Annotated in this window: 110 protein-coding genes, 1 tRNA gene and 2 pseudogenes; 57 read left to right on the top strand and 56 right to left on the bottom strand. The window is 30.8% G+C overall.

Features of this window, described 5'->3' with window-relative positions; all coding sequences use genetic code 11:
• The first annotated feature begins 145 nt into the window (after window positions 1–145).
• Together J3359_RS00565 and J3359_RS00560 are read left to right on the top strand one after the other, a co-directional pair.
• Window positions 146–1,411, top strand: a complete 1,266-nt coding sequence (locus tag J3359_RS00565; protein ID WP_208078764.1) for a DNA cytosine methyltransferase — start codon at window positions 146–148, stop codon at window positions 1,409–1,411.
• Window positions 1,408–2,487 carry an HpaII family restriction endonuclease gene (locus J3359_RS00560; protein WP_208078763.1) on the top strand — a complete coding sequence of 360 codons (1,080 nt, stop codon included), beginning with the start codon at window positions 1,408–1,410 and terminating at the stop codon, window positions 2,485–2,487. Before J3359_RS00565 ends, J3359_RS00560 begins: the two co-directional genes overlap by 4 nt.
• A gap of 225 nt (window positions 2,488–2,712) precedes the next feature.
• Here the strand turns inward: J3359_RS00560 and J3359_RS00555 are convergent, their stop codons facing one another.
• From J3359_RS00555 to J3359_RS00545, 3 genes are all read right to left on the bottom strand, one after another.
• Window positions 2,713–3,321, bottom strand: coding sequence for a thioredoxin family protein (locus J3359_RS00555; protein WP_208078762.1), 609 nt, complete (start codon window positions 3,319–3,321; stop codon window positions 2,713–2,715).
• Between the two features lie 3 nt (window positions 3,322–3,324).
• Window positions 3,325–3,861 carry a TlpA disulfide reductase family protein gene (locus J3359_RS00550; protein WP_208078761.1) on the bottom strand — a complete coding sequence of 179 codons (537 nt, stop codon included), beginning with the start codon at window positions 3,859–3,861 and terminating at the stop codon, window positions 3,325–3,327.
• Between the two features lie 360 nt (window positions 3,862–4,221).
• The gene (locus J3359_RS00545) at window positions 4,222–5,004 is read right to left on the bottom strand and encodes a S1/P1 nuclease (protein ID WP_208078760.1); all 783 of its coding nucleotides are present in this window, start codon (window positions 5,002–5,004) and stop codon (window positions 4,222–4,224) included.
• Between the two features lie 123 nt (window positions 5,005–5,127).
• On the opposite strand from J3359_RS00545, the gene J3359_RS00540 reads away from it, so the two are divergent.
• From J3359_RS00540 to J3359_RS00490, 11 genes are all read left to right on the top strand, one after another.
• Window positions 5,128–5,988, top strand: a complete 861-nt coding sequence (locus J3359_RS00540; protein ID WP_208078759.1) for an SPFH domain-containing protein — start codon at window positions 5,128–5,130, stop codon at window positions 5,986–5,988.
• 254 nt (window positions 5,989–6,242) lie between these two features.
• Window positions 6,243–6,536 carry a hypothetical protein gene (locus J3359_RS00535; RefSeq protein ID WP_208078757.1) on the top strand — a complete coding sequence of 98 codons (294 nt, stop codon included), beginning with the start codon at window positions 6,243–6,245 and terminating at the stop codon, window positions 6,534–6,536.
• Complete coding sequence (locus tag J3359_RS00530) at window positions 6,523–6,696, top strand: DUF4177 domain-containing protein (protein ID WP_367890381.1); 174 nt, start codon at window positions 6,523–6,525, stop codon at window positions 6,694–6,696. The genes J3359_RS00535 and J3359_RS00530 overlap by 14 nt, the downstream gene beginning before the upstream one ends.
• Before the next feature lie 2 nt (window positions 6,697–6,698).
• Window positions 6,699–7,175, top strand: coding sequence for a hypothetical protein (locus J3359_RS18250; protein WP_243765964.1), 477 nt, complete (start codon window positions 6,699–6,701; stop codon window positions 7,173–7,175).
• A 21-nt stretch (window positions 7,176–7,196) separates the two neighbouring features.
• Entirely contained in the window at window positions 7,197–8,120 is a 924-nt protein-coding gene (locus J3359_RS00520; protein WP_208078755.1) for an alpha/beta hydrolase family protein, read from the top strand.
• A gap of 1 nt (window position 8,121) precedes the next feature.
• Window positions 8,122–8,286 (top strand): type II toxin-antitoxin system antitoxin, encoded by a 165-nt coding sequence (locus J3359_RS00515; RefSeq protein ID WP_081965140.1) that lies wholly within the window; start codon window positions 8,122–8,124, stop codon window positions 8,284–8,286.
• Window positions 8,287–8,691: 405 nt separating this feature from the next.
• On the top strand, window positions 8,692–9,045 hold the full coding sequence (locus J3359_RS00510) for a hypothetical protein (RefSeq protein ID WP_208078754.1): 354 nt from the start codon (window positions 8,692–8,694) through the stop codon (window positions 9,043–9,045).
• A 164-nt stretch (window positions 9,046–9,209) separates the two neighbouring features.
• Complete coding sequence (locus J3359_RS00505) at window positions 9,210–12,413, top strand: WD40/YVTN/BNR-like repeat-containing protein (RefSeq protein WP_208078752.1); 3,204 nt, start codon at window positions 9,210–9,212, stop codon at window positions 12,411–12,413.
• A 3-nt stretch (window positions 12,414–12,416) separates the two neighbouring features.
• Window positions 12,417–13,097 (top strand): DUF2490 domain-containing protein, encoded by a 681-nt coding sequence (locus J3359_RS00500; protein ID WP_208078750.1) that lies wholly within the window; start codon window positions 12,417–12,419, stop codon window positions 13,095–13,097.
• A gap of 1 nt (window position 13,098) precedes the next feature.
• On the top strand, window positions 13,099–14,403 hold the full coding sequence (locus J3359_RS00495; RefSeq protein ID WP_208078748.1) for a DUF819 family protein: 1,305 nt from the start codon (window positions 13,099–13,101) through the stop codon (window positions 14,401–14,403).
• A gap of 39 nt (window positions 14,404–14,442) precedes the next feature.
• A complete protein-coding gene (locus J3359_RS00490) occupies window positions 14,443–15,153 on the top strand; it encodes a DUF4369 domain-containing protein (RefSeq protein WP_208078746.1) in 711 nt (236 codons plus the stop codon).
• Between the two features lie 187 nt (window positions 15,154–15,340).
• Here J3359_RS00490 and J3359_RS00485 read toward each other — a convergent pair whose 3' ends face one another.
• Window positions 15,341–16,189: a TIGR00266 family protein gene (locus J3359_RS00485; protein WP_208078744.1), complete on the bottom strand. Its 849-nt coding sequence runs from the start codon at window positions 16,187–16,189 to the stop codon at window positions 15,341–15,343.
• A gap of 75 nt (window positions 16,190–16,264) precedes the next feature.
• On the bottom strand, window positions 16,265–16,720 hold the full coding sequence (locus J3359_RS00480; protein WP_208078743.1) for a DUF4442 domain-containing protein: 456 nt from the start codon (window positions 16,718–16,720) through the stop codon (window positions 16,265–16,267).
• A gap of 233 nt (window positions 16,721–16,953) precedes the next feature.
• On the opposite strand from J3359_RS00480, the gene J3359_RS00475 reads away from it, so the two are divergent.
• The 5 genes from J3359_RS00475 to J3359_RS00455 all read left to right on the top strand — a co-directional run bounded on the left by J3359_RS00475 (window position 16,954) and on the right by J3359_RS00455 (window position 21,059).
• Window positions 16,954–17,379 carry a DUF4870 domain-containing protein gene (locus tag J3359_RS00475; protein ID WP_208078742.1) on the top strand — a complete coding sequence of 142 codons (426 nt, stop codon included), beginning with the start codon at window positions 16,954–16,956 and terminating at the stop codon, window positions 17,377–17,379.
• A gap of 98 nt (window positions 17,380–17,477) precedes the next feature.
• On the top strand, window positions 17,478–17,822 hold the full coding sequence (locus J3359_RS00470) for a PadR family transcriptional regulator (RefSeq protein WP_208078741.1): 345 nt from the start codon (window positions 17,478–17,480) through the stop codon (window positions 17,820–17,822).
• A complete protein-coding gene (locus J3359_RS00465; RefSeq protein ID WP_208078740.1) occupies window positions 17,815–19,494 on the top strand; it encodes a PspC domain-containing protein in 1,680 nt (559 codons plus the stop codon). Before J3359_RS00470 ends, J3359_RS00465 begins: the two co-directional genes overlap by 8 nt.
• Window positions 19,495–19,590: 96 nt before the next feature.
• A complete protein-coding gene (locus J3359_RS00460; protein WP_208078739.1) occupies window positions 19,591–20,316 on the top strand; it encodes a head GIN domain-containing protein in 726 nt (241 codons plus the stop codon).
• Between the two features lie 218 nt (window positions 20,317–20,534).
• Window positions 20,535–21,059: a nuclear transport factor 2 family protein gene (locus J3359_RS00455; RefSeq protein WP_208078738.1), complete on the top strand. Its 525-nt coding sequence runs from the start codon at window positions 20,535–20,537 to the stop codon at window positions 21,057–21,059.
• A gap of 118 nt (window positions 21,060–21,177) precedes the next feature.
• On the opposite strand, the gene J3359_RS00450 is transcribed toward J3359_RS00455, so the two are convergent.
• Complete coding sequence (locus tag J3359_RS00450; RefSeq protein WP_208078737.1) at window positions 21,178–21,585, bottom strand: DUF2721 domain-containing protein; 408 nt, start codon at window positions 21,583–21,585, stop codon at window positions 21,178–21,180.
• A 94-nt stretch (window positions 21,586–21,679) separates the two neighbouring features.
• On the opposite strand from J3359_RS00450, the gene J3359_RS00445 reads away from it, so the two are divergent.
• The 5 genes from J3359_RS00445 (at window position 21,680) to J3359_RS00425 (ending at window position 26,666) form a co-directional block, all read left to right on the top strand.
• On the top strand, window positions 21,680–22,441 hold the full coding sequence (locus J3359_RS00445; protein ID WP_208078736.1) for a DUF1206 domain-containing protein: 762 nt from the start codon (window positions 21,680–21,682) through the stop codon (window positions 22,439–22,441).
• A 30-nt stretch (window positions 22,442–22,471) separates the two neighbouring features.
• The gene (locus J3359_RS00440; RefSeq protein ID WP_208078735.1) at window positions 22,472–23,140 is read left to right on the top strand and encodes a M15 family metallopeptidase; all 669 of its coding nucleotides are present in this window, start codon (window positions 22,472–22,474) and stop codon (window positions 23,138–23,140) included.
• 75 nt (window positions 23,141–23,215) lie between these two features.
• Complete coding sequence (locus J3359_RS00435; RefSeq protein ID WP_243765963.1) at window positions 23,216–23,887, top strand: hypothetical protein; 672 nt, start codon at window positions 23,216–23,218, stop codon at window positions 23,885–23,887.
• A gap of 139 nt (window positions 23,888–24,026) precedes the next feature.
• Window positions 24,027–25,016, top strand: coding sequence for a pyruvate dehydrogenase (acetyl-transferring) E1 component subunit alpha (gene pdhA, locus J3359_RS00430; RefSeq protein ID WP_208078733.1), 990 nt, complete (start codon window positions 24,027–24,029; stop codon window positions 25,014–25,016).
• Window positions 25,017–25,019: 3 nt separating this feature from the next.
• Window positions 25,020–26,666 carry a dihydrolipoamide acetyltransferase family protein gene (locus J3359_RS00425; RefSeq protein ID WP_208078731.1) on the top strand — a complete coding sequence of 549 codons (1,647 nt, stop codon included), beginning with the start codon at window positions 25,020–25,022 and terminating at the stop codon, window positions 26,664–26,666.
• Window positions 26,667–26,986: 320 nt separating this feature from the next.
• Here the strand turns inward: J3359_RS00425 and J3359_RS00420 are convergent, their stop codons facing one another.
• The 14 genes from J3359_RS00420 to hemA form a co-directional block, all read right to left on the bottom strand.
• The gene (locus tag J3359_RS00420; RefSeq protein ID WP_208078729.1) at window positions 26,987–27,721 is read right to left on the bottom strand and encodes a hypothetical protein; all 735 of its coding nucleotides are present in this window, start codon (window positions 27,719–27,721) and stop codon (window positions 26,987–26,989) included.
• A gap of 105 nt (window positions 27,722–27,826) precedes the next feature.
• Window positions 27,827–29,164 carry a dihydrolipoamide acetyltransferase family protein gene (locus J3359_RS00415; protein WP_208078727.1) on the bottom strand — a complete coding sequence of 446 codons (1,338 nt, stop codon included), beginning with the start codon at window positions 29,162–29,164 and terminating at the stop codon, window positions 27,827–27,829.
• Window positions 29,165–29,346: 182 nt separating this feature from the next.
• Window positions 29,347–29,754 carry a hypothetical protein gene (locus J3359_RS00410; RefSeq protein WP_208078725.1) on the bottom strand — a complete coding sequence of 136 codons (408 nt, stop codon included), beginning with the start codon at window positions 29,752–29,754 and terminating at the stop codon, window positions 29,347–29,349.
• A 164-nt stretch (window positions 29,755–29,918) separates the two neighbouring features.
• Window positions 29,919–31,166, bottom strand: coding sequence for a transposase (locus tag J3359_RS00405; protein WP_496559661.1), 1,248 nt, complete (start codon window positions 31,164–31,166; stop codon window positions 29,919–29,921).
• A 216-nt stretch (window positions 31,167–31,382) separates the two neighbouring features.
• Window positions 31,383–31,568 carry a hypothetical protein gene (locus tag J3359_RS00400; protein WP_208078723.1) on the bottom strand — a complete coding sequence of 62 codons (186 nt, stop codon included), beginning with the start codon at window positions 31,566–31,568 and terminating at the stop codon, window positions 31,383–31,385.
• Between the two features lie 215 nt (window positions 31,569–31,783).
• Complete coding sequence (locus tag J3359_RS00395; protein WP_208078722.1) at window positions 31,784–32,485, bottom strand: response regulator transcription factor; 702 nt, start codon at window positions 32,483–32,485, stop codon at window positions 31,784–31,786.
• Window positions 32,485–33,876: a sensor histidine kinase gene (locus J3359_RS00390; RefSeq protein ID WP_208078720.1), complete on the bottom strand. Its 1,392-nt coding sequence runs from the start codon at window positions 33,874–33,876 to the stop codon at window positions 32,485–32,487. Before J3359_RS00390 ends, J3359_RS00395 begins: the two co-directional genes overlap by 1 nt.
• Before the next feature lie 110 nt (window positions 33,877–33,986).
• Window positions 33,987–34,892 carry an oxygen-dependent coproporphyrinogen oxidase gene (gene hemF, locus J3359_RS00385; RefSeq protein WP_208078718.1) on the bottom strand — a complete coding sequence of 302 codons (906 nt, stop codon included), beginning with the start codon at window positions 34,890–34,892 and terminating at the stop codon, window positions 33,987–33,989.
• Window positions 34,893–34,970: 78 nt separating this feature from the next.
• Window positions 34,971–36,002, bottom strand: coding sequence for a uroporphyrinogen decarboxylase (hemE, locus tag J3359_RS00380; RefSeq protein WP_208078716.1), 1,032 nt, complete (start codon window positions 36,000–36,002; stop codon window positions 34,971–34,973).
• 42 nt (window positions 36,003–36,044) lie between these two features.
• Window positions 36,045–36,440: a GxxExxY protein gene (locus tag J3359_RS00375; RefSeq protein ID WP_208078714.1), complete on the bottom strand. Its 396-nt coding sequence runs from the start codon at window positions 36,438–36,440 to the stop codon at window positions 36,045–36,047.
• A 52-nt stretch (window positions 36,441–36,492) separates the two neighbouring features.
• Window positions 36,493–37,782: a glutamate-1-semialdehyde 2,1-aminomutase gene (gene hemL / locus J3359_RS00370; protein WP_208080376.1), complete on the bottom strand. Its 1,290-nt coding sequence runs from the start codon at window positions 37,780–37,782 to the stop codon at window positions 36,493–36,495.
• Between the two features lie 62 nt (window positions 37,783–37,844).
• The gene (gene hemB, locus J3359_RS00365) at window positions 37,845–38,810 is read right to left on the bottom strand and encodes a porphobilinogen synthase (RefSeq protein ID WP_208078713.1); all 966 of its coding nucleotides are present in this window, start codon (window positions 38,808–38,810) and stop codon (window positions 37,845–37,847) included.
• A gap of 82 nt (window positions 38,811–38,892) precedes the next feature.
• Window positions 38,893–40,485 (bottom strand): hydroxymethylbilane synthase, encoded by a 1,593-nt coding sequence (hemC, locus tag J3359_RS00360; protein ID WP_208078711.1) that lies wholly within the window; start codon window positions 40,483–40,485, stop codon window positions 38,893–38,895.
• 9 nt (window positions 40,486–40,494) lie between these two features.
• Window positions 40,495–41,730 (bottom strand): glutamyl-tRNA reductase, encoded by a 1,236-nt coding sequence (hemA, locus tag J3359_RS00355; protein WP_208078709.1) that lies wholly within the window; start codon window positions 41,728–41,730, stop codon window positions 40,495–40,497.
• A 205-nt stretch (window positions 41,731–41,935) separates the two neighbouring features.
• Between hemA and J3359_RS00350 the strand changes: the two genes are divergently transcribed.
• The 5 genes from J3359_RS00350 to J3359_RS00330 all read left to right on the top strand — a co-directional run bounded on the left by J3359_RS00350 (window position 41,936) and on the right by J3359_RS00330 (window position 45,987).
• Window positions 41,936–42,820, top strand: a complete 885-nt coding sequence (locus tag J3359_RS00350) for a helix-turn-helix domain-containing protein (RefSeq protein ID WP_208078708.1) — start codon at window positions 41,936–41,938, stop codon at window positions 42,818–42,820.
• 50 nt (window positions 42,821–42,870) lie between these two features.
• Window positions 42,871–43,416 (top strand): TrmH family RNA methyltransferase, encoded by a 546-nt coding sequence (locus J3359_RS00345; protein ID WP_208078707.1) that lies wholly within the window; start codon window positions 42,871–42,873, stop codon window positions 43,414–43,416.
• Window positions 43,417–44,025: an FEKKY domain-containing protein gene (locus J3359_RS00340; RefSeq protein WP_208078706.1), complete on the top strand. Its 609-nt coding sequence runs from the start codon at window positions 43,417–43,419 to the stop codon at window positions 44,023–44,025.
• 104 nt (window positions 44,026–44,129) lie between these two features.
• Window positions 44,130–45,146 (top strand): ferrochelatase, encoded by a 1,017-nt coding sequence (hemH, locus tag J3359_RS00335; protein WP_208078705.1) that lies wholly within the window; start codon window positions 44,130–44,132, stop codon window positions 45,144–45,146.
• A 265-nt stretch (window positions 45,147–45,411) separates the two neighbouring features.
• Window positions 45,412–45,987 (top strand): CopD family protein, encoded by a 576-nt coding sequence (locus J3359_RS00330; protein WP_208078704.1) that lies wholly within the window; start codon window positions 45,412–45,414, stop codon window positions 45,985–45,987.
• Window positions 45,988–46,138: 151 nt separating this feature from the next.
• Here J3359_RS00330 and recR read toward each other — a convergent pair whose 3' ends face one another.
• The gene (gene recR, locus J3359_RS00325; RefSeq protein WP_208078703.1) at window positions 46,139–46,756 is read right to left on the bottom strand and encodes a recombination mediator RecR; all 618 of its coding nucleotides are present in this window, start codon (window positions 46,754–46,756) and stop codon (window positions 46,139–46,141) included.
• Window positions 46,757–46,939: 183 nt separating this feature from the next.
• On the opposite strand from recR, the gene J3359_RS00320 reads away from it, so the two are divergent.
• The 6 genes from J3359_RS00320 (at window position 46,940) to J3359_RS00295 (ending at window position 52,430) form a co-directional block, all read left to right on the top strand.
• Window positions 46,940–48,394, top strand: a complete 1,455-nt coding sequence (locus tag J3359_RS00320; RefSeq protein ID WP_208078702.1) for a sodium:solute symporter — start codon at window positions 46,940–46,942, stop codon at window positions 48,392–48,394.
• Window positions 48,395–48,396: 2 nt separating this feature from the next.
• Window positions 48,397–48,822, top strand: a complete 426-nt coding sequence (locus J3359_RS00315) for a thioredoxin family protein (RefSeq protein WP_208078701.1) — start codon at window positions 48,397–48,399, stop codon at window positions 48,820–48,822.
• Between the two features lie 11 nt (window positions 48,823–48,833).
• Window positions 48,834–49,481: a pyridoxamine 5'-phosphate oxidase gene (pdxH, locus tag J3359_RS00310; RefSeq protein ID WP_208078699.1), complete on the top strand. Its 648-nt coding sequence runs from the start codon at window positions 48,834–48,836 to the stop codon at window positions 49,479–49,481.
• A gap of 35 nt (window positions 49,482–49,516) precedes the next feature.
• A complete protein-coding gene (locus J3359_RS00305) occupies window positions 49,517–50,005 on the top strand; it encodes a SixA phosphatase family protein (RefSeq protein ID WP_208078698.1) in 489 nt (162 codons plus the stop codon).
• A gap of 6 nt (window positions 50,006–50,011) precedes the next feature.
• Window positions 50,012–50,911: a Ppx/GppA phosphatase family protein gene (locus J3359_RS00300; RefSeq protein ID WP_208078697.1), complete on the top strand. Its 900-nt coding sequence runs from the start codon at window positions 50,012–50,014 to the stop codon at window positions 50,909–50,911.
• Window positions 50,912–51,092: 181 nt separating this feature from the next.
• A complete protein-coding gene (locus J3359_RS00295; RefSeq protein ID WP_367890403.1) occupies window positions 51,093–52,430 on the top strand; it encodes a transposase in 1,338 nt (445 codons plus the stop codon).
• Between the two features lie 366 nt (window positions 52,431–52,796).
• Here the strand turns inward: J3359_RS00295 and lpxK are convergent, their stop codons facing one another.
• Window positions 52,797–53,813: a tetraacyldisaccharide 4'-kinase gene (gene lpxK, locus J3359_RS00290; RefSeq protein WP_208078695.1), complete on the bottom strand. Its 1,017-nt coding sequence runs from the start codon at window positions 53,811–53,813 to the stop codon at window positions 52,797–52,799.
• Window positions 53,814–53,867: 54 nt separating this feature from the next.
• Here lpxK and J3359_RS00285 point away from each other — a divergent pair, with 54 nt between their 5' ends.
• The gene (locus tag J3359_RS00285) at window positions 53,868–54,962 is read left to right on the top strand and encodes a Nif3-like dinuclear metal center hexameric protein (RefSeq protein ID WP_208078694.1); all 1,095 of its coding nucleotides are present in this window, start codon (window positions 53,868–53,870) and stop codon (window positions 54,960–54,962) included.
• Between the two features lie 2 nt (window positions 54,963–54,964).
• Window positions 54,965–55,738 (top strand): zinc ribbon domain-containing protein, encoded by a 774-nt coding sequence (locus tag J3359_RS00280; RefSeq protein WP_208078692.1) that lies wholly within the window; start codon window positions 54,965–54,967, stop codon window positions 55,736–55,738.
• A gap of 208 nt (window positions 55,739–55,946) precedes the next feature.
• Here the strand turns inward: J3359_RS00280 and J3359_RS00275 are convergent, their stop codons facing one another.
• The 4 genes from J3359_RS00275 to J3359_RS00260 all read right to left on the bottom strand — a co-directional run bounded on the left by J3359_RS00275 (window position 55,947) and on the right by J3359_RS00260 (window position 60,711).
• A complete protein-coding gene (locus tag J3359_RS00275; protein ID WP_208078691.1) occupies window positions 55,947–57,947 on the bottom strand; it encodes a DUF349 domain-containing protein in 2,001 nt (666 codons plus the stop codon).
• A 93-nt stretch (window positions 57,948–58,040) separates the two neighbouring features.
• Complete coding sequence (locus J3359_RS00270; RefSeq protein ID WP_208078690.1) at window positions 58,041–58,799, bottom strand: shikimate dehydrogenase family protein; 759 nt, start codon at window positions 58,797–58,799, stop codon at window positions 58,041–58,043.
• On the bottom strand, window positions 58,780–59,787 hold the full coding sequence (locus tag J3359_RS00265) for a DUF368 domain-containing protein (protein WP_208078689.1): 1,008 nt from the start codon (window positions 59,785–59,787) through the stop codon (window positions 58,780–58,782). Before J3359_RS00265 ends, J3359_RS00270 begins: the two co-directional genes overlap by 20 nt.
• Window positions 59,788–60,711 (bottom strand): polyprenyl-phosphate transporter, encoded by a 924-nt coding sequence (locus J3359_RS00260; protein ID WP_208078687.1) that lies wholly within the window; start codon window positions 60,709–60,711, stop codon window positions 59,788–59,790.
• Window positions 60,712–60,848: 137 nt separating this feature from the next.
• On the opposite strand from J3359_RS00260, the gene J3359_RS00255 reads away from it, so the two are divergent.
• Window positions 60,849–61,007 (top strand): hypothetical protein, encoded by a 159-nt coding sequence (locus J3359_RS00255; RefSeq protein WP_208078686.1) that lies wholly within the window; start codon window positions 60,849–60,851, stop codon window positions 61,005–61,007.
• Between the two features lie 2 nt (window positions 61,008–61,009).
• Window positions 61,010–61,798 (top strand): SGNH/GDSL hydrolase family protein, encoded by a 789-nt coding sequence (locus J3359_RS00250; RefSeq protein ID WP_208078684.1) that lies wholly within the window; start codon window positions 61,010–61,012, stop codon window positions 61,796–61,798.
• 56 nt (window positions 61,799–61,854) lie between these two features.
• Here the strand turns inward: J3359_RS00250 and J3359_RS00245 are convergent, their stop codons facing one another.
• The 3 genes from J3359_RS00245 to J3359_RS00235 all read right to left on the bottom strand — a co-directional run bounded on the left by J3359_RS00245 (window position 61,855) and on the right by J3359_RS00235 (window position 63,146).
• Entirely contained in the window at window positions 61,855–62,112 is a 258-nt protein-coding gene (locus J3359_RS00245; RefSeq protein WP_208078682.1) for a DUF6952 family protein, read from the bottom strand.
• Window positions 62,113–62,116: 4 nt separating this feature from the next.
• On the bottom strand, window positions 62,117–62,425 hold the full coding sequence (locus J3359_RS00240; protein ID WP_208078680.1) for a thioredoxin family protein: 309 nt from the start codon (window positions 62,423–62,425) through the stop codon (window positions 62,117–62,119).
• Window positions 62,426–62,504: 79 nt separating this feature from the next.
• Window positions 62,505–63,146 carry a peroxiredoxin gene (locus J3359_RS00235; RefSeq protein WP_208078678.1) on the bottom strand — a complete coding sequence of 214 codons (642 nt, stop codon included), beginning with the start codon at window positions 63,144–63,146 and terminating at the stop codon, window positions 62,505–62,507.
• 262 nt (window positions 63,147–63,408) lie between these two features.
• On the opposite strand from J3359_RS00235, the gene katG reads away from it, so the two are divergent.
• Window positions 63,409–65,610 (top strand): catalase/peroxidase HPI, encoded by a 2,202-nt coding sequence (gene katG, locus J3359_RS00230; RefSeq protein ID WP_208078676.1) that lies wholly within the window; start codon window positions 63,409–63,411, stop codon window positions 65,608–65,610.
• Between the two features lie 354 nt (window positions 65,611–65,964).
• Here the strand turns inward: katG and J3359_RS00225 are convergent, their stop codons facing one another.
• The 5 genes from J3359_RS00225 to J3359_RS00205 form a co-directional block, all read right to left on the bottom strand.
• On the bottom strand, window positions 65,965–67,128 hold the full coding sequence (locus tag J3359_RS00225; RefSeq protein ID WP_208078674.1) for a sigma-54-dependent transcriptional regulator: 1,164 nt from the start codon (window positions 67,126–67,128) through the stop codon (window positions 65,965–65,967).
• Window positions 67,129–67,242: 114 nt separating this feature from the next.
• Window positions 67,243–67,992: a DUF6268 family outer membrane beta-barrel protein gene (locus J3359_RS00220; protein WP_243765962.1), complete on the bottom strand. Its 750-nt coding sequence runs from the start codon at window positions 67,990–67,992 to the stop codon at window positions 67,243–67,245.
• Between the two features lie 15 nt (window positions 67,993–68,007).
• A complete protein-coding gene (locus J3359_RS00215) occupies window positions 68,008–68,928 on the bottom strand; it encodes a mechanosensitive ion channel family protein (RefSeq protein WP_208078672.1) in 921 nt (306 codons plus the stop codon).
• Window positions 68,929–68,932: 4 nt separating this feature from the next.
• Window positions 68,933–70,252 carry an ABC transporter permease gene (locus J3359_RS00210; protein ID WP_208078671.1) on the bottom strand — a complete coding sequence of 440 codons (1,320 nt, stop codon included), beginning with the start codon at window positions 70,250–70,252 and terminating at the stop codon, window positions 68,933–68,935.
• A 2-nt stretch (window positions 70,253–70,254) separates the two neighbouring features.
• Window positions 70,255–71,184, bottom strand: a complete 930-nt coding sequence (locus J3359_RS00205; protein ID WP_208078669.1) for an ABC transporter ATP-binding protein — start codon at window positions 71,182–71,184, stop codon at window positions 70,255–70,257.
• Between the two features lie 171 nt (window positions 71,185–71,355).
• Between J3359_RS00205 and J3359_RS00200 the strand changes: the two genes are divergently transcribed.
• The 9 genes from J3359_RS00200 to J3359_RS00160 all read left to right on the top strand — a co-directional run bounded on the left by J3359_RS00200 (window position 71,356) and on the right by J3359_RS00160 (window position 82,711).
• Entirely contained in the window at window positions 71,356–71,814 is a 459-nt protein-coding gene (locus J3359_RS00200) for a MarR family winged helix-turn-helix transcriptional regulator (protein ID WP_208078667.1), read from the top strand.
• Between the two features lie 12 nt (window positions 71,815–71,826).
• Window positions 71,827–74,232 carry a 3-hydroxyacyl-CoA dehydrogenase/enoyl-CoA hydratase family protein gene (locus tag J3359_RS00195; protein ID WP_208078666.1) on the top strand — a complete coding sequence of 802 codons (2,406 nt, stop codon included), beginning with the start codon at window positions 71,827–71,829 and terminating at the stop codon, window positions 74,230–74,232.
• Window positions 74,233–74,326: 94 nt separating this feature from the next.
• Entirely contained in the window at window positions 74,327–74,683 is a 357-nt protein-coding gene (locus J3359_RS00190) for a four helix bundle protein (RefSeq protein WP_138536772.1), read from the top strand.
• Between the two features lie 28 nt (window positions 74,684–74,711).
• On the top strand, window positions 74,712–75,905 hold the full coding sequence (locus J3359_RS00185) for an acetyl-CoA C-acyltransferase (protein ID WP_208078664.1): 1,194 nt from the start codon (window positions 74,712–74,714) through the stop codon (window positions 75,903–75,905).
• Between the two features lie 161 nt (window positions 75,906–76,066).
• Window positions 76,067–77,875 carry an acyl-CoA dehydrogenase FadE gene (locus J3359_RS00180; RefSeq protein ID WP_208078662.1) on the top strand — a complete coding sequence of 603 codons (1,809 nt, stop codon included), beginning with the start codon at window positions 76,067–76,069 and terminating at the stop codon, window positions 77,873–77,875.
• Between the two features lie 216 nt (window positions 77,876–78,091).
• Window positions 78,092–78,994, top strand: coding sequence for a septum formation inhibitor Maf (locus tag J3359_RS00175; RefSeq protein WP_208078661.1), 903 nt, complete (start codon window positions 78,092–78,094; stop codon window positions 78,992–78,994).
• Window positions 78,995–79,133: 139 nt separating this feature from the next.
• Window positions 79,134–80,093 (top strand): M20/M25/M40 family metallo-hydrolase, encoded by a 960-nt coding sequence (locus tag J3359_RS00170; RefSeq protein WP_208078659.1) that lies wholly within the window; start codon window positions 79,134–79,136, stop codon window positions 80,091–80,093.
• Window positions 80,094–80,231: 138 nt separating this feature from the next.
• On the top strand, window positions 80,232–82,193 hold the full coding sequence (locus J3359_RS00165; protein WP_208078657.1) for a serine hydrolase: 1,962 nt from the start codon (window positions 80,232–80,234) through the stop codon (window positions 82,191–82,193).
• 71 nt (window positions 82,194–82,264) lie between these two features.
• Window positions 82,265–82,711, top strand: a complete 447-nt coding sequence (locus J3359_RS00160; protein ID WP_208078655.1) for a KTSC domain-containing protein — start codon at window positions 82,265–82,267, stop codon at window positions 82,709–82,711.
• Window positions 82,712–82,849: 138 nt separating this feature from the next.
• Here the strand turns inward: J3359_RS00160 and trxB are convergent, their stop codons facing one another.
• The 3 genes from trxB to J3359_RS00145 all read right to left on the bottom strand — a co-directional run bounded on the left by trxB (window position 82,850) and on the right by J3359_RS00145 (window position 85,446).
• Window positions 82,850–83,797, bottom strand: a complete 948-nt coding sequence (gene trxB, locus J3359_RS00155; RefSeq protein ID WP_208078654.1) for a thioredoxin-disulfide reductase — start codon at window positions 83,795–83,797, stop codon at window positions 82,850–82,852.
• 122 nt (window positions 83,798–83,919) lie between these two features.
• Window positions 83,920–84,348 (bottom strand): c-type cytochrome, encoded by a 429-nt coding sequence (locus J3359_RS00150; RefSeq protein ID WP_208078653.1) that lies wholly within the window; start codon window positions 84,346–84,348, stop codon window positions 83,920–83,922.
• 9 nt (window positions 84,349–84,357) lie between these two features.
• The gene (locus J3359_RS00145; RefSeq protein WP_208078652.1) at window positions 84,358–85,446 is read right to left on the bottom strand and encodes a PQQ-dependent sugar dehydrogenase; all 1,089 of its coding nucleotides are present in this window, start codon (window positions 85,444–85,446) and stop codon (window positions 84,358–84,360) included.
• Window positions 85,447–85,531: 85 nt separating this feature from the next.
• Between J3359_RS00145 and J3359_RS00140 the strand changes: the two genes are divergently transcribed.
• A tRNA-Pro gene (locus tag J3359_RS00140) sits at window positions 85,532–85,606 on the top strand.
• Between the two features lie 456 nt (window positions 85,607–86,062).
• On the opposite strand, the gene J3359_RS00135 is transcribed toward J3359_RS00140, so the two are convergent.
• Complete coding sequence (locus tag J3359_RS00135) at window positions 86,063–86,215, bottom strand: hypothetical protein (protein WP_208078651.1); 153 nt, start codon at window positions 86,213–86,215, stop codon at window positions 86,063–86,065.
• A 294-nt stretch (window positions 86,216–86,509) separates the two neighbouring features.
• Here J3359_RS00135 and J3359_RS00130 point away from each other — a divergent pair, with 294 nt between their 5' ends.
• The gene (locus tag J3359_RS00130; RefSeq protein WP_243765961.1) at window positions 86,510–87,277 is read left to right on the top strand and encodes a sulfite exporter TauE/SafE family protein; all 768 of its coding nucleotides are present in this window, start codon (window positions 86,510–86,512) and stop codon (window positions 87,275–87,277) included.
• A gap of 237 nt (window positions 87,278–87,514) precedes the next feature.
• Window positions 87,515–88,324 carry a TerC family protein gene (locus J3359_RS00125; protein WP_208078650.1) on the top strand — a complete coding sequence of 270 codons (810 nt, stop codon included), beginning with the start codon at window positions 87,515–87,517 and terminating at the stop codon, window positions 88,322–88,324.
• A gap of 259 nt (window positions 88,325–88,583) precedes the next feature.
• On the opposite strand, the gene J3359_RS00120 is transcribed toward J3359_RS00125, so the two are convergent.
• The 6 genes and pseudogenes from J3359_RS00120 to J3359_RS00095 all read right to left on the bottom strand — a co-directional run bounded on the left by J3359_RS00120 (window position 88,584) and on the right by J3359_RS00095 (window position 93,605).
• Window positions 88,584–88,952, bottom strand: coding sequence for a glyoxalase (locus J3359_RS00120; RefSeq protein WP_208078649.1), 369 nt, complete (start codon window positions 88,950–88,952; stop codon window positions 88,584–88,586).
• Window positions 88,945–89,428: pseudogene (locus tag J3359_RS00115) on the bottom strand (hypothetical protein). The gene J3359_RS00120 and the pseudogene J3359_RS00115 overlap by 8 nt, the downstream one beginning before the upstream one ends.
• Before the next feature lie 4 nt (window positions 89,429–89,432).
• Window positions 89,433–90,227: an endonuclease/exonuclease/phosphatase family protein gene (locus J3359_RS00110; RefSeq protein ID WP_208078648.1), complete on the bottom strand. Its 795-nt coding sequence runs from the start codon at window positions 90,225–90,227 to the stop codon at window positions 89,433–89,435.
• Between the two features lie 2 nt (window positions 90,228–90,229).
• Entirely contained in the window at window positions 90,230–91,423 is a 1,194-nt protein-coding gene (fabV, locus tag J3359_RS00105) for an enoyl-ACP reductase FabV (RefSeq protein ID WP_208078647.1), read from the bottom strand.
• A gap of 122 nt (window positions 91,424–91,545) precedes the next feature.
• A complete protein-coding gene (locus J3359_RS00100) occupies window positions 91,546–92,496 on the bottom strand; it encodes a phosphoribosylaminoimidazolesuccinocarboxamide synthase (protein ID WP_208078646.1) in 951 nt (316 codons plus the stop codon).
• A gap of 155 nt (window positions 92,497–92,651) precedes the next feature.
• Window positions 92,652–93,605, bottom strand: a complete 954-nt coding sequence (locus J3359_RS00095; protein ID WP_208078645.1) for a PhoH family protein — start codon at window positions 93,603–93,605, stop codon at window positions 92,652–92,654.
• 128 nt (window positions 93,606–93,733) lie between these two features.
• Here J3359_RS00095 and J3359_RS00090 point away from each other — a divergent pair, with 128 nt between their 5' ends.
• A complete protein-coding gene (locus J3359_RS00090; protein ID WP_208078643.1) occupies window positions 93,734–94,594 on the top strand; it encodes an SAM hydrolase/SAM-dependent halogenase family protein in 861 nt (286 codons plus the stop codon).
• A gap of 9 nt (window positions 94,595–94,603) precedes the next feature.
• Window positions 94,604–94,900: a putative quinol monooxygenase gene (locus J3359_RS00085; RefSeq protein ID WP_208078641.1), complete on the top strand. Its 297-nt coding sequence runs from the start codon at window positions 94,604–94,606 to the stop codon at window positions 94,898–94,900.
• A 161-nt stretch (window positions 94,901–95,061) separates the two neighbouring features.
• On the opposite strand, the gene J3359_RS00080 is transcribed toward J3359_RS00085, so the two are convergent.
• A complete protein-coding gene (locus J3359_RS00080) occupies window positions 95,062–97,428 on the bottom strand; it encodes an outer membrane beta-barrel family protein (RefSeq protein ID WP_208078639.1) in 2,367 nt (788 codons plus the stop codon).
• A gap of 1,008 nt (window positions 97,429–98,436) precedes the next feature.
• Between J3359_RS00080 and J3359_RS00075 the strand changes: the two genes are divergently transcribed.
• A complete protein-coding gene (locus J3359_RS00075) occupies window positions 98,437–99,036 on the top strand; it encodes a class I SAM-dependent methyltransferase (RefSeq protein ID WP_208078637.1) in 600 nt (199 codons plus the stop codon).
• A gap of 10 nt (window positions 99,037–99,046) precedes the next feature.
• Here the strand turns inward: J3359_RS00075 and J3359_RS00070 are convergent, their stop codons facing one another.
• From J3359_RS00070 to J3359_RS00035, 8 genes are read right to left on the bottom strand one after another with little or no spacing between them, the layout of a single operon-like run.
• Window positions 99,047–100,393, bottom strand: coding sequence for an MATE family efflux transporter (locus tag J3359_RS00070; RefSeq protein ID WP_208078635.1), 1,347 nt, complete (start codon window positions 100,391–100,393; stop codon window positions 99,047–99,049).
• 58 nt (window positions 100,394–100,451) lie between these two features.
• Window positions 100,452–101,876 carry a DUF3526 domain-containing protein gene (locus J3359_RS00065; protein ID WP_208078634.1) on the bottom strand — a complete coding sequence of 475 codons (1,425 nt, stop codon included), beginning with the start codon at window positions 101,874–101,876 and terminating at the stop codon, window positions 100,452–100,454.
• Window positions 101,873–103,303, bottom strand: coding sequence for an ABC transporter permease (locus tag J3359_RS00060; protein WP_208078633.1), 1,431 nt, complete (start codon window positions 103,301–103,303; stop codon window positions 101,873–101,875). Before J3359_RS00060 ends, J3359_RS00065 begins: the two co-directional genes overlap by 4 nt.
• Before the next feature lies 1 nt (window position 103,304).
• Complete coding sequence (locus tag J3359_RS00055; RefSeq protein ID WP_208078632.1) at window positions 103,305–104,006, bottom strand: ABC transporter ATP-binding protein; 702 nt, start codon at window positions 104,004–104,006, stop codon at window positions 103,305–103,307.
• An 11-nt stretch (window positions 104,007–104,017) separates the two neighbouring features.
• Window positions 104,018–105,223: a DUF4374 domain-containing protein gene (locus J3359_RS00050; RefSeq protein WP_208078631.1), complete on the bottom strand. Its 1,206-nt coding sequence runs from the start codon at window positions 105,221–105,223 to the stop codon at window positions 104,018–104,020.
• Window positions 105,224–105,242: 19 nt separating this feature from the next.
• Window positions 105,243–107,651: a TonB-dependent receptor gene (locus J3359_RS00045; RefSeq protein WP_208078630.1), complete on the bottom strand. Its 2,409-nt coding sequence runs from the start codon at window positions 107,649–107,651 to the stop codon at window positions 105,243–105,245.
• Entirely contained in the window at window positions 107,644–108,570 is a 927-nt protein-coding gene (locus tag J3359_RS00040; RefSeq protein WP_208078629.1) for a hypothetical protein, read from the bottom strand. Before J3359_RS00040 ends, J3359_RS00045 begins: the two co-directional genes overlap by 8 nt.
• 2 nt (window positions 108,571–108,572) lie before the next feature.
• A complete protein-coding gene (locus J3359_RS00035) occupies window positions 108,573–109,178 on the bottom strand; it encodes a UCP032817 domain-containing protein (protein WP_208078627.1) in 606 nt (201 codons plus the stop codon).
• A gap of 1,313 nt (window positions 109,179–110,491) precedes the next feature.
• Between J3359_RS00035 and J3359_RS00030 the strand changes: the two are divergent.
• The 3 genes and pseudogenes from J3359_RS00030 to J3359_RS00020 form a co-directional block, all read left to right on the top strand.
• Window positions 110,492–110,854: pseudogene (locus J3359_RS00030) on the top strand (GNAT family N-acetyltransferase); the annotation flags it as partial.
• A gap of 4 nt (window positions 110,855–110,858) precedes the next feature.
• On the top strand, window positions 110,859–111,767 hold the full coding sequence (locus J3359_RS00025) for a DUF2279 domain-containing protein (protein WP_208078626.1): 909 nt from the start codon (window positions 110,859–110,861) through the stop codon (window positions 111,765–111,767).
• A gap of 49 nt (window positions 111,768–111,816) precedes the next feature.
• On the top strand, window positions 111,817–112,443 hold the full coding sequence (locus tag J3359_RS00020) for a peptidoglycan-binding protein LysM (protein WP_208078625.1): 627 nt from the start codon (window positions 111,817–111,819) through the stop codon (window positions 112,441–112,443).
• A gap of 40 nt (window positions 112,444–112,483) precedes the next feature.
• On the opposite strand, the gene J3359_RS00015 is transcribed toward J3359_RS00020, so the two are convergent.
• The 3 genes from J3359_RS00015 to dnaA all read right to left on the bottom strand — a co-directional run bounded on the left by J3359_RS00015 (window position 112,484) and on the right by dnaA (window position 115,343).
• Entirely contained in the window at window positions 112,484–113,191 is a 708-nt protein-coding gene (locus tag J3359_RS00015) for an SAM-dependent methyltransferase (protein WP_208078624.1), read from the bottom strand.
• Between the two features lie 234 nt (window positions 113,192–113,425).
• Complete coding sequence (locus tag J3359_RS00010; RefSeq protein ID WP_208078623.1) at window positions 113,426–113,875, bottom strand: low molecular weight protein-tyrosine-phosphatase; 450 nt, start codon at window positions 113,873–113,875, stop codon at window positions 113,426–113,428.
• 40 nt (window positions 113,876–113,915) lie between these two features.
• Window positions 113,916–115,343, bottom strand: a complete 1,428-nt coding sequence (gene dnaA / locus J3359_RS00005) for a chromosomal replication initiator protein DnaA (protein ID WP_208078622.1) — start codon at window positions 115,341–115,343, stop codon at window positions 113,916–113,918.

The raw sequence follows: 115,343 nt of genomic DNA, 5'->3' as shown, positions 1-115,343 counted from the left end.
TTAATGAAAACATTATATTAAATTTTAGTATTCTAACATAATATAGTAGTTTCTCAAACCAAAGAGTTCTTTCTCATACATAGATTTTTTTCATATCTAACCAACAATTTTTTCGTAACTTGCATTATAATTAAAATCAATAAAAGTGCTTCTAAAGGAAAAAATATCGATTGAAAATTTTGAAGATAAAAAATTCAAAATCACACTTGTAAAATCTGAAAAAGACACAGAAGCGGCGTTTACTCACTATTTACATAATCACAAAAATGGAGTTTCAAAATTCTATAAACCAGATGCTTTAGAACATGTTAAAAACTTATTTGAATATAAGTTTCCTGAAGAAAAAATATCAAATAGAACTGCTGAAGAAGCTCTTCAGCATTTAATTTTCCAGCAAGAAAACATTCCTTTTCCTGCACCGAAAAAAGCTGATTTTAAATTTATCGACCTTTTTGCTGGAATTGGTGGATTTAGATTAGCATTTCAAAATCTGAAAGGAAAATGTGTTTTCACAAGTGAATGGGACAAATATTCTAAACAAACTTATAAAGCTAATTTCGGAGAAGTTCCGTTTGGAGATATTACCAAAAAAGAAACAAAAAATTACATTCCTGACGAATTTGATGTTTTATGTGCTGGGTTTCCTTGTCAAGCATTTTCAATTGCTGGAAAAAGAGGTGGATTTGAAGATACAAGAGGTACTTTGTTCTTTGAAGTAGCTGAAATTATAAAAAAGAAAAAACCAAAAGCTATATTTTTGGAAAACGTAAAAGGTTTGCGAAGTCACGATAAAGGGAAAACACTGGCAACAATTTTAAATGTTTTACGAGAAGATTTAGGGTATTTTATTCCTGAACCACGAATAATGAATGCAAAAGAATTTGGAGTTCCTCAAAATAGAGAACGAATTTTCATTGTTGGATTTAAAAAAGATTTAGGTATTACAGAATTTGAATATCCAATACCTATTAAGAAAAAAGTAACACTCGAAAATATTTTAGAAAGTAAAACTGTATCTGTAAAGTATTATTTATCAGAAACTTATATAAATACTTTAAGGGATCACAAAGCAAGACACGAAAGCAAAGGAAATGGATTTGGTTACGAAATAATTTCAAATAACGGAACTGCAAATGCTGTTGTTTGTGGAGGAATGGGAAGAGAACGAAATTTGGTTTATGATTTTAGATTAAAAGATTTTACACCAATAACTCATATTCGAGGAAAAGTAAATAGAGAAGGAATTCGGAAAATGACACCAAGAGAATGGGCTAGATTACAAGGTTTTCCTGATAATTACAAAATAGTCGTTTCAGATGCTCAAGCATATAAACAGTTTGGCAATTCTGTTGCAGTTCCTGCAATTCAAGCTACAGCAAGAAAAATTATAGAAAAACTTAAAAGTCTATGATTACAGGAAATAAGGGAGAGTGGAGTGAAATTTATGCACTTTTCAAATTACTTGGAGACAAACAATTATTTCTTGGAAATAAAGATCTTGAAAAATTAGAAGGAATTGTTTATCCTATTCTACGTGTTTTAAGAACTGAAAATAATGGAAGTTTTGAATACGCAATTGAGGATGAAATTATACTCATTTCTGGGGGAGAAGAAGTTTTAAAAATTTCTATTTCAATATTTAAAGAAAAAGCAAAATTCTTACTTGAAAAAATTAAGGAAAATAAAGAAAGAACTTTTTCAGTTCCAGAAATAGAGGAATTTATGAAATCTATAAATTGTCTTTCTTTAAAAGCAAGTTCTACCGTAAAAAAAGATATTACAATTGTTGTTCACAATCAAAGAACAAATCAGCAACCAACTTTAGGTTTTAGTATAAAATCACAATTAGGTAGCCCTTCGACTCTACTTAATGCTGGAAAAACAACAAATTTTATTTTTAAAATTTCAAATATAAAACTATCTAAATTAGAAATTGAAAATATCAATTTAATTGATTCCAGTAGTAAAATTATGGACAGGATTAATTCTGTTTTGAAATCTGATGGGAAATTTGATTTTGTTAAAACTGAAAAACAAATATTTTCAAATAATTTAATTTTGATTGATAGTAAACTACCTGAAATACTATCTCAAATTGTTTATGAATTTTATTCAAGTAAGAAATCAAGTGTTTCAGATTTAGTAGAAAATACGCATATTAAAAATCCTTTAGGTTTTGATATTTCTTACGAACACAAATTTTATGAATATAAAATCAAACGATTTTTAACAGACATTGCTTTAGGAATGATGCCTTCTAAAGTTTGGGCTGGAGAATATGACACAACTGGTGGGTATTTGGTTGTTAAAGAAAATGGAGATGTTTTATGTTATCACATTTATAATAAAAACGAGTTTGAAAACTATTTATTTAGTAATACAAAATTAGATACAGCAAGTTCTAAAAGACACGATTTTGGAATTCTTTACGAACATGAAGAAAAATTATATTTTAAACTGAATTTACAAATTAGATTTATCAAATAAAATTAGTATAAATTAAATCATACTTTTCGTCAAAACTTCATCAAACCTTTGAAAGGTTAAATAATAAACTCCAACAATATCAACAAAACAAAATACTTTATAAAACTAACTGTTTTTTTTTATTTTGAATTTAAAATCACATTACTTTTATTAAATGAAAATCTTAAAAAACAAATAAATCCCAAGCAAAACTTGGGATTTATTATATATCAAAAAACAAAACCTCTACTGCACTTTAATAGAACAACCAATAGCTCTTGTCTCAGTTTTTTCCACTTTTTTTCCTGCTAATAAAGCATCCACAGCATTTTCTACATATTTTTCTGTAACTGCATCTGGGTTTCTAGAACTATTATCAATCGCTCCAATGTACTGCACTTTCATATCTTTTTTGGTAATAATATAAACATGTGGCGTTTTTGTAGCTCCAAATTTTGGATACACTTTTTGTCCATCGTCAAATAAATACGGAAAAGTAAATCCTTTTTCTTTTGCTCTAACCTGCATTTTCTCGAAACTATCTCCAGAAACTGCTGCAGGATCATTTGGGTTAATGGCAATTACAGGAAAACCTGCTTTTTTGTATTTCTGGTCTAAAGCAATAATTCTATCTTCATTTGCCACAGAATATGGGCAAGTATTACAGGTAAATATGATAATAAATCCTTTTGCAGATGTATAATCTGATAAAGAAACCATTTTATTATCGATGCTTTTTAATTTAAAATCTTCAATTTTATCTCCGATTTTATAACCGTCTTTTTTCTCTGTTTTCAGGGTAAATGCAGTTAATGCAAATACACAGATTACTAATATTGCTTTTGTAATTTTCATTTTCTAAGGATTTAAAAAGGTTTGTACTTCTTTCTCTAAAGTTTCGTATTCAAAAGATTGTTCGTAAAACATTCTCTTGTCTTTATTATATATTAAGGTTGCAGGAATCGCTCCAGACCAATTTTTGTCAATTGCTTTTATCCAAACATCTTCGTTAATATCGTCTAATAAAATTACTTCCGATTGTAAGTTTTTCTTTTCAATAAAAGGAATCAGTTTTTTATCTACTTGTTTCGGGAAATCTAAACTTACTAAAATAACTTCTACATTTTTATTAGCATATTCCTTACCCAATTTTTCGAAAGAAGGCAATTCCTTTACACAAGGCCTACACCAAGTTGCCCAGAAATTGATGACGTAAATTTTATCATCATTTTTTTCTAACAAAGGTTTTAGTTCTTTGTAAGTATAGGATTTTACGGTCGTTTTGTTTTCCTGAACAACAGCTTCCTTTTTCACTTCTTTTTCTGCTACTTTTTCTTTCTTACAAGAAAATGATACAACTACTAAAAGTCCGATAAATAATACTTTCCACTTCATCTTTTAAAATTAAGCATAAATAAAATAGGTTGTTAGTATTTAACGGATTCTTAACAAAAATGTTTTATGGTAGGGGTTTCTGGATTTTGGATATAAAATTAAAAAGACACGGATTTCACAGATTTGCACGGATTTGTGTGGTAATAAAAAAACACGAATTTCACGGATTTCACAAATCATGTGTGAATTTTTCCACAGAGCTTCACAGAGTTTTTTTCTATGTTTTCTATGCTACTATGTGGTAAAAATAAGAGTTTTGAAAATATTGTCTGGGTTCTCCACAGAGCTTCACAAAGTAGAGTATTTTGCAGGGAGTTTTTATTGAGCATAGTCGAAATAGGGAAATAAAAGGAGTTCTCTTTAACAAAATATATCATTCAATATTTTTGCTAAGCGAATTCCTCCTATTTGTAGTTGGTTTCTAACCGTTACAAAATGGTCATAAGAATATTTGTAACGTAAATTTTCTCCTACTTTAACTGACTTGTAAATTTCTTTGGTAAGTTCGTGAACCTCATTTACCCAATCTTCAATAGTACCTTTTTCGATGGCTTTTATTTGTTTTTTAGATAAATCTTTTGCGTTATTTGCCAATTCTAAATAACTCATATTCCATTCTTCAATCATTTTTGTGTCCCAAACTGCATGTAAATTTGTTCCTTTTCCAAACCACTGAACTTGTATGGTGTTTCCTCCTTTGTCTTCTCTCTGTCCAATATGCATTGGCTGATGTAAGTCTCCCACAAAATGAACTAACAATTTTAAATAGAAAGCTTTGTGTTCTTGTGAACTATTTTTATCCTTTAAAACTTTAATACATTTCTTAATTCCTGTAACCAAATCTCCTTTCGGATTCTTCTTGGCTTCTGCATAAGTCTGCTCTAAACCCATATTTATATAGTGCCAAGAATAGTATTTATCGTATTTCTTATCTGACTTGATTTCGTCTGCAAAGGTAGATACGAACGCTAAACTTTGTCCTTTCAACAATTTATCTATTTTCCTTTTTGCTCTTCTACTTAAATGATTTTCAGCAATTTTAGCGGTAGCTCTATGTCCATTTTGTCCCCAAAAGAAAGTTTCTTCTTTTTCTGACTGCGAAAAAAAAAGAAAAGACAATAGAATAACAATTTTAAGCTTCATTTATAGGAATATTTATAATTCTGTGCGAAGTTATAAAAATAAATAGCATAATTATTTGGAAATATTAAAAATTTATTTATATCTTTATGATATCAAATTAATATCATTTTAAATCAACTACACATGAAAGCAGAAAAAATCATCAAATTAGCAAACGGTTACTTAATGTTAGTAATTATTGCCTTATTATTCTTTGGAGGAATTGCTATGGTTATTCAGTCCGAAAATCCTATTTATTTATTAGCAACTTTGGTCGGTTTTATCGGTTTCTTCGGATTTATACTTGTAAACCCTAATACTTCTAAGGTTATTTTATTATTTGGAAAATACGTTGGAACGATTAAAGAAAACGGATTGTACTGGGCAAACCCTTTATATAGAAAGAAATCTATTTCTTTAAGAGCGAGCAATTTCGACAGTGAGCGTTTAAAAGTAAACGATAAATTAGGAAACCCTGTTATGATTTCCACTATTTTAGTTTGGCGTGTTACGAATACTTACAAAGCTGCTTTTGATGTAGATAATTACGAGAATTTTGTAAGAGTACAAACAGATGCAGCTGTTCGTAAATTAGCAAGTATGTATCCTTATGATAATTTCGCGGACGAAGGTCATGATGAAGATATTACGTTACGTTCTAGTGTAAACGAAGTTTCAGAAGCTTTAGAAAAAGAAATCGACGAGCGTTTAACAATCGCAGGAATCGAAGTTTTAGAAGCAAGAATTGGGTATTTAGCCTATGCAAATGAAATTGCGTCTGCCATGCTAAAAAGACAACAAGCAACTGCAATTGTAGCTGCAAGACATAAAATTGTACAAGGTGCTGTGGAAATGGTAGAAATGGCTTTGGAAGAGTTAAACAAAAAACAAATTGTAGAATTAGATGAGGAAAGAAAAGCGGCAATGGTAAGTAATTTATTAGTTATTTTATGTGGCGATAAAGAAGCTTCTCCTGTTGTAAATGCTGGAACTTTGAGTCATTAATAAGTTCATTCTAGCCTTCCCAAATGGAAGGAACTAAGTATAAATAAAATTTAGATTTCTTCGAATATGAAACCATTTCAATCCTATGAATTAGTTAATGGCAAATTACAGGTTAGTAATTCCGAACTTAAATTTATTTTTAACGAATTTAAGTATTTTAAAGATATTTTTAAATTTATTACGGGTGTGGGTTTTATTGGCACATTTATAGTAAAATTATTAAATTTTAAAAATATAACTAAAACTTATGATTATTGGATTTTGGGATATTTGGTCTTGCTTCTATTTGTTTAGTATATTTTTTTCTTGAAATCGTTTTTAAAAATGTTTGGTCTAATAAAATTGAAATAAATGATTTAATCACAATCGAAATTGATAATGATGTAAACGAGGATAATATAGATGAAGATAGCAAAATCGAAATTACTTTTAAAAAGAACAATGGCAGAGAAAAAATTATTAAATTAAGAAAAGATAAAAATCAATTAGAATCTTTTTTAGAAGAAATTCAAAGAAGAAATGCAAGGATTAAAATTGAATACATTTAACATGAAAGAATATAAAGTAGTTACCTTAAAATTAGGTCTTAGAAATAGAAATCAGAAATTGGAAGATTTATTAAATCAGTTTGCGAGAGAAGGTTGGGCTTTAAAAGAAATACCAACCAATTGGAATGCGATTGTATTAGAAAGAGACAAAAACAGATAAAAATGAAAGTTTTTAAGGAAGAACAACGTTTTACACAAACTTGGTTAATTGCAGTAATGGCAGTAAGTTTAATTGTTCCTGTTATTATAGTTTTTCAAGAATATTTAAAAGATTACACTAAAATGACCACAACTTCTTTTGTATTAACCCTAACAGGTATTTTGGCTTCCGCTCTTTTTATTTTTGCTTTTAAACTAAAAACAAAAATAGATGAGCAGGGAATTCAATATCAGTTTTTTCCTTTTCATTTTAAATTTAGAAAAATTGAATGGAAAGAAATAACTTCTGCAAAAGTAAGAATTTACGACCCTATTGGAGAATATGTTGGTTGGGGATTAAAAGGTGGTTCTCTTTGGAATAAAAAGAAAGGAAAATGCATTAATGTTTCTGGTGATATTGGCATTCAATTAGTATTAAAAAACGGAAAGAAATTATTAATTGGTACTCAGAAAAAAAAGAGGAAGCAATTAATGTTTTAAAAACCTACGAAAATAAATACAATGGTTAGAATTATCGCTTATTTAGTTATTTATATCGTCAGTATTTCTGCCGCTTTTGCTCAGTTAAATACCGAAGAAATTACCATTTATAATAAAGAAATCGAACTTCCTGGAACGTTAACATTTTCAGCAGAAAACCAACCTTTAATTATTTGGATGCATGGTTCTGGACAAATTGATAGAAATGGAAATCAGCCAGCGCAAAACGTAAAAGCGAATTACATTCAGCAATTTCGCGAAGCAGTAAATAAAGAAGGTATTGCATTTTTTAGTTACGATAAAAGAACTGCAAATCCTAAAAACAAGCATCTTCTAAAAAACACTTTGGTTCGAGATTTTGCTGTAGATGCAGAAGCTGTTGTAAATCATTTTAAGAATGATAAACGTTTTACAAAAATTATTTTAGCAGGGCACAGCCAAGGTTCGTTAATAGCCATGTTGGCTTCTAAAAATGTAGATAAATACATTTCTATTGCTGGTGCTGGAGAAACTATTGATAAAACAATTATCAAACAAATAAGTAAAAACAACCCAACTTTAGGAGAAGCTGCCCAAAAACAATTCGATACACTTCGAATGAAAAGAAAAATTAAAACTGTAAATCCGTTTTTAGTGAGCATTTTTGCAAAACCAAACCAATCTTTCTTATTATCTTGGATGGAAATAAACCCAACTATTGAAATAAAAAAACTAGAAATTCCTGTTTTAATTTTAAATGGCGATAAAGATATGCAAGTAAAAATTGAAGATGCAAATGCATTAAAAAGCGCAAAACCAACCGCCCATTTTGCAATTATAAAAAACATGAATCATGTTTTAAAAACAATCGAAAAAGAAGAAGATAATATGAAATCGTATTTTTCTCCAGATTTTCCAATTTCTGAAGAATTAATAAAAACAGTGGTTTCATTCGTAAAAAAATAAGATGGCAAAGAAAAAAGCTTTCGCATTGCGAGTTAACGAAGATATGATTAAAGCCATTGAAAAATGGGCTGCAGACGAATTCCGTTCTACAAACGGACAAATAGAATGGATGTTAATGCAGGCTTTAAAAAATGCCAAAAGAGAACCTAAAAAAAAGGAAGAATAAAAAAAGTTGGCAGTTGGCAGTAATTCAGTTAGCAGTTTTTAAATGTATTTTTATTGATACTAAAATAGAAATTTCTCAATTCCATTTCGTTTCATTCGAAATTACATAATAATTATCTCGACTTTGATAATTGTCACTTCGACCTTGTGGAGAAATCTAATTTAACAAATTTGTTAAAAAAGCGCTCAATTTTTATTACGCGTTTTTTATTTTGTATATTGTGGCTGCTAAATTAATATAACTGAAATTTAACCATATCTTAGAATGAACTCTACTTGGAATAAGAAATAAAAGAGTTAAAATCTTGAATTGTTCATAAACAGAGTTTCTTGAAAAAGAATGCTATATTACAAGTGTTCAATACTCTATTACATGAACAATGGATGCAATAAATATTAAATTAAAATGAAAAATTTAAAACCAATTTTAGTAATTACTTTCATCTTTTTGTCTTTTCTACTAATAACGAATTGCAATAATAATGAAACTGAAACATCTCAACAAGATGAATTAGCATTAATAATTGAAAAAATTACCAAAGACAATGTTATTGAAATAAACTCCACTAAACATGGAAATATTTCGTATTTAGAAAAAGATGGGTTTGAAGATGGTTTCTCTGCAAGAATGAAACCTGGTGATGTGCTATGTAAAGGTTCAGGAATAAGTTTCGCTAGATGCGTTAGAAAGAATCTTGATAATGGAAAAACAATGAAGTTGTATAAAAAAGGAAAGACTTATTACGCCGAAGAAATGTAATAATAACTGCTCATAACACTCTATAAAAAATAACAGTTAAGTGCAAAATTTATTAGTTTGCACTTAACTGTTATTTACATTTCTAAACTAAAAACCATTAGCTTGTTTTATCCTGATACTTCTCATATAACTCAACATTATTAAAAACCATCAAACTTACTATAATGAAAAAAATAACCACAGTACTTTTTTTATGCGCCACTTCTCTACTCTTTTCGCAAGAGTTTTCTATGGATTTGGTAAAAAATATGAAACCAAGAAATATTGGTCCTGGAGGCATGTCTGGACGTGTAACGTCCATTGATGTTGTAGAATCTAACCCAGAAATTATGTATGTTGGAACTGCTTCTGGAGGAATTTGGAAATCTACTTCTGGTGGCGTTAAATGGAAACCAATTTTCGAAAAAGAATTAACAGCTTCTATTGGTGCTGTTGCGATTCAGCAATCGAACCCAAGTGTAATTTGGGCAGGCACTGGAGAAGGAAACCCAAGAAATAGTTTAAATGGTGGTTTTGGAATCTACAAATCTTTAGATGCTGGAAAAACTTGGAAATCGATGGGTTTAGAAAAAACGCGTCATATTCATAGAGTTATTATCGATCCTACAAATCCTAATATAGTTTATGTGGGCGCAATTGGTTCTCCTTGGGGCGAACACAAAGAACGTGGCGTTTATAAAACTGTAGATGGAGGAAAAACGTGGAAACAAATTCTTTTTACAAATATTAGATCTGGAGCTGCAGATTTAATTATGGACCCAAAAAATCCGAATAAAATAATCGCTGCGATGTGGGAACACAAACGCGATCCTTGGTTTTTTAAATCTGGTGGAGAAGGAAGTGGATTATATATTACACACGATGGAGGAGAGAATTGGAAAAAAATTACAGAAAAAGAAGGTTTTCCAAAAGGTGAATTGGGTAGAATTGGTGTTGCAATTGCGCCAAGTGAACCAAATATTATGTATGCTTTGGTGGAAGCCAAGAAAAACGCATTGTATAAAAGTGAAGATGGAGGTTTTAATTGGAAAAAGATAAACGACAAACCTGGTATTGGAAATCGTCCTTTCTATTATTCCGAAATTTATGTAGATCCACAAAACGAAAATAGAGTGTATACAATTTTTACATACGTAAATGTTTCGCAAGATGGAGGAAAAAACTTCAAGCAATTAATGCCAGCTTATGGTGTAGATAATGGGGTTCATCCAGATCATCATGCTTGGTGGATTCATTCAAAAAACGGAAAATTTATGATCGATGGAAATGATGGTGGCTTAAACATTACCAAAGATGGTGGAAAATCTTGGCGATTTATAGGAAATATTCCTGTGGCTCAATTTTATCATATTAATGTAGATAATGAATTCCCTTACAATGTTTATGGAGGAATGCAAGATAATGGTTCTTGGAGAGGCCCCGCTTACGTTTGGAAAGCCCAAGGAATTAGAAATTCGTATTGGCAGGAAATTAGTTTTGGAGATGGTTTTGACGTTGTTCCAGATAAAGACGATTCTAGATATGGGTGGACTATGAGTCAGCAAGGTTCCGTTTCGCGATTCGATTATTTAACAGGAAATAATTACGGAGTAAAACCAACACATAAAGATCCTAATGTAAAGTTACGTTTCAATTGGAATGCTGCCATTAATATAGATCCTTTCGATAATAGTACATTGTATTTCGGAAGCCAGTTTGTGCATAAATCTACAGACAAAGGGTTAACTTGGACAGTTATTTCACCAGATTTATCGACCAACAATCCAGAAAAGTTAAAACAAAACGAAAGTGGTGGTTTAACCATGGATGCAACTGGTGCAGAAAACCATTGTACAATTTTGGTAATTGAACCAACTCCATTAGAAAAAGATGTTTTATGGGCTGCAACTGATGATGGACAGGTTCATATAACTAAAAATGGAGGAGAAAGTTGGACAAATGTTGCCAAAAATATTACTGGTTTACCAGAATTTTCTTGGATTACACAAATAAAAGCATCCAATAAAAATAAAGGTGAAGCACTTTTAGTTGCCAATGATTATAGACGATTTAATTATACACCTTATGCATACAGAACTAAAAATTATGGAAAAACTTGGAAACGTATTGTAAATAAAAATGACGTACAGAGTTATACATTATCTATTATTGAAGATCCAGAAAACGAAAATTTATTGTTCTTAGGTACAGATGATGGTTTATACATTTCTGTAAATGCAGGAGAAAAATGGACAAAATGGACCAATGGTTTTCCAACAGTTTCTGTAAAAGATTTGGTAATTCATCCTAGAGAACACGATTTAGTAATCGGAACTTTCGGTCGAGCAGCTTGGGTTTTAGACGATATTCGTCCATTAAGAGCCATCGCAAAACAAAGTTTTAATGCTAAAAAAATACACTTATTTCAACCACCAACTGCGTATCTAGCAGCCTCTCAACAACCTACAGGAAGTAGATTTGGTGCAGATGCAATGTATCAAGGAGAAAACAGAAAAAGAGGTGCAATTATTTCTTATTATATTGATAAACCCGCTGAAAAGAAAAACAAGAAACAAGATAAAAAAGACGATAATGTCATCTCAAGCGAAGCCGAGAAATCTAATAAAGTAAAATTTGACTCCATTAAATTAGAAATTTTTGATGATGTTCGCCAAATTAGAACTTTAAAATTTAAAGCTCCAAAAGAAAGTGGTATTCATAAAACCACTTGGTATTTAAGAGAAAAAGGAGTTGCTAGAGCTTCTCGAAGAATTAATAAACCTAAAAGAGAACCAGGAGGCATTACTGTAAAACCAGGAACATATCGTTTAAAAATGACCTTTGGAAACCAAGTTTCCGAGCAAAATATTAAAGTTGAATTCGACCCAAGGTTGCAAATTTCTAAAGCAGCAATCAATCAAAAATACAATGCAAGTAAAGAGTTGGAAAAATACCAAGAAAAAATTGCAAATATTGTAGAACAATTGGTAGAAAGTAAAAACACTGCAACTTCAATAAAGTCTAATTTATCTAAAGAAGATAAAAAGAAGTTTAAAGAAGAAATAAAAGCATCTACAGAAATTATTAAAAAAATTGATGGGCTAATTGCTAAATTCTTAGGCTCTATAGATAAAAGGCAAGGAATTACGAGAAATCCAGAAATTACGGTAAATCAGCGTTTTTATCAAGCAAGTAGTTATATTCGCTCTCGATTTGGAGAACAAACTTCCACAGAAACTGTTTTAATGAATCAATTTAAAGAAGAATTTAAAAAAGTAGTTAACGAAACAAATGCCTTTTTTAATAACGATTGGGTTACATACAAATCGAAAACCGAAAACATTAAAATTTCTCCTTTTAAAGAAACTAAAATTTATTCAATAAACTAAAATATGCGTAAAATAATTATTGTATTGTGTTTGAGCTTTATGACTTATAATGTTCAAGCACAAAAATTGGCTAAAGATCAATTAGGAGGTTGGTATATGTATAATGGTTCTCATAAATTATCAAAAAAATATTCGTTAAAAACAATGGCGCATTTTAGGTATTTTGAACCTGCAAGTGAGTTTCAACAAGAAATTTACAGATTAGGTTTAAATTATGCTTTTAACCCAAAAACCAATATTACTTTGGGTATAAGTTACGCAACAGAAGATTTGGCTTACGATACTTTTTCTTCAAATTTATATGAATATCGTTTTTACGAAGATTTAAATTTAAGCTCGAAATGGGGCGCATTTAAAGCGAGACATCGTTTTAGATTCGAACAACGTTTTATTCATAAAAATGTAGTTATAGATCAATTCCAAAACTGGATTCGTTACGATTTAAATGTAAGTTACCCACTTTCCAAAACTTGGAGTGTGTATGCTTTTAACGAAATATTTTTAAATTTAAATAGGTCTAAAAGATTTGTCCAAAATTGGACGGGTGCAGGATTTATTTATAAACTGAATAGCAACATTAAATTAAAAGCGGGGTATTTCCAAATTAAACTCCCTTCTAAAGTTTTAAAAAGATTACAATTTGGTATTATTTTAAACACCCATTTTTCTAAAAAAACCAACTAATATGGAACCCATTTTTACAAACGATGCAATTATTTTTGGTATTTTAATGCTCTCTTTAGGGTTCGTTTTTTATACAGAAAGTATTAAAACAGGTTTCTGGCCTAAGTTTTACAAAATTGTTCCTGGTTTATTTATGGCGTATTTTATACCTGCTATTTTTACTACAATTGGAGTTATTGCTCCAGAATGGGAAACCACAAACGCAACTGGAGAAGTTGTAAAAGGAAACTCACAATTATATTATATAGCAAGTCGTTTTCTACTGCCTGCTGCCTTAGTTTTAATGACTTTAAGCATCGATTTAAAAGCTATTTTTAACTTAGGTTCTAAAGCATTAATTATGTTTTTTACAGGAACTGTAGGAATTATAATTGGTGGCCCATTAGCCATTCTCTTAATCTCTATCTTTTCTCCAGAAACAGTTGGAGGTGCAAATTTCGATGCTGTTTGGAGAGGACTCTCTACATTAGCAGGAAGTTGGATTGGTGGTGGAGCAAACCAAACTGCCATGTTAGAAATTTATAAATACAACCCTGCAAAATATGGAGGAATGGTGTTTGTAGATATTGTAATTGCCAATGTTTGGATGGCTGTTTTATTAATAGGTATTGGTAGAAAAGATAAAATAAACAAATGGTTAAAAGCAGACACTTCTGCCATTGAAGAATTGAAAGAAAAAGTATCTTCTTTTGCGAAGAAAGTAAAGAGAAACCCCTCTTTAACAGATTTAATGATTATGTTGGCAATTGCTTTTGGAACTGTAGGTTTCGGACATTTTTTAGCAAAATATTTAGGTGTTTTTTTTAGTGATTTTGTAGCTTCTATGGCATCGCAAACTTGGCGAAATATCTTTTCGTTTTTAGGTTCTAGCTTTTTCTGGTTAATTAGTATTTCTACAATTGTAGCAATTCTATTATCTTACACAAAAGCAAAAAATTACGAAGGTGCAGGTGCCAGTAAATTAGGCAGTGTTTTTATTTACATTTTAGTAGCAAGCATTGGTATGAAAATGGATTTAAAAATGATTTTCGATAATCCTGGTTTAATTGCCATAGGTTTTGTTTGGATGAGTATTCATGCAGGGTTGTTGGTTTTAATCGCAAAATTAATAAGAGCCCCTTATTTCTTTTTAGCTGTTGGTAGCCAAGCAAATGTTGGTGGTGCTGCTTCTGCTCCAATTGTTGCACAAGCATTTCACTCTTCCCTGGCAACTGTAGGTGTTTTATTGGCCGTTTTTGGATATGCAATTGGAACAGTGGGCGCAATTTTATGTACAATTTTAATGGAATTAGCAGCGAACATTTAAAAATTTAAAGCATATTTGCAATCGCAAAATTTTAATATTATGAAGAAAATAATCGGATTTATTTTAATAGCCCTAATAGCTATTGCATGTTCCTCTAAGAAAGATGGAAACATGATTGTTGAAGGAAATATTAAAGGCTTAAAAAAAGGGACTTTATATCTACAAAAAATGCAAGACACTGTGTTGGTTTCTGTAGATTCTATAACCGTTTTTGGTGATGGAAATTTCAGACTAACAGACAATGTAGCATCTCCAGAAATGTATTATTTAACTTTTAATGGAAATGTTACCAATAAAAGGATTCTATTTTTCGGAAATAAAGGAACTATTACTATAAAAGACAATATCGAGTTATTTGGTTTTAACCCAGAAATTACGGGATCTAAAAACCAATTAGTTTTTAACAACTACATGAAAATAAATTCTAAATTCCAAAATCAGAGTTTAAATTTTGTAAAAAAAGAGTTTGATGCCAGAAAAGACAACGATAAAGATTTATTAGAAAAGTTAGATAAAGATTACAAAAGTATGATAAGAAGAAGGTATTTATATACCACCAACTTTGCTTTAAATAATGCAAATTATGAAGCTGCACCTTACATTGCATTAACAGAATTGTACAATGCAAACATTAAATTATTAGACACTATTAATAATTCGTTGTCTGAAGATGTTAGAAATTCTACTTACGGAAAACGTTTAGATAAATACATTAAAGACATCAAAGAAAAGGAAAAAGAAAACAAGTAATTTCTTTCGTTAAAGAAATTATAAGAAGTCGTCTCAAAAGCATTAGAGTTTGTGATCCTATGTTTATTAATTATAAATATTTATGTTAAAAAAGATTAATTTAGATTTTTCGACTTCACTAAAAACGACCCCTAAATTTACTTTTAAGACAGCCTCTTTCTTTTTATAAAAACGTAATGAGAAAAAATTAAAAACGATTGTCACCATCTAAAAGATCTCCAATTCCACCTAAAACACTTCCTTCTCCCCTTTTTCCACCTCCCAATCTTGGCGCCATTGCTAAAACTCTTCCTGCTAACCTGCTAAATGGTAAAGATTGTATATAAACAGTTCCTGGTCCACGTAAAGTTGCAAAAAATAAACCTTCGCCACCAAAAACAGTGTTTTTAATACCACCTACAAACTCTATATCATAATCTACCTCTTTTGTAAAACCAACAATACAACCTGTATCAACTTTTAAAACCTCTCCTGGTTTTAGTACTTTTTTCGCCATAGTTCCTCCAGCATGAATAAAGCCCAAACCATCACCTTCCATTTTTTGCATGATAAATCCTTCGCCACCAAATAAACCTCTACCTAATTTTTTAGAAAATTCAATTCCTATAGAAACACCTTTTGCAGCACACAAAAAAGCATCTTTTTGGCAAATAAACTTTCCACCAAATTCCGTTAAATCAATAGGAATAATTTTACCTGGATAAGGAGAGGCAAATGAAACTAACTTTTTACCAACACCATTATTGGTAAAAACCGTCATAAACAAACTCTCTCCTGTTAAAATTCGTTTTCCAGCGGAAAATATCTTTCCTAAAATTCCTTTTTCTTGGTTAGAACCATCTCCAAAAATTGTGTTCATTCCTATTTGGTCGTCCATCATCATAAAAGTTCCAGCTTCTGCAACAACTCCTTCTTGTGGATCTAATTCTATCTCTACAAATTGCATTTCTTCTCCAAAAATCTGGTAATCGATTTCATGTGCATTTTTTCCTCTACTATAACTTGAGGAATTTTGAGGAATTTTATCTTGATACATATCTATTTCTTTTTTGGTTAAACATTAACTATAAGAGCTTAAACATTAAAAATTGTTACATAATTTTACAAAAAATTATTTTTTTATCCTTACACTCCAATGAAATTGAAATTTAGAAACCACTACTCCATCTTCGTTTTTTCCTTCGGAAGTTAAAACAACCTTTTGTCCTTCTCCAGTTTTTATAGATTCTTGGATGGCGCTTCTAATTTCATTACCATCTTTACAGGTAAATAAAATTTTTCCAGTCGCTTTTTTATAAAAATCTGCTTCTTGATGTGTAACCAACATTGATATTTTTTGTTTAGAATCGTAAATAGCTTTCATTACTAAAATGCCAGTAGGCATTTCTGCAGCCATTCCCTGTGCCGCCCAAAACATGCTTTTAAATGGATTTTGATTCAACCATTTGTGCTTTATAGAAACCACGACTTCTGTATTTGTAATTTTGCGAACTCGCACGCCTCCTAAATATGCCAAAGGAAGTTTTATAAGGTTAAAAAGGTTTACTTTTTGTGGAGTAAATTTCATTTTTATCGAAAATTTTGAAGAAAAAATAATTTGTTATTAGCATTATTCAGAAGCACAATATACTTAAAATTAAGTTATAAAACTCAATAACAGTAATTGTTTCAGCTCTTTTTATGTTGAAATGAATCAAAAATTAAAATGTTAAAGAAATGTTAATAATAGTACTATGTATTGCATAATACTATTTTTAAGACATATATTTGCATAAGAAAGTATTATATAGATTTAATAAAATGAAACAAAACAACGAAAATACCAACGCATTTTTAATACATTTATCTGCATTTACTGGTTTTCTGTTTCCTTTTGGAAATATAGTGGCACCATTAATTGCTTGGCAAACTTTAAAAGATAGAAGTCTTTATTTAGACGAACAAGGTAAAGAAGCTGTAAATTTTAACATCAGTTATACGTTATATGTTTTTATTATAAGTATTGCATTTGTTCCATTTGCATTTGGTTCTATTTTTAGAAACTTTAGAAATTTCAACAATATAGACATTAACATAAATTTCGATAATCTTTTTGGTTTTATAGGTTTAGGATCTATTGCAGGCATTATTTACTTAATAGGAATTGCACTGGTAATTATAGCATCTTTAAAAGCGAAAGATGGTGAAAATTACAAATACCCTTTTACTATAAAATTTGTAAAATAAAACACGAGCATGAAGCATAAAAAAATATATATAAAAATTAATTTCCTAAAGTTTTCTTTTATTGAAAACGTTCAATTAGGAACTCAACCAACAAATACATGAAGATAGAAAACACAAAAGCACAAATGCGAAAAGGTGTTTTAGAGTATTGCATTTTATCCATCTTAAAAAATGGCGATGCTTATACTTCTGAAATTCTTTCCACATTAAAAACTGCAGAAATGATTGTGGTTGAAGGGACCATTTATCCACTATTAACACGTTTAAAAAACGCAGGTTTATTAACCTATAGATGGGAAGAATCCACTTCTGGACCACCAAGAAAATACTACGTTTTAACAGAAAACGGAACTATGTTTTTAAAAGAATTAGACAAAACATGGAGCAACTTAATCAATTCAGTAAACCAAGTAATTAGCAAAAAACCAACAACAGATGAATAAGACAATAAATATAAATTTAGGCGGATTTTTCTTCCATATAGACGAAGTCGCTTATCAAAAATTAAAAAGATATCTAGAATCTATTTCTAGGTCTTTAAGCGACGATCCTCAAGGAAAAAACGAAATTATCGCAGATATAGAAGCACGAATTAGCGAACTTTTATCAGAAAAAATTACAGACGCAAGACAAGTAGTTAACGAAAGCGATATCGACGATATTATTGCAATTATGGGACAGCCAGAAGATTATGCAGAAGCAGAAGAAGCATACGATAATTCTAGTTATTCTTACACAAGAAATAACGCCTCTGGAAAAAAATTGTTTAGAGATGGAGATGATAAATTTATTGGTGGTGTTGCCTCTGGAATTGCACATTATTTCGATGTTGATACCATTTGGATTCGCCTTGGTTTATTAGCCTTATTCTTTGGAGCTGGTTTTGGAATAATATTATACATTATTCTGTGGATTTTGCTTCCAGAAGCAAAAACAACTGCCGAAAAATTACAAATGGAAGGCGAACCTGTTAACATCGATAATATCGAGAAAAAAATTCGAGAAGAATTTAATAATGTTTCAGAAAATGTTACTGTTTTTGCAAACCAAGCATCAGAAAAAATTAAAGATGGTGCAAACGAGTTTTCAGAAAAAATGAGCAAAACCTTTAGAGCAAAGACAAAAAAAAATAACGGACTGCAAGATTTTTTAAATGCATTAGGCAACATTTTCTTGGTGCTTTTAAAAGTAATTGGAAAATTTATTGGAGCAATCTTAGTATTTGTGGCAGCAGCAGTTATTTTATCTCTAATTATTGGAGGGTTTTCTGTAGGGAGTTTAGAATTTTTAAATTTTGGTGAAGAAATATTGCAATATCCAGAGTTTTTCTATGCATCTACCATACCAATGTGGGTTTTAACATTGTTTCTTTTTTTACTAATTGGAATACCTTTTTTGGTCTTATTCGTATTAGGTCTAAGAATACTATCTAGCAGTGTGAAACAATTTAGCAAAACCACTTCTTTAACTCTTTTAGGAATTTGGATTATCGCTTTATTAGGAATCATTTTTGCTGGTTTAGAGTTTGGAGCTTCGCATGCGAAATATGGACAATCTGTAGAAAAAAACACGTTAAACATTCAAAGGAACGATACCTTAGTTTTAAAAATGAAGAATGATGATGCCATTTATTATCAACATAACTTAAGAAGAAATTCTCGAAAATACAAGGTTGAAATTGACGATAAAGTCGCAATGTATTCCAATGACGTAGAAATAAATGTAAAAAGAAGTGCTACAGACGAAGCTTACTTTGTTGTACAAAAAGAATCTCGTGGAAAAAGCAGAATTAGAGCAAACAAAACTGCCGAAAAAATTGAGTATAAATATGAGATTACAGGAAATGAAGTTGTTTTCGATGCATTTTTCTTATCTGATGTTACCAATATTTGGAAAGACGAAGAAGTTGATATTACTGTGTTTATCCCAGAAAATATGACCATTTATTTCGATAATTCTGTAAAAAACTTTATTTACGACATTAAAAATGATGAAAAAATTCGTGATAAAAATATGCTTAACAGATATTTTACAATGGGTAAAAATATGTTAGAATGTACAGATTGCGTAAAAAAAGAGGAGGATTTAAAAGAAAGTAAAGAAGAAACAATTTAAACTACAATTAAGCTTTAAATTTATATTGTTAGGCAACTAAACTTCTGTTGTAAACGTCTATTAATAGACTTTTACAATCTAAAACAAACTAATATCATGAAAAAATCAATCAACAAAATCGTAGCAATTCTTTTTTTAGCAACCGTATTTACCTCTTGTGGAGTAGATATGTTTAACAGAGTTAATGGAAATAGAAATGTAACGATTGAAGATAGAAAAGTAGACGAAAATTTTTCTGGAATAAAAGTAAGCACAGGAATCGATCTTTATATAACACAAGGAAACACAAACAAAGTAACAGTTGAGGCTGATGAAAATCTTCACGACATTATTATTACAGAAGTAAACGATGGTGTTTTAAGAATCTATTCAGAAAAAAATATTTGGAAGGCAAAAGCCCGAAAAGTACATGTTACCATACAAAATTTAAATCTTTTAAAAGCCACAAGTGGAAGCGATGTGTATGGAAAAGGAGTTATTAAAACCCAAGAAATTTCTATTGCTGCAACAAGTGGTGCAGACATTCAAATTGAAGTAGATGCAGAAAGTGTAGAAACTGCTTCTACAAGCGGTTCTGACATTAACATTTCTGGAATTACCACCAACCATGCTTCAAGTGCAACAAGTGGAAGTTCTATTGATGCTTACGAATTAAGAAGTGCTAATGTAATTGCAAAAGCAACAAGTGGAGCAGACATTAACATTTTTGCTTCCGATAAAATTGAAGCAAAAGCAACAAGTGGTGGCGATATCGACTTTAAAGGAAATCCTAAAATAGTAAATAAGAAATCTTCTTCTGGAGGAAGTATTTCAAAAAAATAAGACAATTTATGTCAGTTCGAGCGCAGTCGAGAACTAATAAAAGCTCATTTAAATAAACTTTTCAATTGAGCCTAAAAAGACAAAAAAAGTAAGTTCTATTGATAATATTACTAAAAATTTAATTGATCAATCTAAAGAATTAGAGTAAAAATCAATCAACCAAAACCAAGATCTCTTGAGGCTAGCAATAGCCTCAAGTTTTCAAAACCAAACCAACTATGAAATCTCTTTTAGAACCTTTTAAAGATTCTGTAATTCTTAAAATAATTATGGTAGTTATACTGTTTTTGTTTAGCTTATGCAGCAATGCACAAGTATCTAAAACTTCGGAATTGTACCAAACATTAAAATCTAAAGACAGTATTATTTTCGAAAATGCTTTTAATAATTGTAATCTTAAAAAATTAAAACCAATAATTGCAGATGATTTTGAGTTTTATCATGACGTTGGTGGCATTCAAAATAAAGAGCAGTTTTTTGAAGCTGTAAAAAATAGCATTTGTGCCAAGCCAGGAAATCATACAAGAACACTTATAGAAAATTCTTTAGAAGTTTTTCCGATGAAGAAAAACGGAGAATTATATGGCGCGATTCAAAAAGGGAAACACACGTTTCAAGAAAAACAAAACGGAAAATTAACAACAGTTGGTATTGCAGACTTTACACATCTTTGGATATTTGAAAATAAAATTTGGAAACTAAAAAGGGTTTTAAGTTACAACCACAAACCGTATTCCGATTAAAAATTTATTAGAAAGCTAACTTCTAATATGGTTACTAATACTTGGTTTTATTAGTTTACTTGGTAAGACGTCGTTTTGTAAAAAAACGGCGCTTACTTTTTAAAAAAATACCAACCTCCTACTTCCTTTCCAAATGCTCCTCAATATCTGCAATATGATGTTGTAAAGCTTGGGCAGAAATTTGTATTTCTTTAATTAGTAAACCCAAGGAAATTATCAATAAAATAAGTGCAAAACCAAAAATATATACAGCTGTTATTTGTAAACCAACATAAATTAAAAACATTGTTAACACACAAAATAATAAACTACTTATTCCAAAAATTTGCATCCATCTTGTAAGATTTAATCTTAATTTTAAGTTTTTAATTTGTCTTAGTAAAGAATCGTCTTTCTTCTCTAAATAAATATCATGCAAATTTCTAATAACTGCTGCATAAGCCAAAAAACGATTTGTATAAGCAAGCATAATCAAAGAAATTGCCGAAAATAAAAGTGCTGGTGTTGTTAAAGTCAGTTGTTCCATAAAGAATCAAAATTAGGTAATAATTTTAAGACAAAAGATATTTTCTAATGGTGTTATCGTTTTTTTTGAATTAAATTCGCAGTAAAAATACTTCGTGATTCAAAAAATTAGAAAATTTGGTTTCCTTACAAAAGGCTTCGTTTATGGCATTATTGGTGTTCTAACCTTTTTAGCAGCACTAAATATTGGCGGAAAAGTTTCTGATAAAAATGGCGTTATTACTTTTCTGGAAAATCAAATTTTTGGGAAAATATTGTTATTAATTGTTGGTCTAGGAATGCTTTCTTATGCTGTTTGGCGTTTTTACAAATCTTTTTTAGTCTTAAAAAAAGAAGATAAAAAAACGAAATATTTCATGTCTATCGATTTCTTTTTTCGAGGAATTATTTATAGCTCTTTTGCAGTTTCAATTTTATATAAAATTTTTAATCAGCCTAAAAAAGGTGCTTCCAAAGAAACGCTTGTAGCCAAAGTTTTACAATTAGAAATAGGATCTTATGTTTTGTATGCAGTTGCTATTATTATCTTTTTTTCTGCTATCAATCAATTTTATATTGTATATCAAAATATATTTCTTAAAAATATCGAAAAATCTAAAAACATTGCTTCTTTTAACTTTTTAGAAAAATCTGGTAAATTCGGTATTACTTCAAGAGGAATTTCATTTTTAATTTTTGCTTGGTTTATTTTTAAAGCGGCTTCCCAGAAAAATCCCGATAAAATAAAAGGAACACAAGAAATGTTTAGCTATTTACACGATTTAACATTTGGGTCTGTATTAATGGCAATTATGGCTTTGGGATTTTTAAGTTATGGTGTTTTTCAATATTTCTATGCAAGGTATAGCGAATACTAAAGTTTTTTTATTTTTATGTATTTTTGGTGGATGAAAAAACTTCTTTTACTGCTTTTTTTTACCATCTCTCTTCTTAGTTTTTCTCAAGAATTACCAAATGGTTTCGTTTACTTAGATAATGTAGATAATACAATCCAATATGAATTAAGATATCTTTCGAACAATAATTTTATAGGAAAAAAAATAGATGGGTACAAAAGTAACTGTGTAATTGTTTCTAAAGAAACTGCCAATGCTTTAAAAATTGTACAGCAAAAATTACTAAAAGACGGTCTCAGTTTAAAAATTTTCGATGCTTACAGGCCACAACAAGCAGTAAATCATTTTGTTCGGTGGGCAAAAGTGCTTAACGATACTTTAATGAAAAAAGAATATTATCCAGAAGTTCCAAAATCCGAGCTTTTTAAACGAGGCTATATTGCTTCAAAATCGGGTCATACAAGAGGAAGCACTGTCGATTTAACAATTGTAGATGTAAAAACTGGAAAAGAATTAGATATGGGAAGTCCGTTTGATTTTTTTGGAATTCAGTCCCATCCATTTTATAAAAACATCAACAAAAAGCAAAAAGAAAATAGAATGTTTTTGCGAAAAATAATGATGGAACATAATTTTAAGCCCTATAATAACGAGTGGTGGCATTTTACTTTAAGAAACGAACCTTTTCCAAAAACCTACTTTAATTTTCCTATTGATTAAAAGTTTAACAAAAATGAAAGAATTTCAACAAAAATCGGCATTATATTTGCTTTAGTTAGGATAAACGTTTCCAAAATGAATACAAAAATAAAGTTTATATTTTTTACAATCTGTTTTTTATCTACGGTTCCCTTTTTCGGGCAATTAGATAAAACAAATGGCGGAAAAGTGAATGAAAAAGGAACCTCTGTTACTTTAAAAAATAAAAAAGTTTCTGTAAAACCAACTTCAATAGAATTAAAAGGAGACTTAGGTTTTAAGAAAGCGTACGAAAAAGAGCAAGAAAAATTAAAGCAACAACAAGACAAAGAAAATCTTCAAAATAAAGGAATTTTAACTCAAAAAAAGTTAACTGAAGCTCGTTTTTTAAAAGCTTTTAAGAAAATAAACGGACGCTATGTTTATCCGAAAATAGACCAAGATTTAGGGAGCATTCGAACAAATTCTAACAGTGTTAATATTATTTGTAGAGATTACCAATATCCAGATGGAGATAGAGTTACCATTCTAGTAAATAACATTCCAGTGGTTACCAATATTCTATTAAAACAACGTTACCAAAGTTTTAACATTCCTTTGGAAGTAGGTATTAATAAAATAACCATATTAGCATTAAACCAAGGAACTTCTGGGCCAAACACTGCTGCTTTTAAAGTATATAACGATGCTGGTATGTTGCTTTCTTCTAACGAATGGAATTTAGCCACAGATGCTAAAGCTACATTGTTAGTAGCAAAAGATAAATAAATAGTAAAAAATCTTAACGAAATCGTTTAAGTTAAATCGAAAAATGATGTTTTTTTATTCTATTTAAAACAGTTATTTTTGTATTTCGATTTATAAAAACTCAATTTTATAATCTTCATTATAAACAAGAATCATTAGAATGAAAAAAATAACCAAACAGACCTATTTAGATTGGTACAAAAACATGCTTTTTTGGCGTAAATTCGAAGACAAATTAGCTTCGGTTTACATTCAACAAAAAGTAAGAGGTTTCTTGCATTTATACAATGGACAAGAAGCTATTTTAGCGGGTGCATTACATGCAATGGACTTAACTAAAGATAAAATGATTACTGCCTACAGAAATCACGTACAGCCAATTGGAATGGGAGAAGACCCTAAAAAAGTAATGGCAGAACTGTTTGGAAAAGCAACAGGAACCTCTAAAGGAATGGGAGGGTCTATGCATATTTTTTCTAAAGAATTTCGTTTTTATGGAGGTCATGGAATTGTTGGAGGACAAATACCTTTAGGAGCAGGAATTGCTTTTGGAGATAAGTATAAAGGAAACGATGCTGTTACCTTAACTTGTTTTGGAGATGGTGCTGCAAGGCAAGGTTCTTTGCACGAAGCTTTTAATATGGCAATGTTATGGAAATTACCTGTTATATTTATTGTAGAAAACAATGGATATGCAATGGGAACTTCTGTCGCAAGAACCGCAAATCACGAAGATATTTGGAAACTTGGTTTAGGATACGAAATGCCTTGTGGACCAGTAGATGCTATGAATCCTGTTAAGGTTGCAGAAGCTGTAGATGAAGCCATCCAAAGAGCAAGACGTGGAGATGGTCCTACTTTCTTAGAAATGAAAACCTATAGGTATAGAGGACATTCTATGTCGGATGCACAACATTATAGAACAAAAGACGAAGTAGAAGAGTACAAAAAAATAGATCCTATTACACAAGTAAAAGATGTTATTTTAGAGAAAAACTACGCTACAGAAGAAGATATTAAAGCAATTGATAAAGAAGTTAAGAAAATGGTGGCAGAATGTGAAAAATTCGCAGAAGAATCTCCATTTCCAGAAACTCAACAAATGTATGATATGGTTTATGAACAACAAGATTATCCTTTTATAAGTTAGAATATGGCTACAGTTATAAATATGCCGCGTTTAAGTGATACCATGGAAGAAGGTGTTGTTGCGCAATGGTTAAAGAAAGTTGGAGATAAGGTAGAAGAAGGTGATATTTTAGCAGAAATCGAAACCGATAAAGCTACAATGGAATTCGAATCTTTTCATGAAGGTGTTTTATTACACATTGGTGTTCAAGAAGGCGAAACGTCTCCTGTAGATACATTATTGGCAATTATTGGTGAAGAAGGAGAAGATATTTCCGATCTTTTAGCTGGTGGTTCTTCTGATGAAAAATCGGCTAAAAAAGAAGAATCTAAAGAAGACAAAAAAGAAAATTCGAAAGAAGAAAATTCTAATGATGATTCTGCTGAAACTCCAGAAGGAGTTAACGTAATTACAATGCCACGTTTAAGTGATACCATGACAGATGGTACTGTTGCAACTTGGTTAAAAAAAGAAGGAGATGCTGTTGAAGAAGGCGATATTTTAGCAGAAATCGAAACAGATAAAGCAACTATGGAATTCGAATGTTTCTATGAAGGAACCATTCTTTACATTGGTGTTCAAGAAGGCGAAACTGCTCCTGTAGATAGCTTATTAACCATTATAGGACCTAAAGGAACAGATGTTACTGCATTGGTTAAAAATGGTGGCACTACAAAAGGTAAATCCTCAGAAAAGAAATCGGACACAAAAACTGAAAAGAAAGAAGAGAAATTTTCTGATAAAAAAGAAGAAACAAAAACTGCGAATACAACTACTAATAATTCTGGCGGAAGAATTTTCGCTTCTCCATTAGCTAAGAAAATTGCTTCAGAAAAAGGAATTAATTTAGCAGATGTAAATGGTTCTGGTGAAAACGGAAGAATCATTAAAAAAGATGTGGAAAATTATACACCTAAAGCAACAGTTTCTGTAGAAACTCCTTCCCCAGCATCTAAAGCTGCAACTCCATCATTTTCTATTACAGGAGAAGAAAAGTCGGAAGAAGTTAAAAATTCGCAAATGCGTAAAGCAATTGCAAAATCTTTAGGAAATTCTAAGTTTTCTGCTCCAGATTTCAGTTTAAATATTGAAGTAGATATGGACAATGCAATCGCGTCCCGTAAAACAATCAATGCAATACCAGATACGAAAGTATCTTTTAACGACATGGTTGTAAAAGCGTGTGCGATGGCTTTACAGAAACATCCTCAAGTAAATACTTCTTGGACAGATAATAATACAGTGTATCACAGTCACATTCATGTTGGTGTTGCTGTTGCAGTAGATGAAGGTTTATTAGTGCCAGTTATAAAACATACCAACCAAATGAGTTTAACTCAAATTGGTGAGACTGTTAGAGATTTAGCTGGCAAAGCAAGACATAAGAAAATTACGCCTGCAGAAATGCAAGGAAGTACTTTTACGGTTTCTAATCTGGGAATGTTTGGTATCGAGAATTTTACGTCTATTATAAATCAACCTAATTCTGCAATATTATCTGTAGGTGCAATTGTAGAAAAACCGGTTGTTAAAAACGGACAAATAGTTGTTGGAAACACCATGAAATTGACATTAACTTGCGATCACAGAACTGTAGATGGTGCTGTTGGTGCTCAGTTCTTACAAACATTAAAAACATTTATAGAAAATCCTGTTACTATGTTAGCCTAGTTTTCTTTTAAATATATTTTATAGAACCAGCGAAATTCGCTGGTTTTTTTTTTATTTTCAATTTAGAGAACAACTTATACGAATTCTTTATTCAAGTAAAAAGAATAAAGAAATTTTCCTTAACGAAAAATTAGGGTAAATCTTTAGAAAAATAAGTATTAAAGTTTTAAATAATACTAAAAAGAAACAAAATTATAGGCGATACAAAATGTTAATTTAATAAGAAACACTAATATTAAAAAAAGAAGCTGTATAAAAATTTAGAACTTGTTATTTTAAGTTAATTTTTATACAGCCCTTATAATTGAAAAAAATGTAGATTACATTTTTACCATTTTAGAGACTACACCCGTAATAATTTCCTGCCCTTGAAGTGCCATTTTCATATCTATTTTAGAATTTGTAGGAATTCCAGATTTTCTGTTTATATTCATATTTCCAGAAATTGTTCCTGTTGCCATTCCACCAACTGTACCTGTAACATCTAATTTTACATTAGAAGCTGTTATCTCTACAACTTTATAGGTAAATTTTAACTCCATTCCTTTTTCATTCTTTTCCATAGACCATTCAGTTCCAACTTTTACGGTTTCTTTTGGATAGACAACATTTCCAGATTGTTTTAACATTTCTTCTGCTCCAGGAACATTAGGTTCTACTTTGGTTTCTAAAACCTCTCCTCTATTATTTCCTTTAGAAGTAAAGTTAGCTTTTAAAAATGGCCCCATTTGAGTCGCCATCATTTTTCCTGTTTCATCTAAATCCTCTTCTTTTTTAGACGAATCATAGCTCATAATTTGTCCACCTTGCATCATGTCCATAGACATTTTTGAGATTTTCATGTTAGATGTAAATACATCTCCTGTAACAGAAGTTATATTTTGTTTCATAGTCATCATAATAGTAGAAGACATTGCTGCTCCTGCATTCTGAGTAACTTTCATATCTATTTTATAAGTATCTCCTTTCGCATAATTAAGTCTTAACAATGCTGTTTCTTGTGCTGTTGCATTAACTGTTGCTACCAACACGAATAAAAATAACAATTTTTTCATTTTATTATAAGTTTAATATTATTATATGTGCGAATATAATTGAATCTAAATAAAAAACGCTCAGAAAATCTGAACGTTTTATAAATCTATGGATATTTTAACTTTTTAGAAATCTTGATTTACATCCCAAGCTTCCAATGTTTCTTTTAGTGTTTTAATAAACATACCACCTAAAGCACCATTTACAACTCTGTGATCGTAAGAATGAGATACAAACATTTTTTGTCTTATCCCTATAAAATCGCCTTCTGGAGTTTCAATTACTGCAGGTATTTTTCTAATAGCTCCTAAAGCTAAAATTGCAACTTGTGGTTGGTTAATAATTGGTGTTCCCATTACAGAACCAAAGCTACCAACATTGGTTACAGTATATGTTCCTCCTTGAATTTCATCTGGTTTTAAAGCATTATTTCTTGCTCTTGTAGCCAAATCATTTACGGATTTTGTCATGCCTACTAAATTCAACTGATCTGCATTTTTAATTACAGGCACAATTAAATTTCCATCTGGTAAAGCGGCTGCCATTCCTAAATTAATATTTTTCTTTTTAATAATATGCTCTCCATCAACAGCTATATTAATTAATGGATATTTTTTTATGGTAGTTGCAACAGCGTGCATTAATATTGGCGTAAAAGTTAACTTCTCTCCTTCTCTTTTAAAGAAAGCATCTTTAACTTTTGTTCTCCACTTTACAATATTGGTAACATCGATTTCGATAAAAGATTGCACATGTGCAGAAGTTTGAACAGAGTTTACCATGTGTTTGGCAACCAATTTACCCATTCTACTCATTTCAACAATTTCATCTCCACCATTTACAGAAACTGGTGTGGCTTTTTGAACCTCTTTTGGGATTGATTTTTCAACTCTAATTTCTTGTTTAGGAACTGCTGTCGTTTTTGGAGTAGATTTTCTATTTTCTATATATAATAAAATATCTTCTTTAGTAACTCTTCCATCTTTACCAGAACCTGCAATGGTTTCTAATTCTTCCATAGAAACACCTTCTGTTTTGGCGATATTTCTAACCAAAGGTGAGTAAAATTTACCTGTATTTGAAGTTTTAGATACTGGAGTTGCAACAACTTTGTTTGCTTTTTCTACTGTTTTTTCTACTTCTGCAATTTGAGATTTCTCTACTGAAATTTCGGAATCGCTAGAAACGACAGTTTCTTCATTATCTGAACTTTCATCTTCTCCATCTGTTTCTATAATTGCGATTGTTGCGCCAACAGCCACAACTTCATCTTTTTCAAATAATATTTCTACTAGAGTTCCTTCTACTTCAGAAGGTACTTCAGAATCTACTTTATCTGTCGCAATTTCTACGATAGCTTCATCTAATTCTACTGTTTCTCCAACTTCTTTTAACCAAGAGGTAATGGTTGCTTCTGCAACACTTTCTCCCATCTTTGGTAATTTTAATTCGAATCTTGCCATTTATATCAATTTTTAAGAATGCAAAAATACTAAAAAATGAATGATTTTTCATTAAAAATAGTATGAAATTGATTTTTTTTAAACTTAAAACTTTTAAATTATTCATAATAAAAAAAGCTAAAAACAAATTATATTGAATATAATTCAGTTTTTAGCTTAAAAATTAAATATATAATAACAGATTAATTATTTCTTTCCAATCTTCTTTTCACTTTTTCTAACACTCTTTTTGCTCTTTCCAATTCTCTTTCGGCACTTTTTAGCTCACTTTCTGCTATTTTTTTAGCCTCTTCTTTTGAGTCTGTACCAGAAATGGCATCTTTTAAAACCTCTCCAAAATCGCTCATCATTTCTACAATTTTAGAATTTGCATATTCTTTATCTACGTAGATTTTTAAAGTATCGTCTGTTAATTTACAATCGTATAATTTGTCTCCATTTTCAGTTTTAATCCATCTAAAAGTATCTCCAGAAGTCGTTAGATTAGAATTTCCTAATTTGTCTACCAATAGTTTTTTAATAGCACCTGTTTTACTTTTATGAAATCTTGCTGTAAACTTATAAATATTATCGTTTCTTTTTATAGGCACATTCAGAAAATAGGTTATTTTTAAAAATGCAGCTAAAATTGCGGGCAGAATTATTTAAATTCTACCCTCAATTTTTGTTTTAAAGCTGTTTTAAGTGTTCAGTTTCTTAAAAACTTCCCAACAAGACATACCTCTCCCATAAAACTATATTCAATGCTTCAAATTTAGACTACTTGTTGTGCTGTTTTAGCTATTTTTCTTCGGCCAATTTCAAGAGCATTCCCTGTGTGTATTCCAAAGAATATCCATAGAATTTCATTCTTTTTAGTTTTGGCTTTTATTTTTCGTAAGTGATAATATTCTTTATCCTTTCCAAAAGAACCTTCTAATCTTGTAGCTCTTTCTTTTGCGATAATAGCTCTAAGTTGCTTTTTTTCTTTATGATTTTTCGGCTTTTTTCCCTTGGGGATAAAGTCTGTTTCTATGTTCTTAGAACTACAGTGTTTTCTATTTTTATTGGTGGCATAAATTTTATCTGCTCCAGCTATTTTTACTTTTTTTCGAGTTAATCCTTGTGCTTTTTGGACTGTTTGAATAAAACGATTTCCTTCATGAAATGCATTAAAGTTAATATGTTCGATAAAGCTAATTCCATCAATTTGAACTTTGTTAACTTTTGCTCCAAATTCAACAGGTTTTACTTCCTTTCCTCGAACAATAGGACGAATATAATCCTTTTGAATGCTTACAATTCTATCTTTGATTTTTTCTCCTGTATCAAAATGATCTTTTTGTTGTTTGTAAATCCTTTGAATTGTATTTATTCGCTTATAATACAAAGCTATAAACTCAATATTGTGATTTTCTGACAACTCTTTTTCAAAGTTGATAAATTTACTTAACAGATTGAGTAAACCTCGGGTTAATGAAATACGTTTCGACTTGGTTTTTCTTCGCATTTTACTAAATCCTTGATAACGTTTTTTCCACTTGATATATTTACTTCTAATCATTTTAACCCCTAATATAGAGCAGGTTTTACGTAATTGATTGTACAACCAATGAACCGACTCCCAAAGTAATTTTTGGATGCTAGGGTAACGAACTTCACTTTCATAACAAGTAGCATCCATTACAATTTGATTGGGGTTTTCAATTTCGTTTTTCCAAGAGTTGAATAGAATTTTTTCTATGGAATTAATATCGAGTTTCTCTGCTAATTCACAACGTATTTGGCTCACTATTTTATAGTTTGTTAAGCGTTCAAAACCTAGTTCTATATCACAGAAAAATTGATAGTCTAAATTCGAGTTTAGTTGCTCAATCAATTTTCTATCTGAACAATTAGCATAATGTTTTAAAAACATTAAACCTAGTCTTCCTTTAGGACTAAAAAGATAGTTTCTCCCTTTTGATTGTTCAGAAATACCAAAAGAGCTAACTAAATCATTCCAAGGAATTGCAGAGTAGATTTTACCTAAATCTCCCTCTAAAAATCGCGCATAATGAGCATCATAATTCTCGCTGAGGGGAAAAAATTGAAATGCGGTGTTGCATTTCAGAAATTCTTCGTACTTTCATAATTGTCGAAATTAAAACCCCGTTTTTTGCCTATATTGGCCATTTTCGGGGTTTATTATAGCTACAAAATACAACAAATCCCTCGTAAAAACAAGGGATTCGTTGTTTTATGAAAGTGCCTTTATAGATACAGATGAATTTTCTTCTTTGCTATCTGTATCGAAAGTAATCGAATAAGAAGTACTTTTAGATGTAGATGTAGATGGCGTTTTTGGTTTTTTTGGTGTCGTTTGAGAAAAAATACTCGTTGTTAAAAACGATGCAATTAATACTGGTAATAATAAAAATTTCATAATAAAAGGTTTAAGATTAATATGCTACAAATGTATATCTCAAAACCACCTAAAACAAAGAAATACAACTCGTTAACTTACGATTAACTTTAAATGGGTACTACATTTACACAAGTATATGTATTTATAAAATTTGGAAAACTCAAAAAAGAACCCCGCTTTTCAACGGGATTAATTCAACTAAAAACCTAAAAGAAGTTAAAACTTCTTTTAGGTTAAGTTTCATTAACCTTAAATTCCAAACCAATTCCACGTGTGCTTTCTATGGATATTGATGTATCTTCTTTAAAATATTTACGAATTCTACTGATAAAAACATCCATACTTCTTCCTGTAAAAAAATCGTCGTTTTGCCAAACAGCTTTTAGAATTTCTTCTCTTTTTAATAATTGATTTTTATGCACATATAAAAAACGAATCAATTCTCCTTCTTTTTCTGTTAGTTGTTGCATATTCTCATCCATTTTTAACTCTAATCTCCTGGTATTGAATTGATACTTACCAATGGTTAAAATTTCGTCTTTATTTATTTTTGTTGATAATTTTTGAGTTCTTTTTAGAATATTATTCAACCTTAAAACCAATTCATCTGCTTCGAAAGGTTTTACAATATAATCGTCTGCCCCCAATTTTAACCCCTTTAATTTATCTTCTTTCATTTTTCTGGCAGTCAAGAAAATAAAAGGAATTTCTGGGTTAATTTCTATAATTTTTTCAGCTAAAGAAAACCCGTCTAATTTTGGCATCATTATATCTAACACACAAATATTAAAATTATTTTTTTGAAAGATTTTTAAAGCTTCTTCTCCATCTTTTGTCCATTCTACAGAAAAGCCAGACATTTCTAAATACTGTTTTAAAATGCTTCCAAAATCGATATCGTCTTCTGCCAATAAGATATGTTTGTTTGTGCCCATTATTTTAAAGGAATTTTAATGGTAAATGTACTTCCGACATTTTCTTCACTTTCAACAAAAATATTACCTTTATGTGCTTTTATTATTTGATGTGTGTAATACAAACCCAACCCTAAACCTTTTACATTATGGACTTCTTTATTACCAACTCTGTAAAATTTATCAAACAAAAATGGTTGTTGTTTTTTAGGAATTCCAATGCCATTATCTTTAATTGAGATTGTAAAATTGTGTTTTATTTTTGCTGAAATATGTATTTCTAAACCTTCTTTTCCGTACTTAACTGCATTTTCTAAAATGTTTAAAATTGCTGTGGTAAAATAAAACTTATCAATTGAAATTTCTTTATTTACAGTAATATTCTTATAGATTTTTATACTTTCTGAATCTAAAGAAAGTTGAAAATCATTAACAATCATATCCAAGTAATCGTTTGTATTTACAACTTCTTTGTGTAATTTAATTTCTTGATAACCTAAAGAATTATTCAATACTTGATCTATCAATTTTTGCAAACGAATATTTTGTCTTTCTATAGTGCTTACAGTATTTTCTATAATAGCTGGCTGTTGTTTTACTTCATCTTTTTTCAGCATTTTTGTAGCCAAAGTTAAGGTCGCCAAAGGTGTTTTTAATTCGTGTGTTATGTTATTTACAAAATCGGTTTTTATATCTGCAATTTTCTTTTGTGTGATTAAATTTTTTATGGAATAATACAATAGGCCAAAAACAAATAAGAAAATAAAAACAGAGAGAATTAACAAACTCGCCATTCTTCTTAGCACAATTTTCTCCCAACCATCTATATTCATTAAATCTTGGGTTTCGAACTGAAGATTAAAAGTAACTGACTTTGTTTTTCCATTAATAATTTTTTGAAAAGTATGGTCTGTTAACCACATAGAATTACTTACTTTGTGGCCATCTTCTATGGAAAAATCGTCTCCTAATAAACGAAAAGAAGGTTTTGTTTGTGATTGAAAAACCGTATCGTTTTTAATGCTATCTAAAAGAATAATTGTTTTTACTTGCTTTTGAAATTTAAGATTAGAACCAATATTTCTCTTAGATAATTCCGTTTTAAATTTGTTAATATATGTGTTATTAATAGAATCTGTTATGGAATTTAAATTTTGTAAAACTTCTTGTTTCGTTATTTTTTTAACTTGATAATCTGCAATAACATTTAAGAAATAGGCTTGCCAAGCATCGTTCATTTGATCTAAACTTGGCGATAAATCGTCTATCCTCGAAATAGATTCTCTGGTTTCAGAAATAAAAACGTCTTTTTCTAATTTATAGGTGTTGTTAATTAAATAAGCCTGTACTAAAGAGAGTGCTAATAAACCTAAAATAGATGCAATAATAAGAAGTCTAATTTTTTTACGCATTTTCAAAAATAAGAATTCCTTTTTCTTTTTAATGAAAAATTAGCACGTTAACCTTGCGTTAACTTAAAACAAAAATGCAAGACTAAATTAGTCTTGCATTTTTATATTTTCTAAGAAATCCAATTTTTAGGTTTTCTTAAAACTTTTAACAACCTTTCTTCTTCAGAATTTTCTGTTGGATGGTAGTCGTATTTCCACTGAACAATTGGTGGTAAACTCATTAAAATACTTTCTATTCTTCCGTTTGTTTTTAAACCGAAAAGGGTACCTCTGTCATGCACCAAATTAAATTCCACATACCTACCTCTTCTAACTTCTTGCCAATCCTTTTGCTCTCTTGTAAACGAAGTTTCTTTTCTTTTTTCTACAATTGGAACATAGCTTTCTAAAAAACTATTTCCAACTTCTGTAACAAAATTGAACCTATCTTGTATTGAAAATTCTTCAGTCTCTTTTAAGTAATCGAAAAACAAACCTCCAATTCCACGTGCTTCGTTTCTGTGCGAATTCCAGAAATAGTTGTCGCAAGTTTCTTTAAATTTCGGATAAAAATCTGAATGATGTTTATCGCAAGCTTTTTTACAAACTGTGTGAAAATGTATTGCATCTTCGTTAAACAAATAATAAGGAGTTAAATCTTGACCTCCACCAAACCATTGGGTTACAATTTCTCCTGCTGAATTGTACATTTCGAAATAACGCCAGTTTGCATGCACAGTTGGCACAAAAGGATTTATTGGATGTAAAACCAAACTCAACCCGCAAGCGAAGAAATTACCTTCTTCTACGCCAAATTGTTCTCTTAATGCTACTGGTAATTCGCCAAATACTTTAGAAATATTTACACCTCCTTTTTCGAAAATTGCGCCATTTTCTATCACACGAGTTCTACCTCCACCACCTTCTGCTCTTTTCCAATTGTCTTCTTGGAATTTAGCTTTTCCATCAATTGCTTCTAATTTTGAAGTAATTTGGTCTTGGAGATTTTCTATGTATGTAAAAAATTTATTCTTCATAATCCTATCCTTACTCCTTTCCAAAGGAAAGGAAACTCTTGTTCTAAAACCGCTCCAAGTTTCTTCCCTTTGGGAAGATTAAGATGGGCTTTTATATTCTTTTACAGCATCTATAAACGCTTTAGCATGGTCTAAAGGAATGTTTGGTAAAATTCCATGACCCAAATTTACAATGTATTTATCTTTTCCAAATTCGTTAATCATTTGAGTAACCATTTTCTTGATTTCTAATGGTGGGGAAAACAGTCTTGTAGGGTCGAAATTACCTTGTAAGGTTATATTTCCACCAGATAAATAACGTGCATTTCTTGCGGAACACGTCCAATCTACACCCAAAGCAGAGGCGCCTGATTTTGCCATTTTATCCAATGCAAACCAACAACCTTTCCCGAAAGCAATTACGGGTGTTTCATCTTTTAAAGCATCAATTATTTGCTGTATATATTGCCAAGAAAATTCTTGATAATCTGTAGGAGACAACATTCCGCCCCAAGAATCGAACACTTGAACTGCATTTACACCAGCAGCAACTTTTGCTTTTAAATACGCAATTGTGGTGTCTGTAATTTTTTGTAATAAACTATGTGCAACCACAGAGTTTGTGAAACACAATTCCTTTGCTTTATCGAAATTTTTAGAACCTTGCCCTTGTACACAATAACATAAAATTGTCCAAGGTGAGCCTGCAAAACCGATTAAAGGAACTTCGTCATTCAGCTTTTCTTTGGTTGCTTTAATGGCATCCATTACATACCCCAAAGTATCTCGAATATCTGGTACAATTACAGAATCTAAATCTTTTTGAGTACGAATTGGATTTGGTAAATATGGCCCAAAATTTGGTTTCATTTCCACATGAATATTCATAGCTTGTGGAATTACCAAAATATCTGAAAACAAAATTGCAGCATCCATTCCATATCTACGAATTGGCTGCACCGTAATTTCTGATGCCAATTCTGGAGTTTGACAACGTGTAAAGAAATCGTATTTCTTTTTGATTTTTTGAAATTCTGGTAAATATCTTCCTGCTTGACGCATCATCCAAACTGGTGGTCTATCTACAGTTTCTCCTTTTAATGCTCTTAAAAATAAATCGTTTTTTATCATAATATTTTATTAACCGCGAAGACGCAAAAGTTCGCAAAGGTTTTACAAGTTGTTCACTATTCTTTTAATTCCGTATTTGATTAAACTCACATTAAAATTTATTAATAACCCAAGTTTACAATCTGATAATCTTAAATACGTTATCATTTGTGCTGTATGAACATCATCTAACTTTTTAACCGATTTTAGTTCAATAATTACTTTATTTTCAACCAATAAATCTATTCTATAACCAGCTTCTAATTTTAGATTGTTATAGACTACAGGTAGTACTTTTTGTCTTTCAACTACTAAATTTCTTTCATCCAACTCGTAAAATAAACAAGTTTCATAGGTGCTTTCTAATAAACCAGGGCCAAGAGTTTTATGAACTCTATAAGCACAATCAACAATTATCTTAGAAATTTCATTTTCTGAAAGTGAACTTACATATTCCATTTTTACTTCTTAGCTATCTTTGTTTCTTTGGGGTTTATTTGAAAATATAATTTTAAATAGTTGAAACTTTTTCCATCGCTTTATCAACTGCATTTGCTATTTTTTGAATATCCTTATCATTTAAGGCAGATGATAAAAACCAAGCTTCGAATTGACTTGGAGGTAAAAACACTCCATTTTTTATCATTTCCCAAAAGAAAACTGCAAACTTTTCTGTGTCGGATGTTTGTGCTTTTTCAAAGTTTGTTACTTCCACATTTGTGAAGAAAGGATTTAGCATAGAACCAAATCTATTTACCACTAAATCTACATTGTATTTTTTAGCAGTTTCTAATAAAATAACTTCTAAAATGCTTCCTGTTTCTTCGAACTTTTTATACGGATTTTGTTTCTTCAATTCTGTTAAAGTTGCAATTCCTCCTGCCATTGCAATTGGATTTCCACTTAACGTTCCTGCTTGATACATGCCTCCTAAAGGTGCAACTTCTTGCATAATTTCTTCTCTTGCTCCATAAGCTCCTACTGGAAAACCTCCACCAATTACTTTTCCTAAACACGTAATATCTGCAGTAATACCTAACAATTCTTGTGCTCCTCCAAATTTAGAACGGAAACCTGTCATTACTTCATCTGCAATTAATAAGGCGTTTTTAGATTCTAAATATTTTTTTAATTCTACTAAAAATCCATTTTGCGGAATGGCAACACCCATATTTCCACAAATGGGTTCGATAATTACTCCTGCAATATCATCGTATTTTTCGAAATGTGCTTTTACACTTTCTAAATTATTGTATTCTGCAATTAACGTGTTTTTTACTGCGCCTTCTGGCACTCCTTTACTTCCTGGCATACTTAAAGTTGCCAAACCAGAACCTGCTGCAACTAATAAAGAATCTTGATGCCCATGATAACAACCAGAAAATTTAATAATTTTATCTTTTCCTGTAAAGGCTCTCGCCAAACGAACTGCGCTTAAAACAGCTTCTGTACCAGAATTTACAAATCGTACTTTATCTATTCCTGGAAAAGCATCGCAAACTATTTTTGCTAATTTAATTTCTGCTTCTGTAGATGCTCCAAAAGAATAACCATTTTTTAAGGCTTTGTCTACTCCTTTTTGCACTTTTTTATGTCTGTGACCTAAAATCATTGGTCCGTAAGAAAGTACTAAATCTACATATTCATTTCCATCTACATCTGTAATTTTAGTTCCTTTTGCTTTTTTAATAAACAACGGGTTTCCACCAACTGAAGAAAAGGCTCTTACTGGAGAATTTACGGCTCCAACCAAGTTTTTTAATCCTTTTTTATATAATTTTTCTGATTTTTTGAACATAATAAATGTGTAATTGTGTATTTGTTTAATCGTGTAATTGTTGAACAGTTACACAATTAAACGATTTAACGTTTCAACAGAACCTTCGCTGCTTCTTTCGCAAAATACGTAATAATAATATCTGCTCCTGCTCTTTTCATAGAGAGTAAACTTTCTAGCATCACTTTTTCACCATCAATCCAACCTTTTTCTGTTGCTGCTTTTACCATTGCATATTCTCCACTTACATTGTAACATGCAATGGGTCTGTCGAAATTATTTTTTAAATCGCGAATAATATCTAAATAAGACAATGCTGGTTTTACCATTAAAATATCTGCTCCTTCTTGGTCGTCGAATGTTGCTTCACGCATTCCTTCATCTCTATTTGATGGATCCATTTGATAGGTTCTTCTATCTCCAAAGGTTGGCGCAGAATCTGCAGCGTCTCTAAATGGTCCATAAAATGCAGATGCATATTTTACGGAATATGCCATAATTGGTAAGTTCAAAAAACCTGAATTATCTAAAGACTGACGGATCATATCTATGGTTCCATCCATCATTCCTGAAGGTGCCACCATATCTACACCTGCTTTTGCGTGCGAAATTACTTGTTTTGCTATATTTACAAGAGTTGCATCATTATCCACATCGTTATTGTGTACAATTCCACAATGCCCATGAGAAGTATATTCGCAAAAACAAACATCTGTAATTACATATAAACTTGGATAATTCTTCTTAATAAAACGAACTGCTTGTTGTATAATTCCATTATCATTCCAAGTCTCTGTTCCTGCAGAATCTTTGTTTGATGGGATTCCGAATAATAAAACTGCAGGAATTTTTAATGCTACAACTTCTTCTAATTCTTTCGAAATTCTATCTAAAGACCAACGTTTTATTCCTGGCATAGAAACAATTTCTGTTTCTATATTTTTACCTTCTTCAATAAAAAGTGGATACACAAAATCGTCTACAGAAAGTTTGGTTTCTCTTACTAATCTCCTAATTCCTTCTGTTTTTCTTAATCTTCTTGTTCTAAACATAAATTTTAGCTTATGCCAGGTCGAGCGCAGTCGAGACCTAATTTATAAAACCTCTCGACTGCGCTCGAGGAGATACTACTAATTATTCTAAGTAATGAGAATTTACCAAATTCAAAACACTTTCTACATCTGGTATGTTTGCAACTTTTACATCTTTAAAGTGTTTTCTTGCTTCTACAGCTGTAGTTTCTCCAATACAAAAAGCGGTTTTATCTGTTGTGTTTTCTTCTAAATAACTTTCAATACCAGATGGGCTATAAAATAATACTCCAGAAACATCATCTACAATTTTTACTGGACTTAACATTGTTTTGTAAGCCTCTACTTCATTTACAATAATATCATGCGCTTGTAAATAGGTTGGCAAAACATCTAATCTTATGTCGCTACAAAAATAAGTTACTTCTTTAACGTCTGTTTCTTTAGAAATATATTCTGCTAATTTTAATCCGTTTTTGGCAACTTTTGTTACTTTACCGATTCTTTTTTCAATCAGTTTTTTGGTTCTTCTTCCTACACAAAAAATATTCTTGAAATTAAGTTCGTCTTTTGTGAAAGAGTTTAAAATCGCTTCTACTCCATTCTGACTCGTAATAACCACATTTTCGTGAGGTGTTTTCATCACTTTTGTGGGAATTCTATTAAAACGAATTTTAATAAAATCGCTATCTTCAACTCCTATTGAATTTGGCAACGTCTTCTTTTGAATTTCGGATAACTTTTTCGTAGAATATATTTTATTTTTCACGGGAGATTCGCCTTCAATATCTTCTAAAATAATCTCTCTTCCTCCTCTATTGATAATATAATCTGCACAGTCTTTTGCTAAAAACTTATGACTTCCTAATCTTGCAGTTTTGTTTACTGTAAGTTTTTTAGAGCCGTCTTTTTTTAACAAAACACCTTTAAAATGTATTTCTTCGGTTTTTGCATCTACATAAGCCAAAGCTCCAATGGGTGCTGTACAACCACCTTCTAAAAGTCTTAAAAAATCACGCTCTATACCTACACATACTTTTGTTTCATGATGGTTTAATTGTTCACAGGCGTCTAAAACGTAATTATCTTTTTCTGAAGCAGTAATCATAACTGCGCCTTGTGCTGGTGCAGAAACCATCCAAGATAAATCTATAACATTTTTTGGTTTTATACCTAATCTTTCTAAACCTGCTGCTGCAAAAATTGCTCCATTCCAAGTTTCACTTTTTTCTAATTTTTCTAAGCGAGTATTTACGTTTCCTCTTAAATCTTCTACTCTATGTGTTGGATATCTGTTTAACCACATTGCTTTTCTCCGCAAACTTCCTGTGGCTATAATTCCATTTGGCTGTCCAAAAAACTCTTCTGTATCTTTTAAAACTAAAACATCGTTGTAATTTCCTCTCTTTAAAACTGCTGCTTGCACAATGCCTTTTGGTAAAGCTGTTGGTACATCTTTTAAAGAATGTACTGCAATATCTATATCGCCATTTAAAATTGCAATGTCTAAATTTTTTGTAAAAACACCTATAATACCTAATTCATACAGGGGTTTGTCTAAAATTATATCTCCTGTAGATTGTATAGGAACTAAAACAGATTCGTATCCTAACTCTGTTAGTTCTTTGCGTACTTTTTTAGCCTGCCAAAGCGCTAACTGGCTGGTGCGAGTTCCTATTCTTATTATTTTTTGCATGATTTTATATTAAGATTGAAAAACTTTTTGGATGACTTCGATACTTTCTGTAACCGAAGTTTCATCGTTTTTTAAATGTTTTACAAACTGTGTAGTTATTTTTTGAATAAAACGTGTAGTTAAAATCTCTGCCTGATTTTCATCAAAATTGATAATTTTTTTCTTCTGAAAATTAATTTCATCATTTTTAATAGACTCTAAAGATTCTTTTAAAACTGCAATCGCAGGCGTAAATCTTCGATGATTTAACCAAGCGTTAAAGTCTGTTTTATGTGTTTCAATAATATTTTCTGCAACCGGAACTTCTGCCAAACGAACTGCTAAAGTTTCGTGCGTTATTTTAGAAAGTTCATCTACGTTTACCAAAGAAACACCATCAAAATCAGTAACATCTTTTGCTACGTTTTCTGGCATCGATAAATCTAAAATTAACAGTTCTTTATTTATTGAAATGTTATTTTTTGTAATGGTTGGTTTATCTGCACCTGTAGATACAATTAAAACGTCTGCGTTATTTACTTCTGTTGATAATTTCTCTATTACAGATTTTCTAATGGACTTGTGTTCTTTTACAAATTCAGTTGTTTTTTCTTCTGTTCTATTAATTAAACAAACCGATTTATTTTGTGTATATTCTGCTAAATTTTTACAGGTATGTTTCCCCATTTTACCCAAACCAAAAACCAAAATATTTTTAGAATTATAATCTGGTAAATTTTTTATGATATATTGAACAGCTGCATAAGAAACAGAGGTTGTTCCTGAGCTTAATTTGGTGGTATTCTTTACTTTTTTACTTGCTTGTAAAACACAATTTACTAAGCGTTCTATGTAAGCATTTGTGGTGTTTAAACTTTTTGCTAATTTAAAAGATTGTCTTAATTGACCAACAATTTCGTAATCGCCTAAAATTTGACTTTCCAAACCTGTGCCCATTCTAAACAAATGGCTAATTGCTTCTTGGTTTTTATTGATACTACAAATTGCATTGAATTCTTTTGTTGTTCCTTCAGAAAAATCGCACAATAGTTCTATTAACAAACAAGGTCTGTTTGCAAAACCAAAAATTTCGGTTCTATTGCAGGTAGAAATTATAAAAATTCCAGAAATACCTTTTTCTTTTGCAGACTGTAAAAGTGCTGTTTGGTTTTCTTTAGACACAGAGAACTTTCCACGCATTTCTGCATCTGCTTTCTTGTAACTAACGCCAATATTGTAAAAGTACTCTTGCCCTAATGCTTTCATAAAATCTAAAAAGATGCTACAAAAGTAAAAACTACATTTACAAAAAAGTATCGCTTAAAGAACTTTTAATAACGATAAATGTTTTTTCAATTTTATTTGCTATTAAATTGCCAAAAAGCCTTATTTTTGCAGTAGCAGAAAGGATTCATTGTTTTGTAATATAGAATGATTCTAAATAAAAAAAATTTAAAAGTAAGGAAATAATATGTTTAAAAATGTCGAAGAAAGTACTTTTGAAGAAATAACTCTCGATAAAGGTTTTTATGTACTTCATTTTCAGAACGAAAGCAAAGAGGTTAAAAGTTTTGAGAGAGAAATAAATAGCACTTTTATACAGATTCATTTTTGTTTAAGAGGAAAATCTAAATTCCTTTTTAACGATAGTTCATATTCTTTCGATGTTTTAGACAATCGTTCTATTTTATTATATAACCCTCAAAGAACTTTGCCAATTAACTTGGAGATTCAGCCTAAAACAACCTTAGTATCTTTATTAATTTCTATTGAAAAATTTCATTCTTTATTTTCTAAAGAATCTGGTTACATTCCTTTTTTAAGTGATGAAAATAGCAACAAAAAATATTACGACGATACTGAAATAAAACCGACCGTTTTTATTGCTTTACAACAAATAATTAATTCTAACATTAATAGTTCTATAAAAGACTTATATGTAAAAGGAAAGGTTTACGAATTACTGAGTTTACATTTTTATCATGAAGAAAACACAGATACAGAGTATTGTCCTTTTTTGGTTGACGAGCAAAACGTTTTAAAAATTAGAAAAGCGAAAGAAATTATTATTTCCAGAATGGCAGAACCACCTAGTTTGCAAGAATTGGCCAACGAAATTGGCTTAAATCTTAAAAAACTAAAAGAAGGATTTAAGCAAATTTACGGAGATACAGTGTATAGTTTTCTATTTGATTATAAAATGGAACATGCCAGAAGATTATTGGAAAGTAATAAATACAATGTAAACGAAGTGGGTGCTCAAGTGGGCTACAGCACTGCAAGTCATTTTATTGCAGCATTTAAAAAAAAGTTTGGAACGACGCCTAAGAAATATGTAATGAGCCTCAATCAGTAGGCTGTTTTCAGCCGCAGTTTGCAAACTTTGAAAACTTTGAAACTATAAATTTGAAACAATTAACACATTACGACATCGAAAACAAGCAACAACAATTTCCTATAACTATTGTTTGCGACGCGATTAGAACTCCAGAAAATATTGGTATGTGTTTTCGTATTTCAGAAAGTTTTGGAGTTGAGAAAATTTATTTTCATGAGAATTCTCCATCAACAGAAAATAGAATTGTTAAGAAAACTGCGAGAAATACTATAAATCAAATTAAGTATGATACTTATGTCGATTTTACAAAAATCATCAACCAATTAAAAACAGCAGGCAATACAATTATAGGAATAGAAATTACTGATAAAAGCATAAATATTCAAGATTTCGAATTTAAAAATCACAAAAAAATCGTTTTACTTTTGGGAAGCGAAAGAAACGGAATTGAAAATATAGATTTGGTAGATTACACTGTTGCTATACCTATGTTTGGTAGAAATTCGAGTATGAATGTAATACATAGTTTGGCAATTACGCTTTATGAAGTTACGAATCAGTTAAAATCCCATCCTAACCTTCGCAAAGGGAAGGAACTTGGAACCATAAAATAGATGAAAATTATTATGTATCTTTTTTTTATTTTAATTTCTCTTACTTCTTTTAGCCAAGAGGAAATTCTAATTAAAGGTAAATTATTTTTTTCTGATAATTTTTATGAAACTTTTCCTAATTTATTAGTTAAATTAGATTCATCTTCAAAATATATTCAAATTAAAGAAGATGGAAAATTTGAAATTAAAACACCTATAAAAAAAGAATCTTATCAATTATTCTTTTATTATGGAAACATAAAGTTTAAAGAATTCGATTATAAATTTAAATGGACAAAACGCAAAAAACCTAAATCTATTTCTTTAGCAGAAAAATGTGAAGTTAATAAATCTTTGGTCAAAAGAGATTTTAAAAAAGGAAAAATGAAGCTTTATTTTTTCAAGGAAGATGAAAAAGTAAAACTAACCGATAAAGATAGAAGAATACAAAAAGAATATTTTATAGAATACATTCAATTTCCATTAAGCGAAATCATTAATTATGATTGTTATTTGGATTACAATCAAAGAGTGTTTAAATTTCTTTTTCTTATAGGTAAAAAAAAATATTTAGATAAAATAAATAATAATGTTATTGGGTATCATTATAGATATAACATAACCAAATAGAAAGTACTGAAAAACATTTCAAGACAAATTCAGAATAAAAAAAACAACTAATTAAAATATCCACAAGAGTTCTTTCCCTTTGGGAAGGTTAAGATGGGCTTATTATGAAAGGAATATTATTAAATAATTTAGGATCACCAGATTCTACAGCAACAAAAGATGTTAAAAAATATTTAGAAGAATTTTTAATGGACGAACGCGTTATTGACATTCCTTATTGGAAGCGTTACGTTTTAATAAAGGGAATTATTTTAAATTTTCGTCCTAAAAAATCAGCAGCAGCTTACCAAAAAATTTGGTGGGATAAAGGTTCTCCATTGGTTGTAATTTCAGAAAGATTTACAGAAAAAGTAAAACAAAAAGTAGCTATTCCTGTAGAACTGGCAATGCGTTATGGTTCTATGTCGATGGAAAAAGGCATTAAAAACCTGGTTGACAAAGGTGTAACCGAAATCTTTTTAGCACCTTTATACCCTCATTATGCAATGTCTTCTTTCGAAACTGTGGTTGTTAAAGCTGAAGAAATTTTGGCGGAAAAATACTCAAATGTAAAATTAGATGTGTTACCTCCTTTTTATAATGAACCAGATTATATAAAAGCGATGAGTAATAATATTGCAAATCACTTAAAAAATTTCGATTACGACCATATTTTGTTTTCGTATCATGGAATTCCAGAACGTCATATTAAAAAATCGGATCCAACAAACAGCCATTGTAAAATAGATGGCTCTTGTTGCGAACGTAATTCTGTTGCTCACCACACTTGTTACAGGCACCAATGTTTCGAAACGACAAAAGAAATTGCAAAATTCTTAAAATTGAAAGAAGGAACGTATAGCAATGCTTTTCAATCTCGTTTGTTAAAAGATCCTTGGTTAAAACCTTATACAGATTTTGAGTTGGAGAAATTTCCTTCTGTAGGAAAAAAGAAGTTAGCGGTTATTACTCCTGCTTTTGTTGCAGATTGTTTAGAGACTTTAGAAGAAATTGCCATGGAAGGAAAAGAAGAATTCTTAAAATTTGGTGGAACAGATTACAAACATATTCCTTGTATGAATGATAATAACGATTGGGTAGATGTTATGGTTTCGTGGATTAACGAATGGGAAAAGCAGTAGTATTTAGTTGGCAGTATTCAGTTGGCAGTCGCAGTTTTCAACTTTAGAATGTCTAAGTTTTGATTTTTAAGTTAAAAACACAATTAATATAAAGTATAACAGGTTGAGCTTGTTAGAATCACAGTAAACAAATTAAAAAAATTATGCATCTTTGCGAAAGAAACATCAACAATATTCAGTCAAAGATTACACGCTGTCAGTTCGAGTGATTTCGATTTTTCATCGAAATTGTATCGAGAATAACTTTGAAAGTTAAAACAAAATTATGGATTTTTTATACATAAAAGCACTACATATTATCTTTGTGGTTACTTGGTTTGCTGGTTTATTTTACATCGTTCGCTTGTTTATTTATCAAACAGAAGCCGAAACTAAACTAGAACCTGCAAAATCTATTTTACAGACGCAGTATAAATTAATGAGCAAAAGACTTTGGTATATTATTACTTGGCCATCAGCTATTTTGGCGAGTATTTTTGCTTTTTGGATGCTGTATCAAAATCCGTCTTATTTACAAGAACCTTGGATGTTGGTAAAATTGGCTTTTGTTTTGGCTTTGTATTTTTACCATGGCTTTTGTCAGGATATCTATAATAAACTTCAAAAAGATATTGTAAAATATTCCGCTTTTAAACTAAGAGTGTTTAACGAAATCTCTACCATTATCTTATTTGCAATCGTTTTTTTAGTAACTATAAAAAGTGCCATTAATTGGATTTGGGGGGTTATTGGCATTATTCTTTTCGGAATTTTAATGATGTTAGGAATTAAACTCTACAAAAGAATTCGTGAGAAAAAATCTTGGGAAAAAGCGGAAAGTGAGATTTTAGAAGAGGAATAGTTGGTAGTATTCAGTTGGCAGCCTCAGTCTCAACAATAAAACAAAAAAAATGTGTTTTTGTGGCTTTGCAAGAAAATTTTGTAGAATTTGGGAATTATATTTTTTAGCTGACTAACAACTGCAAACTGCCTACTGAATACTGAATACTCTTTTAACTTCTAATACTTTGCTCAAAAGGAATTCTATTTACAATAGATCTCCCTAAAGTAACCTCATCTGCATATTCTAGCTCATCACCCACAGAAATTCCACGTGCAATTGTAGAGGTTGTAATGTCGAACTTTTCTATTTGTTTAAAAATATAGAAATTAGTGGTATCTCCTTCCATAGTAGAACTTAAAGCAAAAATTAATTCTTTTACTTCTCCTTTTTCAACTTTATTAATAAGAGATTCTATTTGCAAATTCTGTGGTCCAATTCCTTCAATAGGAGAAATTTTTCCACCCAAAACATGGTACAATCCATTAAATTGAGACGTGCTTTCAATCGCCATTACATCTCTAATATCTTCCACCACACAAATAATCTCTGGTTTTCTCTTTGGGTTATTACAAATATCGCATAAAGTTGTATCAGAAATATTATGGCATTTTTCACAGGTTTTTACATCATTTCTTAAATGTAACAAAGCTTCCGACAAGTATTTTGTATGGTCTGTTGGCTGTTTTAGTAAATGTAACACCAAACGCAAAGCTGTTCTTTTACCAATTCCTGGTAATCGAGAAACTTCATTTACAGCATTTTCTAATAATTTTGATGAGAAATCCATAGTTTGCGAAATTACGGATTTACAAGAATAAAGAGAAAAGAAAATAAAGAAAAGACACTCTCAAATTTAAGTGAGGCTGTATAAATAATTACTTTTTATTTTTTTTCTTTCTTCTATTCTTTATTTTCTATAATCTTATTCTCTTAAAATCTTATATTCGTACCACAAAAATTAAATTAGAAAATGCAACCACTTTATATTTTTTTATTAATTATTGCCTATTTCGTAGTTTTAATTACCATCTCTTATTTTACAGGAAAAGACGATTCTAACGAAGTTTTTTTTAAAGCAAAAAGAAGTTCTCCTTGGTATTTAGTCGCTTTTGGTATGATTGGCGCTTCACTTTCTGGGGTGACTTTTATTTCTGTTCCAGGAATGGTTGCTGGCCAACAATTTGCATATATGCAAGGTGTTTTTGGGTTCTTTTTCGGTTATTTAGTTATTGCTTTTATACTACTTCCTCTCTACTACAAACTAAATATTACTTCAATTTATCAATATTTAGAACAACGTTTTGGAAAAACAAGCTACAAAACAGGCGCATTTTTCTTTTTACTTTCTAGAGTTACTGGTGCTTCTTTTCGATTGTTTTTGGTGGCTTTGGCAATGCAATATATTGTTTTCGAAGAAATTGGTGTTCCTTTCGAAATTACTGTAATTATTTCTATTTTATTAATTTGGATTTATACTTTTAGAGGAGGAATTAAAACCATTGTTTGGACAGATACACTACAAACCTTAGCAATGTTAGTGGCTGTTGGCTTATCTATTTATTTAATAAACGACAAATTAAATTGGTCTTTTGTAGAGTTTTTAAATTCTGATGATTTTAAAGTAAAGGGTCAAATTTTCTTTTTTGACGATGCTAATGCCACTACATATTTTTGGAAATATTTTATTGGCGGAATTTTTATAGCCATTGCAATGACTGGTTTAGACCAAGATATGATGCAAAAAAACCTAACCTGTAAAAACAACAAAGAAGCTCAAAAAAACATGATTACAATGGCTAGTTTATTAATTATTGTAAATTTCTTCTTTTTATCTTTAGGTGCTTTATTATTTATCTATTCAGAAAAAATAGGTTTAGAAATACCTATTGTAAATGGAAAAACGAGAACAGATTTGTTGTTTCCAGAAATTGCTATGAATCAGAATTTGGGTCTGGGAGTTGCAATTACATTTATAATTGGATTAATTGCTGCTGCTTATTCTAGTGCAGACTCTGCATTAACCTCTCTTACAACTTCTTTTTCTGTAGATTTTTTAGGAATTGAAGAAAGACCAGAAGAAGAACAAAAACCCTTACGTAAAAAAGTACATGTTGGGGTTTCTATATTATTAATTTTAGTGGTTATTTTATTCAACAATTTAGAAGGAAATGTAGTAAGTAACCTATTTAAATTTGCCACTTTTACGTATGGTCCATTATTAGGATTGTTTGCTTTTGGTATTCTTACAAAACATAAAATAAAAGACAAATATGCATGGGTTATTGCTTTGCTATCGATTATCGTGAGCTTTGTAATTACATCTTTACCTGAAAATATTATTGGAGTTTATAAATTTCATTGGGAAATTTTACCTTTAAATGGGCTAATTACTTTTATTGGTTTATATTTGATTAGAAAAAAATAGGAATGAAAAATTTAATTCTCACACTTGTATTTGCCATATCATTTTCTGTACAATCTCAAGAAAAAATTAATTGGATTACAAATATCGAAGAAGGCTTAAAATTAGGAAAAGAGCAAAACAAAATTGTATTTATATATTTTGGAGCTAAAAAATGCGTGCCTTGCAGATCTGTTGAAAAATATGAATATTCGAATCCTGAATTTATAAAATATTCTAAAGACTTAATAATGGTTAAAATTTTTGATGATTTAGATAAAGAAAAAGTCGACTGGCAATCTTACATACAAAAGTCCAGAAAGACATATAAAATAAAAATCAACCCAAGGTTTATACTAATTAAAAATGGAGAAGAAATTGCAAGTTTCTTTACTTATGTTAGAAAACCTGGAGATTTGTTAACTAAATTTAAAACTTACATTTCTGAATAACAGTATTTAATATGCAGAAAGATTTAAGTAATTACCGAAAATCCTACGAAAAGCAAGAGCTTTTAGAAAGTAATTGTCCAGAAAATCCGATGGAATTATTCCAAACTTGGTTTCGAAATGCAGAAGCATCTGAAGCTGTAGAAGAAACCAATGCAATGACAATTAGCACTGTTGGTAAAGATGGTTTCCCAAAAAGTAGAGTCGTTTTATTAAAAAAATTCACTTGGGAGGGTTTTATTTTCTATACCAATTACACTTCCGAAAAAGGAAAAGCCATTGCAGCAAATAACAATATTTGCCTGTCTTTTTTCTGGCCAGCTTTAGAGCAACAAATCATTATAAAAGGAAAAGCAGAAAAACAAGCAGAAAATTTATCTGATGGCTATTTCGAATCGAGACCAGATGGCAGTAAATTAGGTGCTTGGGCATCTAACCAAAGTTCGGTAGTATCATCAAGAAAAGAATTAGAAGATACTTTAGTTTCTTTAGAACAAAAATTCGATGGAAAAGAAATTCCAAGACCAAAACATTGGGGAGGTTATTTAGTGAAACCAATTTCCATAGAATTTTGGCAAGGAAGACCTAATAGATTGCATGATAGAATTAGATATACACTGCAAGAAGATTTTTCTTGGAAATTAGAACGATTGGCACCATAAATTTTTATATTTACGCTTCAACAATTAAATTATAAATGAAAACATTATATATTGTTAGACATGCAAAATCTTCTTGGGCATACTCTGGAATAGAAGATATAGACAGACCCCTAAAAAAACGTGGAATAAAAGACGCACATTTAATGTCTAAGTTTTTAGCAAAAACGATAGATAAACCAGATGTTTTTATATCAAGTAGTGCAAATAGAGCATTGCATACTGCTGTAATTTTTTGTGAAAACTTGGGTTACCCACATGCAAACCTTCAAATAAAAAGACAATTATATAGTTTTAGCGATGGTTATTTGGTAAAAACGGTAAATGCTTTAGACGATGGCTTTAACTCTGCCATTATTTTTAGTCACGATCATGGGATTAATACCTTTGTAAATGAATTTGGAAATACACCTATTGCACACGTTACCACTTGCGGAATTATTGGTATTCAATTTAAAGAAAAACATTGGAAAAATATTAGAAGAGGAAAAACTTTTATGATAGAATTTCCTAAAAATCATAAATAAATTAGTTTGTTAGAAATAAAAAAATTCGGTGCTATAGATATTGGTTCTAATGCGATTCGTTTGCTAATTTCGAACGTTATCGTATCCGAAGATAAAGAACCCCAATTTAAAAAATCTTCTTTAGTACGAGTTCCTATTCGTTTAGGAGCAGATGCCTTTGTTGGTGAAGGCGTTATTAGTAAAGCCAATATTACAAGAATGCTAAATGCTATGGAAGCCTTTAAACTATTAATGAAAATTAATGGTGTAGAACGCTACAAAGCTTGTGCTACTTCTGCAATGAGAGAAGCTTTAAACGGAAAAGAAGTTGCCAAAAAAGTTCTTACAGAAACGGGTGTACAAATAGATATTATTGGTGGTAAAGAAGAAGCTGCTATTATTTCTTCTACAGATTTAAACCAATTAATACAAGGAGATAATTCTTATTTATATGTAGATGTTGGTGGTGGAAGCACAGAGTTTACACTTTTCTCTAAAGGAAGAATTATTACTTCTAAATCTTTTAAAATGGGTACAGTTCGTTTGTTAAATAATAAAAAATCTGTAAACAAAGAAATTTTTGCCAATGTAGAAAAATGGATTAAAAAAAATACGAAAGATTTAAAACGCATCTCTTTAATAGGTTCTGGAGGAAACATTAACAAACTCTTTAAAATGTCTGGTAGAACTGAAGGAAAACCAATTTCTTTTATTTATTTGAATGCTCAATATCAATTTTTAAAAAATATGTCTTACGAAGACAGGATTTCGGAGTTGAGTTTAAATCCAGATAGAGCAGACGTTATTATTCCTGCTACAAAAATTTACTTGTCTGCAATGAAATGGAGTGGATCAAGGAAAATTTATGTTCCGAAAATTGGTTTGTCTGATGGTATCATAAAAAGTTTATATTTTAAGAAGTTATAGTTTCATTTTTTTTATTGTATTTTAAAAATTATCTACTAAATAGGCGCTTTCATAAAACAACGCATCCCTTGTTTTTACGAGGGATTTGTTGTATTTTGTAGCTATAATAAACCCCGAAAATGGCCAATATAGGCAAAAAACGGGGTTTTAATTTCGATAATTATGAAAGTACGAAGAATTTCTGAAATGCAACACCGCATTTCAATTTTTTCCCCTCAGCGAGAATTATGATGCTCATTATGCGCGATTTTTAGAGGGAGATTTAGGTAAAATCTACTCTGCAATTCCTTGGAATGATTTAGTTAGCTCTTTTGGTATTTCTGAACAATCAAAAGGGAGAAACTATCTTTTTAGTCCTAAAGGAAGACTAGGTTTAATGTTTTTAAAACATTATGCTAATTGTTCAGATAGAAAATTGATTGAGCAACTAAACTCGAATTTAGACTATCAATTTTTCTGTGATATAGAACTAGGTTTTGAACGCTTAACAAACTATAAAATAGTGAGCCAAATACGTTGTGAATTAGCAGAGAAACTCGATATTAATTCCATAGAAAAAATTCTATTCAACTCTTGGAAAAACGAAATTGAAAACCCCAATCAAATTGTAATGGATGCTACTTGTTATGAAAGTGAAGTTCGTTACCCTAGCATCCAAAAATTACTTTGGGAGTCGGTTCATTGGTTGTACAATCAATTACGTAAAACCTGCTCTATATTAGGGGTTAAAATGATTAGAAGTAAATATATCAAGTGGAAAAAACGTTATCAAGGATTTAGTAAAATGCGAAGAAAAACCAAGTCGAAACGTATTTCATTAACCCGAGGTTTACTCAATCTGTTAAGTAAATTTATCAACTTTGAAAAAAAGTTGTCAGAAAATCACAATATTGAGTTTATAGCTTTGTATTATAAGCGAATAAATACAATTCAAAGGATTTACAAACAACAAAAAGATCATTTTGATACAGGAGAAAAAATCAAAGATAGAATTGTAAGCATTCAAAAGGATTATATTCGTCCTATTGTTCGAGGAAAGGAAGTAAAACCTGTTGAATTTGGAGCAAAAGTTAACAAAGTTCAAATTGATGGAATTAGCTTTATCGAACATATTAACTTTAATGCATTTCATGAAGGAAATCGTTTTATTCAAACAGTCCAAAAAGCACAAGGATTAACTCGAAAAAAAGTAAAAATAGCTGGAGCAGATAAAATTTATGCCACCAATAAAAATAGAAAACACTGTAGTTCTAAGAACATAGAAACAGACTTTATCCCCAAGGGAAAAAAGCCGAAAAATCATAAAGAAAAAAAGCAACTTAGAGCTATTATCGCAAAAGAAAGAGCTACAAGATTAGAAGGTTCTTTTGGAAAGGATAAAGAATATTATCACTTACGAAAAATAAAAGCCAAAACTAAAAAGAATGAAATTCTATGGATATTCTTTGGAATACACACAGGGAATGCTCTTGAAATTGGCCGAAGAAAAATAGCTAAAACAGCACAACAAGTAGCCTAAATTTGAAGCATTGAATATAGTTTTATGGGAGAGGTATGTCTTGTTGGGAAATTTTTAAGAAACTGAACCCTTAAAACAGCTTTAAAACAAAAATTGAGGGTAGAATTTAAATAATTATGCCCGCAATTTTAGCTGCATTTTTAAAAATAACCTATTTTCTGAATGTGCCTAAATAAAACGTGTTTAAGTTAAGAAATGATTTTAATTTAACTCACTAACAAACAGTTGTTTATATTAAATTTCATTTCAGCGATAGGAGAAATCTTATAATTTATAACTACAATTTGCAAGACTCCTCTCTTCCTGCATCATCCTAATGACATTTGATTTTCAAAAAAAAAAATGGTTAATTAGCGTGTATCGAACTTATGCTAAATAATTACTAATTATTTTATTAAACATTTCATTTTCATTATTTAAAAAAGAAGTTTCTATAGGTAAATAATACAAATTATTTATCTTATCTACCAACCTTACATAGTCTTTTTCGGTAGTAAGAATTATTTTTTTTACTGAAGTAATTTCTTCAAATCTTCGATGTATATCTTTAATTTCACGATTCGAAAAATGATGATGATCTGGGTATTTTAAATGACGAAAACAAATTCGTTCACTTTTTAAAAAATCTTCTAAAGGTTTTGGGTTCGCAATTCCAGTAATTAATAAAACTTCATAGTTTTTTAATTCTTCCATAGAAATAATTGTGCTTCCAGAAAGTGTACCTGCATATGTAATCGTTGTAAAAAAAACTGGTTTGTTATAAATACTTAGTTTTTCTTTAATTCTTTCTTGCTCGTAAACATTTAAATTATTTGGACATTTTGTAACCAAGATTACATCTGCTCTTTTTGCTCCACTGCTACTTTCTCTTAAATTTCCTGTCGGCAGTAAAAAATCATCTACAAATAAATCATCAAATTTTGTAAGTAGTATATAGAAACTTCCTTTTACTTTTCTATGCTGAAAAGCATCGTCTAACAAAATAACTTCAGCATTATTATCTGCAATTAAACGACCAATACCTTTTATCCTATTTGCATCTACAGCAATATCTATATTCTTAAATTTATTAAAATACTGCAAAGGTTCATCACCAACATCTTCTGCAGAATGCGAATTATTAAGCAATACATAACCTGTTGTTTTGCGTTTATACCCTCTGCTTAAAACCCCAGTTTTATACTTCTTTTTTAATAATCGTATTAAATATTCTATTTGCGGCGTTTTTCCTGTTCCACCAACACTTAAATTACCAACCACAATTACAGGTATTTTAAAGACAGTTTCTTTAAAAATACCAACATCAAAAAAATAGTTACGAATTCTCGTAACCAAGTCGTAAATAATCGCAAAAGGAAACAATAAAAATCTAAGTAGTTTCATTGCTGTAAAAATACATAAAAATGGTAACTTTGGTTTTAAGATAAAGAGATTAAAATGAAGATAAAAGAAGTTACAAATTATTTGGAAGAATTAGCGCCTTTGCAATATGCCGAAGATTTTGACAATGTTGGTTTGTTAATTGGAAATTACAACACAGAAGTTTCTGGAATCTTAGTAACATTAGACACTTTAGAGGAAACTGTAGAAGAAGCAATTGCGAAAAAGTGTAATTTAATTGTAAGTTTTCATCCAATTATTTTTGGAGGTATGAAAAAATTTAATGGCAATTCTTATGTAGAAAGAGTGGTTTTAAAAGCCATTAAAAATAATATTGCAATTTATGCGACACACACAGCTTTAGACAATTCTAAAAATGGAGTTTCTGCAAAAATGTGTAAAGTTTTAGGTTTAACAAACACTAAAATCTTAATCCCCAAAAAAGGAATTCTAAAAAAACTAACCACTTTTGCGCCAAAAGAAAATGCAGAAGAATTAAGAAAAGTACTTTTTAATGCTGGCGCAGGAAATATTGGTAATTACAACCAATGTTCTTTTAATGTTGAAGGCATTGGAACGTTTAGAGGAAATGAAGGTTCGAATCCTGTAGTTGGCGAAAAAGGAAAATTGGAAGCAAATGAAGAAACACAGGTTTCTGTTATTTTTGAAGCTAAAAATGAAAGTGCTATTTTAAATGCGCTACAAAAATGTACTTTTTACGAAGAAATAGCCTATTATTTATCTGCCACAGAAAATACATACCAAGATATTGGCATGGGAATGGTTGGCGAGCTTCCTTCTGCAATGGAAGAAAAAGATTTTTTACTGTTTTTAAAGCAAACCATGAAAACCGATTGTGTGAGACACTCTAATTTTATCCGTAAAAAAGTAAAAAAAGTCGCTGTTTTAGGCGGTTCTGGAAGTTTTGCAATTTCTAATGCAAAAAGAGCAGGTGCAGATGCTTATGTGAGTGCAGACTTTAAATATCACGAGTTTTTTAAGGCAGAAAATCGTATTTTATTAGCCGATATTGGGCATTATGAAAGCGAACAGTTTACAAAAAACCTTTTGGTTGATTATCTTACGAAAAAATTCACTAATTTTGCAATCATTTTATCAGAAAAAAGTACAAATCCTATTTATTACCTATAAACATGGCAAAGAAGAAAGAAGTTTCGGTTGAACAAAAATTAAGAGCATTGTATGACTTACAATTAATAGACTCTAGAATTGACGAAATTAGAAACGTTAGAGGTGAATTACCTTTAGAAGTGGAAGATTTAGAAGATGAAGTTGCCGGCTTAAATACGCGTATTTCTAATTTAGCAGAAGATGCTGCAAACTTAGAGACAGAAATTAACAATAAAAAACAGGCGATTGAAGACTCTAAAGCGTTAATGAAAAAATACGACGAGCAACAAAAAAATGTTAGAAATAATAGAGAGTTCGATTCTTTATCTAAAGAAATTGAATATCAAGATTTAGAAATTCAATTAGCGGAGAAAAGAATTAACGAATACAAAGCTAAAATTGCGCAGAAAAACGAAATAATCGATGCTACTAAAGAAAAATTAGCAAAGCAAGAGCAACATTTAGCTCATAAAAAAGCGGAGTTAGATGCTATCTTAAAAGAAACTGAAAAAGAGGAGAAACTTTTAACTGAAAAATCGGAAGAGTTTTCTAAATCTTTAGATGAGCATTTATTTAAAGCTTATAATAGAATTAGAAACAAAGTAAAAAATGGTTTGGCTGTTGTTGCTATCGAACGTGGAGCTTCTGGAGGTTCTTACTTTACAATTCCTCCTCAGGTTCAATTAGAGATTGCAAACAGAAAGAAAATTACAATAGACGAACATAGTGGACGTATCTTAGTAGATGCTGCTTTGGCTGAAGAAGAAAAAGAAAAAATGGATAAATTATTTTCTTAAAATATTTTTTTACAACCTTACAACCTAAAAAAAACTCGAAGTTTATGCTTCGAGTTTTTTTTAGGTTGTATAGTAATTTTTAGCGATTTCCCAAGAAGCAATTAGACTTGAGAGATTTTTAAAACCTGTCTAGGTTTTACATTAACGGAATACTATTTTTTTATTTTAAATATACCCACAAGATTATTAAAATCTTGTGAGATAGGCTTTAATAATCTAAACCTTTTAAATAAGCTAGTTTTTCTTTCCAAATATTTAAATCTACTCTAAATTCTTCTACTTGCTTTTTAACATTTGCTACTAATGGATTGTCTGCTTTTGCATTCGAAAAGAAACCTAAGTTATTCTCTAATTGCGAAATTTCACGATTTACCTCGTCTATTTTCTTACGAACAAACATTTGTTCGGAATCTAATTTTCTAAAATCTTTATTTGCCACCAAACTATCTAAAGAATTGGTAAATTTTAACATGGCAACTTCTTGTTTATCTAAAGACAAACTTTCTAACATTTTATCTACTTGCTTGTTAAACTTACTTTCTAAATGTCTTACGTTTCTTGGCAATACACCTAATGCTCTCCACTTATTAATAGCTTCTAACACGCTTTCTTTTGTGTGTGACTCTTTCTCTTTTAAAGAGTCTAAAAGTGCTTTCTTAGCATCTACAGCAACTTGTTGTTCTTTGCTTACTGCATTTTTCTGTTCGTGAAATCTATCGAAATAATGGTTACAAGCTGTCTTGAATCTTTTCCAAATATCATCTGAGAACTTTCTTGGAACGTGCCCAATTTTTTTCCAATCTGCTTGAACTTTCTTCATTGCATTTGTAGCCATTTCCCAATCTTCACTATCTTTTAAAGATTCTGCAATTTCTATTAAGGCAATTTTCTTTTCTAAATTCTCTTGCTGGCTACTTTTTTCTTGTTTGTAAAAGAGATTCTTTGCACTGTTAAATTTCTTTGTTGCTGCTTTAAACTTTTGCCAAACTTCTTCACTTTTATTATATGGTAATTTACCAGCATTAAAATACAATTGTCTTAGCTGTTCCACATGCTTTATGCTTTCTTGCCAATCTTTATGAGAGGTGTTATTAGAAGTATTATAATTATTTAAAACTTCTATAATCTCTAATTTTTTATCAATAATTTCTTGATATTTAGAGCGCATTTCACGAAAATACTGATGACGCTTATCGTGTATTTTCTTTGTAGCTACACTAAACTTATGCCAAACTTCTTCTCGCATTTCGCTAGAAACTGGACCAATATCTTCTTTCCAAGTTTTGTGTAGTTCTTGCAATTCCTTAAAAGCTTCTGTAATGTCTTCTTTCTCTGCTAATGCTTCTGCTTGTTTAATAATTTTAAGTTTTTCCTCTAAATTATTTTTAAAGTCTAAATCTCTAAAATCGTTACTTAAATGTAATAAATCGTAAAAACGCTCTACATGATGATGGTAAATCTTCCAAGTATCGTTATAACGCGTTTTAGAAACTGGACCAATTGCACGCCAGTTATCTTGCAACTCTCTAAACTGCTTATACATAGTAGCAGTATCTGCATCTTCAATTAAAGTTTTTAAATCTTCAATTACCTTTAACCTTTTTTCTAAGTTTTCGTTTAATTTTTTTTCTAAATCTTTATAGTATGCATCTCTCTCTTTTTTATAACTAAAAAGCAGTGCATTGTATTCTGTTTTTATTGGACTCGAAAATTGAAAATCGATAGAATTACCTCCTTCCGCTAAAAAAGCTTCTTTTTTTTCTGCCAATAACGCCCCAAACTTCTGGTTGAAAGCATTCTTGATTGCATCTACTTGAGATTTAATTTTTTGAACAGGATTGTTAGAAATTACTTTCTTTAAAGCAACAACTAAAGCTTCTAAAGTTGCTTTAGAATAATCTACTTTTGGAGTTTCCTCTTCTTTAGAATTGCTATTTTCTGCGTCCTCTGCTACAGATTTTTCAATTTCATCTATAGCTTCATTTATATCGTTATTATTTTCCTCTACCACTTTTTCGGTTGATTCTTCTACTCTGTTGGTCGTTTCCGAGATTTCTACTTCTTTTATTTTAACTGTTTCTTTTAATGGTTCTTCAACTTCATTCACTTCTTCAAAAGATGTCACTTCTTCTACTTTTGGAGTTTCATTTGCGACTTCTTTAGTACTATCTTCCGTTTTTTTAACGTTTTCGTCATTCTTATCTAACATATCTACAATGTTTAAGTGCTATTAATAATATTTATTATTATTCTATAAAGATACTGACAACTAATTATATTCGCAAATGACAGTTAAATTAAATTATTTGTTTTTATTCCAGATTGCCCAAGACTCTTCTGCCTGAATTTCTAACATTTGATATCCGTTTTTTACAGTTGCTCCTCTTTCTTTTCCTTTTTCAAGAAAAATCGTTAATTCTGGATTGTAAATTAAGTCGAATAACAAATGTTTTTTAGATAAATATTGATATGGAATTGTTGGATATTTATCTACATTGGGCGAAGTTCCTAAAGGTGTACAATTGATAATAACATTGTATTTGTTGAAGATTTTTTCTGACAAATCTTGATATGAAATTTCTTTTTCGCCTGAAGGATTTCGAGAAACAAATTTATATTTAATATTATTTCGTTTCAAAGCAAAAGCAACTGCTTTAGAAGCTCCTCCAGTGCCTAAAATTAGTGCAAATTTATGATGCTTTTTAAAATAAGGAGAAATCGATTTTTCGAAACCAACAACATCTGTATTGTATCCTTTTAAATTTCCTCTTTTTGTGAATTTAATTGTATTTACTGCTCCTATTTTTTTGGCAGTTTTATCTAATTTATCTAAATAAGGTATCACTTCTTCTTTGTAAGGAATTGTTACATTTATTCCACAAATGCTATCATCATTTTTAATAATATTTGGGAAATCTTCTATTTTTGGAATATCGAAATTTACATACTTGGTTTTAGTAAAACCTAAATTTTTAAATTTCTTTGTAAAATATCCACGTGAAAAAGAGTAAGAAATATCTTTTCCTAAAAGTCCGAAAGTGCTATTTTTTCTTTCTGCCATAATAATCTATAATTAGTATTAATGCGATTCCTATAACAATATAAAAAATGGCAAACCAAGTTTCTGTATTCGAAAAATCTGGAATAAACCTGTGATAGTTTTCAATAATTTTATTGCCAGTTTTATCTAATGCAAAATCGCCATTTTTAGTTACATATACTGCTTTTTTCCATGGCCAAACAATCCCTAAAGAACCCGTTATAAAACCAATTATAACGGCTGTTACGATTGTGTTCCATCTTTTTAAAACATATCCTAAAACATGCGAAATAGAAACCAAACCAAATGCAGAACCTGCTGTAAAAACACTTATTATTTTAAGGTAACGAATTTTCTCTGAATCTAACAATATCTCGAAATTTCCTGATACCAAATTTGTTATTACAAAGAATAACTCGTTTACAGAATCTACTAAAAGTAGTACATAATTACCCATTAAAATTAAAATAAAAGAACCAGAAAGTCCTGGCAATGTCATTCCAGAAACTCCAATAATTCCACAGATAAAAACAAACCAAAGATTATCATTTTCGGCTGCAGGTGTTAAAAAACTAATTCCTATTCCTACTGAAGCTCCTATGACTAATGAGCCAATATTTTTTGCATTCCATTCTCCAAAATCTTTTCCTATATAATAAATAGAGCCAATAATCATTCCAAAAAACCAGCTCCACACATAAAGTTCATAGTGTTTTAAAAAATAATCTAAAACTAAAGAAATACTAAAATAGCTAAAAATACTTCCAGCCATTATTAATGTTAAGAATTGTGCATTTGTATATCTAAAAAAGCTAGTAAACCTTCCATTTAAAAGCAGTTTTAATGCTTTTAAATTTACTTTTCGAAAAGAATAAATTAATTCTTCGTAAAAGCCAAAAACAAAAGAAACAGTTCCACCAGAAACACCAGGAACTTTATTTGCAGCTCCCATTGCTAATCCTTTTAGAAAAAGATTTGTTTTTTGTAGAAATGTTCTTTCTTGTTGCATTTATACTTTTTTAACAGCTAATTTCTCCATTAATAAAATTAGTGCAAAACCAATAAGAGCCAAAACTACTGCCATTAATAATTGCGGATCTGCATCAAAATTATAAGGAGAAATGCTTTGTTCTTTTAAAGGCACTTCAATTCCATGAGAATTTGTTCGCCAAGTAAGTGTTTCTTTCCAAGGCCAAATTTTATTTAAAGAGCCTATTATAAAACCCGTTAACATTGCTAAAGTAATATTTTTATAATTTACGAACATCCATTTTAAAACTTTAGAAAAAGATAACAAACCTACGATTGCTCCTAAGCCAACTACTGCTATTGTTTTTAAATCTTTATCGTTAACAGCGGATAAAATTGGTTTGTAAGCACCTAATAAAACTAAAATAAAAGCTCCTGAAATTCCTGGTAAAATCATTGCGCAAATTGCAATGGCTCCTGCTAAAAACATAAATAACAGAGAAGAATTTTCGCTTACCAAAGGATTTAAAGTAGTTACATAATACGCTAAAAAAGCGGCCGCCAAAAGTGCCAAAACCGCCACAACATTCCATTTTTTAATTTGTTTAGCGATGTAAATAATACTCGCTAAAACCAAACCAAAGAAAAAAGACCATAATAAAACAGGCTCGTTTTCTAATAACCATTTAATGGTTTTTGCTAAAGATATAATGCTTATAAAAATTCCAATAAAAAGTGATAATAAGAAAGTTCCATTTACTTGTTTCCAAGCTGCTGTAAAACCTTCATTTTTTAATGTTTTAAATAAACCAAAATTAATCTTGCTTATAGAACCTAATAACTCTTCATAAATACCAGATATAAATGCAATTGTACCTCCAGAAACTCCTGGCACTACATCTGCTGCACCCATTGCCATTCCTTTTAATCCAATAATTACGTAATCTTTTAAACTTCTAGACATTCTGTTTTGATTTAAAAAAAACGAAGATAGTAGAATTTTAAGTAAAAATAAATATTGATGCTCTCTATTGACAGTTTATTTAATTTAAAAAAAACGTATTTTAACATTTTAAAAGAAAACCATTTTAAGATTCGCAAATGCCCAAAAAAGGAAAAGCAAAAAACACACTTAATAAAGCGAAGCACACCAAGTTAATGAATCGTAAAATTAACAAAGTAAAGCTAGAAAAGCAGCTTCATAAAAAACGTTTAAAAGCTATTATTAAAAAAGCGAATCAAGAAAAAAAAGAAGATTAAATATGAGTATAAAGTATATTTTTGGGTGTATTATTTCTTTTCCCTTACTTCCTGTGCTTTTAATGCAAGGTAAAAAAATTCGTAAAGACACTCCAAGATTACCTGAAGCCCTAAAACCAAAAGGCTATATAAAAACGACTTCACAAAAGACTTTAAAAGTAATTACATTAGGAGAAAGCACCCTTGCAGGTGTTGGTGTAGATATTCACGAAAATGGTTTTACTGGTGCACTCGTAAAAGAAATTTCAGAAAAAAATAATATCTCTATTTTATGGAGAGTATATGCAAGAAGTGGTTATACAACGAAACAAATTACCAAAAAACTACTCCCAAAAATTGAAGAGTCTAATGCAGATATTATTGTAATTGGTTTGGGTGGAAATGATGCTTTTAAATTGAATTCGCCTTTATTAGTAATGCTAAATATCGAAAAGTTGATTAAAAGTCTTAAGAAAAAATTTCCTAGAACACCTATTTATTTTACAAATATGCCTCCTATTAAAGAGTTTCCTGCGTTTACAAAAACGATGAAATTTGTTATTGGAAACTTGGTTGAAATTTTTGGAGAAAAACTTCAAAAAAAGGTAAAAAGAAAAAAAAGAGTTTTTTACAATAGTGAGGTTGTAACTTTAAAAAATTGGTCTAAAAAGTACAATCTTAAAAACGACATTGCTATTTATTTTAGTGACGGTGTGCATCCTTCTAAATTATCTTACGAATTATGGGGAAAAGATATGGCGCAATTTATTATGAAGAAAAGAAGTTTTAAAAAGTGGTTAAGAGCTATATAAACTAAAAAAAACTCAAGCTTTCACTTGAGATTTTTAATAATATATTTTCGATAATTTTAAGTATCAATAGAGCCTAAAACACGCTTCATAAAAGTATTTAACGCTTCTTTTTTAGGGGTTCCATCTTTTACCATTTTATCTACTTCTATTGCCCCATACATATTAGAAATCAACTCTCCAACAACATCTAATTCTTCGTCTTTTAAAGACGGAACTTCTGTTAAAGCTTCTAAAGTTTCAATTGTTTCTAAAACATAATCTTGGTCGTTTTCTTCAATAAAATTGGTTAAATGTTTAATTACAGGTAATTTCATAGATCTAAGCTAATTCGTTTACTAAGTCTTTCAAAACATCAAACTTATTGGTTTGTGCTTGGTTCTTTTTTTCTCCGTTTTCGAAAATTGCAAATGTTGGTAAATTACTTACATCTGCTAACTTTCTGCTTTCAGGAAATTTCTCTGCATCTACAATTACAAATTTAATTGTATCCATTTCTGTTGCCAATTTCTTAAATTTTGGCTTCATAATTCTACAGTTTCCACACCAAGTTGCAGAATATTGTACAATTACTTTTTCGTTTCCTTCTAAAATAACACCTAAGTTATCTTCTGTTAATTCTTGTACCATAACTTTATTCTTTTTTTATTTTGAAAAGGATTCGTGTTTTTGTCCCCCAACTCCAACACGAATTTATTCCTCTTATTTTTTAATGTTTTGCTAAATATGCTGCTGTTCCTTTTGCATTTGGAGACATAGCTTCTTTACCTTCTTCCCAGTTTGCAGGACAAACTTCTCCGTTTTTTTGAACGTGTGCATAGGCATCAATTAAACGTAAAAATTCATTTACATTTCTACCAACTGGCATGTGGTTAACGCCTTCATGGAAAACTGTTCCTTCTTCATCAATTAAATAAGTAGCTCTGTAAGTTACATTATCTCCTTCTACTTGAATTGTTTGGGAAGCTTCATCAAAAGTTTCGTTTGTAATATCTAAAATTCCTAAAATTGAAGATAAATTACGGTTAGAATCTGCCAAAATTGGATAAGTAACCCCTTCAATACCTCCATCATCTTTAGAGGTATTTAACCATGCAAAATGTACTTCTGGAGTATCACAAGATGCACCAATTACAAGTGTGTTTCTTTTTTCGAACTCACCTAAAGCTTCTTGGAAAGCATGTAATTCTGTAGGACACACAAATGTAAAGTCTTTTGGATACCAAAACAACAATACTTTTTTCTTGTTATTTATTGCTTCTTCTAATACATTTAGCTTAAATGTATCACCCATTTCGTCCATTGCATCTACATTTAAATCTGGAAATTTTTTACCAACTGTTGTTGCCATTTTTTTTATTGAATTTTATAATTAATAATATGTTTTTTATTTTCCGATGCAAAGATAAAAATGATGGTGGAGAATAAAGAAATAAGTTAATGGAAGTTTTTATATTACAATCAATTTTTATTATAACTTAAGATGATAATAATAAAATTTTCTGATATAGATTACCTTAAATCAATATTATTTATTTTAAAATAAAATAAATAGATAAAAACTATTTAAAATATTTTGTAACTTTGAAGCATCAAAACATAAAATTTTAATTATGAGCAATTACGATACAAAAAAAAACAACTCTGGTATGGATAAATGTCCATTTATGAGTGGTGCTGAGAAAAAAACTGGCGGAAGTGGAACTACAAATAGAGATTGGTGGCCAAATGAATTAAAATTGAATATTTTACGTCAAAATGCATCAAAATCAAATCCTTTAGGAGAAGACTTTAACTATAAAGAAGCATTTAACAGCCTTAATTTTAAAGAATTAAAACAAGATATACTAAATTTAATGACAGACTCACAAGATTGGTGGCCAGCAGATTACGGTCATTATGGTGGTTTTATGGTTAGAATGGCCTGGCACAATGCTGGTACTTATAGAATTGGTGATGGACGTGGAGGAGCAGGTACAGGAAACCAACGATTTGCACCAGTTAATAGCTGGCCAGACAATGGAAATCTAGATAAAGCTCGTTTACTTTTGTGGCCAATTAAAAAAAAGTATGGCAATAAAATATCTTGGGCAGATTTAATAATTTTAACAGGAAATTGTGCTTTAGAATCTATGGGGTTTAAAACCTTTGGTTACGCAGCTGGTAGAGAAGATATTTGGGAGCCAGAACAAGATATTTACTGGGGAAGTGAGAAAGAATGGGGAGACAATGAGGCTAGATATGAAAGTGGCGAATTAGAAAAGCCATTAGCTGCAGTTATGATGGGTTGGATTTATGTAAATCCTGAAGGACCAAATGGTATTCCAGACCCAGTGGGTTCTGCAAAAAATGTTCGAGAAACATTTAAAAGAATGGCTATGGATGATGAAGAAACTGTAGCCTTAATCGCTGGTGGGCACACGTTCGGAAAAGCACATGGTGCTGCAAATCCAGACAAATATGTTGGAGATGCTCCTCATGGAGCTAAAATTGAAGAAATGAGTTCTGGATGGAAAAACACCTATAAGTCTGGTGTTTTAGATGATACAATTACAAGTGGAATCGAAGGTGCTTGGACACCAAACCCTATTCAATGGGATGCCGATTTTTTTGATGTTTTACTAAATTACGATTGGGAATTAACGAAAAGTCCTGCAGGTGCGCATCAATGGACACCAACTGCTGCTTCAAATGCAAGAATGGCTCCAAAAGCTGGAAATGCAAATGAAAAACAAGCTTTAATGATGACAACAGCTGATATTGCTTTGAAAACAGATCCTAAATATTTAGAAATTTCTACTCGTTTTCATAAAGATCATAAGGCTTTTGAAGATGCTTTTGCAAGAGCTTGGTACAAATTAACACATAGAGATATGGGACCAATTGATCGTTATTTGGGCCCAGAAGTTCCTTCTGAAGAATTATTATGGCAAGATCCAATTCCAGCTTCAAAGAATGTTTTAAGTGATGCAGATATCAATGCTTTAAAGAATACGATTTCTAATACTGATTTAACAATTTCTCAATTAGTTTCCACTGCTTGGGCTTCTGCTTCTACATACAGAGGTTCAGACAAACGTGGTGGTGCAAATGGTGGAAGAATTCGTTTGGAACCTCAAAAAAATTGGGAAGTAAATAATCCTGAAGAATTAAGTGAAATCTTAGCTGTTTACGAACAAATTAAAAAAGATTTTAACAATGATGTTTCTATTGCAGATTTAATTGTTTTAGGTGGTTCTGTAGGAATTGAAAAAGCAGCAGAAAATGCAGGGCACAAATTAACAGTGCCTTTTTCGCAAGGAAGAGGAGATGCTTCTCAAGAACAAACAGATATTGATGCTTTTAGTTATTTAGAACCTTTGGCAGACGGATTTAGAAATTATGCAAAACCTAATTTGGCAATTTCACAAGAAGATTTATTGGTAGACAGAGCTAATTTACTAACATTATCTATCCCAGAAATGACAGTTTTAGTGGGTGGTTTACGAGTTTTAGGAGTAAATTACAACAACTCTAATCATGGTGTTTTTACCGATAAAAAAGAAACCTTAACCAATGATTTCTTTTCGAATATTTTAGATTTTTCAATTACTTGGGAAGCTGTAAATGCTGAAGAAAAAGAATTTATTGGAAGAGATCGCAAAACAAATGCAATGAAATTTTCTGGAACAAGAGCAGATTTAATTTTTGGTTCTAATACAGAGTTAAGAGCTGTTTGTGAAGTGTATGGAGCAAATGACGGGCAAGAAAAATTTGTAACCGATTTTGTAAAAGCTTGGACAAAAGTAATGAACTTAGATCGTTTCGATTTATAAAATTCTTTGATTCATAAAGTAAAAAAGAGGTAATTCGTTGGAATTACCTCTTTTTTTTAATGAATTGAAATCATTATCATTTTTAAAAACTAATATTAGAAGAAGTTCAATAGCAATGGGTTTTAACCCATTGTAAATTTATTATAAAAATGCTGGCTTTAGCCAAACTTTTTTTAATATGAGTAATAATTTTGGCTAAAGCCACCTGGGTATTATTTATAACATCCAGCTAAAGCTGGATGCAATTGAAAATGTTTAATCTTAAAATTGTTGAACACTTTTATTCTTTTAAATAATGGTCATAAAATGTTTTAAATATGATAATTAAGATTAATATTCCACATATAAAACCTATTATTTACTCGCAAATAGTTTTACATCGTTCTTAGAAACTTCTTTTTCTCCCAAAATTATTAAACGTTCTACCACGTTTCTTAATTCACGAATGTTTCCTGTCCAATTATATTCTTGTAATAATTTTATTGCTTCTGTAGAAAAACTTTTTGCAGCCATTCCTTGTTCTTCGGAAATCTTTTTTGCGAAGAAATCTACCAATAAAGGAATGTCTTCTCTACGATCATTCAAAGCAGGAACTTTTATTAAAATAACTGCTAATCTGTGGTATAAATCTTCTCTAAATCTACCTTCAGCAATTTCTTCACGTAGGTTTTTATTGGTGGCTGCTACTACTCTAACATTTACTTTTATATCTTTATCTGATCCCACTCTGGAAATTCTATTTTCTTGAAGCGCACGCAAAACTTTTGCTTGTGCAGACAAGCTCATATCTCCAATTTCATCTAAAAAAATGGTTCCTCCATTTGCCGCTTCAAATTTACCTGCTCTATCTTTATTTGCTCCTGTAAAAGAACCTTTTACGTGTCCAAATAACTCACTTTCAATTAATTCTGATGGAATTGCAGCACAGTTTACTTCAACCATAGCACCTTTATGACGGTTCGATTTTTCGTGCAACCAATGTGCCACCAACTCTTTTCCTGTTCCATTAGGTCCAGTAATTAAAACTCTTGCATCTGTAGCTGCAACTTTTTCAATAATTTCTTTAATATGAGAAATAGCATCGCTTTCGCCAACCATTTCGTAATTTTTGCTTACTTTTTTCTTTAAACGTTTGTTTTCTACCACCAACGTTTTCTTTTCCAAAGCGTTTCTTACGGTGTTTAAAAGTCGGTTTAAATCTGGTGGTTTCGATATATAATCAAAAGCCCCTAAACGCATTGTATTTACTGCTGTATCTAAATCTCCATGTCCAGAAATCATAACAATTGGCACTTCTGGCTTTATCTTTTTTGCTTTTTCCAAAACCTCTACACCATCCATTTTTGGCATTTTAATATCACAAAGAACCAAATCGTAATCTTTGTCTTTTATCATTTCTATTCCAGCCAAACCATCTTCTGCTTCTTCCACAATATAGTTCTCGTTTTCTTCAGAAATAATTTTTGTTAAAACCCTTCTAATTGCTGCTTCGTCTTCTATTATTAATATTATTGGCATTATATTCTAAATTTAATTCCTGTTCTTAAATAAAATGTATTTACGTTGTCTAACGTAAAAACATTGTCTCTATCTGCGTTTCTTAAAACATTGTTTAACCTTAATGTATAACCATTATATGCAAACTAAATGTTTTGGAAATTGATATTCGTACCCTAAACCAGCCACTACAACTGATAAAGAAATATTATCTACCTGGTTTCCATTTACCATTGTTGGTCTTTGTAAATGTGCAAAATAACCATCTAAACCCACAAAAGATTGTAAATTCTCTTTGGGGCTAAAAGCATATTTTAAGTTTATTTTTGGAACGCCAACTATATAAGACCATTTCTTATTCAGCTGTCTAAAATAACTAATTAATGGTAATGGAAAAGTAATTCCTGTTGTGGTATTATAGGTCAATCCTAAAATTAATCGATAAGGTTTTTCGAGCTCTTTTGCTTTTGTTCGATCTTTAATAAAGAAAACACCTCCATTTACAAAAAAGTCTTTACTGGTTATTTTTTTATTTAAAGTTGAAGCTAATCTTGGAGAAATACTGTAAGCAACCCTCCATTTTTTATTCATTTTATAAGTATAAGCTAAGTTTAAATCGATAACTGTAATAGTTTCAGTGGAAGAAGTATCGAAAGGATAAGCATCATTTAAGTTTAAATAAATTCGATTGTATTCGGAGCCGAATACAAAATAAGCATCTTCTTTTACTTCAATAGGGTAATTTACCAAAGCTCTAATTCTAGTGTATTGATCTTCGGATTTATTCTTCGGAATAAACGAATATTCTAATCTCGCCAAATCTGTAAGTTGCGCATTTGAAACTACATACGTGAATATTGAAATCAATACTAAAAACTTTTTCATATTTTTTTTTCTACTTTATTCTTCTTTTTGTGCTATTTCTTTTGGTTCGTTATTTTCTTTAACTACTTGTAATTTTGCTTGCGGATAAAAATGCACATCTCTTTGAGGGAAAGGAATGGTAACATCGTTCTCTCTAAATGCTTTATCGATTGCAAAACGTAAATCGCTTTGTATAAAACGTGTTTCGAAACTGTCGTTTAAAGAAAACACCAACTTAAAATTTAAAGAACTATCTGCAAAATCCGTAAACAATACACTTGGTTCTGGAACTTTTAAAATTTTCTTATGATTTTTAGCAGTTTCCATTAAAATATTTTTTACCAATTCTACATCGCTTCCGTAAGAAACTCCTACTGTTACAGACTCTCTAGTTTCTGTTCCATTCTCTGTCCAATTGAAAAGGATATTTGTTAAATACAAATGATTTGGAATTACCAAAACCTTATTATCTATCGTTACAGCTCTTGTGGTTCTTAAACGAATATCTAAAACCCGACCTACTTTTCCTTCTAATTCAATAATATCTCCAACATGTACAGATTGGTCTACCAGTATAAAAATTCCAGAAATAATATCTTGAAACAATGTTTGCAAAGCCAAACCAACACCAATTAAAAGTGCTGCAGAGGCTGCAAAAATAGCGGTTACATTTACTCCTGATGCATGCATCGCTATTAAGAAAATAATTAAAAAAACAAACCACCTTATATAACTAAAAACGGTTACAAATTTATGTTTATCGTTCTCTGGTAATTTTCTTGTAATTATTCTACGTACAAATTTAAGCAGAATTGCAGTTACAATTAGCGCAATTGCAACAAATAGTAACCCTTTTACTGTAATACTTATGTCATTAGAAAAAACAAATTTATAATCTAAAATAGAATTTGCTTCTTCTACAATTGTATCTGTTACTTGATCTATTTTGTCTTGCATTTCTTTAATATTTTAACCATTTGTACAAATCTTTATAAGTTGCTTTTTTACCATACATTAAAATACCAACTCTGTAAATTTTCGCAGCTAACCAAACCATAAAAACAAAGGTAGCTACTAATAAACTCATCGAAATTACCAATTCTGTCCAAGAAACTCCAAAAGGAACTCGCATTAACATAACAATTGGCGATGTTAACGGAATATAAGAAAAAATTATCGAAACAGGTCCATGAGGATCGTTTACAACAGTGGCAAAACCAACATAAACTCCTAACATTAAAGGCAACATAATTGGCAACATAAATTGCTGGGTATCAGTTTCATTATCTACAGCTGCACCAACTGCTGCAAAAAGTGAACTGTACAACATAAAGCCACCTAAAAAATAAAAGATAAAAAGTACAAATAACTTTAAAATTGGTAAACCTAAAATTTCTTGCACCACCAATTGCATTGTATCTCCTTCTGCTGCATTTTTAACAGTACTTATTTGTTCTGCTGAAACAGAGGTATTTTGTATTTGCGACATATCTACACCAAATACAGAAGAAACAATTGTTAAAATAACGAACAATAAAATACCCCATATAAAAAATTGAAGCAAACCTGCAGAAGCATTTCCAATAATTTTACCCAACATTAATTGAAACGGTTTTACAGAGGAAACAATAATTTCTATAATTCTGCTTGTTTTTTCTTCGATAACACTTCTCATTACAGAAGAACCATAAATAATTACAAACATCATTAATAAATACCCTGCAATTGCACCAAAAATAATCTTAATCCAATTTTTTAATTTTGATGATTCTTCTCCAGAAAAATCATACATTTTTATATCGGTCTTAATTTTTGAAGCTTCAATTTGTGCTAAATCAATACCAAAATTGGTTAATTTTTTATTTCGAAGCTTTTTTTCTATTTTACTCTCTAAAGAATTTATTAGAGACATATTTGGCGATTCTTTAGAATAAAACTCAACCGAATTTGCTAAAATTTCTAAACTATCTTTCTTAGGAATATATAAAACTCCATAATAGTTACCATCCTCTACTTTTTTCTTGGTTTCTGAAATTCCAGAACTCGTAAAATTTAAATATTTAATAGTTTCAGAATCTTTAAAATCTGTTTTATCGAACAAACCAGAATTATCTACATATACAATTTCTTTTACCTTTTCGTCATTTTTTTTCATCAAAAAAACAACCAAAGTAAGCATACCAACCATAATAAGTGGACTCAAAAAAGTCATCACAATAAATGATTTATTTCGAACCTTAGCAATAAATTCTCGCTGAATAATTAACCTTAACTTACTCATAATTAGTTGTTTTTATTTATTGCTTGAATAAAAATATCGTTTGCACTGGGTATTAACTCTACAAAATGTTGCACTTCTCCTCTACTCGTTAAAAATGATAATAAATCGTTCGCAGAATTATTTTCGTTTAACTGCACATTTAATGTTAAACCATCATTCAATAATTTAAAATCTGCAGGAGATACTTTAAAATTTTCTTTTAAGGTATTTTCCACCTCAACAGAATTTACCGTTTTTAAACCGACTTGAAACGTATTTGTTCTAAAATTACGTTTAATATCGTCTAATTTTCCATCTAAAATTAAATTCGATTTGTTTATCAGTGCAATCTCATCACACATTTCTTCCACAGACTCCATTCTGTGTGTCGAAAAAATAATGGTTGCACCTTCGTCTCTTAATTGTAGGATTTCCTTTGCAATTAATTGCGCATTTATAGGATCAAATCCAGAAAAAGGCTCATCAAAAATTAATAATTTAGGATTGTGCATAACCGTTACAATAAACTGTACTTTTTGCGCCATTCCTTTAGAAAGTTCTTCAATTTTCTTTCCCCACCAAGCAGTAATATCAAATTTTTCGAACCAATATTGCAGTCTTTTTTTTGCTTCAGCTTTGCTTAACCCTTTTAATTGCGCCAAATACAAAGCTTGTTCGCCAACTTTCATCGATTTATACAAACCACGTTCTTCTGGTAAATAGCCTATTTGTTCTATATGATGTGGTGCCAATTTTTCTCCATCTAACAATATTGTTCCAGAATCTGGCATCGTAATTTGGTTTACAATTCTAATTAAAGATGTTTTTCCTGCTCCATTTGGCCCTAATAAACCATATACAGATCCTTTAGGAATATGAATAGAAACATCATTTAATGCTGTAAAATCGCCATATTTTTTTACGACGTTATTTACTTCTAATAAATTTTTCATTAATTATTTTAAATTAAAATCGATAATTTTTTGTCTGCTACAAACTTACATATTTTGTATTATTAATAATCGAAACCTTAATCATTAATTTTTTGTTAAAATTTACTATGCATGCATAACTTTTTTCAAATTTACTATGCGTGCATAATAAATTTTTATATCTTTGATGCAATGGAGAAATACAAATCGATAGATCATCAATTAAGAGCAACTTGGCAAGCAGTTGCTAAATTGTACAATGAGCAAGCATTAACCCATAATAGCACAATGGCTACTGCTTTTGTTTTATTAAATATTGATAAAATAAATGGCACTCCATCCACAGCCTTAGGGCCTTTAATGGGAATGGAACCAACAAGTCTTTCAAGAATTTTAAAAAATATGGAAGATAAAGGAGCCATTTACAGAGAGAAAAACCCAGATGATGGTAGAAGTGTAATTATAAAATTAACAGAGTATGGTAAAGAAATGCGTGCAGTTTCTAAAGGACATGTAATTCAGTTTAACGAAACTGTAATACAAAATGTATCTCCAAGAGATTTGGAAGGTTTTTTTAACGTGACTTCGAAAATAAATAAATTAATTGCTGATAAAGAAATTTATAAACAAACAAGCAACAAAGCAGTATAAAACAAGAAACAAATGACTAGAAGAATTAAAAAAGTAGCGATTATCGGTTCCGGAATTATGGGAAGTGGAATTGCTTGTCATTTTGCCAATATTGGCGTAGAAGTTCTTTTATTGGACATCGTTCCAAGAGAATTAACTGACAAAGAAAAAGCGAAAGGTTTAACATTAGAAGACAAAGTAGTTCGAAATCGTTTAGTAAATGACGCGTTAGCAGCTTCTTTAAAATCGAAACCCTCGCCTATTTATAATCAAAAATTTGCAAACAGAATTACCACTGGTAATTTAGAGGATGATATTGCAAAAGTAAAAGATGTAGATTGGATTATGGAAGTTGTCGTGGAAAGACTCGACATCAAAAAAATAGTTTTCGAAAAACTGGAAAAACACAGAACTCCAGGAACTATTATTTCTTCGAACACTTCTGGTATTCCTATTAAATTTATGAATGAAGGCAGAAGTGAAGATTTTCAACAACACTTTGCAGTAACTCACTTTTTTAACCCTCCAAGATATTTAAAACTTTTTGAAGTAGTTCCAGGACCAAATTGCAAACAAGAAGTTACCGATTTTTTAATGATGTATGGAGAAAAATTCTTAGGAAAAACCTCGGTTTTAGCAAAAGATACGCCTGCGTTTATTGGAAATAGAATCGGAATTTTTGGAATTCAATCTTTATTTCATCAAGTAAAAGAGTTAGGTTTAACTGTTGAAGAAGTAGATAAGTTAACAGGCCCAGTTATTGGTCGCCCAAAATCTGCTACTTTTAGAACCGTTGATGTGGTTGGTTTAGATACTTTAGTGCATGTTGCAAATGGTATTTATGAGAATTGTCCTAATGATGAAGCGCATGAATTATTTAAATTACCAGATTTCATCAACACAATGATGGAAAATAAATGGTTAGGAAGCAAAACTGGACAAGGTTTTTATAAAAAAATAAAAAACGAAAATGGCAAAAGTGAAATTTTGACGTTAGATTTAGATACGATGGAATATCGTTCTAAAAAACGCGCAAAATTTGCTACGCTAGAACTAACAAAAACCATAGATAAACCTATTGATAGGTTTAAAGTATTAATTGGCGGAAAAGACAAGGCTGGCGAGTTTTATAGAAAGAACTTTGCAGCGATGTTTGCCTACGTTCAAAATAGAATTCCAGAAATTTCTGACGAATTATACAAAATAGACGATGCAATGAAAGCTGGTTTCGGCTGGGAAAATGGCCCTTTCGAAATTTGGGATGCTGTTGGTGTAGAAAAAGGAATTGAATTAATGAAAGCTGAAGGAAAAGAACCTGCAACTTGGGTTACAGAAATGTTGGCTGCTGGTTCTAAATCTTTTTATTCTGTAAAAGAAGGCGCAACTTATTATTATGATATTCCTTCTAAAAAACAAACGAAAAAACCGGGTCAAGATGGTTTTATCATTTTAGATAATATTAGAAAATCAAACGAAGTATTTAAAAATTCTGGTGTTGTTATTGAAGATATTGGAGATGGAATTTTAAATGTAGAATTTCAATCTAAAATGAACACCATTGGAGGTGATGTTTTAGCAGGCATAAATAAGGCTATTGATTTAGCTGAAAAAGATTACCAAGGTTTGGTTGTTGGTAACCAAGCAGCCAATTTTTCTGTTGGTGCAAATATTGGAATGATTTTTATGATGGCTGTAGAGCAAGAATATGACGAATTAAATTATGCCATTAAGTATTTCCAAGACACCATGATGCGCATGCGCTACTCATCAATACCAACTATTTCTGCTCCTCACGGAATGGCTTTAGGTGGTGGTTGTGAAATATCCTTACATGCAGATAAAGTTGTAGCTGCAGCAGAAACATATATGGGATTAGTAGAATTTGGAGTTGGTGTAATACCTGGTGGTGGTGGCTCTAAAGAAATGGCGTTAAGAGCATCTGACACTTTTCATAAAGGAGACGTAGAGTTAAATATTTTACAAGAAAATTTCTTAACCATTGGTATGGCAAAAGTATCAACTTCTGGTTACGAGGCTTTCGATTTGGGATTATTGCAAAAAGGAAAAGATGTTATTGTTGTTAATAAAGACCGACAAATTGCCACTGCAAAAGCACACGCAAAATTAATAGCAGAAAGCGGTTACACACAACCTGTAAAACGTAAAGATGTAAAAGTGCTAGGAAAACAAGCTTTAGGAATGTTTTTAGTAGGAACAGACTCAATGGAACATTCTAAATACATTTCTGAACACGACCAAAAAATTGCAAATAAATTAGCGTATGTAATGGCTGGTGGAGATTTATCTGAACCAACTTTAGTTACAGAGCAATATTTATTAGATTTAGAGCGCGAGGCTTTTTTAAGTTTGTGTACTGAAAGAAAAACTCTTGAGAGAATTCAAGCAATGTTAAAGACTGGAAAACCCCTTAGGAATTAAGTTAAAAAGTATTTAGTAGGCAGTATTAAGTACAAAGACAAAGACAACAAAATATGAACTTAATATCCGATACTAAAATCTAAATACTATTATTATGCACAGATTTGAAGAATTGAAAATATGGCAAAAAGCAATGGACATTACTGAAAAATGTTATAGAGCTTCAGAAAATTTCCCTAAAGAGGAAAAATATGGATTGACATCACAACTTCGAAGAAGTGCTGTTTCTATTCCTTCTAATATATCTGAAGGAGCAGGACGAAATACAAACGGAGAATTCAAACAATTTTTAGGAATTGCAAATGGATCTTCCTATGAATTATTAACTCAATTATATTTATCTAAAAGATTAAATTTAATTAATGAAGAAAATGTAAGACCAATTATAAATGAGATTATTGAAGTAACAAAAATGAATTACTCACTTCAAAAATCACTAACTAAGTCTTAATTCTTTATACTAAAATCTTAATACAACTATGAGCAAACAAGCTTACATCGTAAAAGCATACAGAACTGCAGTTGCGAAAGCGCCAAAAGGAGTTTTTCGTTTTAAACGTGCAGACGAGTTGGGTGCAGAAACCATTCAACATATGATGAAAGAATTACCAAATTTAGACGTAAAACGTATAGATGATGTAATTGTAGGAAACGCAATGCCAGAAGGTTCTCAAGGATTAAATATGGCACGTTTTATTTCTTTAATCGGTTTAAACTCTGTGGATGTTCCTGGAGTTACTGTAAATCGTTTCTGTTCTTCAGGATTGGAAACTATTGCAATGGCCGCTGCAAAAATTAATGCAGGTATGGCAGATTGTATTATTGCAGGTGGTGCAGAAAGTATGAGTTCTGTTCCAATGACAGGTTTTAAACCAGAATTAAATTACGACACCATTAAAAATGGTCATGCAGATTATTATTGGGGAATGGGAAATACAGCAGAAGCAGTTGCAAATCAGTTTAAAATTTCGAGAGAAGACCAAGATGAATTTGCGTACAACTCTCACATGAAAGCTTTAAAAGCACAAGCAGAAAATCGTTTTCAAGACCAAATTGTTCCTATTGAAGTTGAAGAAACCTATTTGAATGAAAACGGAAAAAAAGCAACCAAGAAATATACAGTAAATAAAGATGAAGGACCAAGAGCTGGAACTTCAATCGCTGTTTTAAATAAATTACGTCCCGTTTTTGCAGCCGGAGGAAGTGTTACAGCAGGAAACTCCTCTCAAATGAGTGATGGTGCTGCTTTTGTAATGGTCATGAGTGAAGAAATGGTAAAAGAATTAAACATCGAACCAATTGCAAGAGTAGTGAATTATGCAGCTGCTGGTGTAGAGCCAAGAATTATGGGAATTGGACCTGTTGCAGCAATTCCTAAAGTTTTAAAACAGGCAGGATTGCAACAAAACGATATCGAGTTAATCGAATTGAATGAAGCTTTTGCTTCTCAATCTTTAGCAGTAATGCGTGAGTTGAATTTGAATGAAGATATTGTAAATGTAAATGGTGGTGCAATCGCTTTAGGGCATCCATTAGGTTGTACAGGTGCAAAATTATCTGTGCAATTATTTGATGAAATGCGTAGAAGAAACATGAAAAACAAATACGGAATGGTAACCATGTGTGTAGGAACTGGACAAGGTGCTGCAGGGGTTTTTGAATTCCTTTCGTAAACAAAAAAGATATAAGACTGAATGATATAAGACTTCAAGACTGTTTTGTTTTGGTAAATTTCATTCATCATTAAAATTAATAAAATAACATTCAATAAATAAAGTAATTCAAAAGTCGTCACATGTCATTTGTCTTACGATCATAAGTCAACAAAAAAAATATGGAAACATCAAAAAAAGAACTTTTAAGAGGTGGTCAGTTTCTGGTAAAAGAAACAAATTGCGAAGACGTTTTTACTCCAGAAGATTTTACAGAGGAGCAACAAATGATGAAGGAAGCTGTAATGGAATTTAATGACCGTGAAATTATTCCTCATAAAAATAGATTTGAAGCGAAAGATTATGCATTAACCGAAGAAGTAATGCGCAAAGCCGGAGAATTAGGTTTCTTAGGTGTTGCAGTACCAGAAGAATATGGTGGTTTAGGTATGGGATTCGTTTCTACACTTTTAACTTGCGATTATATTTCAAGTGGAACAGGCTCTTTTAGTACCGCTTTTGGAGCACATACAGGAATTGGAACCATGCCAATTACTTTGTACGGAACAGAAGAGCAAAAACAAAAATATGTACCAAAATTAGCTACAGGAGAGTGGTTTGGCGCATATTGTTTAACAGAACCTGGAGCAGGCTCTGATGCAAATTCAGGAAAAACAACTGCCGAACTTTCTGCAGATGGAAAATCTTATAAAATTAATGGACAAAAAATGTGGATTTCTAATGCAGGATTTTGTCGTTTAATGATTGTTTTCGCAAGAATAGAAAATGATAAAAATATTACTGGTTTTATTGTTGAATATGATAAAGATAATACAAACGGAATTACTTTAGGTGAAGAAGAACATAAATTAGGTATTAGAGCATCATCAACCAGACAAGTATTTTTTAATGATACAGTTGTACCCACAGAAAATATGTTAGCAGGACGTGGAGAAGGGTTTAAAATTGCAATGAATGCTTTAAATGTTGGTCGTATTAAATTAGCTGGTGCTTGTTTAGATTCTCAACGCAGAATTATTTCATACGCTGTAAATTATGCAAATGAACGCAAACAATTTAAAACACCAATTGCAGATTTTGGTGCCATAAAAGTAAAACTAGCAGAAATGGCAACAGATGCATATGTTGGTGAATCTGCAACTTACAGAGCTGCAAAAGACATCGAAGATAGAATTGCATTAAGAATCGAGGCTGGAAATTCGCACCAAGAAGCAGAATTAAAAGGTGTTGAAGAATATGCTATTGAATGTTCTATCTTAAAAGTAGCTGTTTCAGAAGATGTACAAAATTGTGCTGATGAAGGAATACAAATTTTTGGTGGAATGGGATTCTCTGAAGAAACACCAATGGAAGCTGCTTGGAGAGATGCAAGAATTGCAAGAATTTATGAAGGAACCAACGAAATTAACAGAATGCTTTCTGTTGGAATGTTAATTAAAAAAGCCATGAAAGGGCATGTAGATTTATTAGGCCCTGCAACAGAAGTTGCAAACAGTTTAATGGGAATTCCTTCTTTTGACACGCCAGATTACTCAAAATTATTTGCGGAAGAAAAAGAAATGATTGCGAAATTAAAAAAGACTTTTTTAATGGTTGCTGGTGCAGCCCTACAAAAATATGGTCCAGAAATTGAAGAACATCAACAATTATTAATTGCGGCTGCAGATATTTTAATTGAAATTTATATGGCAGAATCTGCAATTTTAAGAACCGAGAAAAATGTGAAACGTTTTGGAGAAGAAAAGCAATCTGTACAAATTGCCATGTCTAAATTATACTTATATCATGCAGTAGATAAAATTGAAGAAAAAGGAAAAGAAAGTATTATTTCTTTTGCTGAAGGAGATGAGCAACGCATGATGTTAATGGGCTTAAAGCGATTTACAAAATATGCAAATTACCCAGACATTGTAGATTTGCGCAACGAAATTGCAGAAAAAGTAAAAGCAGAAAATAAATACTGCTTCTAAGGAGCTCTTGATGTCAAAATGAGTGTTTAGAAAATATTTTTCTTCTCACTCAGGCTGACAACCTTATAAATATTGAAAATTTTCTTAAAAATCAAAGTTTTAAGAATTAGTTGTTTGTTTAGAAAAGACCATCTTAATTGATGGTCTTTTTTTTGATTGGATAAATTAATTTTAGGATTCTTAATTTTTGTAAATTAGTAGTCTAAATTTTATATGATGAAACCTTTTCTAAAAATAGCACTTCCATTTTTTGTAACGACATTTTTATTCCTTTTTTGTAATAATATCGAACCTAAAAAAAAAGCTACAAAGTCGATTGAAACCGCTCAAAAACATCCAAAATTCAACGAATATTGGTACCAAGGAAAAGCGGAAATAACTTCTTATAAATTATATCAAAATAGATATGGAGAAATTCATAAAGGAACTGCTGTAAACATTTTTGTTACTGAAGATTTTTTACCAAAAAAACAGGTAAAAGCAGATAATAGAAATGATAAAAATATACCCGTTTTAAAATTAAACAGCACTAAAAAATTTGTTACAGGTATTTACCCTTATTCTTTAATGACAAGTACCTTCTCTCCTATCAACACAAACGAAAGTGCGATTAAAATTTCTTTTTCTGCGCAAGAATGGTGTGGAAACACTTTTGTTCAGTTGAATAACAGAGAACAGTTTAAAATTGATTTTTATTCTTATTTCGAAAGTAATGCTGATAGAAAATTATCTCTCGAGAAAAATATTTTAGAAAACGAATTATGGAATATTATAAGAATAAATCCGAAGAATTTACCGATTGGAAAGTTTGATATTATACCTTCTTTTGAATTTTTAGCATTAAATCATCAAAAAATAAAAGCCTATAAAGCCGAAACTTCTTTAGATGAGAAAGAGGATTTTATTTTGTATTCAATTAATTATCCTGAGTTAGAAAGAACTCTTATTATAAAAACTACAAAAGAATTTCCTTTTATTATTGAAAGTTGGGAAGAAACCTTAACCAAAAGAGGAAAAACATTAACGACAAAAGCTGAGAAAATTAAGACGATAAAATCTGCCTATTGGAGTAAAAATAGGGTTACAGATACTGAAGAACGTAAAGAATTGGGATTGTAGATTTGATTGAAAATAAAAAAAGACACGGATTTCACAGATTCTCACAGATGTTACTCTTATTATTTGGGTGTTTTCAACCTTAATATGATTTACTCTAATTGATTAGAAAAAACTTTAATTATCTTCGTTTAAAATAATTATGAAAACTAAATTCTTATTTCTCTCATTTCTTACCACTCTATTATTTAGCTGTAATACTCCAAAAAGCGTTCAAATTGATAAACAAATGCTTTTAGAAAGCCTTAAAATTTTATCTCATGATTCTTTAGAGGGAAGAGGGTTTTCTAAAGCAGGAAACTACAAAGCACAAAAATTTATCGCTAAAAGGTTTGAAGAAATTGGTTTAGAAAAAATGATTGGAGATACATACATTCAAAAATTTCCTTATACTTTTTCAGGAAAGAAAAGATTGAGAATGTTTCCAGTTTCCGGAGTCGAAAAAGAGGCAGAAAATATTGCTGACACCACAGTTTTTGGTGGAAATATCATCGGAAAAATTACTGGAAAAATTAATAAAACAATTGTAATCACAGGGCATTTAGATCATTTGGGTATTAAAAACGGGGAGATTTACAATGGTGCAGATGACGATGCTTCTGGAACTGCTGCTTTGTTTGCAATTGCTGCATATTTCAAAAAAAACACACCAAAACATACGTTGGTTTTTGCTGCTGTGGATGCTGAAGAAATTGGTTCTTTAGGTGCAGATTATTTCCTAAAAAATTACACTAACAAAGAAAATATTATTTTAAATATTAATATGGATATGATTGCACATAACGATTCTTTACAATTGTATGCTTCTGGTTTACATCATTATCCGCAGTTAAAAGAACCGCTTCAAAATATAGAATCTCCTATAACTTTATTATTCGGACATGACAATCCTACTGATAAAACAAAAGACGATTGGACGTATTCTTCTGACCACAGAATTTTCCATCAAGAAAATATTCCTTTTATCTATTTTGGTGTAGAAGATCATAAAGATTATCATAAACCTACAGACACTTTCGAAAATATCAATCAAGAATTTTATATAGATGCTGTAAAATTAATTATCAAAGCAATTGAAAATTATGATTCTTTTTTAGAATAAAAAATATTAGTTTCTAAATAAAAAATCTATTTTATATTTAGGAACCCCTTACAACTACTACAAAGTGACATATAGGTGACACCTATATGTCACAATAAAAACAATTGTATATAAATATCTTTGTGACAAATAAAAATTATGGAAACACAAACAATTGCAAAAAAATTAAAGTATCAAAGAAAGTTAAAAGGATATTCTCAAATAGAACTATCAGAAAAATCAAACGTCACAATTAGAACTATACAACGAATTGAAAAAGGAGATGTTACTCCTCATCTTCAAACCTTAAAATTATTAGCAGAGGCTTTAAATATAGGTGTAGAAGATATTTCTGTACTAAATAACCCAAAAGAAGAATCAATACAAAAAAAGTGGTTATTATTTATACATGGTTCTCCAATACTTGGTTTTATTTTTCCATTTACAGTTCTCTTTCCTTTATTTTTATGGATTCATAAAAGAGAAGATAATTCCATTTATAATATTCATGCAATTAAAGTTATAAATTTTCAATTAAGCATTGCTTTAATACACATACTATCCTTTATCCTATTACTAACAGTTCAAGGTTGGGGATTTTTATTTTTTATACTAATTATTCCAATTAATTTTCTTTTAATTATTTATAATATTTTTAAATCCATAACTACACAGAAGTGTTTTTACCCTTTATCAATTCCTTTTTTAAATATCAAAAAAAATAGTACAACAACAATTTTAAAATCATTTTTAATCTTATTAATTACAATTAGTTGTACTACAAATAAAAAAAACAAATTACAAAAACTTACTGAATATGAGGGACTATATGAATATAAAGAACAAACAACTTTAAATATAGTCGCTTCTGGTTTAGACACTACTTTATACGCTATATTAGATGATGCAAAATATCCTTTAAAACATATTAAGAAAGATAGTTTTTTAAATATAAGAAAGATACCTGTTGTTTTTAAAAGAGATAAAAATAAAAGTGTTATAGGTTACGAGTCTGAAGGTAAGTATTTTAAACTTTTAAGTACCAAAATTAAAAAGCCAGAAATGTTTCCAAGAAAAGAACTATTTAAAAAACCAGAAAAATATAAATACAATATACCTTCAGATGATAATAACGGATTAAAAGTGGGAAATTTATTGGATGAGTTCTCTAACCCTGAACTTATTATAGAAATGGTAAAAGAAACCATAAAAGGAAATTTTCCTGAAGTACATAGTATTTTAATATACAAAAATGATAAATTAGTACTTGAAGAATATTTTTATGGTTATGATAAAAACACCCAACATCAATTAAGATCTGCAAGCAAACCTTTTATTGGAACATTACTCGGAATTGCGATTGATAAAGGTTTTATAAAAGATGAAAAACAAAAATTATTACCCTATTTTTTTGATACATACAAAAACATTAAAAACATAGATGCAAAAAAAAAGGAAATTACCCTAGAAAATATTCTAACCTATAAACATGGAATGGATTGCGAAAATAACAATTCAGAAAGTAAAGGAAATGAATTAAGAATGATGGGAAGCAAAGACTGGGTAAAACACACTTTAGATTTACCAATGGTTACAAAACCAGGCGAATACTCTTCATATTGTTCAGGTTGTTCTTTAATTTTAGGAAAATTAATAGAAATTACAACAAACCAAAAAATAGAAAATTTTGCAAAAAAAAACTTATTTTATCCTATGGGAATAACAAACTATAGTTGGGTTTTTGAACCAAATCAAGCAAGTAAAACAACATTTAATCAAAAATACATTACATCCAGAGATTTAATAAAATTAGCAAAAATGTACAAGGATGATGGAAAATGGAATGACCAACAAATAGTATCTAAAAAGTGGATAGATAAAACTTTCAAAACACAAAAAGGTGATTATGGTTATTTATGGGAACATAAATATTTTGTAATAAATGATAAAGAATATAATTCTTATTTAGCTTCTGGTAATGGAGGTCAAAAAATAAATATTTGGCCAGAATTAGATATGATTACTGTTTTTACAGGTGGAAACTACAACTCTTTTGAACTCTATAAAAAAACTACACCTCCAAATAAAATGATACCCGAATATATTTTAAAGGCACTTTAAAAAAACAAATATTCTAAAACATCTAATCTCTTTTTTATCAGTACTTTTGCAGGCAATTTGAAAACATTATAATGAAGCGTATAAAACAATATAAAAAACTTTTTAAAGTTGAAGGATCCATTAATTTGAAAGAATTAAAAACTACTTATAGAGGTTTGGTTAAAGAATGGCATCCAGATAAATTTCAGGATGAAGATAAAAAAGCAGCAGCAGAACTTAAAAGTACAGAAATAATTGATGGTTATCACTTTTTAGTAAGTATTGCTCCTGAAACAAAGGAAGCAAATTTAGACGCTTACAAAAAAACAATTACCGAGTTTCAAGTAGCAGATTGGCATCATAAAAGTATGTTATTAGAAGTTACTTTTACGGACGGAAATTCTTACGAATACTTTGGTGTGAGTAAAACTTTATTCGGAAAATTCGTAAACGCAAAATCTATGAATAATTTCGGAAAAAGAAATATTTTCAATTCTTTTACTTACAGAAAATCAATGAAAGCTTCTGTGAACGCTTAATTAACTGTCATTCCTGTAAAAATAGGAATCCATAATTAGCTTTCGGATTTATTATAAACTTCTATTTTATAGAATTAGCACAAACAAAAAAGAGATTGCTTTCGCAATCTCTTTTTTATATCAATTTATTTAGAAAATTTACTCTAAAGCACCTAAATAACGTTCTGCATCTAAAGCAGCCATACAACCTGTACCTGCTGCAGTTACTGCTTGTCTGTATTCTTTATCTTGGATATCTCCAGCTGCAAAAACTCCAGGCAAGTTCGTTTTTGTGGTTTTTCCTTTCGTGATTAAATAGCCTGTTTCATCCATATCTAAAACCCCTTTAAACAAATCGGAATTTGGTGTATGCCCAATCGCGATAAAAACTCCAGTTACAGAAATTTCAAAAGTTTCTTTGGTTTGATTATTAATAGCTCTAACACCTTCCACCACATTTGTTCCTAAAACCTCCTCTATTTCTGTGTTGTACAACACTTCAATATTCTTAGTTTTATTTACTCTGTGTTGCATTGCTTTCGATGCTTTCATATAATCTTTACGTACTAAAACAGTAACTTTACTACAAATATTAGCCAAATAAGTAGCTTCTTCTGCTGCTGTATCTCCTGCTCCAACAACTACAACATCTTGTCCTTTGTAGAAAAATCCGTCGCAAGTTGCACAAGCCGAAACTCCACCACCAATTAAACGTTGCTCGCTTTCTAAACCTAAATATTTTGCAGTTGCTCCTGTAGAAATAATTACAGTTTCAGCCTCAATGTGTTTGTTTTCGTCGACAACAATTTTGTGAATTCCACCAATTTCTTCACTTAAATCTACTTTTGTAACCAAACCAAAACGTACTTCTGTTCCAAAACGTTCTGCTTGCTTTTTTAGATCTTCCATCATTGCAGTTCCATCTGTACCCTCTGCATAACCTGGAAAATTATCAACTTCTGTAGTCGTAGTTAATTGACCTCCCATTTGCATTCCTGTGTACATTACTGGCTTCATATCTGCTCTTGCAGCATAAATTGCGGCTGTATAACCTGCAGGTCCTGAACCAATAATTAAGCATTTTATTTTTTCTATATTTTCTGACATAATTAGCATTGAAAAATTTGACTACAAATCTAATTTTTTAGATTTATTTATGCCACTTTTCCTTATGAATAATTATAATTAGTTAATAACAAAAATTGATGGATTGTTTATTGAAGTAATATTTACTTTTTAGAAACAGATTCAACTTCTTTTATAGTAATCATTTTATCATTTTTATTTCCCCAAGAATTGGTAATATAATTCATCACATCTGCAACTTCACCATTATCTAAACCTAACCTTGCCATTCTTCTTTTGTATTGAATTCCATTGACAGTAATCTTACCTCTTAAACCAAATTTTATCGCTCTAATGCTTGCTTCTCTTTTTTCTATTAAATAATCTGATTTCGCCAAGGGTGGATATACTTTTCGTTTTCCTTCTCCATTTGTAGAATGACAAGAAACACACATATCTTCATAAATCTCTTTACCTCTTTTAATACTTTCTGCAAATTTTAAATCCTGATCTACAGCACTATAAAAATCATTTTTAGTTTGAAATGAAAATATTAAAAAATTAAATATAATTACAATTCCTACTTTCTTCATATTAATTAATTACGGATTAATTCTCACAATCCCTACACCTTCAATTCCAGCATACAAATAACCATCTTTTCCTTGTTCTATGGAACGAACTCTTCCTAATTCTTCTAAAATTTTCTCTTCCTTTATCACTTTTCCATTTTTTAAAGCACAAACAGTAATGTATTGAAATTTTAAAGAGCCTACTAATAAATTTCCTTTCCATTTTAGATATTTATCGGAATTTACAAAAGCCATTCCACTAGGCGCAATTGAAGGTGTCCAATAATGCAAAGGTTGCTCCATACCTTCTTTTTTAGTGATTTCTGTGAACTTAGTTCCAGAATAATTAACTCCGTAACTAATTACTGGCCAACCATAATTTTTTCCTTTTTTAATGATATTAATTTCGTCTCCACCTTTTGGACCATGTTCGTGTGACCAAATTTCATTCGTAAACGGGTTTATTTCCATTCCTTGAGGATTCCTGTGTCCATAACTAAAAATTGCCTTTTTAGCATTTTCTTCATTTACAAACGGATTGTCTTTTGGTATAGTTCCATCGTCGTTCAATCTATAAATTTTACCTCCATCTCTGGTGATATCTTGCGGATTTTTATCTCTATTTCCTCTATCTCCTACACTAAAATATACGTAATTTTGTTTATCAAAAACTATTCTTGAACCAAAATGCTGTCCTTTTCTGGTATTAGGTATTGCCTTATACAATACTTTTTTATTTATGAGCTTGTTATTCTTCAATTCAGCACTCATTAAGGTTGTATTTGCTCCTTTTCCTTCTCCTTCAGAAGAAGCGTATGTAAAATAAATTCGATTATTTTTTTTAAAATTTGGGTGCAATTCAATATCCATTAAACCTCCTTGTCCGCGAAGCGTAACTTTTGGCATTCCTTTAATTTCAGTTTTTTTTCCTTTTTTAAAATGAATTAATTGTCCTTCTTTCTCAGTAATTAAAATTGAATTATCTGGCAAAAAGGTAAATCCCCAAGGAATGCTTAGATCTGCAACCACAATTTCGTAGTTCTTATTTTTTGATTCTTGCGAAGAACAAGAAAAAAACAACATTAAAAAACTGATTAATAAGAGATAAGAATATTTCATTTTTATTGAGAATTAAATTAAAAAAATTATTACAATATATAAATATTATTCTATATTTGCAGTCCTTAAATGAGCAATCATTTTTCGGGGTGTAGCGTAGCCCGGTTATCGCGCCTCGTTTGGGACGAGGAGGTCGCAGGTTCGAATCCTGCCACCCCGACAATTTAATTATTAATTAAGTTTAAAACCTTTATAATCTTAAGATTATAAAGGTTTTGTGGTTTTTAGATAATGGTAAAACTTGACTGAATTTAAACAAATAAGTGACCTATTCGATTACTCAATTTAATAAAGCAAAAAAAGTAACCGAATTATATTAATTTAACTTTCGTATTAAATAATTGTTTAACAAATTTAGTGACGATAAATTATGAAAACTTCCATCACTTTCAGTATCCTGTTTTGGCTAAAAATATCTAAAGCTAAAAACGGAAAAGCAATAACATCTCCCTTGGTACGAGTGGAAATTGAGGTTGCAAAATTTATAAACATTTTGAAAAAATTTTGGAATCTAAAACACTAAAAAAACACCTAAAGCGTCGTGAGAAGGAGTTTCTGATGCGTAAAGATGAAATTTTCGCAACCAATCAACCTTTAATTTACCAAACTCTTTTTATTAAAGACCAAGCTTATTACTGCTGAAAGGGTAAGGAACAATAATTCTTAAAGTGAATTTGATGTTTCCTTTGGTAATTCTATGAGAATCTTTAAGAGTAGAGAAACTTTCTTGAAATATGTTTCTCTCTAAATAAGAGCCATTTGTAGTCATTTTTTTTTTATTATCAGGCCTTCTGACAACCAACCCGAAAGCACTGAATTTATTGAGTAAAAACAAAAAATTTAAATGAGAATTCCCAATTTACACTCGTTTGATTTTATTAAAAAATCAAAGTCAATTAAGAATTTGTGAAATAGCTTTTAAAGCAGATTTTAATAACACTAGTTATTTTAATAGACAATTAAAAAAACGGAATTGATAACTCCGAAACAATTCAAAAAATCTTTTTCTAAAAAATAAGTATCCTCTTTTTATCAATTATATTTGTTCTGTATAAACTCAAGTATGATTTTAGAAACAATTTTTGCGAACTACCATATTATAATACTTTTTTTTACAGTCGCTATTTTGTATTCATCTGTAGGTTTTGGTGGTGGATCCAGCTATTTAGCAATTCTTGCTTTAACAGGAGTTGTATTTACACAAATTAGAGCAACTGCTCTTTTTTGTAACATTATAGTGGTTTCTGGAAATGTATTTTTGTTTTATCAGCAGAAAAAAATAGATTTTAAAAAAATACTCCCACTCGTTTTAACGAGTATTCCTTTGGCTTATTTAGGTGGTTTTTTAAAGATTAGTCAGCAATTCTTTTTTATTCTTTTAGGAATTACACTTCTTTTTGCAGCAATAACCATGTGGATTTCTAAACGAATTATTTCTTCCGAAGAAAAAATAAAAAAACAAAACACAGCTAAAAATGCCAGTTTTGGTGGAATTATTGGTTTTATTTCTGGAATGGTTGGTATTGGTGGTGGTATTTTTTTAGCACCTCTTTTACATCTTACAAATTGGGATACTCCTAAAAAAATAGCGGCAACTGCAAGCTTTTTTATTTTAGTGAATTCAATTGCAGGTTTGTTAGGGCAATATTCGAATCCTGATTTTTATGTCGATTGGAACTTGACTTACATCTTATTAATTACCGTTTTTATTGGCGGACAAATTGGAAGCAGGCTTAGCAATACTTACTTTACTCCTATTCAGCTTAAAAAAGCGACTGCTATTTTGATTGCTTTTGTAAGTGTTCGTATTTTAATTAAGTATTTGTTTTAGCTTGTTTTTTTACACGATTTTTTTTTGATACGGATTTTACAGATGGTTGCGCTTTGTATGTTTATTTTTTTTCTAGAAAAAACACAAAGTTTAGTAACTAATAACTGCTACTGAAAACTATGACTGAAACTCCCTACTTTAAAAGTTCCTTCTAAAAAAAGGAATTAAAAAAGACTTCTATTTGCACATCTAAACCATTCCAAATATCTTTGAAACCATCTATAAAAAACCAAGAAAATGTTAGAAAATATCTTTACACTTTTAATGTTGGTAATGTTACAAGCTGTTTTAGGCTTTGATAATTTATTATACATTTCTTTAGAATCTAAAAAAGCACCTCTCGAAGATCAAAAAAGAGTGCGTAAAGTGGGCATATTAATTGCAATTGTACTAAGAATTGTTCTATTATTTTTATTAGTTTCTATAATTGGATATTTCCAAAAACCATTTTCTTTTTTATCTGGAGAAATTGAAGATGTTGTGAAATTCGCTTTTAATGGACATAGTATTATTGTTCTTTTAGGTGGTGGATTTATAATCTACACAGCAATTAAAGAAATTTGGCACATGATTTCCACCAAAGATTTAGAGAATTCTGAAATGGTAGATAAGAAAAGAGGAAAAAGCTCGAATGCAGTAATATTTAGTATCGTTTTAATGAATTTGGTTTTCTCTTTCGATTCAATTTTAGCAGCCATTGGTTTAACAAGTGAGATAGAAAATACAACCACTGCTTTTATAATTATGGCAATAGCAATTGTTGCAAGTGGATTGTTAATGTTGTTTTTAGCAGATAGAATTTCAACATTTTTGGCAAAAAATAGAATGTACGAAGTCCTTGGGTTATTTATTTTATTTATTGTAGGAATAATGCTGGTAACAGAGGGTGGGCATTTAGCACATATAAAATTATTTGGAAACGAAATCGTTCCAATGAGCAAAACTACTTTCTATTTTGTAATTGCAATTTTAGTAATTACTGATATTGTTCAAGGAAGCTATCAAAAGAAATTATTAAAAGAAAAACAGATTTCAGAAAAAAAATAATAACATTCCAATTCTATTACTTTAAAATAGCCTCAATTCTTTAAGGTTATTTTTCTCTATAAGAACATTTTAGGTGTTTAAATATTTTAACATTTTATTAAACAAAATATCAATTTTATATCTTAAATTTGTTATATCAAAAAAAAGTTCAACAGCGCACTTCTGGCTGTGAATTTATACGATAAGTATAATTATTCTAAATAAGAAGTTTTTGGTTGATTGATAGAAGTCGTTACATTTTTAATGTTGCGACTTTTTTTTATAGTATTTCAGCAATACTATCTCTTACTCTTTGTGAGATAATTTGTAAAATTCTTCTATTAATTTCTGATGAATTATTGATGTAGAAATCGAATTCATCTTTAGAAAAGTGCCCAATAATAAAGCCTAATGTGATGTTTTTATAATTGTTATCCGTTTTAAAAACACTTGAAATTCTGCTTCTCCTTTTTAGGTCTGATAAAACAACAAAATCAACTTTCCTTTTTTGAAGATAGTCTTTAAAAGAGTTGATTAATAAAACGTGTTGCATTTTAATAATAGGGCGCAAAGTTTTATTTTGAAACTGCTCTATTTCTGAAGTTCCTTCAATAATTAACCCACTTAAAACTGGTCTTTGTTTAGTCATTTTCTAACAATTCGTCTAATTCTAATTGATAATCGTATTGCAAATCTTCATGCAATTTGTCTATTATTCTTTTAATCATTTTTACCTGAGTTCTAAAAGTATTTTGCAAACGCATACTTCTTTTTATGGAAGGTCTAAATTCTTTCATTTTCTTACAGAAATACAACAATAATTCTACTTCTGTTTCTTTTTTCTTAGAATAACGAATGTGTTTTTTTTATGAATGTCAAAATTTTTCTTGCACCCTTTCGAATGTAGAAGTAATTTTTGGTATTTATTTCTTCAAAAAGAACATTTACCTCTTCTTTTATGGTTTGAATATACATTTCTTCGTTATGCGATTCAAACAATAAATAACCCAACAACTCTTTATTTTCCTTTTTAAACCTTGCTAATTGCAAACACAATTCCCTTAACTCATCTGTAGATTTATGAGCAATTTCGTCTTTTAACTGTTTTATGGTTACAGTTTTCATATAGTTATTTAACTAATTCTAAAGCAACTAAGTATGCACAATGATCGGAAGCAATAGTATCGCAAATAGTTTCTTTCGAAACTATCTTCCATCTATTTCTTGGATAAAATAATACGTAGTCTATCTTTTTAATCGGTTTATTTGATGGAAAAGTTAAAAGTGGATTTTGCTTATTATAAGAAGCTTTCCAAAAAGATTCTAAAATATTTATGGAATTGCTATGAGGAGTATCATTTAAATCTCCTGATAAAATTGTAGGGTATTTGTTATTTCTAAATGTTTTATTAATTGCTTTTGCTTGTAAAACCCTATCTGTATTATCTTTTAAATGATCTAAATGAGTTCCGATAAATGAAATTGTATCGCCAGATTTTAAAACTGTTGTTACTTCTAAAGCAGCTCTTGGCTCATTCTCTTTTGAATAAGGTAAAGCTATATTTCTTGTGGATAAAAAAGAAGATTTAGAAAGCACTCCTTCTCCATATTCTCCTCCATCGTAAAACATGGCTCTTCCAAAAACAGACGCCATTTTAGTACGATAGCCCAACTCTGTTGGCAAATCGTACTTTTTGGCTCTATTGGTTTTAAAATCTACTTCTTGGAGCGAAACAAAATCTGCATCTGCTTTTTTAATAACATTTGCAATAATATCTAAATCGAAACTTCCATTGGTTGTTGCACCATGCAGAATATTAAAACTCAGCACTTTTACAACCACTTTCTTTTCTTCTTTTTTTTGAGCAAAAAGTGTTCCACAAAAAAGAAAAAGAAATAAAAATGATATTATTTTTTTTGTCATTTTTAGTTGTTTTCACTTGGTATTTCTACCATTTCGTTTACATCTTTATCATAATTTACTCCTGGAACTTTAAATCCGAATAAATTATAAAAATCGTTGCTATAGCCCTCTAAATCTCCAATTTCTGATAAATTTTCGGTGGTTGCAGTTTTCCAAAGTTCCATAACTTCTTCTTGCACATCTTCATACATTTCCCAATCGTCGATTCTTATTCTTCCTTTTTCATCTAAAGGAATTTCTTCACCTGTATATAATCTTTCGCTGTACAAACGCTGAATTTGTTCTATACAACCTTCGTGAATTCCTTTTTCTTTCATCACTTTATATAACAAAGAAATATATAAAGGAATTACTGGAATTGCAGAACTCGCTTGCGTTACCAATGCTTTATTTACAGAAACATAGGCTTTTCCTCCAATTGATTTTAATTCGTCTGTAATTTTAAAAGCAGTTGCTTCTAAATGGTCTTTTGCTGCACCAATAGTTCCATTTCTGTAAACTGGTTTAGTTACATCTGGGCCAATGTAAGAATAGGCAACTGTGGTTGCTCCTTCAGAAAGTACGTTTTCTGCTTTTAAAATATCCATCCACATTTTCCAGTCTTCACCACCCATTACTGTTACAGTATTTTCAATATCATCTCCTTCTGCAGGATTTATTGAAATTTCCGATACTTTTCCTGTATGAAAATCTACTGTTTTATTTGTAAAAACCTCTCCAATTGGTTTTAAAACCGATTTGTATCTTTTTCCAGTATCTGGATGTGTTCTTACTGGCGAAGCCAAACTGTAAATTACCAAATCTACTTGACCTAAATCTTGCTTGATTAAATCTACAACTTGTTGTTTTATTTCGTTAGAAAATGCATCTCCATTGATGCTTTTTGCATACAAACCAGCTTTGTGTGCCTCTTTCTCAAAAGCAGCTGTGTTGTAATAGCCTGGTGAACCTGGCCTTCCTTCTGTGGAAGGTTTATCGAAAAACACACCAATTGTTGCTGCGTCAGAACCGAAAGCACTTGTAATTCTACTTGCCAAGCCAAAACCTGTGGAAGCACCAATGACTAATACTTTTTTAGCACCTTCGATTTTTCCTTTCGATTTTACATATTCTATTTGATTTTTTACGTTTTGTGCACAACCTGTTGGATGTGAAGTTAAACAGATAAAGCCTCTTGTTCTTGGTTCTATAATCATTGTTGTTTGTTTTTAATCTCAATAATATTTAGTTAAATAAGATATTTATTATTAGTTCTCGACTGCGCTCGAACAGACACACATTTGTCTCCTCCTCGAGCGCAGTCGAGAGGTTTTACTCTCTAATTAGACTTCAAAAAAAAATTCACATTCTCTTCGATTCTATTTAGTACATTTTCTGTGGAAGCTTTTACAAAAGTTTCTCCAGTAATTTGTTCGTATAATTCTATGTATCTATTTGAAATCTCTGTAATTTTTTCGTCAGACATTTCTGGTATTTGCTGATTTTCCTTTCCTTGAAAACCATTATCTATCAACCATTGTCTTACAAATTCTTTCGACAATTGTTTTTGAGATTCTTCTTTATTTTGTCTTTCTTGATAGCCATCAGCATAAAAATATCTTGAAGAATCTGGTGTATGAATCTCGTCTATTAAAACGATTTTACCATCTTTTGTTTTTCCGAATTCGTATTTAGTATCTACTAAAATCAATCCTCTTTTTGCAGCTATTTCTGTTCCTCTTTGAAACAATTTTTTGGTGTAATCTTCTAAAACTACATAATCTTCTTCCGAAACAATGCTATTTTTTAGAATGTCTTCACGAGAAATATCTTCATCATGTTCGCCATTTTCCGCTTTTGTTGATGGTGTAATTATTGGTTTTGGAAATTTATCATTTTCCTTTAAACCTTCTGGCATTTCAACACCACACAAAACTCTTTTTCCTACTTTATATTCACGAGCAGCATGCCCCGATAAATAACCACGAATTACCATTTCTACTTTAAAAGGTTCACATAAGTGCCCAACTGCAACGTTTTCATCTGGATTTGCAATTAACCAATTTGGCACAACGTCTGCTGTGTCGTTCATCATTTTGGTTGCAATTTGGTTTAATATTTGCCCTTTAAAAGGAATTTGACGTGGTAAAATAACATCGAAAGCAGAAAGCCTGTCTGTTGCAATCATTACCAAAAGTTCGTTATTAATATTGTAAACCTCTCTTACTTTTCCTTTGTAAACAGATTTTTGATTCGGAAACTTAAAATTCGTTTCGTTAATTGTATTCATTATAATGGTTGTGTTGTTTGTTGTTGCAAAAATAGTGATTTAAAAAGTTATTTTTTCTTCTTTTTCAAACGTTTTATTTTGCTTTAAATCCAACTCTTTTTTTCACACTTAGTGCGCAAAAATTTTCCCTTTTAGGGAATTAAAGGAGCTTTCTTTTATTCTGTCTCTATACTTTTATAAGCAGTAATAATTTTCTTTACCAATTTATGCCTTACAACATCTTTATCATCTAAATATACTTGTGCAATTCCATCGATATCTTTTAAAGCCAGTAAAGATTCTTTTAAGCCAGAAACTTGTTTTCTTGGCAAATCTATTTGCCCAGGATCTCCAGTAATTATAAACTTAGCACTTTTACCCATTCTCGTTAAAAACATTTTCATTTGATTGTGGGTTGTATTTTGTGCTTCATCTAAGATTACAAATGCATTGTCTAAAGTTCTACCACGCATAAATGCCAAAGGTGCTATTTGAATTATGCCTTTTTCTAAATGAGATTCTAAACGTTCATGAGGAATCATATCTCTTAAAGCATCATACAAAGGTTGCATATAAGGATCTAATTTCTCTTTTAAATCTCCTGGAAGAAATCCTAAATTTTCTCCAGATTCTACAGCTGGTCTTGTTAAAATAATTCTACGAACTTCTTTTTCTTTCAACGCTTTTACAGCCAAAGCAACTGCTGTGTAAGTTTTCCCTGTTCCTGCAGGCCCAACAGCAAAAAGCATGTCGTTTCTCTCCATCAAAGCAACCATTTTACGCTGATTCTCGGTTTGTGGTTTTATCAATCTTCCACTAACTCCATGTACTAAAACATCTTTTGCTTTTTTGGAAACTGCATTCTTTTCATCGTTTCCAGAGGAAGTTAAAATGCGTTCAATACTATTTTCGTCTAACTTATTATATCTTTTATAATATTTTATGAGTCTTTCGATTCTAATTTCAAATTCATCTAAAAGATCCGATTCTCCATAAATCTTCATTTTGGAGCCACGTGCTACAATTTTAATTTTCGGGAAATATCTTTTAAGCTGTTCTATGGTGCTATTTTGAGCTCCAAAAAACTCTCCAGGATTAATCTCTGTAAGTTCTATAATGCGTTCGTTCAAATGTTTATTTTTTATAGGTTGATGACAATTTTATTTCAACTAAAAATAGCGAATAAAATTGCTAAATTGATTAGATTTGCGTTAAATAGTTAACAACTTTTACACAATTAATTAACAGCAAAATTTTAATGTCTCTAATTACTTTAACTACAGATTTTGGAACCAAAGACCACTTTGTGGGGGCTGTAAAAGGTGCTATTTATTCTGAATTAGAGAATGCGAAAATCGTTGATATAACTCACGAAATAACGCCTTTTAACATTACAGAAACTGCATACATTTTAAAAAATTCTTACAAAAGTTTCCCAAAAGGAACGATACATATTGTGGGAGTTGATTCGGAATTGAGCGAAGAGAACAAACATATTGCTTTGGAGTTGGATGGGCATTTTTTTGTTTGTCCTGATAATGGTTTAATTTCTATGATTGCCTCCGAGATTCATCCAACCAAAATTGTTGAAATAAATATTCACGATCGTATAGAAAGTAGTTTTCCTGTTTTAGATGTTTTTGTTCAAGTTGCTTGTTTTATTGCCAGAGGTGGAAATTTAACTGTAATAGGAAAAGAAATTACAGAATTTAAAAAGTTAGTTGAAATTCAACCAAAAGTAAATCATACACAAAATCAAATAATTGGTGGTGTTATTTATGTGGATAATTATGGAAATGTAATTACAAATATTAGCAAAAAAATGTTTAACGATATTGGTAAAGGAAGAATATTTAAAGTAACTGCAAGACGTTATTCTTTTAATAAAATTTTTACAAAATACAACGAAATAACTAGAAATAGTTCTCCTGAAAACCATCAATATGATGGGCAAAAATTGGCTATTTTTAATGCTGCTGGTCTTTTAGAAATTGCTATTTATAGAAGTAATTTACATACTGTTGGTGGCGCTTCTTCTCTTTTAGGCTTGGAATATAGAGATTCTATTATTATTGAATTCTTTAAAGACTCTACACCTAATTTTTCTCCTTTATCTTAAATTAATTTTATGTTTGTAAGAATCGTAAAAATGAGTTTTCACTCAAAATACATCGAAGAATTTTCGGCTATTTTTGAAGAAAAAAAAGAATTTATTAGAAATTCGAATGGTTGTAAATTATTAGAATTATATCAAGATAAAACAAATCCTGAAATATTTTTTACGTATTCTTATTGGGAAAATGAGCTAGATTTAGAAAATTATAGAAATTCAGAACTTTTTAAATCTGTCTGGGCGAAAACAAAGGTTTTATTTAATGATAAACCTGAAGCTTGGAGTGTAGATAAGAAGGAAAGTCTTCAGTAGGCAGTATTCAGTTGCTGTAAAGCAACATCAGTTTCCATCTCTAAAATAGAGAGGTTATTAACCATCTTTTTAATATTTACTCACCTCAATCAAAATTATTTAAACGTTTTTTATACATTTATTCGCTATGGATTAGTGCATAAGTTTTACTATTCAAAAAATCACAAACGTTTTTGCTCATCTGTTTTACCACTTTTTTCTTTTACAAGATTGCCTCCTAAATGGTAAAGTAATGTAAGTCCAAATCTTCTTGAATCGGGTTTGTCGTTATAACGATAGTCTATAATATCACTTAGTGAGTACGCTTGATAACGGTTGGTATTAAAAATGTCACTTATGGTAAACTGGGCAACGAGATTCTTATTAAAAAATGATTTTTTGATACCGAAATCAACATAACCTGCAGGTTGCGAACTATAGATACCAAGCAATTCAGAGGAAAACCATTTTGCGGAAAGGTTAATTTTATAATCATTTGGCAAGGAGATATCCTGTTGCAACATTAGTGTTGCTGCCCATTTCGATAGCTTTTTTTCACCCGAAAGCTCTGATATAGGATATGTAGTATAACTGATGTCTGAAAAGAAAAGTATATCCCAAAATGGATATAACTTAAAAGGTGTTGATACTGTAAAATCAAAACGATGACGATTGCCAAAATTATCGCTTTGACTCTTAATCGTTGTGCCGTTATTATCTATAGACAGTCTTCGGTTTATGAAATTGAGGCTTTGGTTATAAATAGCAGAAAAAATATACTTGTTTTTCAGACTATAGGTAAGTGAATAAATCCAAGCCAATTCAGGAACCAGATTTGGATTTCCAGAAAAATAAAAATATTGGTCATTGTACCAACGCACAGGGTTTAGATCACTGTAGGATGGGCGGTTAATACGTCTGCTGAGCGAAAAGTCCATTTTATGGTCTTCATTAATAATTTGCCCAATAGAAAGAGATGGAAATAGCTTTGTATATTCCCATTCGTTAGCAATCCTCTCTTTTACTGTGTAACCTTCAGCACGAGTATACTCCAGGCGTAAGCCAGCATCAATTGTTGTTTTGTTAATTTTTTTTGAACCCAACAAATAAGCTGCAGCAATACGTTCTTTATATTTAAAATGATTGCTTAAATCTTTTATTTTAACATATTTTCCCTGCTGAAATGAATCAAATCGATATTGATTATCATTTTCTACCTCGGCATATTTTACACCTGTTTTAATGGAGTATTCTTTAAACGGCAAATCGGCATCGGCTTGAGCAGAAATAATTTCGACGAATCCAGGTTGGTGAGACTTAAGTATATCTGTATTTTGTTTGTTTTGGTTTGCATCATAATTATCGGTTTTCAGTAACCCATCCGAATAATTTCGGTAGGAAGTATAATTGGCATCGGCTGTTATTTTTTTACCCAAAGAATCTATATCAAATGTATAACGGATACTTATCGCATCATAATGATAAGGCTCGATAATATTGTTGTCTGAAAGAATATACGATTGTAACTCCCCCGAATGATCAACCTTATTTACTGTAGAATAATTGAAGCTTTTAAAATCATCAAGATAGCCATGATAGCTTACTCCTAGATTGTGTTTGGGCAAAAACTGCCAATCGGTTCCAAGCCGCCAAGTATAATACTTAATTTTATAAGTTTTTTCATTTTTACGATTGAGACGAAAAGTATTTCTACCTTCATTTATGCTGTTTCCGCTTTTACTTTGAAAAAACTTGTGTGGTGTATTGTAATCAAGAGAACCATACAGGTTTATTTTTTTGGTACGAAGGCTAGCCGATATGTTTTGGTTGGTCATCCAATATTCTCCTTTTGAAAGAGTGGTACGTAAATCTACGGCATAGCCTTTTTTTAATTTTTTTATGGGTATAATATTGATAATTCCCGAATTACCAGCGGCATCAAATTCAGCCGTAGGTGAGGTGATTAGCTCTATCTTATTGATATCTTCTGCACTCATTCCTTTCAATAAATTGGATAGCTGGCTTCCAGATAAATAGGTCATCTTTCCGTCAATCATGACATTGATGCCAGATGCTCCTCTAAACAAGATATTATCGTTTTGATTCACACTTACGCCTGGTAATTTTTTAAGCATATCAAGAGCTGTCTGTCCTGTTGTTAGTGCCGAGTTTTTAAGGTTGAAGGTTAATTTCCCTTTATCTGCTTCTATAAGAGGTACCTTAAAGGTAACGACCACTTCGTCTAATGATTGAGAGTCTTCTTTCAATATTATATTTAAATTTGTTTGGTCTTTTACCTCTTTTTCTTCAGTTGTCATTCCCATATAAGAAAACACCAAGATACTTCCTGCAGAAGTTTTTATAGAATATCTACCGTCCAAATCGGTAAGTGTTCCTTGATTAGTTCCTTTTATAGAAATAGTTACTCCAGGTAGAGCCTGGTTTTCGATGTCTGTTACTATTCCATAGATTTCAAGTTCCTGTGAAAAAATAAAACAAGGAAAAAATCCTAAAAAATACAATAGAGTTGTTTTAATATAAGATGCCATAATTATAGTTGAATGTTTTTAAAATGTGTTTTCTGTCTCAGTCGCTTCAAGCATTAGGTAATGTAAATCGGTGTTTTTAATAAAAGTCTACAATGTTGACTTCTAGTTTTAATTACAAGCAAACATTATGTTTACGACTTGTATTGACAATATGTATTTTAAATAAAAAGTAAAGAGTTAGAATATATCTTTTGAAGCACAAAATAGCATACAGGATTATTTTTATTATAACCATACAAAGAGGCTATTTTTCTGGAAAATTTAAAATATTAATTGAATTCCATGTCCATAATATGTAGAAGCATAAACATATAAATTATTAAAACCCAATGTTATTATAAATCGCAACTTTTATCAATAGTTGGGTTAGGTTAGCCAATTAAAGAACAACACAAATTAAAAATATGGAGTATAACTTCTTCTTTACTCATTAAAATTGAAAAGGAAACTTAAAGTAAAGAAGGAGGAGGACGAGAAAAAAGCTGACCAGAAGCAAAGTTGCTTAAGGTAATAAAATTGTAGCTTTTGATACTTTCTCCCTGAATAGTATATTCAGTAATTTCAATTGCGAAATCCTGTGAATCAGAAGTAAATATTGGAGTTAAATTATGTGTAATGGCATGGTTACAAATAGTACAGTGCAAGGCATGATCCTTATCATCAGTATGTGATAATATATGAAGCCCTGTCATTTTCATAGAAATGAAAAGAACAAGGAACACACAGGTAATGCTATTTTTTAAACCACCATTTTTCACTAACACAAACTTACTAAAATAAACTAAAAATTATGTTAATATAATCTAAATAAAAGGGTTAATATCTACTTTTATGGCGTTAAAGACTTTGATTTTATACTTGCAAAATAGAAGTAGATAATTGAAAATAAATATAGTAAAGCATCAAAAATAAAAATTTGAAAGAGAATTATGATACAGAACAGTTCATATATTACTTTAAAAAAGAATAACTTCATTATCTTTACTTCTTACTAAGAAGAACTACAAGATGTGGAAAGCACACTACGATAAATTAAGTAAAGAAAAACACCCTCCTGCTCATACTTTGAGCCAAACTTTGGATTTTATGTCTCGTAAGGATAGGTTAAAGAATTTGAAGGCAATTGATTTAGGATGCGGTAATGGTATAGATACTTTTGCATTGTTGGAGGAAGGATTCAACGTATTGGCAATAGATAAGGACTCCAACGCTTCACTACTTCTACAAAAGCATATAAGTTCTAAACATCTAGTAGTATTTAGTTTTCAAAATTCATCTTTTGAAAGTTTGGATGAGCTCCCTTCTGCTGACTTGGTCAACGCTTCTTTTTCTTTACCTTTTTGTCATCCGAATAAATTTGAAAAACTTTGGTCTAATATCACCAGTTGTATCAATCCCGAAGGTTTTTTTTGTGGGCATTTTTTTGGTCCAAAGGATTCATGGAGTTCTAATAGTGATATGACCTTTCATAACATGGAAGCCGTAAAAAAATTATTTGAAGAGTTTGAATTATTATATTTCGAGGAAACTGCCAAAAATGGCAAGACTCTGTCGGGAAAAGAAAAGTTTTGGCACGTTTTTCATATTGTTGCAAAAAAACAAGAATAAATCACTGTGTTTACAGTCCCGCTCTTACTGCAATCCGTTGAAGTGTTTTTTCAGATATAATCCATAGAACGAATGCATAAAGCACATTTTCTAGAACAAGACTATAGTATATACCTTCAATACCAAAATATCTAGTCAGTGCTAATACAATAGGTACAAATAGAAACAATTGACGGCCAACAGGTAACAAAGTAGCCAATTTAGCTTTACCTATTGATTGAAATAGAATGATACTACTAGAAGATATTGGAATGACCAATAGGATGCTCATTATCATTCGTACATTAAAAATTTCAGCTTCGTTAAACGTTTTATTTGGTAACATAATATTTATAATAGTTTCAGGGAAAACCAGTATGGGAATAATTATTGCTGTACCAAGCACAATTCCTGCTAATCTATAGATAGATACACCTTTTAGGCACCTATCTTGTTTATTAGCACCATAGTTGATTCCAATAACTGGTTGCATAGACTGGTAAAGTCCCAAAAGAGGAATTGCCAAAAAGGTAAACAATCTAAAAACGGCATTGAAAAAAGCCATAGCCTCAAAAGTTCCGTATAAAACCACTAATCTGAACAGTAGAAATTGCCTGAATAAATTAGACAGCTGTATTGAAAATGCCGAAAACCCAATACTCAAAACATTCTTGAGAATTTTGTATTCCAACCTTATTTGGAAACGACCCGTATGAAATGTCGCCTTCCCTCGTATAAAATATAAGGATGTCAATAAGCTGTAAATAAACATAGCTGCTATGCTACTCCATGCAGCACCAGCTACACCCATACGTAAAACACCAATGAACAGAGGTGTAAATACTATATTTAGAATTACGGAAATCAGCGTAAATTGCATAGCATGTCGTATTTTCCCTTCTGCACGTATCAAACCGTTGGCTGAAAGACCATAAATACTGAACAGTGCTCCCAAAATGTATATCTTATAATATTCTAAAGCGTAGGTAAACAATGCTCCAGAGACTCCTAAAACAGAAACTATTTCTTTCGAAAAAATGAACCCAGGGATAGTGACCATAGCTGCTCCGATAAGAGACAAGGCTATCATGTTCGGGATAATTTTGCTCTGGACTTCGACCTGATTTGCACCTATGACTCTACTAAGTACAGATGCAGAACCCACCGCTACAAAAACGGTAACACTGGTAACAACCAACATTAAAGGAAACAACATAGAAATACCTGTAAAAGCCTCTGTTCCTATAAAATAACTGGTGTAAAATATATCAACAAGTCCATTGATGGATATCACCATCATTCCCAAAATGCTAGGTACAGAAAGCCTTAATAAAAGTTTCCAAAGGTTGTCATTGATAAAATCAGGATTTTTCTTCAAGTTTTCGTGGTGTAAGTTTTATAGGAATGTGTTTACGCTTCGAATTTTCAATACCCTTTTAAAACGTAGTTTTATTAAAAAGAACCAATGATATGCCAAAGAGCAAAAAAGTGGTTACCAAAATTTCCATTAAACCACTTCTAATAGTATGGTTTCTTGTTGTTACATCGATATTTAGATTGAATTCGGGAAGAGTTTCGTAGTCCTTTTTCGTTATTTCTTGATTTAGAAACAATTTATCAAAATAAAAGCTGGTAATACCCTTGTGAAAGCTCTCAATTGACTGATAAAAGGATTGAAAAATTCCAGAATCTGTTTCAACAATTTCATTAAGAATTCCTTGTGTATTTACTGCTGGGTTTGCCCATCGAAATAAGGAAATCTTCTTTTGCCTTCGTCTAACTTGATAGAAGTAGCTGGACACCTCTTTTCTATGGTGGTTATCATTTAGTGCCGTAAAAGCAGCATAGGCTTTGGCCATAGTATTTACGCCAATCAAAGAATCCGCTTCCTTCAAGTCGTTCCGGTTCTGTAAGTATTCGAGAACTACTGCCTTAGCCTCATTCAAATCGTCTTCGTTTTCAAGGCTTCTTCTACGAGTAACATCAGCAATTGACGTATTATCAATTGGATACACAAGATTTGCATACACATTCAATACAGCTGGGAGAACAATTAGAAATAGAAGCCATAAGCTAGCGGCACTAATGGCGGTTAAAGAAGAATTTTTTTTAAGACTAATCAACAAAAACATCAACGCAAACCAAAAACTGAAATAACATAAAATGGCAGATATCCATAAAAAAATGGACAAAACCTCCAACTCTCTTGAAACCAAAAAGCCAATGGATGACAAGAGGATTCCCGACCCGACAATCAGGACATAATAAAAGCCAATTCTGATTAGCAGTATTTTTCTTAGTCCAATGGTTTGCAACCTCAGTAGGGGCAGCATCCCGTTTTCCTTTTCCTCTGCATATAATCCATAAGTGAAAGCTATTATAAGTAAAGGGAATAAATAAATAAGCACAAAGGATAGATCAAAATTTCCTGCATATAGCTTCAATGGGTTGGCCAACTCAATTTGAAATAATTGGTAATACAGGCTCGTGCCAGTCAATTTGTAATAATAAGGCTCTATATCCCTTTGTCCTAGAGACATGTGAGCTAAACTATGAGGGTTTAAGATGGCATGGTAGCCATGTCGATACCATGCATAAGCGGGCTTTGAAGCTATATCGAATAGTTGTTTTTCCTTAACCAACGTATGGTCGCTGTAAAAACTCTCTTTATAGCTTTCAAATTCCTCCTTTTCAATTTGTTGTACATTGTTGATTGTCTTTTGTTGTTCTGTTATTTTGGAATATCCATAGTAGATGGCATACGTACCCAATAAAAAAATAGTAGACAATATGATTATTTGAAAAGTATTTCTAATAATGGAAATACCCTCTCGTTGCCATAATAATAAAATTAATTTCATATCAATTTATTTTTAGAGGAAGAAGGAATGATAAAGAACATTATCAAAACCCAAAGGGACAATGAAACAATTTCCATCCAATAGTATTTGAAAATCATAGTTACCTTAGGTACTAAATATTTAAAATCCGATATGGTTTTCCATAAGTTCTTTCCTACTTTGTATTCATAGAATTCTCCATAACGCGAATTCTTTGCCATATCGTTGTTCATCGTACGTATAAGATGACGACGATAGGTGTTGGTCTTTTTTTGAAAATCATTAAAGCTATACCAATCGGTTGCTGCAAACGCCATTGAAAGATTCCTTACGGCTATATAAGGAGCAAAAAACCCCATTAAACTTCCCATCCTGTTTTGAAGCTCAATTTTTTTGTAAAGGGTTGCATCATGAAAATCATACACTTTATTAGCATATTCTTCCCCTTCTTGCATTCGTATTCCTTCAAAATTCAAAGGAAGCTGATTAAGAGAGTCAACTCCATACTGTTGTAAATAATGTTCTTTTAGCCTTGCTATTCTCTTTTCCCTAGTATCATTAGGGTTCATGCCATTTACAATATCATTTTGGATAGCTTCTTTATATATTTTCGTGGATGGTAAGGAGTATAGGGTTTCGCCAAGATTGGCAGAAGTCTTTGGTATAATGATTCCTGTTGCTATCCAGAATATCAATAAGGTCAGAAGAGCGTTTCTTGCACTCGAAGATTTAAGGGATATCCAAACTGAAAAATTCGTAAAAACCCATAAATACCCAGCATAAACAAAAAAGAGAAGTAAAATGCGTAACCCCATATCACTAATCATAGTACTTGTTTTTTCATAGACCCCCACTATATATAAACCCATAAAGAATAGAACTATGATTACAAAAATAATTAGGGAATAAGCCAAGACCTTGCCCAAATAAATAGACCTTATCGAAACTCCTTGACTAACCAATAATTTTAGAGTCCCTGTCTTCTTTTCTTTGGTAAAGGTTTGAAAAGTGATGAATATAATGAGTAGAGGCAATAATAATTGGAGTACCAAGGCAGCACTTAATTCCCCGAAACGAATCATATTACCATACCCTTGTGCCGGTCTAAACATAAATTCATGAGGGTAGTGAGCCTCTAAATAAACAGATGTTCCAGTATAGGTATCCAATCCAAAATCAAAAAGACTAAGAAGTGTCTTAGGTTTAAAAACATAAGTGCCATAGTGGGCGGCAATATGAGGGTGTTTGTTTCCTTGACCTAACCATTCTGCCCTTCTTTCTTTTTGTGCCCTTTCCACCATAATCTGTTGCTGTTTGTAAGCAATATGCCCTGCATAGAGTGCAAACCCTAGGAGAATTATAATTATAGCAAATAAAATTTTTAAAGAGTTTTGCCTTGCCATACCTTTAAGTTCCTTTCCTGTAATTAAAAAGACTTGACGTTTCATATTATGTGTGCATATGTCTTAAATACTTTTGCTCTAAATCCTGAAAAGAAACTTGACTTGATTCCATTTTATCGACCAGAACCCCTCCTTTCATAATCCCTATGTGTGTTCCTGTATCCTTTGCTCGAAAAAGATCATGGGTAGTCATTAAAGTGGCTACTTTTTGTTCTTTCATTTCCAGTAAGAGTTCAGAAAATTCATTACTAGCCTTTGGGTCTAATCCAGATGTGGGTTCGTCTAAAAGTAGGATTTTAGCCCCTTTTGCCCTTGCCAAAGCAACACCTACTTTTTGTCGCATTCCTTTAGAATAACTACTCACCCTTTTTAGAACAAAATCCTTTTGCAATCCTGATTGAATCAATAAGGCTTCTAGTTCTTCTTTATTTTGATTGCCCCCTTGAAGACCACAAAAAAAGCGAAGGTTTTCAAGCCCTGTCATGTTTTGGTACAATTGTAGATTTTCTGGAATATAAGATAGCCATTGCTTTGTTTTTCGAGGATTTTTTTCTACATCCAAACCATTGACGAAAGCTTTTCCTGAAGAGGGTTCGATAAAATTTAAAAACAAGTTGATAGTCGTTGATTTTCCGGCTCCGTTTGCTCCAAGCAAGCAAAAAATATCGCCTGCTCGGATGCTTAGGTTTAAGGTATCCAGTGCTGTAAAATTACCGTATTTTTTTGTAAGGTCTTTGGCTTCTAACATATTATTAAAAATTATTGATTCAACTGTTCAAGACCTGTGATGTATCCTCCAGTTGATGTAAATTTTTTAGATACATTGCCAGTAGCTATATCATAAGAATAGACAGCATTCTCATCATTGGTAGAGGTGGTAAAAAGTAGTGTATTATTATCATAAGATTTCACTATCATGCTTCTCTTATATGACGTAGGCAAACCCTTAACTACCCCCTCTGATGTTTTTGAAGCAAGATTTATTTTAACATATTTGAATTGTGGTAATTTTGTTTTAAATTCCCAAAAATCAGTTTCATCTTCAACCTTTTTAGTGAAAGTAAGTCCATTAGCTGTAGGATAAATACCGTAACATATATTACCTACTGCTTTTTCAAGATTAAAGAAATAGCTAGAATCAAAATCGGTTTGACCATTTTTAATACGGAGCACCCCACTTGGGCCATTACCACCAGCGTTGGTAGTACCTAAAGCCTGTATGTAAATATCTCCATTCTTTTCTTTTATCATACACGGACCAGTTTCACCACCGAAAATCATTCCAGTTCTATCGTCAACAATTACTTTTTCTACAGTGCGAGTATTCAAATCAATCACTGCAACATAGGCCGAATCATTTACTGGAGAAAAATTTTTCTCGTAGTGTACCCCCATAAACAGCTTACCATCACGTTCTATCATACCCTTGTAGTATGTACGAGTAGCTTTTGGAAAGCGTTTGGTAATAAGAGTTAATGAGACTTCCCCTGTAATACGCATTGTGGTTGGATTAAAAATGATAAGCTTTGAAATACCCCCTGCAACAGAAGCATAGGCAATGCTTTCACTTTTAAAATAAATAGTTGAAAAAGTATTCGCACCTGGTACAATTATTCGCTCTTTTTCAACTGCATCTCCGTTATCGTTGAATGAATATTTTACTAAAGTAGCAGGTGCACCAAATGGCGATGCGTACAAAGAGCCATTATAGGAAACTGTACTTGCATTTCCTGTTAATTCTGCTGCATTTTCGTTTCCTATGGTTGAAAAATTCAAGTCCGTTAGACCTTGAATGTACGAAGTCTGATTAGGCCATGCACCGCTTACAGTAGTAATGCCAAAATTTACTGGAACAGGTTCCTTTTCATCGTTAGAATTATTGTCATTACTGCAAGAAGTTGTGGCAAAGATTAAGACGATTGAAAATGTTAATACTGAGATTTTTTTAAAAATTTGTTTTTTCATCTTTCGAATGTATTTAATGTTAATATTTATTTATAAAAGTTCTAAGGGTTACATAAAACGCTTGCCCTGGCCGTTGTACACTAAAATTATCAAATACTTTTTCATTGAATATGTTAGTATGCTCTAAGGTAATTGCCCATCGGTTTTCAGGATGTGAAAAGGTAACTCCCAAATTTTGTACGAATTGAGAGGGAATTGTATTCTTGAGATCCTTGTTCCCGTCCACCGACCAAAAGAGATAAAATTCGTTAACGTAATTTGCAGACCACCAAGCCGAAATGTTGTTTTTTGTATTTAGGAAATTGCTTTTATGATAGCGTATTTCGCCATTCCCGAAAAAATATGGGATATTGGGTAATCTTGCGTTGAAGTAACGATCATCCACAGCTCCTACAATGTTTTTTGGGGAACGGTTTCTTAAATCTTGATAAGTAGCATTGGCCTTTATATCCAGAAAATCAAATGGACGATAGCGCAATTCCATATCTACACCAAGCGTACGTGATCTCAATAGATTTTGATATTGGGCATAAAACTGGGAGGTTCGCAACCAGATAACATTATCCGTATCACGGTAAAAAAGATTGGTGTCACAGTTGAATTTTTGGGAATTCAGTTGAAATCCTAAATTGAGATTGTGACTTTGTTCTGGTTCTAAAAACGGGTTGGGTCTTACCAATGTAAAATCTCCAAAGAGTTCAAATTCATCAGGAAGTCTGGTTGCATATTCGTAGGAAGATTTTAAAAGAAAAAATTTTGTAACATGATAACGTAACGACTGGAGAAAGCCAAAATTGGATGCTTCTTGTTGATTGGCTACGAGTTTAAGATTTTGTATGGCGTATCCATCGGCATTCAACCAAAAATGTTTGACGGCTGTATAGCTCGTTAAATCCTGTGAGAAACGATGCTCATAGGAAAGTCCTGTAGCATTCTTAAAAAGTTGGGTTGGGTTGGCGAAAAAATCCTCTCCATAAAACTCGGCTGCAACAGGATCTTTACCTATTCTTCTAAACCATGCAGTAAAAAGATTCAATGTGAATTTTCCTTTCTCCCATGGATGGTAGTTTATGTTAATTCGGTTCAAGACATTTTGAGAAGTAAGTTCTAAAAAATTACGCGAGGCGGAAATCTCTCCGCCATCTGTACGTCTATCATATATCTTACCATCCCAAGTGTAGGCATTTAGTGTTGTATCAATAAAATGCCCTCTTGTACGGTTATAGGCACTATACCATTTTACATCCGTTTTCTTTAGAATATGCTTTTTTGCATATTCTAAAGAAGCACCTAGAGTTGATTCGTCATAGGTTACTTGCCCATAGGGCTGGGCCATAATAGCATTGTGCTGAACATCATCTTTGAGCCCTGAATAACGTGCGTTAAAAACTAAACGATCGGCATAATCTTTGTCATAAACCCCTGTATAAAGATTCACCAGATAGTTAGAAAATTTATCGTGAAAACGCTTGACAGTCGCTGGAATTGGGTTTCCGAATTCATCGGGGATTTCAACATCTACCTTATAATTATTATCGGAATGGTTAAAAAATGAATGTATCCCGAACATCCATTTATTATTGGGGTTTGCCAATTGTGCGTTTAGGTTCACCTTATGGCTATTGAATGATCCTATAGAATAGGAAGCATCTAAATAATCTGAATAGGATTTACGGGTAATGATATTGATGCCTCCTCCAAGGGCATCTGCACCTAAATCAACGGGCACTACTCCTTTGTAGACCTCGATTTGTTCTATTAGGTTTGCTGGTAATACATTTAATCCTAGTCCTGAACCAAAATAAGAGAGTGGAATCCCATCCAAAAAAAAGGGTACAGATTTTCCAGTCATTCCGTTGACATAAATTTCGGCATTACTTCCAAAACCACCCGTTTGACGCACATTCACCCCAGAAATTTGCTTTACGATATCGCTGGTATTTGTATTTCTATCGCGGAAATTTTTCGTTTGCAATACCGATACATTGGCCGTGCTTTCTCTTAGTTGTTGGGTTTTTGATTTTCCAACGAGCGTTATTTCCTCAAGTTCAGTTTGTTGGGGTTTTAAATTTAAACTTATTTGAACCTTGGGTTTTTGTGTTGAAATATCAACGATGGAATAAATTGTTTCAAACCCAATATAAGAAACCTCTATGTTGTACTTTCCTTTGGAAAGTTTATCGAAACTAAAAAAACCTTTTTCATCTGTAATGGTTCGTTTATTTAGTTCGATTATTTGAACATGCGCTCCAAATAAAGGTGCTTTTCGATTGTCTGTTACTATCCCTAATATTTCTCCATTTTGGGAATAAAGGACCGAGCTTACAAATAAGCTTAAAAAGAATGCACATGTAATTTTCATAGAGGTTTTAACAACTAGTTCCTTCATAGGATATAGATACATTATTTGGTATTGTTTTTTAGCCATTATAGGTTAGTTTTTTTATGAGACCCTGTTTTTCCATCTCTTTTAATACATCTTTTTCTTTTTCGGATAAGGTATTTTTATTGAGCAATCCATCTGATTTATCCCATAGGTTTTTGGCTTCACGAGAAAGCCAATAAGCTCCATCACTATTTTTTCCCATAAGACAATCCAATCCATTTTTTTTACTGACGGATAGTATTTCGTGATTTTTTATTAGATAAATAGGCACCTCTTCTGTTAAAGCTAACGTTTCTCGTTCCTCATTGTAGAGTAAAAATGCCTTTTCTTCAGAAACTGAAATAAGCCTAGAATCTTTTGGATTCATTTCAAAAACCTCTATTTCGGTTTCCATATGGCCATTAACGTCAATGGAATATTTGACTATTTTCACTGGTGTCGGTTCTTCGGAGTGATTACAGACTACAGCGGTTCTTTCATTTCCTTTGTCTATTACATTGACAAGCGAAATTTTCTCAACCCAAAAATGATCATCAAGACGGGTCTTGGAATACTTTACACTTCCATTATTATGAACCTCTGAAATTAGAGAGTATTTACCCAATGGTGCGTCATGGGGAATACTATATGTGAAATAATAATGACGACCTGCCTGAATATTGGTTAATATTTCGACGAGTTTTTCTCGCTTACAAGATCCTTCCAGATAATCTGCCAGTACCAACAGAGGGATATTCTTATTTAAGTATTTTAGTTTTTGAGATGATTCTTCCTTACTTTCTTTTTGGTCTGGAAAAGCGATAACATAATCTTCAAAAAGCATAGTAATATTGTCTTTGGGGTCTTTTACTCCGATTTTTACAAATGGACACAAATGGACACCTTTTAAATGTGATGTGTTGAAATTCCAGTGTATCGTAACTGTTTTGCCTGGAATGGTTCTTTTTGGGAAAATGCTCATTTTTATTTTCTCAATTTTTTAATATTTTCTTTACTGTATTTTTCTGGATATATTTTAAACCATTTTTCAACCGTTTCCGCTCCGAAATAATCGTAAGTAGTAGACAAGAGAAATTCCAGTTTTTTGAGATATTTTTCTTTTGCCTTGTCAGGATTGATTTTCATATCCTCTTTTCTTTGGGTTTTTTCTGCTTTTGTAGCAGGAAGATGATGGAAGTAGGGCGTATTAAAATATTCTATGCTGAATTTTTGGTAAAGGGGAGTAAACAAAATAAAGTTGTGCCACATCTCGTCTAAGATTAATAGGTCATCTGGAATAAAAATCCCCGAGATTTGGCTTATATATAAGAACTTCAGGGTTTCCAAAAGGATATCTTGGGCTTCGGTTTCTGAAACATTATACATATCCATAAATCGTGATATCACATTCTCATCTGTGAAGGATAAGAGTTTGTTTAATTTATCTTCAGTAATTTGGTTCATATTCTTGTGGTTTTTACTTTTTGTATTAAGTTTTAAATAGCGATAGGATAAATATCCTACCGCTATAATTCTGAAACTATAAGGTGTTAGAGCAGTGTCCGCAATTGCTACAATGTGTGCTTCCACTTGACTGCTTTGCCTTATTAGCTAGAATTTCTGAAATCATAGATTCCTTAGTTTTCATAACTGTCGTGTTTAAAAGTTATACCTACTCTATTTACAAGGTTTTCGATTTCCCCTTTTGTTGCAACATTCTTAAGTTTGTTAAACATTATATTAGGCATACATGCCTACCACAGATATCGTTTAAAATTTTCAAATAAACTTTTAATAAATTGAAAAAATATAAACGAGCTCCATAGAAATTCTTTGAATGTCTATATTTGATTATTATCCTATATGCGTATATCGTAGTAAAAGCAAATTAGATAATCAAAACAAAATTGAAGTATGGGAAGAGTTCTAAAATTCACAACCTCTTTCTCTTGTTTGTTGAGTAAAGACGGAGTTACGAATCTCTCATTTACGTAATGCACCTTCATTTAGAGTCAATATTATTCCAAACGAGACTTGCTGAGTCCGAAAACTCTTTAATGAGACTAAAATGTAAATGAAACTCTTTATAGTAAAAATGGAGGGGGACGCGAAAAGAGCTGATTTGCAGCAATAGTACTTGAGATAATAAAATTGTAGTTTTTAGTTATCTCTCTCTGAACAATTGGTTCAGTATTTTCTATTGTGAAATCCTGTGAATCAGGAGTAAGTACTGGAGTTAAGTTATTTGTAATGGCATGGTCACAAATAGTACAATGAATTGTGTGGTCTTTGTCATTTGTATGGGTCAACAGATGAAATCCTGCCACTTTCATTGAAATGAAAAGGACAAGAAGTAGATAAGTGATACTATTTTTTAGACGACCATTTTTCATCAAATGCAAATCTACTAAAATAATCTAAATATTATGTTAATATAATCTAAATAAAATTTAATGTTTTTTTAATGATTATAATCTTCACCCCTACCAATTTCCAGTTTAAATGAAAGTGCTATAGATAAGATAGCACAAATTATCGAACCGAAAAATGTAATGAGACCAATAGTATTGTTTCTAATTTTTATCTAATTATTTTATTTTATTTACAACTTGGTTTCGTGTTTTTTTTTACATTCATAAAGTAAAATGGTCGATTTTTTCTTTGATTTTAATAATCTAAGTCGCAGTAAAATTATGTTTTATTTTTAACTATGTAATAAAAACTACAAGAAAACTAATAATAAAATTAAACTTTAAAACTTTTCTAATATTAAAATTAGAAAGGCTTTTTAGTTCGTTAGCCTAATTCTAATAACACTAAAGCTATTTTTGAGTTACGCTCTTGTAAAGAAATAAATAAATTTGTAACTATAAAAAAGAGTTCGAAATTTTGATGAAGCGAAAGATTTTATAGTAATTTGCGACAAACTTTATAAAGAAGAAAATCGTATTTTTTGGTTGCTTCAATATAAAAACGAAATTATTGGAAATATTGTTTTACATAGAATTTCCTTAAAAAACAATTTTGCTGAAATTGGTTATAAGTTAAAACCAGCTTTTCAACAAAAGGGTTTTATAAGTGAAGTCCTAAAAGAGGTTTTAAAATTCGGATTCCAAAAAATAAAATTAAAAACTATTGAAGCTTTCACTCATAAAGATAATACAGCTTCAATTGTATTATTAGAAAGATATAATTTTGTATTTCAACCAGAAAGAACAGACAAAGGTTTTGAGCATAATCGAATTTTTAAATTAGAAGATAACTAACAGCATGATTTTTAAAATTGAAAAACACTGTCTTTGCCTTGTATTGCTCTTCTGCTCTACTACTGGATTTTCTCAAAATTCTACCTTTCTAAAAAAATCTGACACCTTAAATAAACAAAGAAGAAATGCCATAATTATTACAGAGAGTGTTTTAGCAGTTGGTTCTTTAATGGCATTAAACGAACTTTGGTATAAAGATTACGAACGTTCGAGTTTTCATTTTACAAACGACAATGCAGAATGGAAGCAAATGGATAAAGTCGGGCATTTTATGACTTCTTATTATGTTGGAAAAGTAGGAATGGAAGTGTTAGATTGGGCTGGTGTTTCTAAGAAAAATCAACTTATTTATGGTGCTACTTACGGATTTACGTTTCTTACAGCCGTAGAAATTTTAGATGGCTTTTCAAAAGAATGGGGCGCTTCTGCTGGTGATCTTTTGGCAAATGCAGCAGGAACAGGTTTGTTAATTGGGCAAGAATTACTTTGGAACGAACAGCGAATTATCGTAAAATACTCTTTCAATCAAACTGAATTCGCAAAACAACGTCCAAACACGTTAGGAAAAAATTATTTACAACAGGCTTTAAAAGATTATAATGGGCAAACTTATTGGCTTTCTGCCAATATTTGGTCTTTTAACAAAGAAAGTTCGTTTCCTAAATGGTTAAATGTTGCTTTTGGTTATGGTGCAAATGGCATGTTATATGGAGAAACAAAACCATCAAACCCTTTTCCACAAGAACCTTACAGACAATTTTATTTAAGTTTAGACTTAGATTTAACAAAAATTAAGACAAAATCGAAATTCTTACAATCTATCTTTTCTGTTGTCAATTTCATAAAAATTCCTGCTCCAACCCTAGAGATTAACACCAAAGGTCAAATAAAATTTCATTATCTATATTTTTAATAAACTTTAACACATTAACAATCATTATCTTATAGATTAAGTCGTAAATTTGCGCTCGCAAAACAGAAAGATATTATTTATCAAAAATAAATTCATTTTATTCGGTATTGTTTTAATTTTTATCAATGCAACAACTATTGATAAAAAAGAGGTTTCAAAAAAGGAAATCACAGAAACAAGAATAATTGCTTTTCCTAAGCTTGTAGATAATTCGATTCTATACCTTCCTAAAGATTTTATGGCATTTAAAGAAGCAGTTGCTTTTAAAGAATCGCAAGGAAAATACACTGTTGTAAACACTTTAGGATATTTAGGAAAATACCAATTTGGACGCACCACTTTAGAGCGTTTTAGAATTTACAACACACAAGCTTTTTTAAAAAATCCTGAGTTACAAGAAAAAGCGTTTGTTGCTTTATGTAAGGTAAACAAATGGATTTTAAGAAAAGACATTAAACGTTCGGTTGGAAAAACTATTAATGGTATTAAAATTACAGAGTCTGGCATTTTAGCAGCTGCTCATTTAAGTGGTGCTGGAAATGTAAAAAAATTCTTAAGAAGTGGAGGAACAGAATGTTTTTCTGATGCTTATGGGGCAACCATTCAATCTTACTTGAGAAAATTTGGAGGCTATAATGTTTCTAGTATTATTGCAGATAAAAAAGCGAGAGTTTAAAAAGGTTCTATTTCTGTTTTCATAGAAATAGCAAAAAAAATTACTTCTGAATTATAAAAATAGCAGGTTTTTTGTGTAAATCTGGTGTGTGATGTTTCCAGTTTCGAACAGACATTGTTTTTATATATTCTGTTGGTAAGGTAATATCTGCAGCAATACACAAATTTGTTGTTGGCGCTAATGTTGCTTTTAAATCTGCAAACATTTTTTCGTTTCTGTAAGGTGTTTCAATAAATATTTGAGACTGGTTTTTATCTTTAGAAAGCTTTTCTAAATCTTTTATTACTCTTTTTCTTTCGCTTTTATCAATAGGAATATAGCCATTAAATGCGAAGTTTTGCCCATTCATTCCAGAGCTCATCATTGCCATTAAAATAGAAGAAGGCCCTACTAAAGGAACTACTTTAATGTTTTTTACGTGTGCCAATCTTACAATACTTGCTCCAGGATCTGCAATTGCTGGTACTCCTGCCTCCGAAAGTAAACCAACATTTATTCCCTCTTTACAAACATCTAAATATTTTGTGGTTTCTAATTCTTCTGCATATTTATCTAACAACATAATATGCAAACTTGGTTGCGATTTTTTTGGAGAAATTTTCTTGATAAATCTTCTTGCAGATTTTTCGTTTTCAACAATATAATAGTCGATTTCTTCTATTACCTTTTTTACTGATAGTGGCATTACCTCTAAAGGTTCTACTGCATCTCCTAAAGTTGTGGGAATTAAATAGAGTTTACCAATCATTATTATTATTTTTGAAGGTGATTTTTTTTTAATACTAATTTTACGAATTTACAGAAATAAAAAATATTTTTGATACAGATTTTATAAATTATTACACTGAGATTTGTAGAGATACACAGAGACAAAAATTTTATAACATTACAACTTGCGTCTTTACGAGAAAAAAAGACACAGATTTCACGGATTTTAACTAATGATTGTAGGGAAAAAAGATAGACACGAATTTCTCGAATTTTACAAATTATCAGCTATAACCTCACAAGCTTCATCTAACATTTTATACACGTTTTCGAAACCTTGGTTTCCTCCATAATAAGGGTCTGGAACAGAGTTATTTTCGTTAGGCTGCGATTCGTTTAAAATCATTTTTACTTTTTGTTCGTCTTCTACATTTCTTGCTAATGAAAGAATATTATCGTAATTACTGGTATCCATCGCATAAATAACGTCGAAAGTATCGAAATCTTTTACGGTAAATTTTCTTGCTCGTTGGTTGGTAATGTCTATTCCGTATTTACGAGCAACATCAATAGAACGTTCGTCTGGCAGATTACCAACATGATATGCTGCTGTTCCTGCAGCATCTACAAAAACTGCAGCTGTATTTACTTTAGATTCTAAAATACCTTGTGCTAATGGCGAACGACAAATATTCCCCAAACAAACCATAAGTACTTTTTTCATCAGAATAAAATTTAAAAAAATGATTTTTTAAAATCGAAATTTAAAATGTTAACTTTTTAGTTAAGTCGTCTACGTATTTTCTAAATTGCTTGTCGGTTTCTGTTAAGTTATCTACAGTTTTACAAGCGTGCAAAACAGTTGCATGATCTCTTTGCCCTATTTGATTTCCAATACTTGCCAATGAGGTTTTTGTTAATCTTTTTGCAAAAAACATCGCTAATTGTCTTGCTTGCACAATGTGTCTTTTTCGTGTTTTCGATTGCAAAGTAGCAACATCCATATCGAAATATTTAGATACTTCTTTTTGAATGTAATCTATAGAAACTTCCTTTTTTGTGTTTTTAACAAATTTATCTACAATTTGTTTTGCCAATTCTAAAGAAAATTCTCTTCTGTTAAAAGAAGCTTGGGCAATCATCGAAATAATTACGCCTTCCAATTCTCTAACATTCGATTTAATGTTCTTGGCAATATATTCTACAATTTCTTCTGGCATTTCTACACCATCTCTATACAATTTATTTTGTAAAATAGAAATTCTTGTTTCGTAATCTGGTGCTTGTAATTCTGCAGACAATCCCCATTTAAAACGAGATAACAATCGCTGTTCGATATCTTGCATATCTACAGGAGCTTTGTCTGAAGTTAAAATTACTTGCTTTCCATTTTGGTGTAAATGGTTAAAAATATGGAAGAATACATCTTGTGTACCTGCTTTTCCGGATAAAAACTGAACATCATCAATAATTAAAACATCTATCATTTGATAGAAATGAATAAAATCGTTTCTGGTGTTCGACTTTACAGAATCTATAAATTGTTGTGTAAATTTTTCCGAAGAAATATATAAAACCGTTTTATCTGGGTATTTGTCTTTAATATCTACACCAATTGCGTGCGCTAAATGTGTTTTACCTAAACCAACTCCACCATAAATTAAGAGTGGATTAAATGAGGTTCCACCAGGTTTGTTGGCAACAGCCATTCCTGCAGAACGTGCCAATCTGTTAGAATCTCCTTCAATAAAATTAACAAAGCTGTAATTAGGGTTTAATTGAGATTCTATTTTTACCTTCTGTAAACCTGGAATTACAAACGGATTTCTTAATTCTCTCTTATTAGATTCTAAAGGAACTGTAACTTTTTGTGGTTTTAATGGATCTCTATTAGAACTTGGAATTTTAACTATTTGCGGTCGATTGCTGCTATAGTTATTTTCCATTTTTACATCGTAAATTAGTTTTGCATCGTTTCCTAATTGCCTTACCAACGCAACACGTAATAATTTAATATAATGCTCTTCTAACCATTCATAAAAAAACTTACTAGGTACTTGTATGGTTAATGCTTCTCCTGATAATTTTACAGGCTTTATTGGTTCGAACCATGTCTTGTATGCCTGAGGTTTTATATTATCTTTTATAAAAGATAGGCATTCGTTCCAAACAGAGTCAGCATTTATAGTCAT

Origin of the sequence: Polaribacter cellanae, from assembly GCF_017569185.1 — a bacterium.
Classification (GTDB): Bacteria; Bacteroidota; Bacteroidia; order Flavobacteriales; family Flavobacteriaceae; genus Polaribacter; species Polaribacter cellanae.
This window is presented reverse-complemented; position numbering and strand designations above follow the sequence as displayed.

What these genes read in the sequence shown, in the direction of transcription:
- J3359_RS00560 (WP_208078763.1), top strand. Translation starts at nt 1,408, where the DNA reads ATGATTACAGGAAATAAGGGAGAGTGGAGTGAAATTTATGCACTTTTC.
- J3359_RS00555 (WP_208078762.1), bottom strand. Translation starts at nt 3,321, where the DNA reads ATGAAAATTACAAAAGCAATATTAGTAATCTGTGTATTTGCATTAACT.
- J3359_RS00550 (WP_208078761.1), bottom strand. Translation starts at nt 3,861, where the DNA reads ATGAAGTGGAAAGTATTATTTATCGGACTTTTAGTAGTTGTATCATTT.
- J3359_RS00545 (WP_208078760.1), bottom strand. Translation starts at nt 5,004, where the DNA reads ATGAAGCTTAAAATTGTTATTCTATTGTCTTTTCTTTTTTTTTCGCAG.
- J3359_RS00540 (WP_208078759.1), top strand. Translation starts at nt 5,128, where the DNA reads ATGAAAGCAGAAAAAATCATCAAATTAGCAAACGGTTACTTAATGTTA.
- J3359_RS18250 (WP_243765964.1), top strand. Translation starts at nt 6,699, where the DNA reads ATGAAAGTTTTTAAGGAAGAACAACGTTTTACACAAACTTGGTTAATT.
- J3359_RS00520 (WP_208078755.1), top strand. Translation starts at nt 7,197, where the DNA reads ATGGTTAGAATTATCGCTTATTTAGTTATTTATATCGTCAGTATTTCT.
- J3359_RS00515 (WP_081965140.1), top strand. Translation starts at nt 8,122, where the DNA reads ATGGCAAAGAAAAAAGCTTTCGCATTGCGAGTTAACGAAGATATGATT.
- J3359_RS00510 (WP_208078754.1), top strand. Translation starts at nt 8,692, where the DNA reads ATGAAAAATTTAAAACCAATTTTAGTAATTACTTTCATCTTTTTGTCT.
- J3359_RS00505 (WP_208078752.1), top strand. Translation starts at nt 9,210, where the DNA reads ATGAAAAAAATAACCACAGTACTTTTTTTATGCGCCACTTCTCTACTC.
- J3359_RS00500 (WP_208078750.1), top strand. Translation starts at nt 12,417, where the DNA reads ATGCGTAAAATAATTATTGTATTGTGTTTGAGCTTTATGACTTATAAT.
- J3359_RS00495 (WP_208078748.1), top strand. Translation starts at nt 13,099, where the DNA reads ATGGAACCCATTTTTACAAACGATGCAATTATTTTTGGTATTTTAATG.
- J3359_RS00490 (WP_208078746.1), top strand. Translation starts at nt 14,443, where the DNA reads ATGAAGAAAATAATCGGATTTATTTTAATAGCCCTAATAGCTATTGCA.
- J3359_RS00485 (WP_208078744.1), bottom strand. Translation starts at nt 16,189, where the DNA reads ATGTATCAAGATAAAATTCCTCAAAATTCCTCAAGTTATAGTAGAGGA.
- J3359_RS00480 (WP_208078743.1), bottom strand. Translation starts at nt 16,720, where the DNA reads ATGAAATTTACTCCACAAAAAGTAAACCTTTTTAACCTTATAAAACTT.
- J3359_RS00475 (WP_208078742.1), top strand. Translation starts at nt 16,954, where the DNA reads ATGAAACAAAACAACGAAAATACCAACGCATTTTTAATACATTTATCT.
- J3359_RS00470 (WP_208078741.1), top strand. Translation starts at nt 17,478, where the DNA reads ATGAAGATAGAAAACACAAAAGCACAAATGCGAAAAGGTGTTTTAGAG.
- J3359_RS00465 (WP_208078740.1), top strand. Translation starts at nt 17,815, where the DNA reads ATGAATAAGACAATAAATATAAATTTAGGCGGATTTTTCTTCCATATA.
- J3359_RS00460 (WP_208078739.1), top strand. Translation starts at nt 19,591, where the DNA reads ATGAAAAAATCAATCAACAAAATCGTAGCAATTCTTTTTTTAGCAACC.
- J3359_RS00455 (WP_208078738.1), top strand. Translation starts at nt 20,535, where the DNA reads ATGAAATCTCTTTTAGAACCTTTTAAAGATTCTGTAATTCTTAAAATA.
- J3359_RS00450 (WP_208078737.1), bottom strand. Translation starts at nt 21,585, where the DNA reads ATGGAACAACTGACTTTAACAACACCAGCACTTTTATTTTCGGCAATT.
- J3359_RS00440 (WP_208078735.1), top strand. Translation starts at nt 22,472, where the DNA reads ATGAAAAAACTTCTTTTACTGCTTTTTTTTACCATCTCTCTTCTTAGT.
- J3359_RS00435 (WP_243765963.1), top strand. Translation starts at nt 23,216, where the DNA reads ATGAATACAAAAATAAAGTTTATATTTTTTACAATCTGTTTTTTATCT.
- pdhA (WP_208078733.1), top strand. Translation starts at nt 24,027, where the DNA reads ATGAAAAAAATAACCAAACAGACCTATTTAGATTGGTACAAAAACATG.
- J3359_RS00425 (WP_208078731.1), top strand. Translation starts at nt 25,020, where the DNA reads ATGGCTACAGTTATAAATATGCCGCGTTTAAGTGATACCATGGAAGAA.
- J3359_RS00420 (WP_208078729.1), bottom strand. Translation starts at nt 27,721, where the DNA reads ATGAAAAAATTGTTATTTTTATTCGTGTTGGTAGCAACAGTTAATGCA.
- J3359_RS00415 (WP_208078727.1), bottom strand. Translation starts at nt 29,164, where the DNA reads ATGGCAAGATTCGAATTAAAATTACCAAAGATGGGAGAAAGTGTTGCA.
- J3359_RS00400 (WP_208078723.1), bottom strand. Translation starts at nt 31,568, where the DNA reads ATGAAATTTTTATTATTACCAGTATTAATTGCATCGTTTTTAACAACG.
- J3359_RS00395 (WP_208078722.1), bottom strand. Translation starts at nt 32,485, where the DNA reads ATGGGCACAAACAAACATATCTTATTGGCAGAAGACGATATCGATTTT.
- J3359_RS00390 (WP_208078720.1), bottom strand. Translation starts at nt 33,876, where the DNA reads ATGCGTAAAAAAATTAGACTTCTTATTATTGCATCTATTTTAGGTTTA.
- hemF (WP_208078718.1), bottom strand. Translation starts at nt 34,892, where the DNA reads ATGAAGAATAAATTTTTTACATACATAGAAAATCTCCAAGACCAAATT.
- hemE (WP_208078716.1), bottom strand. Translation starts at nt 36,002, where the DNA reads ATGATAAAAAACGATTTATTTTTAAGAGCATTAAAAGGAGAAACTGTA.
- J3359_RS00375 (WP_208078714.1), bottom strand. Translation starts at nt 36,440, where the DNA reads ATGGAATATGTAAGTTCACTTTCAGAAAATGAAATTTCTAAGATAATT.
- hemB (WP_208078713.1), bottom strand. Translation starts at nt 38,810, where the DNA reads ATGTTTAGAACAAGAAGATTAAGAAAAACAGAAGGAATTAGGAGATTA.
- hemC (WP_208078711.1), bottom strand. Translation starts at nt 40,485, where the DNA reads ATGCAAAAAATAATAAGAATAGGAACTCGCACCAGCCAGTTAGCGCTT.
- hemA (WP_208078709.1), bottom strand. Translation starts at nt 41,730, where the DNA reads ATGAAAGCATTAGGGCAAGAGTACTTTTACAATATTGGCGTTAGTTAC.
- J3359_RS00350 (WP_208078708.1), top strand. Translation starts at nt 41,936, where the DNA reads ATGTTTAAAAATGTCGAAGAAAGTACTTTTGAAGAAATAACTCTCGAT.
- J3359_RS00340 (WP_208078706.1), top strand. Translation starts at nt 43,417, where the DNA reads ATGAAAATTATTATGTATCTTTTTTTTATTTTAATTTCTCTTACTTCT.
- hemH (WP_208078705.1), top strand. Translation starts at nt 44,130, where the DNA reads ATGAAAGGAATATTATTAAATAATTTAGGATCACCAGATTCTACAGCA.
- J3359_RS00330 (WP_208078704.1), top strand. Translation starts at nt 45,412, where the DNA reads ATGGATTTTTTATACATAAAAGCACTACATATTATCTTTGTGGTTACT.
- recR (WP_208078703.1), bottom strand. Translation starts at nt 46,756, where the DNA reads ATGGATTTCTCATCAAAATTATTAGAAAATGCTGTAAATGAAGTTTCT.
- J3359_RS00320 (WP_208078702.1), top strand. Translation starts at nt 46,940, where the DNA reads ATGCAACCACTTTATATTTTTTTATTAATTATTGCCTATTTCGTAGTT.
- J3359_RS00315 (WP_208078701.1), top strand. Translation starts at nt 48,397, where the DNA reads ATGAAAAATTTAATTCTCACACTTGTATTTGCCATATCATTTTCTGTA.
- pdxH (WP_208078699.1), top strand. Translation starts at nt 48,834, where the DNA reads ATGCAGAAAGATTTAAGTAATTACCGAAAATCCTACGAAAAGCAAGAG.
- J3359_RS00305 (WP_208078698.1), top strand. Translation starts at nt 49,517, where the DNA reads ATGAAAACATTATATATTGTTAGACATGCAAAATCTTCTTGGGCATAC.
- lpxK (WP_208078695.1), bottom strand. Translation starts at nt 53,813, where the DNA reads ATGAAACTACTTAGATTTTTATTGTTTCCTTTTGCGATTATTTACGAC.
- J3359_RS00285 (WP_208078694.1), top strand. Translation starts at nt 53,868, where the DNA reads ATGAAGATAAAAGAAGTTACAAATTATTTGGAAGAATTAGCGCCTTTG.
- J3359_RS00280 (WP_208078692.1), top strand. Translation starts at nt 54,965, where the DNA reads ATGGCAAAGAAGAAAGAAGTTTCGGTTGAACAAAAATTAAGAGCATTG.
- J3359_RS00275 (WP_208078691.1), bottom strand. Translation starts at nt 57,947, where the DNA reads ATGTTAGATAAGAATGACGAAAACGTTAAAAAAACGGAAGATAGTACT.
- J3359_RS00270 (WP_208078690.1), bottom strand. Translation starts at nt 58,799, where the DNA reads ATGGCAGAAAGAAAAAATAGCACTTTCGGACTTTTAGGAAAAGATATT.
- J3359_RS00265 (WP_208078689.1), bottom strand. Translation starts at nt 59,787, where the DNA reads ATGCAACAAGAAAGAACATTTCTACAAAAAACAAATCTTTTTCTAAAA.
- J3359_RS00260 (WP_208078687.1), bottom strand. Translation starts at nt 60,711, where the DNA reads ATGTCTAGAAGTTTAAAAGATTACGTAATTATTGGATTAAAAGGAATG.
- J3359_RS00255 (WP_208078686.1), top strand. Translation starts at nt 60,849, where the DNA reads ATGCCCAAAAAAGGAAAAGCAAAAAACACACTTAATAAAGCGAAGCAC.
- J3359_RS00250 (WP_208078684.1), top strand. Translation starts at nt 61,010, where the DNA reads ATGAGTATAAAGTATATTTTTGGGTGTATTATTTCTTTTCCCTTACTT.
- J3359_RS00245 (WP_208078682.1), bottom strand. Translation starts at nt 62,112, where the DNA reads ATGAAATTACCTGTAATTAAACATTTAACCAATTTTATTGAAGAAAAC.
- J3359_RS00240 (WP_208078680.1), bottom strand. Translation starts at nt 62,425, where the DNA reads ATGGTACAAGAATTAACAGAAGATAACTTAGGTGTTATTTTAGAAGGA.
- J3359_RS00235 (WP_208078678.1), bottom strand. Translation starts at nt 63,146, where the DNA reads ATGGCAACAACAGTTGGTAAAAAATTTCCAGATTTAAATGTAGATGCA.
- katG (WP_208078676.1), top strand. Translation starts at nt 63,409, where the DNA reads ATGAGCAATTACGATACAAAAAAAAACAACTCTGGTATGGATAAATGT.
- J3359_RS00225 (WP_208078674.1), bottom strand. Translation starts at nt 67,128, where the DNA reads ATGCCAATAATATTAATAATAGAAGACGAAGCAGCAATTAGAAGGGTT.
- J3359_RS00220 (WP_243765962.1), bottom strand. Translation starts at nt 67,992, where the DNA reads ATGAAAAAGTTTTTAGTATTGATTTCAATATTCACGTATGTAGTTTCA.
- J3359_RS00215 (WP_208078672.1), bottom strand. Translation starts at nt 68,928, where the DNA reads ATGCAAGACAAAATAGATCAAGTAACAGATACAATTGTAGAAGAAGCA.
- J3359_RS00210 (WP_208078671.1), bottom strand. Translation starts at nt 70,252, where the DNA reads ATGAGTAAGTTAAGGTTAATTATTCAGCGAGAATTTATTGCTAAGGTT.
- J3359_RS00205 (WP_208078669.1), bottom strand. Translation starts at nt 71,184, where the DNA reads ATGAAAAATTTATTAGAAGTAAATAACGTCGTAAAAAAATATGGCGAT.
- J3359_RS00200 (WP_208078667.1), top strand. Translation starts at nt 71,356, where the DNA reads ATGGAGAAATACAAATCGATAGATCATCAATTAAGAGCAACTTGGCAA.
- J3359_RS00195 (WP_208078666.1), top strand. Translation starts at nt 71,827, where the DNA reads ATGACTAGAAGAATTAAAAAAGTAGCGATTATCGGTTCCGGAATTATG.
- J3359_RS00190 (WP_138536772.1), top strand. Translation starts at nt 74,327, where the DNA reads ATGCACAGATTTGAAGAATTGAAAATATGGCAAAAAGCAATGGACATT.
- J3359_RS00185 (WP_208078664.1), top strand. Translation starts at nt 74,712, where the DNA reads ATGAGCAAACAAGCTTACATCGTAAAAGCATACAGAACTGCAGTTGCG.
- J3359_RS00180 (WP_208078662.1), top strand. Translation starts at nt 76,067, where the DNA reads ATGGAAACATCAAAAAAAGAACTTTTAAGAGGTGGTCAGTTTCTGGTA.
- J3359_RS00175 (WP_208078661.1), top strand. Translation starts at nt 78,092, where the DNA reads ATGAAACCTTTTCTAAAAATAGCACTTCCATTTTTTGTAACGACATTT.
- J3359_RS00170 (WP_208078659.1), top strand. Translation starts at nt 79,134, where the DNA reads ATGAAAACTAAATTCTTATTTCTCTCATTTCTTACCACTCTATTATTT.
- J3359_RS00165 (WP_208078657.1), top strand. Translation starts at nt 80,232, where the DNA reads ATGGAAACACAAACAATTGCAAAAAAATTAAAGTATCAAAGAAAGTTA.
- J3359_RS00160 (WP_208078655.1), top strand. Translation starts at nt 82,265, where the DNA reads ATGAAGCGTATAAAACAATATAAAAAACTTTTTAAAGTTGAAGGATCC.
- trxB (WP_208078654.1), bottom strand. Translation starts at nt 83,797, where the DNA reads ATGTCAGAAAATATAGAAAAAATAAAATGCTTAATTATTGGTTCAGGA.
- J3359_RS00150 (WP_208078653.1), bottom strand. Translation starts at nt 84,348, where the DNA reads ATGAAGAAAGTAGGAATTGTAATTATATTTAATTTTTTAATATTTTCA.
- J3359_RS00145 (WP_208078652.1), bottom strand. Translation starts at nt 85,446, where the DNA reads ATGAAATATTCTTATCTCTTATTAATCAGTTTTTTAATGTTGTTTTTT.
- J3359_RS00135 (WP_208078651.1), bottom strand. Translation starts at nt 86,215, where the DNA reads ATGACTACAAATGGCTCTTATTTAGAGAGAAACATATTTCAAGAAAGT.
- J3359_RS00130 (WP_243765961.1), top strand. Translation starts at nt 86,510, where the DNA reads ATGATTTTAGAAACAATTTTTGCGAACTACCATATTATAATACTTTTT.
- J3359_RS00125 (WP_208078650.1), top strand. Translation starts at nt 87,515, where the DNA reads ATGTTAGAAAATATCTTTACACTTTTAATGTTGGTAATGTTACAAGCT.
- J3359_RS00120 (WP_208078649.1), bottom strand. Translation starts at nt 88,952, where the DNA reads ATGACTAAACAAAGACCAGTTTTAAGTGGGTTAATTATTGAAGGAACT.
- J3359_RS00110 (WP_208078648.1), bottom strand. Translation starts at nt 90,227, where the DNA reads ATGACAAAAAAAATAATATCATTTTTATTTCTTTTTCTTTTTTGTGGA.
- fabV (WP_208078647.1), bottom strand. Translation starts at nt 91,423, where the DNA reads ATGATTATAGAACCAAGAACAAGAGGCTTTATCTGTTTAACTTCACAT.
- J3359_RS00100 (WP_208078646.1), bottom strand. Translation starts at nt 92,496, where the DNA reads ATGAATACAATTAACGAAACGAATTTTAAGTTTCCGAATCAAAAATCT.
- J3359_RS00090 (WP_208078643.1), top strand. Translation starts at nt 93,734, where the DNA reads ATGTCTCTAATTACTTTAACTACAGATTTTGGAACCAAAGACCACTTT.
- J3359_RS00085 (WP_208078641.1), top strand. Translation starts at nt 94,604, where the DNA reads ATGTTTGTAAGAATCGTAAAAATGAGTTTTCACTCAAAATACATCGAA.
- J3359_RS00080 (WP_208078639.1), bottom strand. Translation starts at nt 97,428, where the DNA reads ATGGCATCTTATATTAAAACAACTCTATTGTATTTTTTAGGATTTTTT.
- J3359_RS00075 (WP_208078637.1), top strand. Translation starts at nt 98,437, where the DNA reads ATGTGGAAAGCACACTACGATAAATTAAGTAAAGAAAAACACCCTCCT.
- J3359_RS00065 (WP_208078634.1), bottom strand. Translation starts at nt 101,876, where the DNA reads ATGAAATTAATTTTATTATTATGGCAACGAGAGGGTATTTCCATTATT.
- J3359_RS00060 (WP_208078633.1), bottom strand. Translation starts at nt 103,303, where the DNA reads ATGAAACGTCAAGTCTTTTTAATTACAGGAAAGGAACTTAAAGGTATG.
- J3359_RS00055 (WP_208078632.1), bottom strand. Translation starts at nt 104,006, where the DNA reads ATGTTAGAAGCCAAAGACCTTACAAAAAAATACGGTAATTTTACAGCA.
- J3359_RS00050 (WP_208078631.1), bottom strand. Translation starts at nt 105,223, where the DNA reads ATGAAAAAACAAATTTTTAAAAAAATCTCAGTATTAACATTTTCAATC.
- J3359_RS00045 (WP_208078630.1), bottom strand. Translation starts at nt 107,651, where the DNA reads ATGGCTAAAAAACAATACCAAATAATGTATCTATATCCTATGAAGGAA.
- J3359_RS00040 (WP_208078629.1), bottom strand. Translation starts at nt 108,570, where the DNA reads ATGAGCATTTTCCCAAAAAGAACCATTCCAGGCAAAACAGTTACGATA.
- J3359_RS00025 (WP_208078626.1), top strand. Translation starts at nt 110,859, where the DNA reads ATGATTTTTAAAATTGAAAAACACTGTCTTTGCCTTGTATTGCTCTTC.
- J3359_RS00015 (WP_208078624.1), bottom strand. Translation starts at nt 113,191, where the DNA reads ATGATTGGTAAACTCTATTTAATTCCCACAACTTTAGGAGATGCAGTA.
- J3359_RS00010 (WP_208078623.1), bottom strand. Translation starts at nt 113,875, where the DNA reads ATGAAAAAAGTACTTATGGTTTGTTTGGGGAATATTTGTCGTTCGCCA.
- dnaA (WP_208078622.1), bottom strand. Translation starts at nt 115,343, where the DNA reads ATGACTATAAATGCTGACTCTGTTTGGAACGAATGCCTATCTTTTATA.